Source organism: Candidatus Margulisiibacteriota bacterium, assembly GCA_003242895.1.
Classification (GTDB): Bacteria; Margulisbacteria; Riflemargulisbacteria; order GWF2-39-127; family GWF2-39-127; genus GWF2-39-127.
In genome coordinates this window covers 173,014-268,608 of the sequence record QKMY01000045.1, presented here as the reverse complement: position 1 = coordinate 268,608, position 95,595 = coordinate 173,014, and the positions used below count along the sequence as shown (strand labels likewise).

At 37.7% G+C, this 95,595-nt stretch carries 97 protein-coding genes and 4 tRNA genes (1 of these 101 only partly in view); 44 read left to right on the top strand and 57 right to left on the bottom strand.

The window, feature by feature from the left end; genetic code table 11:
* Window positions 1–80: 80 nt before the first annotated feature.
* A complete protein-coding gene (locus DKM50_07525; protein PZM80016.1) occupies window positions 81–2,879 on the bottom strand; it encodes a class I SAM-dependent DNA methyltransferase in 2,799 nt (932 codons plus the stop codon).
* A complete protein-coding gene (locus tag DKM50_07520) occupies window positions 2,869–6,069 on the bottom strand; it encodes a helicase (GenBank protein ID PZM80015.1) in 3,201 nt (1,066 codons plus the stop codon). The genes DKM50_07525 and DKM50_07520 overlap by 11 nt, the downstream gene beginning before the upstream one ends.
* A gap of 532 nt (window positions 6,070–6,601) precedes the next feature.
* On the opposite strand from DKM50_07520, the gene DKM50_07515 reads away from it, so the two are divergent.
* The gene (locus DKM50_07515) at window positions 6,602–6,964 is read left to right on the top strand and encodes a hypothetical protein (GenBank protein PZM80014.1); all 363 of its coding nucleotides are present in this window, start codon (window positions 6,602–6,604) and stop codon (window positions 6,962–6,964) included.
* Between the two features lie 48 nt (window positions 6,965–7,012).
* On the opposite strand, the gene DKM50_07510 is transcribed toward DKM50_07515, so the two are convergent.
* From DKM50_07510 to DKM50_07490, 5 genes are read right to left on the bottom strand one after another with little or no spacing between them, the layout of a single operon-like run.
* The gene (locus tag DKM50_07510) at window positions 7,013–7,306 is read right to left on the bottom strand and encodes a hypothetical protein (protein PZM80013.1); all 294 of its coding nucleotides are present in this window, start codon (window positions 7,304–7,306) and stop codon (window positions 7,013–7,015) included.
* A 51-nt stretch (window positions 7,307–7,357) separates the two neighbouring features.
* Window positions 7,358–8,482: a cysteine desulfurase NifS gene (locus DKM50_07505; GenBank protein ID PZM80012.1), complete on the bottom strand. Its 1,125-nt coding sequence runs from the start codon at window positions 8,480–8,482 to the stop codon at window positions 7,358–7,360.
* Between the two features lie 21 nt (window positions 8,483–8,503).
* Window positions 8,504–8,836, bottom strand: a complete 333-nt coding sequence (locus DKM50_07500) for a CGGC domain-containing protein (protein ID PZM80011.1) — start codon at window positions 8,834–8,836, stop codon at window positions 8,504–8,506.
* An 18-nt stretch (window positions 8,837–8,854) separates the two neighbouring features.
* The gene (locus DKM50_07495) at window positions 8,855–9,505 is read right to left on the bottom strand and encodes a hypothetical protein (protein ID PZM80010.1); all 651 of its coding nucleotides are present in this window, start codon (window positions 9,503–9,505) and stop codon (window positions 8,855–8,857) included.
* A gap of 17 nt (window positions 9,506–9,522) precedes the next feature.
* A complete protein-coding gene (locus DKM50_07490; protein PZM80032.1) occupies window positions 9,523–9,849 on the bottom strand; it encodes a transcriptional regulator in 327 nt (108 codons plus the stop codon).
* 66 nt (window positions 9,850–9,915) lie between these two features.
* Here DKM50_07490 and DKM50_07485 point away from each other — a divergent pair, with 66 nt between their 5' ends.
* On the top strand, window positions 9,916–10,422 hold the full coding sequence (locus tag DKM50_07485) for a response regulator (GenBank protein ID PZM80009.1): 507 nt from the start codon (window positions 9,916–9,918) through the stop codon (window positions 10,420–10,422).
* Between the two features lie 17 nt (window positions 10,423–10,439).
* On the opposite strand, the gene DKM50_07480 is transcribed toward DKM50_07485, so the two are convergent.
* Window positions 10,440–10,676 (bottom strand): transcriptional regulator, encoded by a 237-nt coding sequence (locus DKM50_07480; GenBank protein PZM80008.1) that lies wholly within the window; start codon window positions 10,674–10,676, stop codon window positions 10,440–10,442.
* Window positions 10,677–10,785: 109 nt separating this feature from the next.
* On the opposite strand from DKM50_07480, the gene DKM50_07475 reads away from it, so the two are divergent.
* Window positions 10,786–11,142, top strand: coding sequence for a response regulator (locus tag DKM50_07475; GenBank protein ID PZM80007.1), 357 nt, complete (start codon window positions 10,786–10,788; stop codon window positions 11,140–11,142).
* A gap of 134 nt (window positions 11,143–11,276) precedes the next feature.
* On the opposite strand, the gene DKM50_07470 is transcribed toward DKM50_07475, so the two are convergent.
* The 11 genes from DKM50_07470 to atpB all read right to left on the bottom strand — a co-directional run bounded on the left by DKM50_07470 (window position 11,277) and on the right by atpB (window position 19,910).
* Window positions 11,277–12,725, bottom strand: a complete 1,449-nt coding sequence (locus DKM50_07470; protein ID PZM80006.1) for a potassium/proton antiporter — start codon at window positions 12,723–12,725, stop codon at window positions 11,277–11,279.
* A gap of 60 nt (window positions 12,726–12,785) precedes the next feature.
* Window positions 12,786–13,247 (bottom strand): hypothetical protein, encoded by a 462-nt coding sequence (locus DKM50_07465; protein ID PZM80005.1) that lies wholly within the window; start codon window positions 13,245–13,247, stop codon window positions 12,786–12,788.
* Window positions 13,248–13,325: 78 nt separating this feature from the next.
* Window positions 13,326–13,604, bottom strand: coding sequence for a hypothetical protein (locus DKM50_07460; GenBank protein ID PZM80004.1), 279 nt, complete (start codon window positions 13,602–13,604; stop codon window positions 13,326–13,328).
* Window positions 13,605–13,770: 166 nt separating this feature from the next.
* Window positions 13,771–14,025 (bottom strand): hypothetical protein, encoded by a 255-nt coding sequence (locus tag DKM50_07455; protein ID PZM80003.1) that lies wholly within the window; start codon window positions 14,023–14,025, stop codon window positions 13,771–13,773.
* Complete coding sequence (locus DKM50_07450; protein PZM80002.1) at window positions 14,022–15,440, bottom strand: F0F1 ATP synthase subunit beta; 1,419 nt, start codon at window positions 15,438–15,440, stop codon at window positions 14,022–14,024. Before DKM50_07450 ends, DKM50_07455 begins: the two co-directional genes overlap by 4 nt.
* Window positions 15,441–15,445: 5 nt before the next feature.
* Complete coding sequence (locus DKM50_07445; protein PZM80001.1) at window positions 15,446–16,339, bottom strand: hypothetical protein; 894 nt, start codon at window positions 16,337–16,339, stop codon at window positions 15,446–15,448.
* Window positions 16,339–17,898: a F0F1 ATP synthase subunit alpha gene (locus DKM50_07440; protein ID PZM80000.1), complete on the bottom strand. Its 1,560-nt coding sequence runs from the start codon at window positions 17,896–17,898 to the stop codon at window positions 16,339–16,341. Before DKM50_07440 ends, DKM50_07445 begins: the two co-directional genes overlap by 1 nt.
* 15 nt (window positions 17,899–17,913) lie before the next feature.
* Window positions 17,914–18,453, bottom strand: a complete 540-nt coding sequence (gene atpH, locus DKM50_07435; protein ID PZM79999.1) for an ATP synthase F1 subunit delta — start codon at window positions 18,451–18,453, stop codon at window positions 17,914–17,916.
* Window positions 18,437–18,937 carry a hypothetical protein gene (locus DKM50_07430; protein PZM79998.1) on the bottom strand — a complete coding sequence of 167 codons (501 nt, stop codon included), beginning with the start codon at window positions 18,935–18,937 and terminating at the stop codon, window positions 18,437–18,439. The genes atpH and DKM50_07430 overlap by 17 nt, the downstream gene beginning before the upstream one ends.
* Window positions 18,938–18,952: 15 nt before the next feature.
* Window positions 18,953–19,186 carry a F0F1 ATP synthase subunit C gene (locus DKM50_07425; GenBank protein PZM79997.1) on the bottom strand — a complete coding sequence of 78 codons (234 nt, stop codon included), beginning with the start codon at window positions 19,184–19,186 and terminating at the stop codon, window positions 18,953–18,955.
* A gap of 16 nt (window positions 19,187–19,202) precedes the next feature.
* Window positions 19,203–19,910 (bottom strand): ATP synthase F0 subunit A, encoded by a 708-nt coding sequence (gene atpB, locus DKM50_07420; GenBank protein PZM79996.1) that lies wholly within the window; start codon window positions 19,908–19,910, stop codon window positions 19,203–19,205.
* A 332-nt stretch (window positions 19,911–20,242) separates the two neighbouring features.
* On the opposite strand from atpB, the gene tmk reads away from it, so the two are divergent.
* The 5 genes from tmk to DKM50_07395 all read left to right on the top strand — a co-directional run bounded on the left by tmk (window position 20,243) and on the right by DKM50_07395 (window position 23,425).
* Window positions 20,243–20,947, top strand: coding sequence for a dTMP kinase (gene tmk / locus DKM50_07415; GenBank protein ID PZM80031.1), 705 nt, complete (start codon window positions 20,243–20,245; stop codon window positions 20,945–20,947).
* The gene (locus DKM50_07410) at window positions 20,899–21,543 is read left to right on the top strand and encodes a thymidylate kinase (protein PZM79995.1); all 645 of its coding nucleotides are present in this window, start codon (window positions 20,899–20,901) and stop codon (window positions 21,541–21,543) included. The genes tmk and DKM50_07410 overlap by 49 nt, the downstream gene beginning before the upstream one ends.
* Window positions 21,540–22,217: a uracil-DNA glycosylase gene (locus tag DKM50_07405; protein PZM79994.1), complete on the top strand. Its 678-nt coding sequence runs from the start codon at window positions 21,540–21,542 to the stop codon at window positions 22,215–22,217. Before DKM50_07410 ends, DKM50_07405 begins: the two co-directional genes overlap by 4 nt.
* On the top strand, window positions 22,154–22,984 hold the full coding sequence (locus DKM50_07400; protein ID PZM79993.1) for a carbon-nitrogen family hydrolase: 831 nt from the start codon (window positions 22,154–22,156) through the stop codon (window positions 22,982–22,984). Before DKM50_07405 ends, DKM50_07400 begins: the two co-directional genes overlap by 64 nt.
* A gap of 228 nt (window positions 22,985–23,212) precedes the next feature.
* A complete protein-coding gene (locus DKM50_07395) occupies window positions 23,213–23,425 on the top strand; it encodes a hypothetical protein (protein ID PZM79992.1) in 213 nt (70 codons plus the stop codon).
* A 1-nt stretch (window position 23,426) separates the two neighbouring features.
* Here DKM50_07395 and DKM50_07390 read toward each other — a convergent pair.
* Window positions 23,427–23,511: transfer RNA gene (locus DKM50_07390), tRNA-Leu, on the bottom strand.
* Window positions 23,512–23,806: 295 nt separating this feature from the next.
* On the opposite strand from DKM50_07390, the gene DKM50_07385 reads away from it, so the two are divergent.
* On the top strand, window positions 23,807–24,505 hold the full coding sequence (locus DKM50_07385) for a class I SAM-dependent methyltransferase (GenBank protein PZM79991.1): 699 nt from the start codon (window positions 23,807–23,809) through the stop codon (window positions 24,503–24,505).
* Between the two features lies 1 nt (window position 24,506).
* Window positions 24,507–25,760: a glycosyltransferase family 1 protein gene (locus DKM50_07380; GenBank protein PZM79990.1), complete on the top strand. Its 1,254-nt coding sequence runs from the start codon at window positions 24,507–24,509 to the stop codon at window positions 25,758–25,760.
* A gap of 436 nt (window positions 25,761–26,196) precedes the next feature.
* On the opposite strand, the gene DKM50_07375 is transcribed toward DKM50_07380, so the two are convergent.
* Both DKM50_07375 and DKM50_07370 read right to left on the bottom strand, forming a co-directional pair.
* On the bottom strand, window positions 26,197–27,360 hold the full coding sequence (locus tag DKM50_07375; protein PZM79989.1) for a hypothetical protein: 1,164 nt from the start codon (window positions 27,358–27,360) through the stop codon (window positions 26,197–26,199).
* A 67-nt stretch (window positions 27,361–27,427) separates the two neighbouring features.
* Window positions 27,428–27,503, bottom strand: a tRNA-Lys gene (locus tag DKM50_07370).
* Window positions 27,504–27,676: 173 nt separating this feature from the next.
* Between DKM50_07370 and DKM50_07365 the strand changes: the two genes are divergently transcribed.
* From DKM50_07365 to DKM50_07355, 3 genes are all read left to right on the top strand, one after another.
* Window positions 27,677–28,147, top strand: coding sequence for a hypothetical protein (locus DKM50_07365; protein ID PZM79988.1), 471 nt, complete (start codon window positions 27,677–27,679; stop codon window positions 28,145–28,147).
* 179 nt (window positions 28,148–28,326) lie between these two features.
* Window positions 28,327–30,057, top strand: coding sequence for a hypothetical protein (locus DKM50_07360; GenBank protein ID PZM79987.1), 1,731 nt, complete (start codon window positions 28,327–28,329; stop codon window positions 30,055–30,057).
* A 20-nt stretch (window positions 30,058–30,077) separates the two neighbouring features.
* Window positions 30,078–30,692, top strand: a complete 615-nt coding sequence (locus tag DKM50_07355; GenBank protein PZM79986.1) for a hypothetical protein — start codon at window positions 30,078–30,080, stop codon at window positions 30,690–30,692.
* Here DKM50_07355 and dnaJ read toward each other — a convergent pair.
* From dnaJ to hrcA, 4 genes are all read right to left on the bottom strand, one after another.
* The gene (gene dnaJ, locus DKM50_07350) at window positions 30,689–31,843 is read right to left on the bottom strand and encodes a molecular chaperone DnaJ (GenBank protein ID PZM79985.1); all 1,155 of its coding nucleotides are present in this window, start codon (window positions 31,841–31,843) and stop codon (window positions 30,689–30,691) included. The genes DKM50_07355 and dnaJ overlap by 4 nt on opposite strands.
* Before the next feature lie 82 nt (window positions 31,844–31,925).
* Window positions 31,926–33,833, bottom strand: a complete 1,908-nt coding sequence (locus DKM50_07345) for a molecular chaperone DnaK (GenBank protein ID PZM79984.1) — start codon at window positions 33,831–33,833, stop codon at window positions 31,926–31,928.
* A gap of 18 nt (window positions 33,834–33,851) precedes the next feature.
* Window positions 33,852–34,487, bottom strand: coding sequence for a nucleotide exchange factor GrpE (locus DKM50_07340; GenBank protein PZM79983.1), 636 nt, complete (start codon window positions 34,485–34,487; stop codon window positions 33,852–33,854).
* A 12-nt stretch (window positions 34,488–34,499) separates the two neighbouring features.
* The gene (gene hrcA, locus DKM50_07335; protein ID PZM79982.1) at window positions 34,500–35,537 is read right to left on the bottom strand and encodes a heat-inducible transcription repressor HrcA; all 1,038 of its coding nucleotides are present in this window, start codon (window positions 35,535–35,537) and stop codon (window positions 34,500–34,502) included.
* Between the two features lie 279 nt (window positions 35,538–35,816).
* Here hrcA and DKM50_07330 point away from each other — a divergent pair, with 279 nt between their 5' ends.
* The 3 genes from DKM50_07330 to DKM50_07320 are packed head-to-tail and all read left to right on the top strand — an operon-like array spanning window position 35,817 to window position 38,880.
* Complete coding sequence (locus tag DKM50_07330) at window positions 35,817–37,961, top strand: hypothetical protein (GenBank protein PZM79981.1); 2,145 nt, start codon at window positions 35,817–35,819, stop codon at window positions 37,959–37,961.
* 34 nt (window positions 37,962–37,995) lie between these two features.
* Window positions 37,996–38,376, top strand: a complete 381-nt coding sequence (locus DKM50_07325; GenBank protein PZM79980.1) for a two-component system response regulator — start codon at window positions 37,996–37,998, stop codon at window positions 38,374–38,376.
* Complete coding sequence (locus DKM50_07320) at window positions 38,377–38,880, top strand: hypothetical protein (protein ID PZM79979.1); 504 nt, start codon at window positions 38,377–38,379, stop codon at window positions 38,878–38,880. It abuts the gene before it with no gap.
* On the opposite strand, the gene DKM50_07315 is transcribed toward DKM50_07320, so the two are convergent.
* Window positions 38,869–40,644, bottom strand: coding sequence for a hypothetical protein (locus DKM50_07315; protein ID PZM79978.1), 1,776 nt, complete (start codon window positions 40,642–40,644; stop codon window positions 38,869–38,871). The genes DKM50_07320 and DKM50_07315 overlap by 12 nt on opposite strands.
* A gap of 391 nt (window positions 40,645–41,035) precedes the next feature.
* Between DKM50_07315 and DKM50_07310 the strand changes: the two genes are divergently transcribed.
* A complete protein-coding gene (locus DKM50_07310) occupies window positions 41,036–41,281 on the top strand; it encodes a hypothetical protein (protein ID PZM80030.1) in 246 nt (81 codons plus the stop codon).
* A gap of 574 nt (window positions 41,282–41,855) precedes the next feature.
* Here the strand turns inward: DKM50_07310 and DKM50_07305 are convergent.
* The 6 genes from DKM50_07305 to DKM50_07280 form a co-directional block, all read right to left on the bottom strand.
* A complete protein-coding gene (locus tag DKM50_07305) occupies window positions 41,856–42,443 on the bottom strand; it encodes a hypothetical protein (protein ID PZM79977.1) in 588 nt (195 codons plus the stop codon).
* A 101-nt stretch (window positions 42,444–42,544) separates the two neighbouring features.
* Complete coding sequence (locus DKM50_07300) at window positions 42,545–42,931, bottom strand: hypothetical protein (protein ID PZM79976.1); 387 nt, start codon at window positions 42,929–42,931, stop codon at window positions 42,545–42,547.
* Between the two features lie 56 nt (window positions 42,932–42,987).
* Window positions 42,988–45,708 (bottom strand): hypothetical protein, encoded by a 2,721-nt coding sequence (locus DKM50_07295; protein PZM79975.1) that lies wholly within the window; start codon window positions 45,706–45,708, stop codon window positions 42,988–42,990.
* A gap of 293 nt (window positions 45,709–46,001) precedes the next feature.
* Window positions 46,002–46,190 (bottom strand): hypothetical protein, encoded by a 189-nt coding sequence (locus tag DKM50_07290; GenBank protein ID PZM79974.1) that lies wholly within the window; start codon window positions 46,188–46,190, stop codon window positions 46,002–46,004.
* Window positions 46,177–46,518: a hypothetical protein gene (locus tag DKM50_07285; GenBank protein PZM79973.1), complete on the bottom strand. Its 342-nt coding sequence runs from the start codon at window positions 46,516–46,518 to the stop codon at window positions 46,177–46,179. The genes DKM50_07290 and DKM50_07285 overlap by 14 nt, the downstream gene beginning before the upstream one ends.
* A gap of 12 nt (window positions 46,519–46,530) precedes the next feature.
* Window positions 46,531–46,893, bottom strand: a complete 363-nt coding sequence (locus DKM50_07280) for a hypothetical protein (GenBank protein PZM79972.1) — start codon at window positions 46,891–46,893, stop codon at window positions 46,531–46,533.
* A 290-nt stretch (window positions 46,894–47,183) separates the two neighbouring features.
* Here DKM50_07280 and DKM50_07275 point away from each other — a divergent pair, with 290 nt between their 5' ends.
* From DKM50_07275 to DKM50_07225, 11 genes are all read left to right on the top strand, one after another.
* Window positions 47,184–49,667 (top strand): homocysteine methyltransferase, encoded by a 2,484-nt coding sequence (locus DKM50_07275; GenBank protein ID PZM79971.1) that lies wholly within the window; start codon window positions 47,184–47,186, stop codon window positions 49,665–49,667.
* Window positions 49,667–50,602, top strand: a complete 936-nt coding sequence (locus tag DKM50_07270; protein PZM79970.1) for a hypothetical protein — start codon at window positions 49,667–49,669, stop codon at window positions 50,600–50,602. The genes DKM50_07275 and DKM50_07270 overlap by 1 nt, the downstream gene beginning before the upstream one ends.
* Before the next feature lie 167 nt (window positions 50,603–50,769).
* On the top strand, window positions 50,770–51,939 hold the full coding sequence (locus tag DKM50_07265) for a methionine adenosyltransferase (protein PZM79969.1): 1,170 nt from the start codon (window positions 50,770–50,772) through the stop codon (window positions 51,937–51,939).
* Between the two features lie 54 nt (window positions 51,940–51,993).
* On the top strand, window positions 51,994–52,485 hold the full coding sequence (locus tag DKM50_07260) for a YajQ family cyclic di-GMP-binding protein (GenBank protein ID PZM79968.1): 492 nt from the start codon (window positions 51,994–51,996) through the stop codon (window positions 52,483–52,485).
* Between the two features lie 6 nt (window positions 52,486–52,491).
* Window positions 52,492–53,805: a 30S ribosomal protein S12 methylthiotransferase RimO gene (gene rimO, locus DKM50_07255; GenBank protein ID PZM79967.1), complete on the top strand. Its 1,314-nt coding sequence runs from the start codon at window positions 52,492–52,494 to the stop codon at window positions 53,803–53,805.
* Window positions 53,802–54,323 (top strand): CDP-diacylglycerol--glycerol-3-phosphate 3-phosphatidyltransferase, encoded by a 522-nt coding sequence (pgsA, locus tag DKM50_07250; GenBank protein ID PZM79966.1) that lies wholly within the window; start codon window positions 53,802–53,804, stop codon window positions 54,321–54,323. The genes rimO and pgsA overlap by 4 nt, the downstream gene beginning before the upstream one ends.
* Complete coding sequence (locus tag DKM50_07245; protein ID PZM79965.1) at window positions 54,313–54,852, top strand: hypothetical protein; 540 nt, start codon at window positions 54,313–54,315, stop codon at window positions 54,850–54,852. Before pgsA ends, DKM50_07245 begins: the two co-directional genes overlap by 11 nt.
* Window positions 54,853–54,911: 59 nt before the next feature.
* The gene (gene recA / locus DKM50_07240) at window positions 54,912–55,952 is read left to right on the top strand and encodes a recombinase RecA (protein ID PZM79964.1); all 1,041 of its coding nucleotides are present in this window, start codon (window positions 54,912–54,914) and stop codon (window positions 55,950–55,952) included.
* An 85-nt stretch (window positions 55,953–56,037) separates the two neighbouring features.
* Window positions 56,038–57,570, top strand: coding sequence for a ribonuclease Y (rny, locus tag DKM50_07235; protein PZM80029.1), 1,533 nt, complete (start codon window positions 56,038–56,040; stop codon window positions 57,568–57,570).
* 105 nt (window positions 57,571–57,675) lie between these two features.
* Complete coding sequence (locus tag DKM50_07230) at window positions 57,676–58,458, top strand: TIGR00282 family metallophosphoesterase (GenBank protein PZM80028.1); 783 nt, start codon at window positions 57,676–57,678, stop codon at window positions 58,456–58,458.
* Between the two features lie 433 nt (window positions 58,459–58,891).
* Complete coding sequence (locus tag DKM50_07225) at window positions 58,892–59,431, top strand: hypothetical protein (GenBank protein PZM79963.1); 540 nt, start codon at window positions 58,892–58,894, stop codon at window positions 59,429–59,431.
* Window positions 59,432–59,557: 126 nt separating this feature from the next.
* Here DKM50_07225 and fliM read toward each other — a convergent pair whose 3' ends face one another.
* The 7 genes from fliM to DKM50_07190 all read right to left on the bottom strand — a co-directional run bounded on the left by fliM (window position 59,558) and on the right by DKM50_07190 (window position 65,585).
* On the bottom strand, window positions 59,558–60,661 hold the full coding sequence (gene fliM, locus DKM50_07220; GenBank protein PZM79962.1) for a flagellar motor switch protein FliM: 1,104 nt from the start codon (window positions 60,659–60,661) through the stop codon (window positions 59,558–59,560).
* A gap of 228 nt (window positions 60,662–60,889) precedes the next feature.
* Window positions 60,890–61,867 carry an HDOD domain-containing protein gene (locus tag DKM50_07215; protein ID PZM79961.1) on the bottom strand — a complete coding sequence of 326 codons (978 nt, stop codon included), beginning with the start codon at window positions 61,865–61,867 and terminating at the stop codon, window positions 60,890–60,892.
* Window positions 61,770–62,543 carry a chemotaxis protein CheR gene (locus DKM50_07210; protein PZM80027.1) on the bottom strand — a complete coding sequence of 258 codons (774 nt, stop codon included), beginning with the start codon at window positions 62,541–62,543 and terminating at the stop codon, window positions 61,770–61,772. Before DKM50_07210 ends, DKM50_07215 begins: the two co-directional genes overlap by 98 nt.
* Before the next feature lie 20 nt (window positions 62,544–62,563).
* Complete coding sequence (locus DKM50_07205; GenBank protein PZM79960.1) at window positions 62,564–63,616, bottom strand: chemotaxis response regulator protein-glutamate methylesterase; 1,053 nt, start codon at window positions 63,614–63,616, stop codon at window positions 62,564–62,566.
* A gap of 9 nt (window positions 63,617–63,625) precedes the next feature.
* Window positions 63,626–64,108: a chemotaxis protein CheD gene (locus DKM50_07200; GenBank protein ID PZM80026.1), complete on the bottom strand. Its 483-nt coding sequence runs from the start codon at window positions 64,106–64,108 to the stop codon at window positions 63,626–63,628.
* A 1-nt stretch (window position 64,109) separates the two neighbouring features.
* Window positions 64,110–64,769 carry a hypothetical protein gene (locus DKM50_07195; protein ID PZM79959.1) on the bottom strand — a complete coding sequence of 220 codons (660 nt, stop codon included), beginning with the start codon at window positions 64,767–64,769 and terminating at the stop codon, window positions 64,110–64,112.
* A gap of 21 nt (window positions 64,770–64,790) precedes the next feature.
* Window positions 64,791–65,585 carry a hypothetical protein gene (locus DKM50_07190; protein PZM79958.1) on the bottom strand — a complete coding sequence of 265 codons (795 nt, stop codon included), beginning with the start codon at window positions 65,583–65,585 and terminating at the stop codon, window positions 64,791–64,793.
* 220 nt (window positions 65,586–65,805) lie between these two features.
* On the opposite strand from DKM50_07190, the gene DKM50_07185 reads away from it, so the two are divergent.
* Window positions 65,806–66,168 (top strand): DUF190 domain-containing protein, encoded by a 363-nt coding sequence (locus DKM50_07185; protein ID PZM79957.1) that lies wholly within the window; start codon window positions 65,806–65,808, stop codon window positions 66,166–66,168.
* Between the two features lie 176 nt (window positions 66,169–66,344).
* Here DKM50_07185 and lysS read toward each other — a convergent pair whose 3' ends face one another.
* The 8 genes from lysS to pgk form a co-directional block, all read right to left on the bottom strand.
* Window positions 66,345–67,814: a lysine--tRNA ligase gene (lysS, locus tag DKM50_07180; protein ID PZM79956.1), complete on the bottom strand. Its 1,470-nt coding sequence runs from the start codon at window positions 67,812–67,814 to the stop codon at window positions 66,345–66,347.
* 32 nt (window positions 67,815–67,846) lie between these two features.
* Complete coding sequence (locus DKM50_07175) at window positions 67,847–68,839, bottom strand: tRNA dihydrouridine synthase DusB (GenBank protein ID PZM79955.1); 993 nt, start codon at window positions 68,837–68,839, stop codon at window positions 67,847–67,849.
* On the bottom strand, window positions 68,833–69,567 hold the full coding sequence (locus DKM50_07170) for a hypothetical protein (protein ID PZM79954.1): 735 nt from the start codon (window positions 69,565–69,567) through the stop codon (window positions 68,833–68,835). The genes DKM50_07175 and DKM50_07170 overlap by 7 nt, the downstream gene beginning before the upstream one ends.
* Before the next feature lie 40 nt (window positions 69,568–69,607).
* Window positions 69,608–70,633 (bottom strand): hypothetical protein, encoded by a 1,026-nt coding sequence (locus tag DKM50_07165; protein ID PZM79953.1) that lies wholly within the window; start codon window positions 70,631–70,633, stop codon window positions 69,608–69,610.
* Window positions 70,634–70,762: 129 nt separating this feature from the next.
* The gene (locus tag DKM50_07160) at window positions 70,763–71,887 is read right to left on the bottom strand and encodes a hypothetical protein (protein ID PZM79952.1); all 1,125 of its coding nucleotides are present in this window, start codon (window positions 71,885–71,887) and stop codon (window positions 70,763–70,765) included.
* A gap of 136 nt (window positions 71,888–72,023) precedes the next feature.
* Window positions 72,024–72,914 (bottom strand): RNA pseudouridine synthase, encoded by an 891-nt coding sequence (locus tag DKM50_07155; protein PZM79951.1) that lies wholly within the window; start codon window positions 72,912–72,914, stop codon window positions 72,024–72,026.
* Window positions 72,901–73,392, bottom strand: coding sequence for a signal peptidase II (lspA, locus tag DKM50_07150; GenBank protein ID PZM79950.1), 492 nt, complete (start codon window positions 73,390–73,392; stop codon window positions 72,901–72,903). Before lspA ends, DKM50_07155 begins: the two co-directional genes overlap by 14 nt.
* 178 nt (window positions 73,393–73,570) lie before the next feature.
* The gene (pgk, locus tag DKM50_07145; GenBank protein PZM79949.1) at window positions 73,571–74,770 is read right to left on the bottom strand and encodes a phosphoglycerate kinase; all 1,200 of its coding nucleotides are present in this window, start codon (window positions 74,768–74,770) and stop codon (window positions 73,571–73,573) included.
* 191 nt (window positions 74,771–74,961) lie between these two features.
* On the opposite strand from pgk, the gene DKM50_07140 reads away from it, so the two are divergent.
* From DKM50_07140 to DKM50_07080, 13 genes are all read left to right on the top strand, one after another.
* On the top strand, window positions 74,962–77,061 hold the full coding sequence (locus tag DKM50_07140) for a hypothetical protein (protein PZM79948.1): 2,100 nt from the start codon (window positions 74,962–74,964) through the stop codon (window positions 77,059–77,061).
* Window positions 77,062–77,073: 12 nt separating this feature from the next.
* Entirely contained in the window at window positions 77,074–78,687 is a 1,614-nt protein-coding gene (locus DKM50_07135; protein ID PZM79947.1) for a hypothetical protein, read from the top strand.
* Between the two features lie 49 nt (window positions 78,688–78,736).
* Window positions 78,737–79,501 (top strand): hypothetical protein, encoded by a 765-nt coding sequence (locus DKM50_07130; protein PZM79946.1) that lies wholly within the window; start codon window positions 78,737–78,739, stop codon window positions 79,499–79,501.
* 369 nt (window positions 79,502–79,870) lie between these two features.
* A complete protein-coding gene (gene mfd, locus DKM50_07125; protein PZM79945.1) occupies window positions 79,871–82,021 on the top strand; it encodes a transcription-repair coupling factor in 2,151 nt (716 codons plus the stop codon).
* 171 nt (window positions 82,022–82,192) lie between these two features.
* Window positions 82,193–83,461: a hypothetical protein gene (locus DKM50_07120; protein PZM79944.1), complete on the top strand. Its 1,269-nt coding sequence runs from the start codon at window positions 82,193–82,195 to the stop codon at window positions 83,459–83,461.
* Window positions 83,436–84,251 carry a nucleoside triphosphate pyrophosphohydrolase gene (locus tag DKM50_07115; protein ID PZM79943.1) on the top strand — a complete coding sequence of 272 codons (816 nt, stop codon included), beginning with the start codon at window positions 83,436–83,438 and terminating at the stop codon, window positions 84,249–84,251. The genes DKM50_07120 and DKM50_07115 overlap by 26 nt, the downstream gene beginning before the upstream one ends.
* Window positions 84,252–84,310: 59 nt before the next feature.
* Entirely contained in the window at window positions 84,311–84,631 is a 321-nt protein-coding gene (locus tag DKM50_07110; protein ID PZM79942.1) for a hypothetical protein, read from the top strand.
* Window positions 84,632–84,655: 24 nt separating this feature from the next.
* The gene (locus tag DKM50_07105; protein ID PZM79941.1) at window positions 84,656–85,150 is read left to right on the top strand and encodes an RNA-binding protein S1; all 495 of its coding nucleotides are present in this window, start codon (window positions 84,656–84,658) and stop codon (window positions 85,148–85,150) included.
* Window positions 85,151–85,157: 7 nt separating this feature from the next.
* Window positions 85,158–85,246 (top strand) — tRNA-Leu (locus DKM50_07100).
* Window positions 85,247–85,400: 154 nt separating this feature from the next.
* On the top strand, window positions 85,401–86,165 hold the full coding sequence (locus DKM50_07095) for a hypothetical protein (protein ID PZM79940.1): 765 nt from the start codon (window positions 85,401–85,403) through the stop codon (window positions 86,163–86,165).
* A 30-nt stretch (window positions 86,166–86,195) separates the two neighbouring features.
* Entirely contained in the window at window positions 86,196–86,387 is a 192-nt protein-coding gene (locus DKM50_07090; protein PZM79939.1) for a hypothetical protein, read from the top strand.
* 46 nt (window positions 86,388–86,433) lie between these two features.
* The gene (locus tag DKM50_07085; protein ID PZM79938.1) at window positions 86,434–86,796 is read left to right on the top strand and encodes a response regulator; all 363 of its coding nucleotides are present in this window, start codon (window positions 86,434–86,436) and stop codon (window positions 86,794–86,796) included.
* 59 nt (window positions 86,797–86,855) lie between these two features.
* Window positions 86,856–87,995 carry a glycosyl transferase group 1 gene (locus tag DKM50_07080; GenBank protein PZM79937.1) on the top strand — a complete coding sequence of 380 codons (1,140 nt, stop codon included), beginning with the start codon at window positions 86,856–86,858 and terminating at the stop codon, window positions 87,993–87,995.
* Window positions 87,996–88,072: 77 nt separating this feature from the next.
* Here DKM50_07080 and DKM50_07075 read toward each other — a convergent pair whose 3' ends face one another.
* From DKM50_07075 to DKM50_07065, 3 genes are all read right to left on the bottom strand, one after another.
* The gene (locus tag DKM50_07075; protein ID PZM79936.1) at window positions 88,073–88,981 is read right to left on the bottom strand and encodes a hypothetical protein; all 909 of its coding nucleotides are present in this window, start codon (window positions 88,979–88,981) and stop codon (window positions 88,073–88,075) included.
* 194 nt (window positions 88,982–89,175) lie between these two features.
* On the bottom strand, window positions 89,176–90,246 hold the full coding sequence (locus tag DKM50_07070; protein PZM79935.1) for a hypothetical protein: 1,071 nt from the start codon (window positions 90,244–90,246) through the stop codon (window positions 89,176–89,178).
* 197 nt (window positions 90,247–90,443) lie between these two features.
* Window positions 90,444–90,532, bottom strand: a tRNA-Leu gene (locus DKM50_07065).
* A 326-nt stretch (window positions 90,533–90,858) separates the two neighbouring features.
* On the opposite strand from DKM50_07065, the gene DKM50_07060 reads away from it, so the two are divergent.
* Both DKM50_07060 and ispE read left to right on the top strand, forming a co-directional pair.
* Complete coding sequence (locus DKM50_07060) at window positions 90,859–91,137, top strand: DNA-binding protein (protein ID PZM79934.1); 279 nt, start codon at window positions 90,859–90,861, stop codon at window positions 91,135–91,137.
* Window positions 91,138–91,207: 70 nt separating this feature from the next.
* A complete protein-coding gene (gene ispE, locus DKM50_07055; protein ID PZM79933.1) occupies window positions 91,208–92,086 on the top strand; it encodes a 4-(cytidine 5'-diphospho)-2-C-methyl-D-erythritol kinase in 879 nt (292 codons plus the stop codon).
* 37 nt (window positions 92,087–92,123) lie between these two features.
* Here ispE and DKM50_07050 read toward each other — a convergent pair whose 3' ends face one another.
* The 6 genes in view from DKM50_07050 to DKM50_07025 are tightly spaced (at most 53 nt apart) and all read right to left on the bottom strand, a layout consistent with a single transcriptional unit that may run on beyond the window.
* Window positions 92,124–92,594, bottom strand: coding sequence for a hypothetical protein (locus tag DKM50_07050; protein ID PZM79932.1), 471 nt, complete (start codon window positions 92,592–92,594; stop codon window positions 92,124–92,126).
* Entirely contained in the window at window positions 92,572–93,279 is a 708-nt protein-coding gene (tsaB, locus tag DKM50_07045; protein ID PZM79931.1) for a tRNA (adenosine(37)-N6)-threonylcarbamoyltransferase complex dimerization subunit type 1 TsaB, read from the bottom strand. The genes DKM50_07050 and tsaB overlap by 23 nt, the downstream gene beginning before the upstream one ends.
* 53 nt (window positions 93,280–93,332) lie before the next feature.
* Window positions 93,333–93,797: a tRNA (adenosine(37)-N6)-threonylcarbamoyltransferase complex ATPase subunit type 1 TsaE gene (locus DKM50_07040; protein ID PZM79930.1), complete on the bottom strand. Its 465-nt coding sequence runs from the start codon at window positions 93,795–93,797 to the stop codon at window positions 93,333–93,335.
* The gene (gene folK, locus DKM50_07035; GenBank protein ID PZM79929.1) at window positions 93,781–94,263 is read right to left on the bottom strand and encodes a 2-amino-4-hydroxy-6-hydroxymethyldihydropteridine diphosphokinase; all 483 of its coding nucleotides are present in this window, start codon (window positions 94,261–94,263) and stop codon (window positions 93,781–93,783) included. Before folK ends, DKM50_07040 begins: the two co-directional genes overlap by 17 nt.
* Window positions 94,256–95,503, bottom strand: a complete 1,248-nt coding sequence (gene folP / locus DKM50_07030) for a dihydropteroate synthase (protein ID PZM79928.1) — start codon at window positions 95,501–95,503, stop codon at window positions 94,256–94,258. The genes folK and folP overlap by 8 nt, the downstream gene beginning before the upstream one ends.
* 42 nt (window positions 95,504–95,545) lie before the next feature.
* Window positions 95,546–95,595, bottom strand: the 3' end of a protein-coding gene (locus DKM50_07025) for a hypothetical protein (protein ID PZM79927.1). Its footprint extends 1,330 nt past the window's final position; 50 of the gene's 1,380 nt are visible here — the last part of the coding sequence; its start codon lies off the right edge, out of view; its stop codon occupies window positions 95,546–95,548.

Here is a 95,595-nt window from a genome sequence, read left to right as displayed (position 1 = left end):
CAGAAGTACATTAATTCTTGTTGAACCGCCGTATACGGAACCGTACGTACGGTGGTGTGAGAGGTCGGTAGGTGAATTAATCACCTACCTCCTACTCGATCTTCAGCTATAAGATTGTTTTTTTTATCTTCGTCTATAATAAAAGCTTCATTAAAACCAGTAAGTATTCCCCTATAAAGTTGCCCTTTAATAAGATTACTGAGCGGTATCCCTTTCTGTTTCAGTTTTTCTTTTAATGTCAAAACCCTTTGGTTTTCAAGTATCCAATTCTCTATAGACAATGCCGAAATTGGCATTATAAAGCCTCGTTCCTTAACAACATTTGATATATTGGCTATTTCTTTTTCGGTCTTTATTGTAATTGCTGTAAAGTTGCCATTTGGCATAACCTTTCTTGAGACAAGTACGATCGAAGGGTCAGTAGCGGCTTCAAAAACAGGCAGTTCTCCGAAATCTATTATGATAATAGGCGCGGCTTTTTTTGTAAGGAGTTCTCTTGTATTTTTTCCATAACTAGCACGCATAAATTTATTAGACGTAATATAACACAGGCATCCTGTTGAGTTTGTTAAAGCAATTCCTTTTTGTATAAAATAAGTGTATAAATCAGCAGTTCCGCAATAAAAGCTACTGTATACTTTTTTTAGGGCTGGTTTAATATCGGTTATCTTCCCACTTGTTACATAAGGTGGATTAGCAATAACTATATTGAATCCGGCTTTATTGCTAAAAACCTCAGAAAAAACAGTTCTGAAATCGAAATTAACTTCATAACCAAAATTTTTTAAAGAATTTTGGTAACGTAAGTTGATTTTCCCGTCTATTTGTTTCTTTAAATTTATTTTCTTAGTAGGGTTTGTTTCATTGGTGAAAGCATCTTTTAAAGATTCAATTTCTTTAGTAATCGCGGATTCCCAATTATCAGGAAAACCTATTAATGTGTTGCCACAGACAATTTTGTAATCTAGATTGGGCAGTGGTTTAATATTATTAATTTCATCCTCATCAACCACCAGTGACAACCATAGCCGCAATTTAGCAATTTCTACCGCACCATGGTCTATATCTACTCCATAGAGGGAATGTTCAATACAAGCACGCTTAAATTGGTACATTGACCTGTTCCCTGTTTTAATGTACGGATTCAGTGCATTCCGGGCTCTCACAATTTCACTCATCATGCCGACGGGGAAAGCTCCTGACCCCACAGCCGGGTCACAAACAGTGATAGAGGACAGTTTCTGGTCTATAATATCAGCATATTTACTGATACTTACTGGAAGCAATGAGATATAATCTGTACTTTTCTGCTTGCCTTCAGTTATTTTTTGCTCTTTTAATAACGCGATTTCTTCATTTTCAATTAGCTGTTCACCAAAGTAGACAAATTTTTCTATATCTTCTTTAAGAATTTCAGGTGATGTGTTATGTGTAATAGTCAGATCCAATTGTCCTTTTTTTACCATGTTATCAAGCATACTATATTGAGCATTACCCATTTGTTCATAAGCATTAATGCCATTTAATTCAGTAAACAGATAATTAATAAGGCTTTGCTGACACATATAATGAACTATTTCCCGTGGAGTATAATAGACTCCATATTGCTTATTGAATTTGCTCTCTTCGCCTTTTTTTCCGCTTTTTAAAGCTCGTAAGTACTCCTGAAAATTATCTGGCCGGATGGCATTAAACTTTTCATAAGCTTTACCGAGTAATTCCGGGTCTATAGCTACTTCTTTTTCCAAGGGTTCATCTTCTTTTACCGTAAAGTTATACCGGTCAAAAATGTCCAAGATTCCATTGCCGGTATAACCTTCCTTAGTTTTATTATCATTAGAGAAAAGTTCATTAGATAATAGGATATCCGTGTGTACCCAATCATAATTATTAAGCGGGTCAAATAGTCCGCCATTTAAAAAGGGAATTTTGCAGTTGAAACGGCTGTAATAACTATCATCGTGATTTCGGTCAATCCTAAGCGCTTCATAAAAAAGCGGCTCCAGGATATCATTAAAAAAATTATTGTAAAGTTCGTGTTTTTTTTCAAATAGTTCCCGAAGAAAACCTTTTGAACCGGAACCCCATTCACCGTCACGAGATACTCCGAACCAACCTTTTTTTTGCAAATAATATAAAAAAATTATTTGTCCAAGCAGCTTTTTTGCTAGGTCGACAGTGTTGACTCCTTTTTTCTCAAAATCATCTTTGATTAATTTATCTTTTTCAATAATTCTATCAAATTCTTCTTTAGTCCAGATAAACAGATCGCGATATTTATTAAAAAATTCCGCTGTAACAGACTCAATATTAAAAGCCTTTTCAAGATCATCCAATGTTGGATTATTTTTGTCATCCTGTACTAAAGAAATAAGCTGTTGTTGGGCTGTATGGTTAGGCTCGTGTATACCTACCAAGAATGAATATCTTTTAGACGGGGTAAATTCCTCCGTGGGTTTATATTTTCCTTCGTCAGTTTCAATTAGTTTATAGTCAACTTTTACAAAAGAGAATCTCCAATCCTCTTTGTTATCCGTATAATATGCGACAAGCGCAGACGATTTGCTACCTCTGGACTTGAGATAATCTGCAACAAAATTACGTTGCATTGTCCTGGCACGTTCAAGGGAGCTTTCTTTTACCAGATGCACAGTTAATACATCCAGTACATTTCCCTCTGGGTCTGTATATTGGCATAGCCTTTTGTATTGTTTTATATATGGCTTAAAAGCATCTTTTATATACTTGCCCTGACATTGAAGAGCTTTTTCTTCATTTGCTTCGTTGAGTAAATTAACAATAAAATGTTTGAATTTGACCTCATCAAATTCTTGAAATGTTTCTGTAATTATTCTTTTGGCTTCGATTTCAGAGGGCATTTGGTTCTTCCTTTAGATACAGGGATAAAATTATCTCTCTTTTGTTAAAAACTGGCTCTGATGAAGAAGCAGGACTATTGTTTATTTTATGCAGATAGCTTTTTAAAATTGCGTAAGCCTTTATTGGGTTGTTTTCTTTTTCCAATTCCTGTTTCAATACCTGTATCTTCTTTTTTGGGACAGTCCCCATTTTAAGAGCCTGTATTGTATCCCGTAAGTATTCCTCGTCCTCTTCAGTAAACTTAGAATACTTTCTAATCGTTTCTATATATTTAATGACAAAACTTGCATTCGACCTTCCACCTTTTGTCTGTTCAGTATCATTTATTTCATCGGATGTTATCTCTTCAAAAGCCTGCTTATTCTTGTCTAACAGCTGGTAGTAGTCTCTTGGCATAGTGATTCTCTGTGCGTCATTACTGCATAGAAAATAGTCAACGGCAACTAAGAAATCAATTTCATTCGCTCCTCCACCGGAGGCATTCGTATAAAATTTCTTCAATTTCCCCTTACGGAAGAAAGAGATCAAACTATTTGGCAACAAGTTGCTGTGCCTTGCAGTCCTTGCCTTTTTAGGCATTCTTTTTATCCGTTCATATAGTTCAGGCTGTTTGTCCCTTATATTCCTTATAATAGAAAGATATTCCAGCTCAGACTTGCTGTTGTCGTCTTCTCCTTCAAAGGTTTTTTTGTTATTTAACTTATCGTAGAGTGTACTACCAAATAAATTATGAGAACTGATAACTTCTTCTTCTGTTAAGTATTTTGAATCTTCTCCCAATGTATCGTGAAAAGCTTGCAGCTTGGTCTTTATATTTGCTTCCAATCCTAGATGTTCGTCAGAGTGGCTGGTAGGGAAAAAGTTATAGATGTAAATTTTGCCGTGTTTTGTTCCGACTCTGTTAACCCTGCCCACTCTTTGCAAAACCCTGGTCGGGTTCCAAGGCAAATCATAGTTAATAAGTACATTTGAACGGTGCAGATTAATACCTTCTGCTAATACATCCGTTGTAATAAGGATTTTAATTGTATCCTTTTGATCTTTATCTTTAGGATCGAAGTTTTCTTTTATTATGGCTCTGGAAGTTGTCGTATTATGGCTCTCCTGCTGGTAATAACCACCTGAACTTGAATAGAAAAATACATGATCTTTGTATAGCATTGAGAGATTGTTATATATATGTTTGCCTGTTTCCATAGACTCAGTGAATATAATTAATTTGCCTTGTTTTAGAATAGGGTCCTCTTTAATGCTTTGAATAAGCTTTTCTAACTTGGGGTCATAATCTATGGAATCCCAAAGTTTTTTCATATTGGTTAAAAGAGTCAAGTCCTGAACAATTAATTTGATATATTCTTTTTCAAAATCACTGCTTTTGTACTGTGTGACCTTTTCTTCCTCTACAAGCTTCAGCAATTCATCTTCATTGTCATTGTCCAGAAAGTCATAAACATCAACTTTTTTGCTGATATATACTGTTCCGCTGTTGAACATTTCAATAAACTTCTCGTGAGACTGAATAAATCTGTTTAGTGTCTTTTTAAAAGCAAAAAAACTGCTTTCCAATCGTTTAACGATTATCGATTTCATAAATCCGCCGATATTCTTCTGCTGTTGCTGTGTAAATGCTTCCGCTTCTTCTTCTAAGTACAGCGCGGGAGTATATCTGGCATAACTGAACCTCTTAAGTTGCTCGATGGTTTTATTAAATACCTGTTCAAGCTGACTATCAAAGGTATATATAAAGCGTTTAGGACTTTCTATGTCTGGGAAAAATAAACCCTGTTTTTGTATATCATCATTAAAAAACTTAACAACATCTTTTCTAGTTCTTCTAACCATTATATATTTAAATATCTGTTCCCTGATATCTGCTGATATTCTTTTAACATTATCTAAATATTCAGGGTCTGTTCTGTTATATTGTTTAAGGATATTTGCTTGCTTTTTAAAAAATTTCTCAAGGTCAGCGACCCCAGGTATACTGCTTTTTTTCGGGGCTTGAAAAAGCTTTAATTGAGCGAGGATATCATCCGGCTTATTATTCAGTGGAGTAGCTGATATTAGCACTACTTTTTTGCCATTACAGATTTCATGTAGTTTTGTATACCCCATAGTCATTTCATTCCTAAATCTATGGGCTTCATCAATAAAAACATAGTCATATTTTTCTGAGTTAATTTTTTTTATTTCATCAAGTTTACCTAAAGATTTAATTATAACTCCACCAATTTTAAATTCATGGAATGTCTCCTGCCAGTATGATTCAAGCACGGGAGGACAGATAACCAGAATACGACCGGTAAGTTGCTGTGCAAGCAGTGCCGCAATATAGGTTTTCCCGAGGCCGACAACATCTGATAAAAAGACGCCGTTATAAGCCTCCAATATCTTTTTTGCTGTTATAACGGCTTGTTTCTGATAGTCCAACTCCATAAAATTATCAGGAACATATTTGGCTGCACCATACTCTTCATCAGTATTGATATCTTCTTTAAAGTATTCATAAAGCATCTTAAGATAAATATCATAAGGAGTTATTTCATCATTAAGCCAAGTTTTAGTATTTATTGTCTCTACATACGTATCTGATATATCGACAGACTCTGCCCATAAAGCTTCAAACTGCGCAAGCGCATAATCTACATCGGGCTTGTTTTTTAGTTCTACATTAAATTCTCTTTGTTTTACTAACCCGGAATCGGTAAAGTTGCTTGAACCAGTGACTACGCTACCATATACAAGGCTCTGGATTTTCTGGTCATATCTCATGGCATATAATTTTGCATGTATATTGCCGAAAGGATAGGCTTTTATTATGAGCTTGCCTTTTTTAATAAATTCGATGAATTTTAATATTCCCTCTTCGATGTTGAAATTGTCATCACTGGAATCAAGCTCTTCGGTAAGTTGCTGTGAAAAACTATCTTTGGTTTGTTTATGTGAGTAAAATAAGCTTTCTTGTGCCTGCCCAATTAGCTCAACAGTTCTTTTGTCAGCATTGATTCCAACAAGTATCCTAATTTGTTCAGTTGTTTCAAGCGACTCGTATAACTGATAGAAACCCGAGGTGCGAAAGTATCCGACCAATACATCAAAAAACTGAGTATATTTCAATGATTGCTTGAAACGTTCCAGTAATGTTGAACCAGCTTCATTTGTAAAAAAAGTTAAATCTGTTGTAGTCATAATAATCCAGTTTATGTAAGGGAATATAATATATACATATCTTAGCCTATTTCTCCATTATTATAAATAATAAATGTATTTGCAACAAAAAATGGAGGTAGAACTTTTGCCTGAAATTGTGTTTTCCCTATACAACCCGCAACCTGCCGTCCGTGGCAGGGTATGAAAAGAAAGCGTATGGAACCTAATGGATGAAAGGGCCATGAGACCAATTTGTCATTCGGGTTGGAAGTGACTATGGGGTGCAAGTAGGTAACGAAACGCATCAAGTACCGTAGGAGCGATTATGTAAGCCGTAACGAATAGTGAACCCTTATTAGCCTCGTTAGAAAACGGTAGTGGCCAATCTATCCTGTCGGACGAAGCCTGAAATCATAGTGGAAGAAATGACAGCGAGCACATTATGAACTACCCGGGGTGTAACGGGATGGCGTGCATAAGAAGGTGACATACGAACTTTTGAGATCCTAGCAACAGGGATTGGTAATCCCGCCTGCCACGGATGGAATACAGGGGTGTTAGGAAGTCGGAGATGCTCATAGTAGTGATGATGGTTAAGACAACACAACTTAGCCGTAACGAAGGAGCATTGCTGTACTCAAAGATTTCAAAGAAAGGAAGAACGTTCAGATTGACGAAAGGAAGTAGTCTACAAAAGAATAAGAAGCGGTCAGAAAAGACTGACGAAGAAAGAGTTCGAGACTTTCAGAGAAAACTATATCTAAAAGCCAAGCAGGAAAAAGAGTTTCGGTTTTATGTGTTGTATGACAAGGTAAGTTTGGGATATGTATTGCGGGAATCGTATCGAAGAGCAAAAGCAAATAAAGGAGCACCTGGAGTAGATGGAGTAACGTTTGAGGAAATAGAACGCACAGGGGTAAAGAAATTACTCTAAAGTTTTCGCTTTAACAAAGGGTTCAAGCTATCTAAAGAAGATTTATCGTTACCCCAAATACTTCTCAAAGGTTTCCTTATTCCAGTTGAGCTGAGTAGCTGCTGTCTGTGTCGCTGCAATAAGCAAAGCCTCGCTTAATTCCTGCTTAGTTGCACCTGCTGCAAGTGCTTTCTTAAGGTGACTATGGGTACAATGGGAACATCTCATAACAGAAGCAACCACAAACTTTATAATTTCTTTTGTCTTGGTATCAAGTACACTTTCACTATCGTTGACAGCTTTCAAATTCTCTAATGCTTGCCCGATTGATGAATCTTTTGCATACCATTGTATATTAGGCATTGTGTTTTCCTTTCAGTATACTTTTGATGTACTTAACTGGTATAAGTTTTATCAATATCCAATCTCATATATTTTCTTCAATTTTTCGATGATATAATCAATATCTGCTTTTTGTGTGTATTTGCCGAGGCTAAACCTAACAGCCCCCGCTGCTTCCCGTTCTGTAACGCCCATTGCAGCAAGTACAGGAGATACAGTTGCCTTGCCCGAATGGCAAGCTGAACCAGTCGAGGCTGCAACACCATCTAGTTTTGTTATTATATCCATTCCGTTATAGCCAAGAAAACTTACATTGACTGTATTTGGCAACTTGTTAACCGGATGCCCGTTCAATTTTATTTTCCCAGGGAACCGACTATTGAGCATCTCCCAAAAGTAGTCTGCAAGGTCTTTTATCTTATTAATGACCTGGGCATTGTTCTGGGCGATCTCACACGCCTTACCGAGAGCCACATCAAATATTACGTTTTCCGTTCCTGCCCTTCGCCCGCTTTCTTGTCCGGCACCATGAATAAGTTGTTCGAATGGAACACCTTGCCTTACATACAATGCCCCGATGCCTTTTGGGGCATACAGTTTGTGACCTGCAATAGTGAGCATATCTACCCCCAACTTTTCCACTTCAGTTGGTATTTTACCGACAGATTGAGCCGCATCAGTATGAAATAAGACCTGATGCTTTTTACATATAGCCGATATTTCCTGTAGCGGTTGAATTGTTCCTGTCTCATTATTGGCATGCATTATGGTTACAAGAATCGTTTTATCGGTAATGGAGTCTTCCAGCTCCTTTAGCTTAACAGTACCATATTTATCAACAGATACATAGGTAACGTTGAATCCCATCTTTTCTAGATACTTACAAGGGTTAAGTACAGAAGGGTGCTCTATTTGAGATGTAATAATGTGATTGCCTTCGCTTTTTAGAGTGTTTGTGATACCTTTGATGGCTGTATTGTTGGATTCGCTTCCACAACTGGTAAAGATAATTTCATCCGGTGCAGCATTGATAAGCTGCGCAACACTTATTCGAGCTTTATCAACGGCAGCCTTGGCGGTTAATCCGTATTCGTATGTACTTGAAGGATTTCCAAAGTTGTCTGAAATAAATGGAGCCATCGCCCGTGCGACTTCCGTATCTATTGGAGTTGTAGCATTATAATCAAGGTAGATCATATTATTCTCCTCTAGTTTGCGTTAATGTGTATACTCTATCAATCGCACGGATTCTCCAATCTTTCTGCGGATAGCTTGTACCATAGTCTCAGCATGCGGGCATGCAAAGCCTATTGGGTTTCCCCTGGTGATACATGAGGCTAAAGCTATCGTGTCGGCTCCCCGTTTCACCATTTCAGCGGCTCTGGTAACCGCCTTCTTTCCTGGGCAGCCTCCGCACGTGTTTACTCCAATTAGCTCTATCTCTTCCGGCACACCTTCAAAAGCTAATTTCTTTTCCCTCATAACCTTGAAATCAGTTGTTCCGGGGCACATATCTTCTGTTTGAAGACAACGAATAAGACCTACTTTCATATTAGTTACTCCTTCTCGTTATAGTTTCTTTGGCAGCTTTATACTTGATTTCGGACAAGCATCCACACACAAGCTGCACTGGGTACAATTTAGCGCTTCAAAAGAGCTGTTCTCCGGTACTTTGCTCAGCTCTATGCTCATAGGACATGCTTTGTCACAGACTCTACAGGAATTGCATTGTTCCTTAGATACCTTAAATTTTCCGACTACCATATCGACCGTCTTTAAAATCGTTCCTGTCGGGCAAATTGTACACCATGATTTGGGACTATACCAGCCCACCAGTAATGCTCCGATAGTCGGCATAACGCAAAGCAGGAATCCTGCTGCAAGTAACCCTTTGTTTAATCCGACATATGTTACTCTCGCAACGATTACTGTTAGTAAGAGTAAGCTAACCCAGTAATAATTCATCCATTTTGGTACAGGCTTATTAAGGCTTACTCTGCTGATTATTTTTTCAAGAAATGCTGCTCTGGGGCATGCCCACCCGCAGAACGCTCTGGAAAACCAAAATACTGATATTATCATCAGGGGAATCATAATAAAGGGTATATACGCTACCTTCCTGGTGACAAAAAACAAAATGAGGTTTAGTGCGATAAAAGCAATTGCCAGTGCCCCTTGGATATTTGACCTTATTCTTATAATATTACTCATCTTTGGCATATTTATACTCCATGATCCTATTGATTCGCAGATTTAATAACCTGCATCTTTTTTTCCATTTGTTCAAACATGACGTCTTTCATAATCTGACATGCTTGCAATACTTTGGGATTAGATAGCCTATAAAATATACGAGTTCCTTCACGTCTTATCTCCACAACACCTTTTTCTCTCATTAGAGATAAAAGCTGTGAAACGTTAGGGACTCTTATTCCCATCTTTTTTGCAATATCATCAACGCATAGTTCAGCTTCCCCCAGAAGAAAAAGGATTTCTATCCGTTTTGGATTTCCCATGAACTTACAAAAATCGGCATGAATTTTATATAACTGCTTTTCATCCACCATAATGCACACCCTTGTTTCTTATTTTCAATATTTCGCAAATATGCATCAATAGTAGCTGTGTGCATGGGATTTTGTCAACCTCAGCGAACAAAGAAACAAGGGACTCGGAAAAGGGTGTCGATTTCAGGAAAATACATGAACAATGATAAAATTGGGTCAGGCATGATTTATAATTCCTGTAGAAGTTTTATATTATTGTCAAACTCAAAAAGTATATTAATTATTGAAGATCAAACGAATATTCGAGAACTCTATATTATTTATCTGTCTAAGCTAGGGATTACTATTTATTCTGCCGAGGATGGCAAAGAAGCATTTGAACTGGCAAAAGAAAAAAAGCCTGACCTGATAATAACCGATCTTTTTCTTCCCAGCATTACAGGTTTTGATTTGATATACATGTTCAGGAACGATTGTAGTTTTCTGACAACTCCTATTATCGTTATTTCTTCGTCCAGCCAGAGAGAACACATAACCGAATGTATCAATCTCGGAGCAACAGATTATATGATTAAACCTGCAAGTATTACCAAGCTTGAGCAAAAGGTAAAAAAACTACTGAATTTATAGTCTTGTTTGTTAGAGCTTTAGAAATCCACTAAATCTTTTACTTTAACCCCAAGTGCCTTGGCTATTTTTCTAAGCTGTAATATTGAAGGATTGGCATTGCCATACTCGATGCGATAGTAATAGTATTTGGACAGTTCAGCTTCACGAACAAATATGTCCCTGTTTAGTCCTTTGGCTTCTCTGAGATCACGGATTTTATCACCTAACACTTTAAGGTCAGGGTCAATGGATTTATTAATCTTGCTCACGGATATACCTCAATTGAGTACTATATTGTAGTTTAGTATGTTTGGTGATAAACTGGCTGTACTCAATTGAGTATATATCGCTAATTAAGTCTATAGCGGAGATAAATTTAAAATCATGAAAAATACGATATTGCTTGTAGATGATTACCCTTGTATCAGAGAGCTTTTAAAGCTGGTCTTAGATAAGATGTATATTATTATTGAAGCATCAAATGGCAGAGAAGCATTAAGTATACTTAATTCAAGGAACGATGTAGGAATGGTGCTGCTTGATTATTCTATGCCTGAAATGAATGGTCTTGATACATTAAAAGGCATTAAAGCTATCAACAAGAATATCCCGGTATGTATGGTCAGCTCTGAAAATGATCCTACAATTGTTACCGAGGCAAAACGATTGGGAGCAGTCGAATATATAGTTAAGCCCTTTGATGTTAAAACTATAGCGAAAATTGTTAGAAGCCTTTTATAAAACAAATATTATATTTAATATGATATATATGGTGCTGCTTTAATGTTAGTCAAAACCAAAGCTTTTTGCGACTTTTTTTTTGACCTTTATCAAAATGAGCCCGTTTCCTTGCCTTGGTGAACCAAACCGGATCGCTAATCTATCTTAAAGGTTGATCTGATTGCGCTGATATCGGATTTGTCAGCTAAGAGCAAAATCATATCCTGCTTATTGATTGTCGTCTCACCTTGAGGAATAATAAATTTGTTATCGTGCATTACGACCAGGATTAAGGAGGATGCGGGCAAATTCAGATCTTTTATCTCTTTACCGACTGCCGGGGAATCTTCTGGAACTACGATTTCTACAAACTCACTGGATAGCGTATCGGTTATTTCGAACTCAAGCGGATATTTCGGAGCTGGTCTTAACGGTGCCGTTACTTTTAACAGCTTTGCAACCATTGGAACCGTTGTTCCCTGGATCAGAACAGAAAGAATAACCACAAAAAAAACTATATCAAAAATAACTTGTGCGTTGCTTATTCCTGCTGTCAGGGGAAAGGTAGCCAGAATTATCGGAGCCGCCCCCCTTAACCCAACCCAGGAGATCATAAGTTTTTCCCGGAGTTTAAACCGCGTAAAGGCTAGCGAGATAAACACGCTCAAAGGGCGGGCTACGAATATTAAAAAAAGCGCAGCAAGTATGCCGGAAATTATTACTTTCTTAAGTAGCGAGATGAAAACAAGAAGCCCTAAAACAAGAAAAATTGAAACCTGCATAAACCAGGCCAACCCATCATGGAACCGGATAAGATATTTTTTATGGAGAAATAGCCTCGCACCCATAACCAATCCGGCAAAGTATACAGCCAAAAAGCCATTCCCTCCCAACAAAGACGCTGCGCTATAAGCAAACAGAACACCTGAAGCTGTCAGGACAGGGTAAAGCCCGTCATATTGCAGTTTTAGATTATTAATTAACAGGATCAGCAGATGTCCGACAACATAACCAACGATGAGCCCGATAGCAAGTTGCATGATAAACACGGGAATAAGGAGCGCATAGGTCTGGGTTTTTCCGGTAATCAGGCTTAAACAAGCTATTGTCAGGAACACTGCCATTGGATCATTGCTTCCTGACTCAAATTCAAGGAGATGACGAAGGTTTCCCTTAAGATTTATATTCTTAGCCCGCAATATCCCAAATACAGCGGCAGCATCAGTAGAAGATATTACAGAACCTAAAAGTAAGCCTTCCAGCCAGGAAAACCCAAGGAAATAATGAGCGAAGGTTCCCATTATCGTTGCAGTGACAAGCACTGCAACCGTCGCAAGCGAAACTCCTCCTACTAATGCGCGTCTCAGCTCCTTCCAATCAATGCTTAATCCTCCCGCAAAAAGAATCAAGGACAGAGCAAGCACTCCAACATACTGGGTGAGAAGCGGGTCATCAAAATAAACATGTCCAATACCCTCCGAACCAGCGAGAATTCCCAACAAAATAAAAAGCAGCAAAGAGGGAATCCCAAGAAAGGAAGAGATTTTACTTGATACGACAGATAGGAAAAGCAAGATAGCAGTGATGAGGAGTATATAAACCATCGATTGCTCCTTTATCCATACCTGGTAAAAATATTTGTTCTGACTGTATCTGCTTAGATTTTATGCTGCTTTTTCCCCTGATTCCCAACGGCGGATTTTAATTGTCTTTTGAATGTATTCTATATGTAATTTTTCGTTGGAATAATTTTTAACAATTTGAGGAGTTATGTCTATTGGGAATCCCTTGGAAAGTGCATCCTGATAATGCCTGTTCGTTGTTCTTTCTATTGACTCGAGTACTTTCAGCGCACCCTCTATTCCTATCTGACTTCGTAATGTCAGAAAGCCGTCAATAAGCACCCCGGAAGCATTCCTGGACGGCATAACGGGTTCCCCTCTAAGCTTTTTAACAAGTGCAGAGAGATTATTGATATGTCGATAATGATCATCTCGAAATTGTTTAACCTTAAATCGTACTGAAGGAAAATCAATTTGCTTTAGTGCTTCATCGTAACATTGAGCTGCATCGAAATCGAGTTGAATCAAAGAATCAATGTTATTGATAACGGCTTGCATATCCATGGAATTACCTCCTTTTAATAGGTTGATACAGACCGGACCATAGTTTGCACCCACAGGTCAAAAAACTATGAGAGTATGTTAACTATTTCTTGCCGTTAATACATTCCTGATATCAACCAAAGTTTCGTATATTTTATACAGTAGCAAGTAACCCGCAGTTGGTAGCCTCAGCAGCATAACTCCCAAAAGAATGAACCTTGCCCCTGACATAATGTGCGTTCTATCTTTATGGCCTTCTTTTAACATTTTATTAACGGAAAAAATCCCATAGATTATTGAAGAAACTCCGGCCATTATCATAAACGGGATTACGGTAAGCGGATGAATCATTTCACTGTATTTATTACATTCCTTCATAGCCTATCCCCCCTCGCTTCGTTAATTGCTGGATAGTACACCTAGGCAGAAATAATCGCAAGCAAATATAATAAAGCCGGATTTTCGGTTTTTATGAGAAATAACCCTGCGCTTTGCGCAGGGTTATAATTTAAATGTGAATCAGCTTGAAGATAACTAATAGCGATTAAGAAGGCATAAGGAGAACCACAACTTGGTTTTTTTCCACATGGATGATTCCCTTGGATACTTCTAACGATTGCAATTCATCATTAGCTTGATATTTCAATTTGCCTTTTTTGATCAAGCCGACGGTAGCAATATGGTCTTTTAAAATAGTAGTTGGGCCTAAATCGATATTCGGATAGGTGATACTGTCTATTTCGCCTTCAAAGAGCTTTTCTTTCAAGGACCATATTTTGCATTGTAATTTCTGGCTCATTGTTTTTTCATTTCTTGATATTTTTTCTCAACGCCATCTAATCCTCCAACCATATAGAAGCACTGTTCCGGATAGCTATCATAATTCCCGGCAAGGATCTTGTTGAATCCATCGAGCGTGTCTTTTAGCGGCACGTGTTCACCCTTCATGCCGGTAAAGAATTCTGCGACAGCAAATGGTTGAGAGAAAAACATTTGTATTTTTCTTGCGCGGTTAACTGTAATCTTGTCTTCTTCACTTAACTCACTGGTTCCGAGGATCGCTATAATGTCTTTTAATTCTTCATACCGCTGAAGGATTGATTGTACTCGTTTTGCGGTCTGATAATGTTCCAATCCGACATATGACGGATCAAGGATTCGCGAAGTTGACGCAAGTGGATCAACCGCAGGGTATATTCCTTTTTCAACAAGTTTACGTGATAGTACTGTGGTTGAATCAAGGTGAGAGAAAATCGCCACGGTTGCAGGGTCCGTAAGGTCATCTGCAGGCACATAAACAGCTTGCACTGAGGTAATAAACCCTTTTTTTGTTGATACAATACGTTCTTCAAAGCGACCAAGCTCTGCTTCAAGGGTAGGTTGATACCCTACAGCAGAAGGCATTCGTCCTAGTAATGTCGAAATTTCTGAGCCAGCCTGGATAAATCTGAAAATATTGTCCAGGAAGAAGAGAACGTCTTTTCCTGTTTTATCTCGGAAGTATTCCGCCTGAGTAAGTGCTGCAAGTCCTGCGAGAATACGTGCTCCCGGAAGTTCTCCCATTTGGCCGAATACCATGACGGTTTTTTCCATAACTCCGGACTCTTTCATTTCTAGCCAGAGGTCGTTTCCTTCACGGGTGCGTTCACCGATACCGGCAAATACTGATATCCCGCCGTGATGTGTAGCCATATTATGGATAAGTTCCATAATAATAACAGTTTTTCCAACTCCGGCACCACCAAATAATCCTGTCTTTCCGCCTTTTATGTAAGGCGCAATAAGGTCGATAACTTTAATCCCGGTTTCGAACATTTCGTTATTAGCTTCTAATTCTTCGAATTCCGGTGGTTTTCTTCGTAGAGGCCAGTGAACAGTATCTTTATCGAGTGGAGCCCCTCCATCAATAGGCTGCCCAAGCACGTTGAATACGCGGCCAAGAACGCATTCACCAACCGGCATTGTGATATCAGCGCCTTTATCAAGCACTTTCATCCCTCTTTTTACGCCTTCGGTAGGTGTTGTAGATACGGCTCTTACAACATTACCTTCAAGCTGTACAGCAACTTCAGCCAATACATAGAGATCTTTTTTTGCAGAGATTTTTTCTCTGATTTCTAAAGCACTTCGAATATTCGGTAAGCAATCAGATGGAAATTCTACATCGATAATTGGGCCGACGACTCTTACCACTTTCCCAAAATTTTCTTTCATTCCGACTAACCCCTTTCTTTTCTAAGGACTTTAAATCCACTGACGATTTCCGAAAGATCCTTTGTTATCCCTGCTTGTCTGATTTTATTGAGTTCAAGTGTGAGCTCAGTAATACTCTTCTTACAGGAATCTGTTGCGTTTTTCATCATAATAAACCTGGCACCCATTTCTCCAGCCTCGGATTCTAATATATGTAAGTAGAGGACAGTGGTGAGATAGTCAGATAAATAATTAATAAAAATATCTTCATTAATTTGCGGCTCAAAAATGAATTTTTCTGCGAGTTCATAATCTTCTTTTCCTGGTTGCAGCGGGAAAAGATTTTTTAGTGTGGCTTTTTGTCTCAAAATAGATTCAAATGCATTATAGGCTAAGGAGATCGAAGTAACTTTATTCTCTTTAACGAGCTGAATAATTTCCTGAACAAGCAGGTTCAGTTTTTTTAAGCTGATTTCTCCGGCAGCCTCCCCGGCGTGTTTCGGGTCGCTGCTATCACTGAATAATGAAAAATAGTGACTATCATTATAAAGATTCGGCTTGAAAACTTCTTTGCCCTTTTTCCCAATGAAAAAATAGGTATGATTTTCAGATTTCTTGTGAAAGTTTTTTGCTAATATTTTTCTTATCTCCCCATTGAAATCGCCACAGAATCCACGGTTTGACAGTATTGTTATAACGAGATGTTTTTTTTCTTTTGTAGTATCCTCACCTTGTTTCAATTTGTTGCAGATTACCATTTTCATAATCTGTTCAACGGAATAAGATAGCGGCCGGTTACTGGTAATAAGATTTAAGATCTTTTTTAGTTTGATGATCGAAACGATCTGCATTGAATACGTTAGCGAATCAATGCTGTGAAACGTCTGGATCCTTTCTTTTAATGAAAATTTATCAGCCATTAGTGGGCCTCACTCGAAATTGCTAGTCCGGCTAAGTTAATCTCTTGATTATAGAGATTCTTTATATCTTCTATTGCGACCTTTAAGGCATTAATTAATTCCGGCGTAAAAGAGTTTTCTGTAAATAATTTATTAAGAAGCTCAGGATATTTATTTCGTGCCTTTTCGAGCATGTAGGTTTCGAATTTCTGTATCTTTTCAAGAGGAATATCGTTCAAAAAACCATTAACAGATGAGTAAATACTAAGTATTTGCTCTGCGACAGGCATTGGTTTCTGTTTATCCTGCTTTAAGAGCTCGGTTAATATTTTACCTTTTTGCAGCTGCATCTGTGTTTCTTTATCGAGTTCGGAACTGAATGCACTGAACGATTCTCGTTCACGGTACTGTGCGAGTTCTATTCTAAGGCTACCCGATATTTTTCTCATTAACGGTATTTGGGCTTTACCACCTACTCGCGATACCGAGGTTCCAACGTTTACTGCTGGTCTGAATCCGCCATGGAAAAGATTTTTTTGAAGGAATATCTGTCCGTCAGTAATAGAAATAACATTGGTTGGAATATAACTGGATATATCTCCTTGTTGTGTTTCGATGATTGGTAAAGCGGTTATTGATCCTCCACCCAGCTCGCTGTTCAGTTTTGATGCCCGTTCGAGTAATCGTGAATGTAAGTAGAAGATGTCTCCCGGATATGCTTCGCGCCCCGGAGGCCTCTCAAGCAGAAGCGAAATCATTCGATATGCTTGAGCATGTTTTGTGAGGTCATCATAAATGATAAGTACATCTTTTTTATGATTATACATGAACTCTTCAGCCATTGCCGTACCGGCAAATGGTGCAATAAACTGGCTTGCTGCCGGTTCATGAGCTGAAGCGTTTATAACAACGGTGTAATCCATTGCGTCATGTTTTTTTAATACATTAACTACATCAAGAATGGCAGATGATTTTTGTCCGATTGCAACGTAGATACAGATAACATTTTTACCTTTTTGGTTGATAATCGTATCGACGGCTAGTGCGGTTTTTCCTGTTTGTCTGTCGCCGATTATTAATTCTCGTTGACCTCTTCCGATAGGAATTAACGCATCGACGATCTTGTACCCTGTTTGTAACGGATCGCATACTGGTGATCGATCGACTACGCCAGGTGCAATTTTTTCGATTTCACGAAATCGGTAAGTTTTTTCGTCGATTGGACCTTGTCCATCAATTGGCTGGCCCATTGCGTTCACGACTCTTCCAAGTAACGCTTCTCCAACCGGAACGCTAATGATTTGGCCTGTTGATTTTACCCAGGCGCCTTCTTTAACTTCGGTGTGCCTACATAAAATAATTGTTAGGATTTCATCCCGTTCAAGGTTGAAAACTATGCCGTACTTATTGTCAGGGAATTCTACCATTTCCCCGTACATAGCATTCGGTAGTCCGCCAATTCTGGCAATACCGTCTCCGCATTGGAGTACCATGCCTATTTCTTCAACCTTAGAAGAAGACTCATACGAATCCACTTTTTTCTTTAAGATTGTTTTGATTTTTTCTGTATCGAACTGCATAAGCGCTCCTTATAATTAGAAGTTATGAATATGTTGATTAAGATCTAACAATTTTTTTCTTATACTCACATCAACTATTTTGTCTGGGGGGATTTTTAATATAAGTCCTCCATAAATACGGGCATCAACAATGTTTTTTAATATTATTTTATTATTTAACAATAATTCTAGCTTTATTTTGATTTTTTCATTCTTTTCTCTTGAGAGTGGGACCGCGGTAATTATTTGCAGGATAGTCAAATTGTATTTTTCGGCTACTAATTTTTGGAATTTATGATAGATAGAGTACAATCGGGAAAAGAGATTGTAGTCCATTAAAAGTGCCACAAAATTATAGAAAAAGTCTGAAGAATTGGCATCCTTATATATATCTTTGAGGCAGTCCATCTTGAATTCCAGACTATATTTCGGATCAGTCAGGACTTCTCGTACCTCGTAGTTACTTTTATACAGTTTATAGAGAGAAAATAAATCCTCTTCAAATGACTCAACACATTTGTTTTTTTCTGCTTCCAGAAGCAGTGCAGGGATATCAATCTCAAACTTCTTCCGCAAGTTTCCTCTCCATTTCTTTCACACAATCATCGATTATATCTTCGTGATCGCCAACGGTGAGTTTTTTTTGAATGATTTTAGCAACCACAGCAAAAATTACTTCTTCCATCTTTCCGCTAAAATCGCGTAGCGCTTCTTGCTTTGTCATGGACATTTCGTTCTCTAGTTGCGCGAGTGTTATCTTTTTCTCTTGCGCCATTATGTCGGTGGCTTCTTTTCGGCGAAGCCCTTCTTCCTTCTCAAGCGCTATAAGTCGATCCGAAACGTCTTTTTGGAAGGCTATCAGTTTGTTTTCATATGATTCTCGTAAATTTTTAGCTTCTTCCATATTTGTTTCTATTTGTTCAAGATTTTTTTTCTGCGTTTCTTCTCTTTCTTCAAGTACCTTAAGAATCGGCGGAAACACATAAAAATAGAGGACAAGAACAACTATTCCAAAAGAAGCTAGTGTCCAGAAGAATATTTCTGACTGAAATTGAAACAATGCTTTCTTCCTCCTTTATTTAGCGGTAAAAATAAGAAGAATAGCGATTAATAGTCCATATAAACAGATAGATTCTACGAATGCTATACAAATGAACATAAGTGTACGGATTGTGCCGAGTTGTTCTGGCTGCCTCGTAACACTTTCGATAGACTTTGCACCGATTAACCCTATTCCCAGCGCAGCACCTATTGCTGCTAATCCAATTGCGAGACCTGATGATAAATATGCTAATGCTACATTACCCATTCTTTTTCCTCCTTCCTTAATGTTCTATTTTCATAGCATCAGAAATATACGATGCAGATAAATAGGTAAAAATAAATGCTTGTATTAAACAAACAAATAATTCAAAAAGTTTAATTCCTACGATGAGTACCAGCGGTACAAACTTGCCTACAAATATCGGCACCATCGAAAGAAGTGTAAAGAACACGACGATTATCATGTGTCCGGCAAACATGTTGGCAAATAGCCGGAGAGCTAAAGATAGCGGGCGAAATAAATAAGTAACAATTTCTATTGGTGCCATCAGTGGTATCAATAATTTGGGGACGCCGTTTGGAACGAATTGTTTTAGGTACTTCCTGCCATGAATCTTAATCCCGATAAGAACGGATAGAAAAAATACGCCGAGTGCAAGGCTCGCGGTAAAGTTAAGATTGCCGCTGGGCGATTCCAGCAGGGGTATCGAGCCGACGAGGTTATTGGTAGCTACAAAAAGGAACAGAGACAAGAAGAAGACCAGCCAGAAACGAGTGTAATGTGGGAACGATGACAGAAATTGGTCCTGGCAGAAAGCTATGAGCATTTCTACAATAGTTCGGGCTCTTTTGATCTTAAGGGCTAAAAAGAAAAAAACAATTATAAAAGCTGAAATGAACCACATTAATAAAACAGGCTTTATAATTGCTAAGGTCATTCCTAAAAAATGCACAGTGAAGAGTGCTTCCTGTGCTTCATGAATACCCATCGATAATTAACCTCTATAAACGCTATAATTAATTGTAATGGTATGATTCTTTGTCAACAATTCTTCTGAGCTTGGAACCATATTTTCAGCATACAGTAAAATTGTAAATTAGTTTATGAAAAAAGTAAAGGCATAGAAAGTCCCAAGGAGTAAATAGTTAGTATTCGGGTGCCTTGGCTGACAGCGTTGATACTTAAGGCTGCATGTGCTACTATTTCTTAACTAGAAACTTTAATAAGAGAATGAATATGGTTAAACTATTTTCTGAAAGCTCTGTATATGAGTCAAAAAAATTAGCGAATGCTAAGCCTGATCAGAAGCTGCCGCGTTTCATGCAAGAACATCCCTATGCAGGTAAACTGATCGTTGTTGAGGGTATTGATGGCTCCGGAAAATCTACGCAACTTAAGATACTATATAACTTTCTAAAATCAAAAAGCTATCCGGTTATTTTGACCGAATGGAATTCTTCGAAACTAGTTTCCAAAGTTATTAAAAAAGGCAAGAAAAAAGAGCAACTTGGGCCTGAAACTTTCAGCTTATTGCATGCAACCGATTTCGCCGATAGGCTGGAAGGCACGATAATTCCTGCGCTAAAGGCCGGATTGATTGTTCTTGCCGATAGATATGCATATACAGCATTTGCCAGGGATATCGCCAGGAATTGTAATTCGCGATGGGTGCGTAATGGTTATTCTTTCAGTATCAAGCCGGATGCGGTTTTTTACTTTAAAGTTCCAGTTAAATTGGCACTTGACCGGATCTCGCTTACCAGAACACCTAAGTATTATGAATCAGGAATGGACATGAAGCTGTCGAAGGACCCGCTGGAAAGTTTTGTTTTGTTCCAGTCCAAGGTGCTGTCAGAATACGAGAAAATGGTGAAAGAGTTTAGTTTTATACCGATCAATGCTACCTTACCGATACATGAGCAACAAAAGCTTTTGAGAGAAGATGTCATGTTAATTTTAAAAAAGAAAGCTAAAGCATGCGAAAAAATACCTACCCGGGAAAACTTATTGCCTTTGAAGGTGTAGATGGCTCTGGTAAAGGCGTACAGATCAACTTGTTGATGGACTGGCTTCAAGTTGAAGGCTATGGTGCGGTTCAAACGAAACGCAAAAATTCCAAGCTTATTGCCCAAACGATTCAAAATGCCAAAAATAACCGTTCGCTCAGCCCGATTACCTATAGTCTTATTCACGCTGCCGATACCTCTGATATTCTCGCTAAGAATATTATTCCTGCACTTCAGGCCGGGTTTATCGTTCTTATTAATAAATATATTTTAACTTCATTTGCCAGAGATGTTGTCAGGGGCAGCGAACATTACTGGGTAAGGCAACTTTATGACTTTGCGATGTTACCTGACATAACCTTTTATTTCAAGACGACACCGGAGAGATCGCTAGAGAACCTAGGGAGTATCAGTAACGTAGATTTCTATGACGCCGGTATGGATATTGGGTTTTCACCTCAGCTAGAGAAAAGTTTTACCATGTTCCAGTCGCAACTAACCGGACAGTTCGAGCTGTTGCATGCCGATTTTAAGTTTATCACGATAAACTCCTTTGACCCGGTGCAGCAGCAACAACAGTTGATCCGAAAAGTCGTAAAGGGGGTCCTGCCATGAATTTTTTTGAGGAAGTATGGAGTACCGAAGAGCGAGGCGCTAACCCCTTAACTCTAAAAGCGGAGTATCCGCAGCGAAGAGTTACAACCTATGATGAATTAATCGATTACCTGGATTTTTGCGTACAATGTCCGTTGCATAAGAGCAGGACAAACCTTGTTCCGGGGGCTGGTCCCAGCCCGAGCAATTTAATGTTAATCGGAGAAGGTCCTGGTCAGCAGGAAGATATTCAGGGCGTGCCTTTTGTCGGAAGGGCAGGCCAATTGTTAACCAGCATTTTGCTCTCTGTTGGTATTAGGCGGGAAGATATCTATATCACTAATATTGTTAAATGCCGTCCGCCCCAGAATCGAAATCCCGAAGAAAAAGAAGTGCTTGCGTGTCGGACATATCTAGTAAATCAACTACTTGTGCTGAAGCCAAAAATAATTATTCTCGTGGGTTCTCCTGCTCTAAAAGCTGTACTCGATAAGACGATTTCAATTACCAAGGCACGAGGGCAATGGTTTTTTCAAAAAGTACCTTATATGCAAGAAGAGCTTGCAATCATGCCGGTTTTTCACCCTTCATATCTTTTGCGCAATGCCAGTCGAGAAGTTGGAGGCCCGAAATGGCTTACCTGGCAAGACATGAAAGCTATCAAAACGGTGATAGAAGAAAGGTCTTTACTATGAGTAAGATAATAGTTGCCCAACTGCAATTTCCCATCAGTTATAGCGATATCCGGCTTAATATCGATACTGCACTGGGTCTGGCCGAAAAAGCGCTAGCCTCAAGGCATGTTGATTTTCTTGTTCTGCCGGAAATGTGGAGCACCGGCTTTATTTCGAAGAACCAGATCATCGCAAATATAGAAAGTACTTCTTATATATTAGGGAAATTCAGCCAACTTGCACAGTATTATAAGAGTTACATCATCAGCGGGTCTCTTCCCCGGCTCAGAGAACATAACCTTTTCAATACGTCCTTTGTTATTAACGATTCGGGAACGATTATCGGACAATACAGCAAAATTAATTTGTTTCCCTTAATGGATGAGCTCAAAATATTCACCCCTGGAGAGAATGTGTATACTTTTGAAACACAGCATTGCAGGATTGGTCTGGCGATCTGTTTTGATCTACGTTTTCCTGAGATGTTTCGATTAATGCAACGGGAAGGTGCGCAACTCATTTTTCTACCGGCTCAATTCCCGGTCCCGAGGCTCAATCATTGGTTGACCCTTACAAAAGCCAGGGCTATAGAGAACCAGCTCTTTTTTGTAGCGACGAACTGTGTCGGGCAGTGCGGGGGGTATGATTTCTTTGGGCAATCGGTAGTGATTGATCCTTGGGGCGAGATCATTTCAAACAGCGAAGAAAGGACAGGGTTCACGTTAACCGCTATTGATCTTAAAGAAGTCCGTATCGTTAGGGAAAAAATTCCCTGTGTCATCTCTTAGCTCCTCGATTTAAGGTAACTATCTTGCCTATAGGGCATTCAATGTTCAATTAATCCCAGATAATTTCTTTTGACGGAGAAAAAAGTAGTAATTTGAAAAGAATTATCTGGATGTTCCTACCGATAATAAATGAAATCAGATCTGTGCTTAAATCGAAGGTAGTGGATAGCCAATTAAATGTTTGAGAGCACTGGATTTTTAAGAATTTACTTTAAAAAGGAGGAATTTATGATGGACTCAAGTATAAATGGTCTTAACGAGGCTGCTAATCGGATGGCTGTGAGTGCACAGAATGTAAGCCGCGCTGGATTCGATAAAGGTGTAAATCTTGAACGGGAAATAGTCGACACAATACAGGCAAAAGGAAGTGCTGCTGCGAATATTAAAATTATTCAGGTAGAAGAAGAAACCCAAAAATCGTTACTAGATATCGTAGGTTAAATGGTGCGCGCGGAGGGACTTGAACCCACACACCTTGCGGCGCTAGATCCTAAGTCTAGTGCGTCTGCCAATTCCGCCACGCGCGCACTCTGGTTTGAGCGACGTTCCTGATAGAGTATTAATGTCACGATTGTGATAAAATCTATCGGAGACCATGCTCGACGTTTGATATTCAGGCTGAGTTGCTAGCCTTTTAATCAACATTCGAAATGATTGTATCATATTTTTTTTCATTTGAGTATATTAATTAATTTGGCAAAAAGTTTATGGTATGTTAATTTAAAAATAGAGAATTTTTTTAAACGGGCCAGAATATCCGGATTAATAGATACTTTGATATCTCTTAGATTATAAAAATATCAATTTTTTAAAAGGATCACTATGGGATTAACAAAAACTTTAGCACATGCGTTGACTGACTATAAGGCTGCGAGCTCGCTCGGGTCCAAACTAAGGACCTCCCGAATGCAGCACCTATTACCTTTGATAGAAACCGTGTATGCGAAGAATGGGAGCGTAGCCATCATAGACATCGGGGGTACGAAGACCTTCTGGAATATTCTCCCAAAAGAAAAACTAGATAGCTACAACATAAAAATAACTGTAGTCAACTTAGCCGGTAGCAATTGTTCGGCAGATGATAACCATTTTACCTTTGTTGACGGGGATGGGTGTAACCTGTCCGGGTTTGATAACAACTCCTTTGATATCGCACACTCCAATTCCGTGATTGAGCATGTAGGCGACTGGAAGCAAATGAGAAAGTTTGCTCAGGAGATCCTCCGATTGGCACCTATAACCTATATCCAGACCCCATTTTTCTGGTTTCCAATAGAACCGCATTTTATGACTCCCTTTTTTCACTGGTTGCCCCGGCCGGTACGAATAGCATTATGTTTGACTTTCGGCCTAGGACATTTTAACAGGGCCTTGAATATCGATGAAGCTGTTGCGAAGGTTGATTGCATCGAGCTTCTCGATTATCGTCTTTTTCAAGAATTATTTCCTAAACTGTCCATAAAAAAAGAAAAAGTACTGTTCCTGACAAAATCTTTAATCGGCATAAGCAGTGGCGCGTAATATGAACGGTACGATTATTTATATCTGCAGGGTTTTCAATAAGACACGCTGGGGTGGAACCGAAACCGTTATTATCAACAGCGCCAAGGAGCTCCTCAAATCCGGTTACCAAGTCAAGATTTTTACGACCAAAGCTTTATCCGACCAGGCTGAAGAAAGCATTGAGGGAATAAAAATATATCGATTCAGCTTCTCGCTTCCATGGTTTGGGCTGTCGGAGGAAAGTAAAGCAGCTTTACTCAGAAAAGGTGGAAATCTTCTTTCTCTTTCCATGCTCTGGGCATTACTAAGGGAGAAGAATGTAGTTCTCATCCATAGCCATGTGCCCAAACGTATAGGTGCTATTGGGAGGTTCGTTGCGAAGCTCAAAGGTATCCCGTTCGTTGTAACCCTGCATGGCGGTCTGTTCAATGTGCCGCAGGAACAGTATCAAATGATGCAGAAACCCTATCAGGGGAAATTGGAATGGGGTCGTATTTTCGGATGGCTGCTGGGTTCTAATAAAGTCATGAAAGATGCCGATGCGATTATCTGTGTTGGCATTGATGAATATCGTTCTGCACAAATAGCCTACCCAAAAAAGCGGGTTGTCTATTTGCCGAATGGCGTTGACGTGAACTATTTCAAAGAAGGCTCCGGCGAAGCTTTTCGTAATGCGTATAACATCCGGCAGGAAGAAAAACTTTTGTTATGCGTTTCTCGTATAGATTTTCAAAAGAACCAATTGTTTCTTATTAATGCTATGGCAGAAATAATAAAAAAGAATCCTACGGCTAAGCTTGTACTTATAGGATCAGTTTCGGTAGAGGATTATTATGAGGAGATAAAAAATAGGATTACCAAGCTTCACTTGGAAGCTAACGTGCTGGTAATTCCCGGATTTACTTCGAATGATCATATGTTGAGGAGTGCGTATCATGCTTGCAACTATTTTGTACTTCCAACATTGCATGAACCGTTTGGAATTGTTATCCTGGAAGCGTGGGCAGCCGGCAAACCGGTTGTTACCTCAGGCATTGGTGGTATTCTTGGGTTTACCGAAGATACAGGAGATTGCTTGCATTTTGATCCCCAGGTTCAAGAAGATTTTCTGGATAAAATACAACAGCTTATCGACGACCAGGAATTTGCAAATTTCCTTGCCCGAAATGGCTACAAAAAAGTATCTGCTAATTTTGACTGGTCTGTTGTTTGCGAGGAACTTCTTCGGGTGTACGAAGAGGTAATAAGTAAACAAGCCCTTCGCCGAAATTAATCGAGCGCTTTTTTTTTGTATCCCGGGTTTTATTATTTCCAATATTCGTTATGATACGTGTGAGCGGGATACTTGTTTTTTTATAATCCTTTATAATTGCAAGTAAATTACCTTGTCTATTCTGTATTATTCGAAGGCTAATAATTATCTTTTAAAATAATCACAATCCCTATATAATCTCAAATATGAAATTAATTTTGAGAGCTATTTTATCTTTTTTTGTTTTTCTATCGATGGCCCTGGCATTTTATTGGGTTAAGTGCCGGCTAGGCATAGACATTGATCCCCTTCATCACCTTAGCGCACATGCTCCTTTTAAATGGGCATATCAACTTGCTATCCATAGATTCCCTGTTTAATAGCAGAATTTGTAGTGAGAAAAGGGGTTCGGGTAGATTCGGTGGGCTACTTAGAATAAACAAAACCAGAGATGCTATTATATTCTATACTGCCTAATAATCTTAACGTACAATTCCTCAAGCCTTTTCATCTGGGCATCAAGGGTATAATTCTTTATAAATCTCTCGTAGCTTTTTTTTCCAAATTCTGATAACTTAGGCTGATTCTTAAAAAAGAATTCTATATGCAGAGCTAGTTCCGTATGGTTTTTCTCTTCAAAGAGAAGTCCTGTTTCCTTATTTACTACCATTTCCGGGATTGCTGCAATTCTGGACGCAATAACAGGGACCGCGCAAGCCATTGCTTCTTTTACTACATTGTTGCAGCTATCAGGAATTCCCTTTTTTGTGAAAACACTTGGGATTAAGACGAGGTCCGATTTCCTGATTTCTTCTGCGACTATCTGATGAGGCTGCATTCCCATAAACACAATCGGATAACCCTCCGCTTCTTTTTCATATTCTTTTCGGAGTTCCCCATCACCTATTATTGTAAGGGATCCTGTTTTATGTTTATCAAAAAATATTTTAAAAGCTTTTATTCCATATAGCAACCCTTTTACTTCAATGAAACGGCCAACCATAACCATCCGGAACGTAGCACTTATCGAGGCTGACCAATCCTTTGGTATAAATTTATTGCTGTCAATGCCGGCGGTATTCGTAAATATCTTACTTGGATTGCAACCCATCTTGATTATATTCTTTTTCATATCATCAGAATTAACGACAAAATAATCTCCCTGATGAAACAGGTTCTTTAACCGTAATCTGAAAAAGATGCCTCTGAAAAAATATATATCCGTACCATGAAAAAAGGTAATAAGCGGTACTCTTGTTTTCTTTGCGACACGGATTAGCGGAAAGGCATTTACTGAATGATGTACCTGGAGTAACGATATTCTGTTCTCTTGAATAAGACTAGTGACATATTTCTTGTATGTATTGTATTTATTTTTTCTACGTAGATAGGAAAAAATATAAGGCCATTGAAATTGAGCGGCGTAATCATCTTTTCTGCAAATGACCACAGGATTAAAGTGCTTAAACGAACGAATCCTGTCAAAGATGAATGTCTCAGAATTTGGCAGATATCGATCAACGCAGATAGCTAAATTTTCAGGTTTCATATAAGAACCCATTATAATACTGTTCGCTGAATAGTAAAAGCAATATCGAAAAACACGAACATTAACCATCATTTTCTGAGTGTCTGGAAGGAAATCGACTCAGAAGTGGCTTTATTTTCGCATGATGAAGAGGAAAAAGTGGTGCGCCGTGTAAGGATCGAACTTACGACCCATTGATTAAGAGTCAATTGCTCTACCAACTGAGCTAACGGCGCCCTTGCGTTATGCTTTATTATTATATCTGTTTTGGCTAGTTTGTAAAGGAATAATCGTATAAACAATTAAAAATAATTATAAGTGTTTATTTGGCAAATATTTTTTGCCATGCTAAAATAATATAATGAAAAGTCTTCATCTTATCTTATTATTGTTATGAAGGAGTCCCGGTATGAATAGAAAAGGTTTTACGTTGATTGAGTTATTGATTGTATTAACCGTTATTGGTATTTTGGTTGCGATTGTTATTCCTTCTTTTAGGGGGATGCAACAGGAAGGTAATCTTACCAAAGCTGAGCAAGAATTGAATACTTTACAGGCTGCGGTGGAATCGTATTATCGCCATAATGGACATAGCTATCCTCCGGATGGCGCCGGCACAACACCGATGGCTTATCAGGATTCACTGATTAATCAAAAATATTTTAGGATTATCAGCCAATATTTAAAGGATCCATTCAATAACAACAAACTATATAGTTACACCATACTTAAAGATGTTAATGGTATAGATTATTATGTGGTTTGGTCAAATGGCATCAACAATGTTAAAGATTGGCAGTGGCTCAACGAAGAGGGTAAAATCAAAATTTCAGCTGATAAAGATGATATTATCAGAACAAATGCCCTAATCGGTAATTAGCACTAGGGCAAAATAGTGAGTCCTAATTCTTTTTATTCAAGAATTTTGGTTGCCCTAACAGTAAAGTTTTTAAAATCTAAGTATAGTAGCAAATTTTCCTCCCATTATCTTTACCTAATTGGGTATGATAGTTTGTAGAATTTCAATGTATCTTCTTGAGCAAGAGTCCTTTAGGTAATATGGAGTGTAATATGGTACCTATTGAAAAAGAGTATTTGATTTTTGATATAGGTGAAGAGGTCATCAAGCTCTTACATATCGATAACAAAATACAGAATATAGAATTCTTTAAAGATAATCAGTTTACCAATGAAAAAAGAAAAAGCCTTGAAACTTCTAAAAGAATTAAGGCATATTTGCTTGAGAACACAATTGAGACAAAGACAGCCTTCATCTGTATCTCTTCAAAAAATATATTCATTAAGATAACTACATTAAAAACTGAAAATAGCGAGAGACTTGAGTTTCAGATCAATAGCTATGTCCAGAATAATTTTCCCTTTGCGCTAAATGAGATTGAACTAAGCTACGTAATTCTTAATGAAAAAGAGGGTACCAATAATGTTAATTACAGGGTAATGATAGCCGCTGTGCCCAAATATTTGATTGAAAAATATCAATATATTATCGCGGAAATGGGATTAATTCCTTCTATCATAACTGTGGCACCTCTTTGTGTTGCGGCTCTCTATAATCAAATCAATGATGTATCAGACAAAAGTATCTTGTGTATCGATTTTGGCGCCTCAAAAAGTGACCTTATTTTTATTCGTAACGGGGAGGTTTCTTTTTCCCGTTCAATAGCTATCGGCAGCGATTTACTCATAAAAGAAATCCAGGATTATTATCAGGTACAATTAACTGAAGCCAGAAAACTAAAAAACGAAATTAATTTCAATGCTTTAAGCGGGAATTATTCCTATAAGCTTGGCAAAAAAGATCCGGTGGAAGTTGTTGAGCACGTTTTAGATACGCTTATCACTGATATTAAGCGGACATTGGGATATTACATTAATAACGAGCAGGGGAACAGTATTGAAAAGATCTATTTGTTTGGAGGAAATGCTTTCCTTAATAATATTGATAAATATTTTGAGCATAAAATAGGGATTGCTACGGATTTGTTTCCTTGTGACAGAGATAAAATTATCGCTACAGGCATTAATGACTCAATAGCAGAAGCTATCGATACAACGCATAGCTATTTGCAGGCAGTAAATGTTTTAGGTTTTAACAAGTTATTATCAGATAAAAACCTTATTAATTTATTAAAAGAGGAGGCTGAAAATTATGAAAGAAAACCGAGCTCTCCTTCAAAATCATATTACAAAATACTCAGCAAAAATAATAATACCCGATTTTTGGTTGTGCTGTATCGATACTTAGTGCGGTTCGTTGTTTTTTCCCGACCCCTTTCAAGCTATGTCAATCGTTTTAATCTTAAAAAATCGCTGCTTTTTGGCCCTGTGGTTTTTGCTGTTATGGTCGGTGGGTATTATGCATTCTTGCAGGCTAATATTCATAGAATGAATAATATGGTTCAGAAGAATCAACAACAATTAGCTTTATTGAGTAAAAAAGCTGATGAAGCTATTAATAACACGAATACAATTAATGAGATTCGTGACGAGGCAAAGATGTTTCTGTTTTTGCACAAAAAAAATGTGTTTAGTGAGTTTGCTAACTATTTAGTAGAATATCAAGGAAATAATCGAATTACTTTCGTGCGCATCGAATTTAATAAGGATAAGAAAGAAACTCATATTATCGGTGAGTCGAAAGATGGAAATAATTTTGCTCAATTTATAAAAGACATTCAAAAGAATCCCTCGGTACGGAGTGCGGATATTGTATATATAACTCAGAAAGACAGTTTATTTGAGTTCGAGCTATTAATAAAAGTTATGTAGGATTGGTTGAGGCTTTATATATGAACATAGAAAGCAATGTGTTAAAAGATCTTAGTGATGCACCTTTATGGCAAAAAGTATTTTTTGTAATAATTATAGGCATTATAGTATTCTATACCCTGCGAAATATAGTTTTCTATGGTAGTATTGGCAAATTAAATGAGTTAAAAAAAACGCAATTCGAACAGGAAATGAATATTAAATCGTATAGGTTCTTAGACCAGAACCTCAAACATTCCGAGCAGGAGTTAAAGTCAGTCCTCTCAAGTGAACGAGCGTTGTTACTGAACAAAAATGATTTCCCTATTGTCTTGAGTAATCTCACAACGAAATCGCTGGATAATATTAAAATAAATAATATACGTCCCGGAAAAGAAATTGTACAAAAAAAATATGTAACAAAAGATCTCTTTGTTTCATGCGAAGGAACGCTGAGCGGGCTAATGAACTTTTATAGTAACTTGCAGTCTTTTCTTCTATCAAGCACGATTGATAGCATAACAATTACCAGGAAAGATAGCCAAAAGTTTTATTCTGAAATATTTATTACCTCTTATTTGACGACAAATAAGAATTCAAGTATTCCTCTAAAGAGCCAGGGTGTCCCATCTTCCGGTAACATAAGCAGCAATTAAAATATTGCAACCCCAAATTGGTCTTTTAACGCTTTTTTGATTTTTTCAAATAATTTGGTGTTCTTTTGTTTTTTTAAGTTAACCCCTTGCAAATGGGCAAAATATTCCATGATATCACTTTCTTCTTGATTAAGGTATGTTGGTGTAACAATTTTAACGAGCACATGTTCATCCCCGATGCCTCGGGCATGTAAATGGGGGATGCCTTTTCCTTTTATCCTGAATGTAGTGTGGGATTGGGTTCCAGGCGGGACTTTAAGTCCAACCGGACCACTTAAAGTTGGGACTTCAATTTCATCGCCTAACGCAGCTTGTGCAAAGGAGATTTTTACTGAAGTACTGATATCATCACCCTCACGGGCAAATACCGGATGAGTTTTCACCGAGATAAAAATATACAGGTCTCCCGGAGGTCCTCCGTTTGCACCGGTATTTCCGGCTCCGCTTACCCGCAATTTTGCTCCTGTATCGACTCCCGCTGGGATCCTGACCTTAACTGTCTGTTTTTTCTTTTCGCGCCCAGAACCTCCACATGTAGCGCAGGGATTGGAAATTACTTTCCCCTTTCCACCGCAGTTCGGGCAGGTTGTTACCTGCGTAAAACTTCCGAGAATAGTTCTTTGTACTTGCTGAACTTCGCCTGAGCCGCCGCAGGTAGGGCAGGTAGCTTGTTTCGTTCCCGGACGAGCACCTGATCCGGCGCAGGTTGCGCAGGTTTGATAATTGAAGATGTCGATTTCTCTTTCGATTCCTGTTGCTGCCTCTTCGAGTGTTATTGATAAGTCGTAACGAAGATCATCGCCTCTGCGAGGTCCGGTCTCTCTCCTTGTTCTTCTAGCAGAAGTACCTCCAAAAAATGACTCAAAAATATCTTCGAATCCGCCAAATCCTTCGAACCCACCATAACCGCCCCCGAACCCTTGTCCCGCCGACTCGTCAACGTGACCGTATTGGTCATATTGAGATCTTTTTTTCGGGTCAGCTAGTGTTTCGTAGGCCTCATTGATTTCTTTGAATTTGTGGCTGGAATCTGGGCTTTTATTGACATCAGGATGGAATTGCCGGGCTAATTTCCGGTAAGCTTTTTTTATATCACTTTCTGATGCATCTTTTGGGATACCCAGTACTTCGTAATAATCAGTCTTTGCCATTATTACCTCATTCTTTTCTGATAAATAACGGGTGCCAGTGGTGTATATCAGACTGGCAACCGCTTGCTATCAAATTTAGAGTTTATTTTTTATCATCATCGACGACTTCTGCGTCGACAACATTATCGTCATCTGCTTTCTGTTGCTGTTCTGTTTCTTCTCCAGTGCCTTGTTGCGGGCCTTCTTGCCCTTGTTGTTCATACATTTTTGACGAGACGTTATATATCTCTTGCTGCAGTTTTTCTATTCCAGCTTTAATTTTGTCTTTATCATCGGAATCCATAGCTTTTCTAAGTTCACTAATATCACCGTTGATAGAATCTTTTGTCGCTGTATCAACTTTGTCTCCGAGGTCTTTTATTGTTTTTTCAGCAGAGTATATGAGTGAATCGGCTTCATTACGTGCCTCAATCAGTTCTTTTCTTTTCTTGTCTTCATCTTCATGTGATTCGGCATCTTGCCTCATCTTTTCTATTTCAGTGTCATTTAATCCTGAAGATGCAGTTATGGTTATTTTCTGTTCTTTTCCTGTTCCCTTATCTTTTGCAGAAACGTGAACAATCCCGTTTGCGTCGATATCGAAAGTAACCTCTATCTGCGGAATTCCTCTTGGTGCTGGCGGGATGGAAGTCAACTGGAATCTTCCAAGCGTTCTATTGTCACCAGCCATGGCTCTTTCACCTTGAAGAACGTGAATATCGACTGAAGTCTGTCCGTCTGCCGCAGTCGAGAATACCTGGCTTTTCTTTGTTGGTATCGTCGTGTTTTTCTCGAGCAGTTTTGTAAAAACACCGCCAAGAGTCTCTATTCCTAGTGAAAGCGGTGTGACGTCAAGAAGTACGACATCTTTTACATCTCCGGCAAGAACTCCGGCTTGAATTGCGGCTCCTAAGGCAACAACTTCATCTGGGTTAACGCTTTTGTTTGGTTCTTTGCCAAACACTTCTTTCACTTTTTCCTGGATATAAGGAATTCTTGTTGTGCCTCCCACGAGAATTACTTCATCGATTTCATTCACTGATAGTCCGGCATCCTTAATTGCGATTTTGCAGGGCTCGATCGAGCGTCTTACGAAATCTTCGATCATCTGATTAAACTTAGCTCTCGTGAGATTATAATTAAGATGTTTCGGTCCGCTGCTGTCTGCTGTAATGAACGGTAAGTTGATTTCTGTCTGCTGTGTTGAAGAAAGTTCGATTTTTGCTTTTTCGGAAGCTTCTTTTAATCGTTGGAGTGCCATTGTGTCCTTTGAGAGGTCGATTCCCTGCTCTTTTTTAAACTCAGTAACTAGCCACTCAATAATTTTAGAATCAATGTTATCTCCGCCCAGGTGGGTATCGCCATTGGTTGAAAGAACTTCGAATACACCTTCTCCCAATTCTAGGATAGAGATGTCAAAGGTACCGCCGCCGAAGTCATAGACAGCAATTTTTTCTTCCTTTTTCTTTTTGTCTATTCCATATGCTAATGCGGCCGCTGTCGGTTCGTTAATAATTCTTAGAACTTCGAGTCCTGCTATCCTTCCGGCATCTTTGGTTGCTTGTCGTTGGCTGTCATTGAAATATGCCGGGACAGTGATAACTGCCTGGGTTACTTTTTCTCCTAAGTAGGCTTCAGCGTCTGATTTCATTTTCTGGAGGATCATTGCTGATATTTCAGGAGGAGCATAATGTTTTCCCTGAATATCGACAACTGCGTCTCCATTCTTGCCATTAACAATTTTGTACGGGACAATTTTCTCTTCTTCTCTTACTTCGTTTTCTTTACGCCCCATAAAACGCTTAATAGAAAATATCGTATTGTGGGGGTTGGTAACTGCCTGTCTTTTAGCAACTTGTCCAACTAACCTTTCTCCTGTTTTGGTAAAGGCAACAATTGAAGGTGTCGTTCTTCCTCCTTCTGCATTAGTGATGACAGTTGCTTCGCCACCCTCCATAACAGCTACGCACGAATTTGTTGTTCCTAAATCTATACCTATTACTTTTCCCATTATTGTAACCCCCTTATTTTATTTTTCTTTGGAAACTATAGCCATGGTAGGCCTTAATACTTTACCGTGAAACAAATATCCTTTTTGCAATTCTTTAGTGACAACTCCCGGCTCATACTTATCTGAGTCTTCTTCCATTACTGCATTATGAACGTGCGGATCAAACTTTGTTCCTACCGCTTCTATTGGCTCAATATGGTGTTTGGTGATGAAATTTTCCACTTGTTTGTGGATTAATTCAAGTCCTTTTGTAACGCTTTCATTTTTTGTCTTTTCATCGATATTCAAAAAAGCTTGATCAAAACTATCAAGCACTGTAAGGAATTCCTTGAGTAGCTTTTCATTCGCTGATTTAAGTAGATTTATTTTTTCTTCTTCTTTTCTTTTTTTGAAATTATCAAATTCTGCGAGTAGCCGTAAATATTTATCTTTTTGTTCCTCTATTACTTTGTTTTTTTCTTCAACTTCTTTCTCTTTTGTCAGCTCGGGCATTTCCTCAATTATTTTGTTAACTTCTTCGGGTTTTTCCTTAAGTTCAGGTTCTGATGTCATAGCGACATTCTCTCCCGGATTTTCATGGATTATTACTTTTTCCTTTTCATTGGATTCCGACGTGTTCTCATTTTCTTGGTTGTTTTCACCTGTTGGATTCATCTTTCCCCCCCTCTAATTCGTTATTTGTTCATTAATTATCGTATCAAGATTTTTTGATACGGCATGGAGTACAGTTGATATATTCATATATTTCAATCTCCGAGGTCCAATTACTACAACATCACCTTCATTATCGTTCACAGTATAACTAACTTGCGCCATAGTGCAACTCCTTAATCTATTTTCGTTATTTTCGGAGCCTATAGTAAAGTTTACCTCATCAGCTGTGGTATTTTTTTCGAAAATTAGATTGGCAAGAGTTTTTTCCTGTTCGATAACCTCAACAATCCCCCTTAGATCTTCAATGCAGGAGAAGTCATGATTGTAGATCATGAGATTTGATGCGCCTTTTTTGAAAATCGTGGGTCTTTCCTTAAGATATGCACCTGCATTTTTAATGACCTGGAATGTTTTTTCCAGTAATTTCTTATGTCCAGGAAGTTCTCCGAGCATTTTTTTAAGTTCAAGATTTTCTAGCTCGGCAAAACTTTTATCCAGGAATGTTTTGTGAAGTAAGTTCGATATCTGGTCTAAATCGGCATCATCAATTTTCTCGGAGCCGTTGATGAGAAAATCTTTGCTTATGCCGGTGTCCATTAATATGACAACAAGTATCTGATGAACATTAAGGAGTATTACTTTGATCATTTTTATTATACTATGCCTCATATCAGGCATAGAAATAAAGCAGAAACAGTTGGTGAGCTCAGCGAGAATATATGCTGTCTGCTCAAGGATCAAGCTTATATCATTAAACAGGTCCTTATAAGTTTTAATGACTTCTGTTCTGGTGTCATTTGGTGTTAAGTGACTTTTGACATAATTATCAACGTAAAATCTGTATCCTTTATCCGTTGGGACTCTGCCTGAAGAGGTATGGGGATGAGTTAGATAACCCTCTGTTTCCAATAGGGCAAGTTCACTGCGAATAGTGGCCGGGCTTACATGAAAGCCATAATCTTGCGCCAGTTTACTCGAGCTTATGGCGTTGCCAGAATCAATGTAGCTATTTATAACAGCTTGCAAAATAGAATTTTTTCTTTTATCCATATGCTATCGTATATTTCTAGTTTACAATCTTATTGAGCTGGCACTCGACGCATGCGAGTGCTAATCAATGGTAAAGAATACCATTCTCGAATAGGCATGTCAAGTAACTTATTTGATTGTAGCCACTAATTCTGCCAGTTTTTTTTGCAATTTATCGGCTGTTTTTTTGTCGTCAGGAATAATCTCTTTACCCAAATAATTGAAAATGAAATGTAAATCAGTTAAAATTAACATAAAAGATCAAAATAATACTTTAAGTTTTATTATCGGAGGTTATCTTTGGAAGACTATAGAAAGGCTTTGTTAGATGAGTTTATCAATGAAGCTGAAGAAAAAATAGAAATACTTAATAACTCGTTGCTTGAGCTTGAAAAAGACCCAGGCAATAAAGAGTGTATTAATAACATTTTCAGGGCTACCCATACACTGAAGGGTGGTTCAGCAGCCATGGGGTTTGAGAACTTTACTCAATTAACGCACGCCATGGAAGATATTTTTCATTATATTAGAAATGATAAACTGCAGGTCACCCCAAACATTATCGATGTTTTTTTTACAACCTCGGATTTTTTAAAAAGTTATCTGGCAAAGATTAATTCAAATGATTTTAATGCAATTAAGATTGATGACATTCTAGAAAAGCTTGAGAACATTATTTCTGTTACTCCGGTTAAAAAGATCGAAAATTCTAATCAAAAAAATGTAAAGGAGAAAACTGCTGCCACGGCTATTAATTCTCTTACTATAGATACCCTGATTTCTAACTTGCCTGAAAATATTCTTAAGAAAATACAACGAAAATTAAATGAGAACATTGATGTTTTTGGCGGATGTATTCAACTAAAAGAAGATATTCCAATGAATTCACTTATTGTTTTTATGCTGTTTACAAAGTTAGGTGGCTTTGGAACTATTATCTGGTCCGACCCGCCGGTGGAGCTTTCAGAGGATTATGACGGCACCAGGATCACCTTTGTCCTTGCCTCTGATGCAAAGAAAAACGAGCTTTTGAAATCCTTGAAAATACCGGAATGTAAGTCATTAAACATTTTGGCGATAAATCTGGACGCTTTAAAAAATGTTTTTAAAACTGAAAAAACAAAGAACAATCTTCCCCAGGTTAGCCCTGTGCTTATGCCTCCTCAAGAAAAACCGAATATAAATGAACTGGATCCGGCAATTTTAGGGAGTGTTACTTCTACCTTAAAAGTAGATTCTCAACGGGTTGATAACTTATTAAATTTAGTTGGAGAGCTGCTTATTAATCGATCTCGATTCTCACAGGTAGTTACCGGAATAAAAAAAACACATAGCAATTTGAGTTTTGTCTCTCACCTCAATGAAACAGTAACGCAGTTAAAGAAAATAACCAACGATCTGCAAGAAGGAATAATGCAGCTTCGGATGATAAAAATAAACCAGATATTCAACAAATTTCCTAGATTAGTCCGTGACATTTCCAGGAAATTGGATAAAAAGATCAATCTGGAAATAACCGGACAGGAAACCGAGCTGGATAAACGGGTTATAGAAGAAATCCGGGACCCGATCATGCATATCGTGAGGAATTGTGTCGATCATGGTATCGAGACATATAGTGAACGAAGTGCACTTGGGAAGCCGGAAAACGGGACGCTTCGGTTAGATGCTTGCCACGAAGGAAATCAAATTGTCATAAAGATTTCTGATGATGGCCGCGGGATTGATCTGGATTTAGTTAAACAAAAAGCCATTGAACTAGGTATGATTAATAAGGCAGAAGCCCAGAAAATGCTTGAGCAAGAGATCTTGTATTTAATTCTTCAGCCGGGATTTTCTACTTCGACGCAGGTTAATGATTTGTCCGGCCGTGGGGTTGGAATGGATATTGTTAAGAGGAATATCGAAAAACTCAATGGAACAATCAAAATTATTTCAGAAATTAATAAAGGCACCACATTTCTGATTAAACTTCCCTTAACTTTAGCTATTATTCCGACATTACTTGTAAAGATCAATAACGGGGTTTTTGCCGTCCCTTTATCTTCGGTTACAGAGATAATTGAAATTTCTACAAATAGTATTAAAATGGTCAATGGAAATGAGATGATTGCTTTGCGTGATCTAGTAATTCCTCTTATTCGATTAAATAATTACTTTAATCCGGATTTGCCTTATAAAGAAATAGAGCTTGCCGATGTCGCGATAATCAACATCGCTGAACAGCATGTTGGGCTTGTTGTTGACGCTTGCATGGGGGAACAGGAAATCGTCATTAAATCATTGACCAGTGAACTCACCGAGAGTGCCGGTATTTCAGGTGCTGCAATATTAGGCGATGGCACCATCGCACTTATCATCGATGTAGCAACAATTATTAGAAGAACAGCTGAAATCAACAACATTATTAATATGAGTAATTATAATAAAAACGTAAGATATTGAGCGAACGTAAAAAAACTGAGTAGGAGAATTTAATATGGTCCTTGCAAAGGTGTTTATTGTTGATGATTCGGAATTTATGATTAATTTGTTGATAAAGAATCTGGAGACAATTGGTTGCGAAGTTATAGATAAGGCAACTGATGGAATGGATGCTATTGAGAAATATAAAAATATAGCTGATAATGTTGATCTTGTGACTCTTGATATTTCGATGCCGAAACAAGATGGAATAGTCACTTTGCAAGAACTTTTGAAGATAAATCCGAAAGCAAAAGTTATTATGATTAGTGCTTTAGGAAATAAAGATGAGGTAAAAAAAGCAATCCTTTTGGGTGCAAAGCATTTTATTGTTAAACCGTTCACGCCCTCTATCGTTAAGGACGTAATTAAGTATGTACTCAACAAAAGATATTAATTGGGTGTAATTAAATTCGTTAGAAGGGATATTGTAAACAATATGAAAGCCGACATAATCAATCCTTTTGTTACCGGGGCATTATCAGTCCTGCGGCAGTTACTTCCATCATCCGAAATTAAACAAGGTGAACTTTCAATAAAAAAAGAATACAGTTTTCTCGGTGAGCAGCTTATAATAATAAACTTTTTTGGTGATTTGGAAGGATTGTTTATTTTTGATATGAAAGAAGAAACTTCGATAAAGGTTTCCGAAATAATGAATAGTACGGTATTGAATTTATATAATGGAATGGTGACGGCTACAATCAAAGAAATGGCCAATATGATTGCCGGAAAGGCAATTTCATACCTGCGAGAAAGCGGAATCTGTTTTGATATTTCTACGCCCGAAATAATTACTGCCTCCTCCTTTTCAGCACCAGAAAAAATTACAAAGATATTGCATATTCCTATTGATACGAAAGTTGGCCGGATAGTTATTAATATCGCATTATCTTCTTAGCGGTAAAAAATTAAATAATTCTTTCCCTCTGTCTTTATAAAAAGCTAACCCTAACCATGCCCAGTTTTGACTGTAATAATCATAAGGGTCTTTATCCCAATATCCAGCAGCATTATATCGGTTTTGCATTCTATTAAATATTTTTTTTGCATTTACAGTATCTCCTGCTGCATGAAAGAAAGCCAGATAGGCCCCATTTATTCCGGGGTATTCGTAGTTAAGTCCTCTTATATCTCCTGATTTCCCAGATAAATAGTAGCCGCCTCGAATAAACCCATTTTTATTAAGTTCAGTCTTAAAGAATTCATAGGTTTTATTCTTTAAGATATTTTCCGGTAGTGAGGTTTCGTACCAGGAACTATGAAGCGAAATAAAAAACCAGATTCTAAAAGCGTCCCAGCTGCAAAGGTAATCATCAATCTTATTATCTTGTGCCCAGGGGAGGTCAATAACTTCTCCAGTGAGCGAGTACATGAACCAGTCAGGAACAAGGGTGTTATTTCCAATAACCAATTCACCTTTTTGATTTTTTAATTTAGCAGTCGAACCTCGATTAATATCATAATACGTTGATTCTATAAGTTCTTTCCATGGTCTTGCAGTGTCGACGCCTGCAAATATCTCATAGAGAAAGGGCATATAATAGGATATATTGATCCATGGCTGTCCATGATCGTTTGAAACAAGGTGTATCCTTGGCTTTCCAATAATTTTTCCGCCATAAAGAATTATATTGTCGATATAAAATTCGTCTCCTTCTGGTTGAAACATTATGTTTTTAACGCCTTCCCAATTAAATTCGCGAGGGGAATCCATCTCGCTGAATGAAAAAACAATATTTTCCCAATCCTCTTCCCATAGATTTTTTACTATACTTGCTTTTAATCCGTTAGTATCTTCAATAATAATTCTAACTGCGTCAGTGCCCTTTGCATAAAAAGACAGGCCTTCTGTTTCCGATAAGTTTGAATTGCCCAGGACTTTTCCTATCCCCATATAGGTTGCGCCGAAAGATCCCGCATAGAGACCATGTCCGGTGCTTATTCCGTTAACGAGTTTCTTTTTTACTGATAACCCATCCGATGAATATGAGAACCAAGCGCCTACGGTAAGAGGATTGTCAAATCCATCAATTTCGCCTGGCGTGATTTTTAGAACGCATTTGTTCCAGAGATCATGTAAAATATTTTTTGCATTGGAAAGGTAGTTGAGTTCGCCTTTTTCTGAACCCCATCGATTATGAGCAAAAATGAGGGACCCTGCTATTAATTCATCGCCATCAGGAGCAACGTCATACCCGGACCTCCATTGCTTTTCAAGATTGTTTTTTTGCCAGGTATAGTAAATGACTCCGTCTCGTCCTGATTGATTTACGTTTTTTGTCCATCTCCAGGCAAAGAGATTATCTTGCTTTTCTATTGGAAGTTCTGTCCACTGTTTTGTTTGCCAATTGAATGTCTTAATGTTTTTTCTCATGAGGTTATGATACGCCCATTTCCAGGTTTTATCGAAAGTTTCTTTGTCATTGACCCAAACTGAGCGGAATAGTACGTATGAGACAGTTTCTGAAAAAGTTAAATAGGAATCTTTGCTTCCATTAGCGATATCTTCCCTGTCGAGGTCTGCTAATGGCCTTCCATCAGGTTCAATCTTGTAACTTTTATAATGTTCCCAACTGGTTTTGAGGATGTCATCGGCAGCTAACGCATAGCTACACACTAGAGTGAGGAGTGAAAGGATCAGAAATAGCTTTGAAAGTATCATAAGTAAAAATACCTAAGGGAATTAATTTGTCTTCCCTGTTTTTTTTACCCATTAAATATCGCAGGTTAAACATTTAAAATTATCGTTATGTTGACTGTCGGTAAGTTAGAAAAATAAGAAAGTGTCGGTTTTTTTTAAAAAAATATCAAATATAAATGAAAAATTTTATAGAAAAAAATATATATCTTTTTCCTGTTGCTTGTTTTTAATGTCAAAAAAAGCTATAGCTGCAATAAAAAAATCATATTTAAGTTAAATAACGCAGTGTATAGACAAAATAGGCAAAATATTATTATTATATGCACAGGGAACTCTAAAAAAAAGAAAGGCCCAAAAAGGAGGAAGAAAAGATATGCAAATATCAAATATAAATGAGGAGGAAAATAATACAATGGTAAAAAAGATTAGTTTAATGTTAACAATAGCAGCTCTTAGTATTCTATGTATTGCAGGATGTGGTCAAAAGAGCAACCAAGAAGCAACAGAAACACCACAAGAAAATCAACAGGAAGCAGTAGCACCAGCTACCGCAGCTCCAGCAACAGAAGAAGTAGCTACACCAGCTGAGCAAGCAGCTCCAGCAGCAGAAGCCCCAGCGGCAGAAGCTCCAGCAGCAGAAGCTCCAGCAGCTAAATAATATTTGAAAATAGCCTTTAGAATTATAACAATAATTCTAAATAGAATTGTTAGTTTATTAGTACATCTTCCTCCTTCTCTTTTTAAACTAACATAACTCAGATTTGTTATATTCTAAGGCATTATAAATATCATATGGTAATTATAATGAGGGACTGTACTGTTAATGTATAGTCCCTTTTATAATTTTTATTATTGCTGAAATATTTCCTTCCCGCACTATTCTATCCTAAAAGATACTTTTTTGAATAAATATTAATAAATTATATCGAAAGAAATATAGTAACTATCCTCAAAGTATTCTCAGTGAGAATTTTAAAAGAATTATCTTTGTGAATTCCAATCGCTCTGTTTTAAATGATTGACGTAAATGCGTTCGTCGCAGAGGCTCGATTTCGGCTGCTATGGCTCAAAAGCGCCAGGCGGCAGGTTTGGGCTTGTTGGGTGCGCAAGGGCTATTGTTGAGGTAAATAGCGATGCGGTGAGAAGTGCGAATGAGGTCTCTGCGTATTCCGGTAAATTATCCGGTGTCATCAGATTGTAGCGACGGGAAAAATGGCGAACAACTTTTTATATTAAAGAGGGTTGATAGAAGAAACGGAAAGCTGCTTGAGTTCATCTTCCGAATATATTTTTTTCAAATTTTCAAGAATAGCCTCAAAAGGAGTTTGCTTAAGGAGCTCGAATACTTTTGTTGTGCCGATTTTTTCAAAAACTGTTTTAATCGCAATGAGCTCATGTTCCGTGGCTGTTAAGGTTTTGGTTAATAAAGGTATGAGACTTAACTCCTGATAATTTGTGAGTATTTCTAGGGCCACCGATTGCAATACTTCATCTTGGGCTGATAGGCATTCAACAAAATAAGCAATACTTGCCTCGGTAGGCTGGACCGAAAGTGCTGCTATAAGCATTGCCTGCTTGATTTGGTCATCATTTTCTTTAAGTTCCTCGATAATCTGCTCATTAAAAATCCCGTTATAAGATCCGAGTGCTTGAAACGCTCCCAGTGAGATTTCCGGGAGAGAGTGATTAAGAAGGTTAAGTAATAGCTTGCTGTCTATTGCCGGATTAGAAAAAATAATGAACGTAAGGGCTTCTGATATTTTTGTAATATCATTACCCTCAAGAACTTTTACAATATTGTGTAAGTGATCACTTTCCATAATTCTCAGTTCAGTTATAAACAAAAAGATTATAAAAAATACTCATAGAGTATTTTTTATAATACGGATTTGCGATAGATGTTAGCTTAGCACCTTAGCATTTATGAATGAAAGCTTTGTAGCGCTTCATCTTCAGTGTCGAAAATATCAATCTTTTTAGAAATTTTTGTAATTTCAAGAACACGTTTTACGTCTTTATTGGTATTTGATAACTTTAAATTGCCATTTTTTGCAATGGTTTTTCTGTAGCCGTCAAATATTGAGCCCAATCCTGAGCTGTCTATATAGGATACATTGCTTAAATTAACAATGATATTATTTTGTCCTGAATCGAGAAGAGCATCGATGGCTTCTAAAAAGATAAAATGATTGTCAATATCAAGCTCGGTAAATCCTGTTACAGTTTCTTGTCCTTCATCATTTTTTGTAAGCTCGTATCCAATATCTAAGATAATTACGTTATTTTTCGTTCTTTGCTTAATTTCCATGGTGAAACTCCTTCTCTAGATTTAATTAGCATTACCTTTTCATATTTTATAATGGTTTATACATTATTTTCAAGCTGTTCGGAATATTTTATCATTATTAGTTCTGTTCCCTTCCCTGGATCGATTTTATATGTAACATCGTCCATTGTCGATTTTATCAAGAACACACCGAGTCCATTCCCTTGAAAGTCGTCAAGGCTACGGGTTTGTTTTATTGCTAGTTCTCCATATGTTTTCCCGAAATCTTGAAAATAATATTCGACCCGGTCAACAAATACGGTAACTTTAAATATTATATTTTGGTCTGGATCATTTCCGTAGGCATGTTTGATAATATTTGCATGTGCTTCATTTACTGCTAGTTTTATATCATAAATTGCCGATGTATTAAATCCCATAATTTTGCTTGCTTCTTCGACAGCCTCTCGCACCAATTTAACATTCTTAGTTGCGCTTGAGATATGAAGTTGTTTTTCCCATAAAACTTTATCTTGATGTCTGACCGATATTCCATCGAGGTCTTTTGCTTTTATAATGACGAGCGTGATGTCATCATGCTGCGGAGCATCTTTAACAAAATTAATTAGGCTCGTATATATTTTATCGACGATTTTATTTGAAGGTAAATGTTTGTATTTTCGTATGTATTTTTGGAGTCGGTCTTCCCCAAAATTTTCTCCTTCAGGGCTTCTAGCTTCAACTATACCATCAGTGTATATAGATAAGATGTCTCCCGGTGCTAAAATCAGGCTTTTTTGTTCATAATCAATGTCTTCAAGGCCTCCCACAGGAAACCCTTCGGTATCAAGCTTTAAGAATTCATCAGTTTTTGCAACAAACAGGAGTGGTACTTCATGACCGGCATTGGTATACCGAAGTTCTCTCATGGAGTCATTAATAATACAGTAGAACATCGGTACGAATTTTGTTATAGCAGGCTCATTTAAAACTGCTATATTAATGTTTTTTATAACCTCTTTGGTGTTTTGAAAGCCCTTTACATTTATTTGGATAATAGATTTGATCATAATTGTGATAAGGGCTGCCGGAATCCCTTTTCCGATAACGTCAATAATGGCTATTCCGATATGATTATTATCATTTTTGTTAACTTGAAAAAAATCATAATAGTCTCCACCTATCCCACGGGCCGGGATGCTAATCCCTCCATATTCAAAATTAGTACTTTTTGGTAGCTTTTTCGGGAGTATTCTTTTTTGTATTTCGTGGGCAAGTTTTAATTCTTGTTGTATTTTCTGTTCATTAAGGGTTTTTTGGTAGAGATAGGCATTTTCAATTGCTGAAGCCGAAAGTGAGGCGATTGTTTCCAATGTTTCGATATCATCTTTTGAAAGCTCCTGGATCTCGGGCTTGTCTTTTCTTATGACAGTAAGGATTCCAATTACTCGTTCCTTTGAGAGGAGTGGAACTGATATGAGTTCCTTAAGGACTATATCTACTTCCTGTGAGTTTTTTGTGGCTTTTTCCAAGAGGAAATTCTTTTTTAACGGGATATTTTTAAAGATAAGGGTACGCCTGGCCTGAATTGTTTTTTTGAGCAGATTATCTCCGGTTGCCATTGTTATGAATTCAATGGATTCAGGGAAATTTGCTTCGAATTCAGAAATATATCGTGATTTTGACTTCGTCGGGAGTACCCATGATGACTTTGTACAAAGAATTTTTTTCTCAAGAAGGTAAAGTGCTCCCATATCGGCGTTTGCGACATTTAAAATGTAATCACCTAAAATTGAGAATAATTTTTCTTGATTGGCGATGGAGTTAATAAGTTCCCGCGCTTTATTGATAATCGCTATTTTCTCCGACTTTTCTTTTTCGATTTTCTTTAAATAGGATATGTTTTTGAGTGAAATCGCAATCCCGGAGAAGAAGTTCGTCCCAGATGAATAGACCGGGTCGATATTGACCAAAAAGATCAAGATTTCCTGGTTTTTTTGAATACTAATTTCCTGCCCCGAAATTTTAGTATTGTTCTGTAGCGCTTCTTTTACCAGATGGGATATTTTTATCTTTTGTAGAATTTTAGCTATTTTCTTAAACCCGCTTTTATTTTTAAAGCCGAAAAGAGCACGCGCTTGTTTGTTGAGAGTGAGAGGTTGCTGGTTGGTGTCTAAAATGATGATCGCATCTTCCAGGTGCTCGATAAGATGGCTGATTCTCTTTTTTTCACTTTCAACTAATTGGCTGAGCCTTCCAAGCACCGTGGCCATCTGGTTTGCAATAGTATAGGCAAAAGCGATTTTTTCTCTTGAAAAAGCTTTTTCATGAACACTGCATAGACTAGTTATTCCAATGATTTCACCTTTAAATGAGAGCGGGATATTAATAAATGACCTGATGTTCTGAGAGATATCGTCAATTGCGTAGGCTTCGTCAATGGAGATCTGCTCAGAATTAACTGTGATATTATTATAATCTATTTTTTGTTGGAAGAAGGTTTCGGCTGTCTTGTAGACATTGGATATCACGTTGTCTATAAAAGATTTGTGTAAATAGGGTGAGGACTTAAGGTAGATAACTTTGTTTTCAGAAATATCATGCAAAAGAATAGAACAGAAATCATAGGTTAAAATACTATAGAGCGAATTCATAATTAAGCTGGCAATCTCTTGATAGCTGAGATAATAACTTAAGGCCGCGCTGACATTATAAAGGACTGATAATTCGTGATTTCTTTGCTGGAGCTTTATTTTTTCCTGCTCGATCCGCTGTTGAAGAGAGGTGTTTTCATTAATTAGTCCGCCAACTATCTGCACGATAAGATCTTTTTCAGGCAAATTATTAATTCTACTAAAAATTTCTGATAAAATCTCTAAGTTATCTATAGAAGCATTTGCCTTTAACTTATTGGCTATAGTTACATTACTCGTGTCTATCTCAAGATTAGAAATAGTTCTTCCTCCTTAATAGCAGTATAAAAACTGTAATTAGCTATTCAAATAAATATGGGGTAAAATCTTCCAGATATTTATTTAATTCTAGATTATGCTTGGATAAAAATCAAATATCGGAAAAATCGTGATGCAGCAATTTGCAGATGCTGTCATTCCTACATTATATTTATCTCTTCCTTTTTCATCCTGTGGATTTCTATATTCATCAATCGTGGATCAATCCCTAAAACTTCAATGATTTCTCTTTCAATTTCAACATCTATACCGTTAGCAGAAATTATGATGCTGGTATTATTTTCTTCAGGCTTAAAATTTGTAATAGGGTTAGGATTATCTATCATCATTGTTCAATTTCATTTGCAAGTTTTTCCAGACTTCTCGCAGGCCTCTTTTAACTGTCTCGAGCCCTCCGGGTTCTTCTCCTGATTCGGCTCCTTCTATTCCAAGCATGGAGAGTACTTCTGAAGAGATCTTTTTCTTGGCGTTGTCGAGTTTTTTCTCCAGGTCTTTTTTGATTTCAGCTAATCCGGTAGCTACTAATGCTATGAGCCCACCTTTTTGGACCTCACTAACTGTCCCGGGGATTTTAAGCTCTTTCGGGATTGATACCTTTTTTAGGTTATTATTGCCGTATTGCTGATTCGAGTGCTGTTGAATTCCTTCAAGTGACATTTTCAGGGTCTCCTAGCTTAGAGTGATTGTTACCATATCAGATTCTCTGCCATTATCAAGAAGATATTTTCCTATTTGTAACATTTTTCGTTGATCTTCCATATCTCCCTTTTTGCCATTTACATAAATCTCACCAGTATGGCGTAAATAAACGTAAACTAATCCTGGCTGGGCTGGGATTTTTTTATAGAGAGTTATTTTTTCATCGTTTTCTGCATAAACAACTTTGCTTCCGTCAGGGAGTGTTTTATTGGGATCAGCAAATTGAATGATTTTAGATTTTTTATGTTTAAAGTTTTTTTCCTTGTTTTCTTCTGGTGATGGAGGAAAATAACCTGAATTGTAGTAAGATTGTGTTAATTGATTGCCTAGCACGGTATTTCTCCCTTTTTCATTAATGTTTACGCTCTTATTGTATAGTAACATTATTCCCAGACAAAATAGTTGTTAAACCTAAAATTATAAAGTATATTTGTAATAATTATGGTAATTATATTCGGGGGCTGCGCGTTTCATTTTCAGCAGTGAATTTTCAGCTATCATTTATATTAACGCGTATTGTCGCGATGATTAACATTTTAAATTCCTGCTACCCGGGAAAAAATAATAATGCAATGGCAGCAAAGCTGCAGGTGCTCTATTAATTGAAGTAAAAAGGAATCAAAATGAGAAAACCTATACTTGATGTATTAAAAAATAACCTACTGGTAATTGACGGAGCGATGGGTACGTTGCTGCTTCAATCAGGCATTCCTTCGGGGTCATGCTTTGAATCGGCGAATGTCACGCATCCTGATATTATCAAAAAAGTTCACAAGGCTTATCTAGATGCCGGGGCAGATATTATCGAGACAAATACCTTTGGCGGGTCTCCGCTTAAGTTGAAAAACTATGGGTTGTCCGATAGAGCTTATGAGTTAAATAAGTCTGCAGTCGTATTGGCAAGGGAAGCTGCCGGTATTGATCACTATGTCGCAGCTTCATTAGGACCTTGTGGCAGGTTACTTGAACCTGTTGGACCGACCAGTTTTGAAGAAGTTTATGAGAGTTTTTCTGTCCAGGCAAGAGCTTTTGCGGATGGCGGTGCCGATATCGTTTCTATTGAGACAATGGGGGATTTAGCGGAACTTAAAGCTGCAGTTTTGGCAGTACGAGACAATACAACCTTACCGATTATCTGTAGCGTTACCTATGATCAGAATCTCTATACTATGACCGGCTCTGACCCCTATCTCGTATTCGTAACCTTGGCTGCTATGGGAGTTGAGGTTATCGGTACTAATTGCGGTATGGGACCGGATGGCATGGTACAGGTAATCAAGCTTTATAATCAGGCAAAAGAAGAAAATGGCTTTAACACTATCCTATCTGTGATGCCAAATGCCGGATTACCGGAAATGATCGACAACAAGACTGTTTACAATCTCGATCCTGTGAAGTTTTCTTCTTATAGTGAGACGTTCGTATCTTTTGGTGTTTCAATCCTTGGGGGGTGTTGCGGGACCACGCCGGAACATATTTCTGAGGTAAAAAAGGTCATCAGTGCTACGAAGCTTTTTGATCGAACTGAGAAAAAAGGACCCATAAAGAACCTGACTGTCCTCACCTCAAGAAACAAAAAAATAGTGATATCTGATCAGCACTTGCCCGTTATTATTGGTGAAAGGCTTAACCCGACTGCCAAAAAATATCTTTCGGAGGATCTTTTATCTCAAAAAACCGAGCTCTATTATAAAGAAGCAAAAGCACAACTTGAGAATGCTCCTGACTTACTCGACGTAAATGTCGGATATCCCGGTATTAACGAGGCTGAAGCAATGCAGCAGGTAGTACTCATGCTTACGAAGCACTTTGATGTTCCCTTATGCCTTGATAGCGCAAACTATCTCGTTCTGGAAAAAGGACTTCGCGTGTATCCTGGGAAAGCGCTTATTAATTCCGTCAACGGTGAAGAAAAGAGCCTGACAACGGTATTGCCGTTAGCGAAGAAATACGGTGCTGCCATTATTGGTTTAACGCTAGATGAGAAGGGTATTCCCACTAAAGCGGAAGACCGAGTAAGAATTGCTCGAAAGATTGTTGAGCGAGCACAGGAATATGGCATTAATAAAAACGATATCTTCATCGATACGTTGGTGCTTGCCGCCAGTTCGAACCAGCAGGACGCCATGGAGACGATCAAGGCGTTAACCACGGTAAAAAATGAACTGGGGGTTAAGACCTCGCTGGGAATCAGCAATATATCCCATGGGCTTCCTCGAAGGAAGCTTATCAATCATACCTTTATGGCGATGGCATTGGGAGCTGGGTTGGATGCTATTATCGCTAACCCCATGGACCATTTTGTCAGGTCATTAATTGCCGCGTCATCTGTTATCACAAATAGAGATCGGATTTGTGCCAACTACATAGCCAACCATGAGACGTTTCTTGTTGCGGAGGAGACTATCTCCGGCGTGCCAAAGGATAAAAATAATGATTCTAACAATATCGAGGAACAAAAGCTCCGGAAACTCCGTGAATATCCGGTTATGTTCGATATTGCCAGGATAGTTATCGAAGGCGACAGCAATTCGATTATTGATATGGTGGAAAAAGCTAAAAAAGACTTTACTCCGCAGGAAATAATGGAAAAAGGATTGCTTGGTGGTATGGAGTATGTCGGTGCTAATTTTAAAGCCCAGAGAGTATTTCTGCCCCAGGTTATGGCTAGTGCAGAGACGATGAAAAAAGCTTTTGCTTATCTAAAGTCGTTTATGAAAACAGACGCTGTTATCTATAAAGGCACCGCTATTATTGCTACCGTCAAAGGTGATATCCATGATATTGGTAAAAATATTGTCGCGATGATGCTTGAAAATAATGGATTTAAGGTAATTGATCTGGGGAAGAATGTCGAATGCGATGATATTATTGCTTCTGCGAAAGAACATAACGCAGAGTTGATTTGTTTGAGTTCTTTGTTAACAACGACTATGCCGGAAATGGAAATTGTAATAAAGAAGTGCCTTGAGGGTGGATTACGCGCTAAAGTCATGATCGGAGGTGCGGTAGTCACTCAATCATATGCCGATAAAATCGGCGCATACTATTCGAGTGATGCGATTGAAGCCGTCGATACTGCTAAAGGATTAGTAGAAATAATATAATGAAAATACACACAATCGTTGGATCTCTTTCGGTAATTTTTTTTATTCTATCATTTACACAGGTACATGCAATAACGATGCTTGCTGACCAATCTTATTATCCTGCCCTACTTAAAGCAATCGAGCAATCTACGACAAAGGTCGGTGTAACTGTGTCGGCATTATCGGTAGATAAAAATAATAAGTCTGATCCGGTCTTGAAGGTATTAACCGCTCTGGCTAGGGCTGCGCAAAGAGGGGTTCAGGTAGCTATCGAAGCCCCACTGCCTCAAGATATCTCCAAGAAACTTAGTAGTTCAGGAATCAAGATTGTTTCATGCCTTGGACAATTCCAGCAAACAAAAATCTGCGTTGATGGTGAGATCATCATTGGGAGTCATTCATGGACCAAGCAAGATTTTCTCGACGGTCATGCCCTTAGTTTTCTTTTCAAAAAACAGGATTTATTATCTTCTGTTGATGAAAGGTATTTCGTTAAGTATTTAACCGCGGGGGCCGCTAAATCAACAAGTTCTATCGTAATTGCATTAAATAACGGGGATTTCCTTAATAAGAAGGATAAAGAAAAATTCTACAATCTGTTAAAAAATAAACAAATAAATAATGTTCCTGTGAAGATTCTTTTTGATCAGAACTCTGTGAGTTCATATTCAATTTTGAATTTATTTACAAAAAATGAGAAAAATCTGGAAGAAGCTCAAGCGCTTTCTTCAAGGAAGATACCGGTATGGCTCGATATGGCTGGCACTGGGTTCAACTTTCAGCTATTTGTTTTCGATGACGTTATTCTTTTTAAAGGAGAGCCAAAAGAGGCCAAAAAAAGTAAGAAGGTGGGATATCATATCTTTCAATCATTAGAGATGAGCCTTCAGGTAAAAGAATATTTGGAAAGCATTCCCAGATTGCTTGTTAAAGATATTATCAAATATAATTAATTTTCTCACACCTTAATTATATGATTTGATTTTAATCCCTTGATTAGGCTAAGAATCGTGAAAATACGTCTAATTGTCACCCTAAAAGGGATTATGCTATACTAATCTTGTTTGTTCTAAAATTATTATTATTGAAAAAATATACAATCCTGGAGGAGGAAGAAAGAATGTCAGATAGAAGTTTTAGATTTACGTCAGAGTCAGTCACCGAAGGGCATCCGGATAAAATATGTGATCAGATTTCTGATGCAGTGCTTGATGCGATCCTGGCTCAGGACCCAAATGGAAGAGTTGCTTGTGAATCGCTTGTCACAACCGGGATGGTTGTCGTTGCTGGGGAAATAACAACTAATGCTATAGTTGATATCCCTGAAATTGTAAGAAAAACAGTAAAAGAGATTGGTTATTCAAGCTCAGATCAAGGGTTTGATTATAAGACATGCGCGGTCCTTACTTCAATTGATAAGCAATCTCCCGATATTTCTCAAGGAGTAACGGAAGGTTGTGGACTGTATGATGAACAAGGCGCTGGCGATCAGGGTATGATGTTCGGGTATGCATGTAATCAGACTGAAGAACTTATGCCGCTACCTATTTCTCTTGCACAAAAATTAGCTATTAAATTAACTGAAGTGAGAAAAAATGGGCTTCTTCCATATTTGCGAGCAGATGGCAAAACGCAAGTTACGGTTGAGTACAAAGGTAGAAAGCCTGTCGCGGTAAGGAACGTTGTTGTATCAAGCCAGCATGATGAGAATGTAACACACGAAGTGTTGCGAAAAGATATCATAGAGAATGTTATTATGAAGGTAATTCCGGCAGCTCTGATGGACAAAGATGTTGAGATTTTCGTCAACCCGACCGGCAGATTTGTTATTGGTGGTCCTCAAGGTGATTGTGGTCTGACTGGCAGAAAGATTATTGTTGATACCTATGGTGGCTGGGCACGTCATGGCGGAGGAGCTTTTTCCGGAAAAGATTGTACGAAAGTTGATCGAAGTGCTGCTTATGCTACCAGATACGTTGCAAAAAACATTGTAGCAGCAGGGATCGCTGATGAATGTGAAGTCCAGGTAGCGTATGCTATTGGGGTAGCTAAACCAGTAAGTATTCACGTTAATACATTCGGATCAGGGCGTATGCCAGAGGACAAGATTCAGGATCTAATTGAGAAGCATTTTGATTTGAGACCGGCTTGTATAATAAAAACCTTAGGTTTGAGAAAACCTATTTATCGGCAAACTGCGGCTTATGGACATTTCGGTCGACCGGATCTTGATTTGCCTTGGGAAAGAACTGATAAAGCAGAAATATTGCGAAACGACGCTAAAATTTAATGTTTTACTTTATATTTCATCAGTGATATACTTCGGAAAGAGGCAGTTATATTTATGGCAAAAGAAAGCTCTTTTGATATAGTTTCCCAGGTTGATTTGTCCGAGGTTGATAATGCCCTAAGTCAGTCTCAGAAAGAGTTAAGTCAACGGTTTGATTTTAAAGGCAGTATAGCTTCGATTGTTCGCGAAGGCGAAGTTCTAAAGATAGTTGCAGATGATGATATGAAGCTTAAGAATGTCTGCGAGATAATTGAGAATAAGCTTGTTAAAAGAGGGATAAGTATACGATTCCTTGACTATGGAAAAACCGAACATTCTTTAGGTGGAAATGTAAAGCAAGAGATAAAGCTAAAAAATGGTATTTCCTCAGAAAAAGCGAAAGAAGTTAATAAGTTGATCAAAAGCTCAGCCATTAAGGTTAATTCACAAATTCAAGGTGACCAGATAAGGGTAATAGGAAAAAATAAGGATGATTTGCAGGCTGTAATTACGTATTTAAAGAAGCAGGATATAGATATTGAATTGCAGTTTATAAATTATAGATAATAGCGAATGGCAAAAAAAATAGCGTTAGTAAGTCTAGGATGCCAAAAAAATTTAATTGACTCAGAAATAATGCTTGGCATTCTTGTTGAGAATGATTTTGAAATTACGAATAACAAAGATGAAGCTGATTTAGTAGTTATTAATACGTGTACGTTTATTAGTGATGCTAGGGAAGAAACAACACAGGTAGTTGAAGAATTTATTCATTGGAAAAAAAGTGACAATTCCAGAAAACTTATTTTAGCGGGATGTCATGTGCAAAGGGAAAAAAAAGCTATTTTTTCTCTTTGGCCAGAGATAGATGGCATTATTGGGGTTAATGATATCCCAAATTTAACAAAATTATTATTTGATTTATATAAGAAAAACAAAACTCAGATTAGTTTTATAAATCAAACATTTTGTTCCATTGAATATAAATTTCCTAGAGTAATAAGTACACTTTCAGCTTCAACCTATATTAAGATTGCGGAAGGCTGCGATAATTTCTGTAGTTATTGCATTATTCCTCAATTAAGAGGAAATTATAGGAGCAGGCAGGCGAAGCACATTCTCCAGGAGGTAGCAGAACTGGCAGCGGAAGGGATCCGGGAGCTTTGTTTAATCGCTCAAGATATTGGTGGTTATGGCAAAGATTTAAAAAAAGGTAATTTGGTAAGTCTGTTAAAGGACATCTGTAAAGTTAATGGAATCGAATGGGTGAGATTATTATATCTTTATCCGGATAATATAACTGATGAGCTGATTGAGTTAATAAAAAACGAGCCAAAAATATGTAATTATGTTGATATCCCGATGCAACATAGCAGTGACAGAATTTTGAGCTTGATGAATAGACGGAGTACGAATAAGCAGTTATTGGCACTTATTAATAAGTTAAGAGAGCAAATTCCGGGAATAGTTATCAGATCGACGTTTATTGTTGGATTCCCGGGAGAAACTGAAGAGGAATTCTTGGATTTATTGGCATTTGTTAAAGAGGTGAAATTAGACAAAGTCGGTTTTTTTAAATACTCACGCGAGGCTGGTACAAAAGCTGCAGCATTTTCTGGTCAGGTAAGCGAAGAAGATAAAGAAGAAAGAATTCAAGCGTTGTTAAATGAACAAACCAGGGTTTTAGAAGAAAAGAACAAGGAACTGCTTGGCAGGCAATTTACAGTTATTATGGATAATGCAGTAAGTGGACGTTATTATGGTCAGTCGCCAGAGGTAGATGGTGTGATTCTGGTTCAAAAAAGTATTGGGACATTAGATGTCTTTCAAAAAGTAAAGATAGTTGACGTTGCCGATATTAATCTAAAAGGAGAGTTCGTAGCATGACATTAGCAAGTAAAATTACACTTGCCCGTATTTTTGCCACACCGGTAATCGTCTACTTGCTTCTAACGACGAATACAACTTATAGCCGCCTTTTTGTCATACTGCTTTTTGTAATAACCTCACTTACCGATGTGATTGATGGATACTTGGCACGCCGCCTTAAACAGATAACGACGTTAGGTAAATTCCTTGATCCACTTGCAGACAAGTTGCTTATTACTTCGGTACTGATATGCATGGTAGAAATGCGATTAGTGGAAAGCATTCCTGTGATAATAATAATAGCGAGAGAATTTGCGGTTACCGGACTTCGGTTAATTGCTGCCGGTGAAGGTGTTGTGATTGATGCTTCGAGATGGGGAAAGTATAAAACAATTGCACAAGTGGTTACAGTAATAATTTTGCTTTTAAGGTTGGATTTCGCAGTAATTTTTCTATGGCTGACTGTTTTAATAACGGTGTTATCCGGATTTGATTATTTTAAGAAAAATATAAGAATATTTGCGTATGAAGGGTAGTAGTAGTTTTGGTAGCATATTAAACGGATATGAAGATCAGGATATCCGAAAGCTTGTCGAGCAGCTGCATGGTTTATGCAAAGATAAGAATCTTACGTTAGCAGTTGCTGAATCGATGACAGGAGGATTAATTTCCTCCGAGATTACCGCATTACCGGGCGGCTCTGGTTTTTTTCTTGGAGGTGTTGTTTGCTATCAAGCTAAGACAAAGTATTTACTTGTAGGCGTCAACCCTAAAACCATATCTGAGTTTGGAGCTGTAAGTAAAGAAGTAACAATGGAAATGGCGGTAGGAATTAAAAAAAGACTGCAGGCAGAAATAGGGCTCGCTGTTACTGGCGTTGCCGGTCCCGGACCCGGCGTATTTCCGAATTTTGGGCTGGCAGGTAGCGTGTATACGGCGTTGGTGGTAGGTGACAAATCGGTAGTTAAGCAATTTCATTTTGAAGGTTCGAGAGATGAAGTCAGATTAGCTGCTGTGCGTGCATCACTAAGGTTATTAGTGATCATGGTACGTGAAGGGAATTAATATCAACTATCGAAAGATAAGTTAAGCATTTTTTAAGGTTTTTGGGAGGTTAATAGTATATGTCAAAAGAACAGGCATTAGAGATAGCAATATCTCAGATTGAGAAGAATTTCGGAAAAGGTTCCATAATGAAATGGGGTGATTTTCAGAAATTTGAAGTGAAAACTATTCCATCGGGTGCATTATCCCTGGATGAGGCATTAGGTGTCGGCGGATACCCGATAGGTAGAGTTGTGGAAATCTTTGGTCCTGAATCGTCAGGAAAAACCACTTTATCTTTACATTTAATTGCTGAGGCGCAAAAATTAGGTGGAACTTGTGCCTTTATTGATGCTGAACATGCGTTTGATCCTAACTATGCTAAACGTATTGGCATCAATGTAGAAAGTCTGTTAATTTCGCAACCTGATTATGGTGAGCAGGCATTAGAAATTTGTGAGACTTTAGTACGAAGTGGCGCTATAGATGTTGTGGTAATTGACTCTGTAGCTGCACTTATACCAAAAGTTGAATTAGAAGGAAGTATGGGTGATCAGCATGTTGGGCTTCAGGCCAGGCTGATGTCTCAAGGTCTTCGAAAGTTAACCGCAGTTACGAGTAAGTCAAGTTCTATCGTGATCTTTATCAATCAGCTTAGAGAAAAAATTGGAATTATGTTTGGTAATCCCGAAACAACTCCTGGAGGTAGGGCGTTAAAGTTCTATTCTTCAATTAGACTAGATGTCCGAAAATCGGATATCTTAAAAGTTGGAGAAGAAATTGTTGGGAATAGAGTGAAAGTGAAAGTTGTTAAGAACAAAGTTGCCCCACCATTTAAAACCGCTGAATTTGACATAATGTACGGTGTAGGAATTTCTGTGGAAGGCGATTTAATAGACCTTGCTGTGAAGCATAAGTTGATCGAAAAAAGCGGAGCCTGGTATTCTTATGAAAACCAAAGGCTTGGTCAAGGAAAAGAAAATGTAAGAGAATTTTTAAAGCAGAATCAAGAGATGATGTTAAAGTTAAAAGAAAAACTAAAGAAGGAAATGGGACTTGTGCCAGCTACAAATAAAGACCTACCTTCAAATGCAAAAGCAGTTGAAGAAAGCAAGAAATGATAGTTTTGTTGTTTTATGTGGTCGTGAAGAATAGGGTCAGTATGTTTGAGAAATTAGTATAAAGGAGGTTAGATCGTTGACAGGAATAATAATCGTAACAGTAATAGCAATTGCAATATCGTTAGTACTTGTAAGCTTTGCATTTTATAAAAAAATATCTTCTGACGATAAGATAAAAAATGCAGAATTACGCGTAAAGAAACTTGTTGAGGATGCAGAAAGAAAGGCAGAAGTTATCCGCAGGGAAGCAGTTATTGAGGCAAAGGATGAGGTTATCAAGGCCCGGAAGGAATTTGAGGAAGAGTCAAAAAGTAGGAGATCGGAACTTATAGGGTTCGAAAAGAGGATTGTATCAAAGGAAGAACATCTGGATAGTAGGGAAGATGAAGTCAATAAGCGAGAAAAATTACTTGATAGTAAACAGGAAGAAGTCCAGGGATTAAAGAAAAAACTCGAAAACGTTTACCAGCAACAAATTGAAGCCTTAGAAAAGGTTTCTAATCTGACCAGGGAAGACGCAAAAAAGTTACTTCTTGTCCACATAGAAAGAGAAGTAAAAAAAGAAGCGGCAATCCTAATCAAAGAAGTAGAAACTCAGGCTAAACAAACGGCGCAGAAAAAGGCTCGTGAGATCGTATCTACAGCGATACAACGTTGTGCGGTTGATCATGTTGTTGATTATACAACTTCAGTTGTTCAGTTGCCGAATGAAGAAATGAAAGGAAGAATAATTGGTCGGGAAGGTCGTAATATTCGGGCTTTTGAGACACTTACCGGAATCGATCTGGTTGTTGATGATACGCCGGAAGCCGTTATTCTATCCGGATTTGATCCGATTAGAAGAGAAATTGCAAGAATATGTTTAGAGAAATTAGTTTCTGATGGCAGGATTCATCCTGCGCGTGTTGAAGAAGTATACAATTATGCAAAAGAAGAAGTATATAACAAGATCATCGAACGTGGTGAACAGGTAGCTATGGAGGTAGATGTCCAGAATCTAAATCCAAAATTAATAGAGCTTTTAGGTAGATTGCAGTTTAGGACTAGTTATGGCCAGAATGTTCTTCAGCATTCTGTTGAAGTAGCGCATATTTCAAGTCTTATGGCGCAAGAGCTTGGTGTAAATGTAAGGCTTGCGAGAAGAGCAGGGTTATTGCATGACATAGGAAAAGCTATTGATTTCGAGCAAGAAGGTACACATCAGCAGATCGGTGCAGATTTGGCAAAACGATATGGAGAGTCAGACGAAATTGTTCATTGTATTGCTGCGCATCATGAAGATATTCCACCGAATACTATTGAGGCGATTCTAGTCCTAGCCGGTGATGCTGTGTCTGCAGCTAGACCTGGTGCCAGAAGAGAGTCGTTAGAAGCTTACATTAAACGACTTGAGAAACTCGAGACGTTGGCGAACTCCTTTGGCGGAGTTGAAAAATCATACGCAATTCAGGCGGGTAGAGAAATTCGAATAATGGTAAGGCCTGATGTTATCGATGATACCGGTTCTGTAAAATTAGCAAGAGATGTAGCTAAAAAAATCGAGAGAGAATTGGAATATCCCGGACAGATCAAAGTTTCAGTTATTAGAGAAACAAGAACTGTTGAATTCGCAAAATAATAAGGATGAAAACGCGGGCTTAGGTCCGCGTTTTTGTTTTATTAATACCAAGAAATAAATTCCATTAATGATTAGAAATGGTGGTCTGAAGTGCAAGGTAACGTAATTGATGTATTATTTATCGGAGATATAGTTGGAAAACCTGGTAGACAGGCTATTGAAGATTTTTTGCCTGAGCTTAAAAAGGAATATAATATTGATTTGGTTATCGCTAATATTGAAAATGCGGCTGGAGGGTTTGGTTGCACCAGATCTGTTTATCATGAACTATTATCGCTGGGAATAGACTTTTTTACTTCGGGTAACCATATTTACGATCAAAAAGAATTTGTAGAGATAATGGATGACTTTGATCGACTTATTCGTCCTCTTAATTATCCACCGGGAAACCCAGGCAAAGGATATTCGGTAATTAAGAAAAACTCCTGTTCATTAGCAGTTGTTAATTTGTTGGGGAGAGTCTTTACGTCAACTGTCGACTGCCCTTTTAGAGCCGGAAGATCTATAATTGATACGTTGCAAAAGGAAGGGTATAAGAATATTTTAATTGATATACATGCTGAAGCTACCTCTGAAAAGAAAGCTATTGGTTACTACTTCGAGGGCATGGTATCTGCCGTAGTCGGAACACATACTCATGTAGTAACAGCAGATGAGAGTATCTTAAAGGGTGGTACCGCTTATATTACTGATGTAGGTATGACTGGATGTATCGAAGGTATCTTGGGGTTTTCTACTGAGCCTATTATTGAGCGGTTTCTTACGCAAAGATCTGTAAGGTTTTCCCCCCCAAAAAAATCCAGAAATATGCTCCAGGCAGTTCTGATAAGTATTGATAATTCAACCGGTAAAGCTATTAAAATAACAAGAATAGACAAACGTGACTAGTTGACGTGGCAATGGAGATGCATCGCACATCCAGGGTAATGGCTTATCGCTGAATTTCTTTATCAGGGATCCATAACTAAAGCCGAATATCAAGGTCATTCCAATCAGTATTATTATCCATAATTTCTCCAATTAGCAGTATATTAGTTATTTATACAAGTTACTTATTATTTAATTGGGTTAGATGGTTCCCCCATAAAATCATGCTGGGATGACGAGATTTATTAAGCATTTTTTCATTTAGTATGCGATTGCCCTGATAGAGCGTCAATGCCGTTAGGTGGGTTAATTCCCTTGGTTTCAATTTGTATGCGATCTTTCTGAATAATAATCATGCAGGCATTGTGAAATTCTAATTTTCAAGATAAAATATTAATATGCATTTCTTATATTATATAAAAAAGCATAAATAAACAAGGAGGAATAATAGCATATGGTCAGACGTGTGAGTATGTTTTTGTTATTAACATTAATGTTTACAGGAGTCGCGATAAGTGCAGACAAAAAAACCGATATGAAGGCAAGGTTAGTCTTGTATAAAGAGAAAGTAAATGCAGCAGCACAACTAATTAATAAAGAAGGTGCACAGAGTGCCGAAAGAAAAATCTTAGATAAAAAGGGCGACTTCTTTTTCGATAGTGAACAAGGGTATATTTTTATAATTGACTCAACCGGTAACACTATCCTCAATGCGGCAAAACCAGCTTTAAAAGGAAAAAATCTGCTTGGAGTTAAAGACGTAAAAGGAGTAGCTTTTTTTAATTTATTTATTAAAATGGCGCAGAAACATGAAAATGGCTGGGTGGCATATTCATGGCCGAAACCTGGAGCAGTTGAAGCTGCTGCAAAAGTATCCTATGTGAAAATGTTAAAAAAAGATGGGGTTGAATACATAATTGGAGCCGGACCATATGATGTAACTAAGGAAGATATATTAAAGCTTTTTCCTGAAGAAGCTAAAAAAGCACTTTAATTTAAACATATTAATTCTTCGATAAAGCCCCCTTCTTTAACACTTGAAGAGGGCTTTATTTTTAGCAAAAAAAATTGTAAGTAATAACTGTTCACTTTTTTATGGTTTTTTTCATTGCGATGAGTACTAATCAGGCTCTTTTAAAAACCGGTTATTTTCTTTATCGAGTATTCTATTAATATAGCTGTCATCGCTATCGGGATATATAGCCTCTTCAATTTTGCCAGCTAAATTCTTTCCAATAATGCCACACTGACCAAGAAACTTTATTTTGCCTCCTATTTTTAACGGGAGATTATCAGTAGCTCGTTTATCGAGCTTAATAATGTCTCCTATTTGAAGGTTAAGCAAGTCTCGTAAGGTTATTGTTGTCTTTCCTAATTCAAAAATTATAGGAACTTTAGTTTTTTCAATTCTTCTTTTGATGAAAGCTTCATCTTCTTGGGTAAATGTTTTTTCGATTTCTGACGTAATCCATTGATATGACCCTAGATCGTCGATTATTGGTGCTAGGGAAACGTAGGGATAGCAAAGGGTAATGTTCCCTGTGTATTCTTCTCCAATAGCTATTTCAATGACAAGCTTGATAACAATCTCATTTGGGGAAACGATTTGTATCACTTGCGGATTGTTCTCAATAAGTTCTACTTTAGGGGTTGAGGTAAGAATACTACCCCATGCTTCAGTTAAGCTTGCAATAATACGTTCCAGCATACGCTGGAAAAGGCTCATCTCTATATCGGTGAGTTCTCTGCGATTTAAATTCGCACTACCTTCGCCACCGAGCAGCCTTTCTATTATTACTAAAATGGTTTGTATATCAATGCCCAATATCGCCCGACCTTTTAAAAAAGAAAGTATGGCGTAGATTGTTTGGTTATTAGCAAGATCCAGAAACTCTTCATAGGAGTGCTGTTCAATATAGATGAGGCGCAAGTGCGCGTTTGTTCGTAGTTGGAAGGTTAGTGTGGGCTTGTAGATACGGGAAAAATTATCATGTATCATCTGAATATGACGCATATGATCTTTTGAAAATTTGTTCGGGCGTCTGAAATCATAGAGAGAAATCCTCTTACTAGTTCTCGCACCTCGTTTAACGACCGGACTTTCTTGTTGAGAAGATGAATTATTCGCGGTTGCAGATTGCGGAGCCGCTAGGGCTCCTTCCTCGGCTAGGTTTGACGCAGCTAAAAGAGCATCTATTTCTTCTTGTGTTAATATATTACTCATAGTACATAATTCTTAAGAATAAAGTAAATTTGTTAGTGTTGAAATAAAATATAGAAGCAATATTCATGCATTAAGATCCTTTTATCTTGAGATATTGTCTCTTTTTACAACAAGACTACGGTATAAGCTTGAATAATAAGTCCTAGTACATTCATTTTATCAAATTTCTAATTGTATAAGAAGCAATATTTAGTTTAGCAAAAATTGAGATAGGATATAGCTAGTACATTAGGACGCAATATCTTTATTTATAATTTCTGATAATTGAATGATATAATTTTGTACGTTCTCTTCCTTTAATTGTAAGATATCGAGGGTATTCGGTTGAAAATTATATTGCAGGGAGTCATTGCCAATACCGATACCTGCCATAGCGGTAATAGTGTTTGCCAGGTGTACGATATAGGTTAGTTCTTTATGATTTGTAGCATTTTCCGGTTGATGATGATAAGAAATCGATTCTACCAGAGATAAAGGGAAATTCCATTTTTGTGCAATTTTGCTACCTATTTCAGGATGGTCAAATCCAAGTACTTCTTTTTCTGCCTTATCGAAAGATATTGCATCTGTAGTAACTTTTTCAAGAATAAGCTTGAAGAGATTATTCGCATATTGGTCAATCATTAATTTCCCGATATCGTGAATAAGCCCGGCAATATATGCTTCTTCTGGGTCACTGTATTTTATTTCCTTGGCTATTAGACGAGAGCAAGACGCGCAGGCAATTGAGTGCTTCCATAACATCCCTTTTTCAAGTTCATACGATACGACATCTTTATTGAGCGTATCGTATGATGAAGCTGTTAATACAAGACTTTTTATTGTATTAAAGCCTAAATATACTACAGCCTGCGAAATTGTAGAAATCTCTCTGGAGAAGCCATAAAATGACGAGTTGACTAGTTTCAAGACTTTTGTAGTGAGCGATAAGTCTTTTTCTAAAACTTTTGCAAGATCTTTGGCAGATGAAGCATTATTCCCTGCAATTTGAAGAATTTTATGGGTACTCTCCGGAAGTGGGGGTAAGTCTCTAATTTTATTTAAGATATAATTTAATAAATTATCTGACATATAGCCTTCCTTTTGCGCCTTATCGTTACTAGAGATCTTATTTAGCTTTTTTATAAAAAAATGGCTTTGGCACGATGAAACCCAATTCTTTTGAATTGAGAATGTTTTCTGTTCCACCGACAAATAATATTCCATTTGCTTTTAGTGAATCATAAAACTTTTTGTATAAAATATTTTTAGTTTCTTCTGTAAAGTAGATGACAACATTTCGGCAGAGTATGAGGTCAAAGTCACGCTCGAATATATCCTGTAATAAATTATTTTTTTTAAAGGTTACATTCTTCTTTACATTCTCTTGAATTGCCCCTCCTTTATCGTTTTGTGTAAAATATTTATTTAATATGTGTTTTGGAATATTCCTTATTTCGTTTTCCATGTAAACGCCAAGCTTGGCTTTTTTTAGGATTTCCTCATCGATATCAGTGGCAATTATTGAGTATGGAACAAATCTGAAGTTCTCCTGCATAATAATTGAGAGAGTATATGCTTCCGCGCCTAAAGAACAGCCTGCACTCCATATTTTTAAGCCATTATGGCTGTTCTTAATTAATTCAGGGAGGACAAATTGAATCAAGTCATCAAATTTTTCTGGATTTCTAAAAAATTCCGTAACATTAATTGTTACAAAATTTTTAAACTCTTCCAGTTTAGATGGATCATTTTTAATCAAATTAAAATAGTCTGCAAAAGTTTTCACATTTAATCGGGCGATGAGCGAATTAAGCCTGCGATACATTTGCTTTTGTTTATAGGAGTTAAGGTCAAATCCAATAAAATCATTCACTTTCCTCTTAAAGAGGGTATAGTCCATATCATCTATAATAACGTCCATTATAATTCCCCTTTATTCTTAAAAAACGATATAATCTGTTCATTGATAGCAGTTAGTGGTAATACTTTATCGGCTAGGTTTCTTTCTGCAATAACCTTAGGCATTCCGTAAATCGTGCAGGTACTTTCTGCTTCAGCAATAATATATCCGCCGCTCTTTTTTATTGTTTCTGCACCATTAGCGCCATCTTGCCCCATGCCGGTTAAAATAATTCCTGTTATATTTTTGCCATATACCGCAGGCAGGGAATTAAATAGTACATCAACCGCTGGTCGAACGTGATTTACATGCGGTGATTGATTCAACTTTACCGTAAAATTAGCTTTAATTTCCATGTGATAATCCCCTGGTGCAATAAGCACCCGACCAGGCAATACAAGGTCTCCGTCTTCAGCTTCTTTAACACTTATTTTAGAAATTTCATTTAATCTATTGGCCAGCGAAGTAGTAAATTTTGCTGGCATATGCTGTACAATAACAATTCCGGCCGGCAAATTTGGTGGTAATAACGGGACCAGGTGATAGAGTGCTTTTGGTCCTCCGGTAGAACATCCGATCGCGATTATTTGAGCCTTCGTGATCTTAAAGGAGGTTTGTCTTACAATGGGAGCAGCTGTTATTTGGTCGTCTGGCTCAAGTTTTTTTAACTTAGCCATTTTAGCTGTTTTAATAATATCAATAAGCTTTCGGTGTACCTTTGTAACATCAACACTTAGCTTGATGCTATCTTTATTTATAAAATCAATTGCACCATATTGAAGTGCTTTGATAGTAATATCGGATATCTCAGGAGATAAGCTGCTAAGCATTATAATTGGAACAGGGTTCGTAGACATAACCTTTTTTAACAACTCGATGCCATTCATCCCTGGCATCTCAATATCGACTGTCATGACATCCGGACGAATTTCTTCTAGTTTTTTTAGTGCATCTATCCCATTAGTTGCGGTGGCAATGACTTCGATATCAGGTTCTTGTGACAAATACTTTGTTAATATAAACCTGATATAAGCGGCATCATCGACAATCATAACTTTTATTCGTTCAGCCATTATTAATCCTCAAAAAACTTTTTCATTTAAACCTGCGGTACGTATAAGAGACGTGCCGTCTTTTACGAATAATTTTACTGTGCGGCCAGTATGTCCCCCGACTTCTTCGGCTTTTATTTTCAGGTTGACTTGGCTTAATGCTCTTTTTACTGCAATGATGTTTTTCTCTCCGATATTCATTTTTGAATTCATACCGGGTACAGCAAACATTTGCGCTCCACCGGCAATTTTGATCATCAGATTGATCTGGATTGCTCCTTGTCCTTTCATTAGTTCAATAAGGTATGGTATTGCCGTGTCGGCAAATTTTCCTTTATTATCGCATACTTTAATAATGGTACTGTCTGGGAGGAGAATATGGGCGAGGCCTCCGATTTTGTGAATAGGATCATAGGCTAGCAATCCAATACACGAGCCAAGTCCATGTGCAGCAAGTACAACAGAGGGATCTTTAGAGACGTGTACCTCTCCAAGACCCACCGATATCACCATTTCAGTCATTGTTGGCGGCTCCTAGTTTGTTAAGGATTTCTAATATGCTTTCTTTTGAATCAGGAAGCAGTATGAAGTGTCCTTTAATTTCTCTGGATTCATTAATGAAGCAGGTATCAATAAGAATTATTTCATTATCCTCAATGAGTGATGTTGCCGCAACCGATTCAAGTAATGACCCGGCCATGTCTGTGACAACAGCAGGTGGTGAAGGGTTAATAGGAATTTTTAATTTATCAGAGATAGTGTTCAGTACCGCTGATCCGGTAATATTCCCTACTTCACCTAAGGCGGACTCAAAGATCATTTTAGGATCTATTGCCGGTGTGTAATCAACACTGCTCAGGAGAATGCTTGTTATTTCGAAGGCTTTATCAACGGAGAAAAGGATCAGGATACTTCCTGAAATTCCTGTGGAAATATCAAAAGCATTTAAGTTAAGCCCTTCTTGGAACCGCAAAAAAATCCCGGTGACTATTATCTCTGCGCCACCGAGCAGATTAGGGAGATCTCTTAGTTTAATTACTTTTGTATCGGGAGTCTTGATCTGTATATTTTTGTTGAGCATCTCTGAGAGTGCAAGTGCCCCATTATTAAGACCTTCCGCGAGAATTGCATTTAATGCTTGATTTTCTTTATGTGATATATAATTAAGCGGCAATAATATGCTCCTTTTGTATTATTAATGTGTGAGTAACTTGCCGAGATCTAGAATATGTATTTTTTTATCTTTATTTATTATAACATTGGATACGTATACTTGGGGAATTTCGCTCTCTTGGAAATGTGCATGATTATAGAAGTCATTCATTTCAATATTAATAACATTTTTTCCTTCATCGATAATGAGCGCTAGCGGTTGGTCTTCAATTTCACATATAAGCACTTGTTGTTTCGGGAGTGAGGTTTCAAGATTTAATTTGTTTCCAAGGTCGAGTAAGGGGGCAATCGTTCCTTGATAGTGGGTGATCCCTGTAATAAAGGGATAGAGCCCTTTCCTGTTTGTTATTCTAACAATTTTAAGAGCTTGCAGGGCTGTAATGCTTTTCACATTAGTTATCGTGACAGCGAAAAGTAAACTTCCCAGACTGAACACCATTAACGGAACGGTGTGAATTTTAGGCGTAGTTTGTTTATGAATACCATCTCGGTTTATAAATGTGCTCGATTGGTTTTCTGCAAGCGTATCGCATAGAAAGTTATAGGCAAAAAGTATCTTTTTAGTTTTTTCTTCGGCCCATAACTGGTTCGTTGGATGAAGGTCCGGGTGATATTTTAGTAAGAGTCTGCGAGATGCTTTTTTTACTTCTGACAGGCTAGCGCCTTCCATAATATTTAACGTTGTGTAGTGTTCCTTCATGGCAACCTCCTCAATCCTAAGACCCGAGAGCACATTTTCTCTGATTATAATTAAATATATCATAGAGGATAGTAAAAAATCAAGAAAATTGGGAAAAGTAACGATCCTTATACCCATTTTATTTGGCTATATGATAAAATTTTTTTTCTTATGGACCTCCGTTTACACTTAACACATTTATAAAATGGGGTTATAATTTTAGAAAGGGTACTGTTTTGTGATTGACAATATATCCTAGATGTTTTAAATATGACTTGAATAGCCGGAGCATTAACTGCAGCGGTTAGTTCATTACTTCCTGAAGAACTTGAAATCAAAAGATAAAAGGAGCAAATATATGGGGGCAAAAATTAGTGGAGAAGGAAAGCTTTTGCGCATATTCATCGAAGAGAATGATCAATGGTGCGGTAAGGCGTTGTATCAGGCTATCGTTGAATTAGCAAAAGAGCAAGGGCTAGCTGGGGCTACTGTATTGAAAGGTGTCGATGGGTTTGGCGCCAATAGCAGACAACATTACGCAAACCTGATGTCCACAACCAATGACCATCCGATAATCGTGGAAATAGTCGACAGCATCGAGTACATCGACAAAATTCTTCCCAAGCTGGAGAGCATGGTTAAGAATGGACTTATTAGTATTCAGCCGGTTCAAGTGATAAAGTATTCACATGAGAACAAACAAAAGAAATTATCTTTTTAACTACGCAGGTGTTTTTTTCGTATGGGTTTTTCTGTCGCTTTTTCCGGTAAGAGTTGCAATAACCTGAGCGACAGCTTTGACGCGGGTAGGTTATACTGTCTGCGCTTTTATCGATCTTAAAGCGTTTAGGTTTGATTCTTTGTTATACCTGTTATTTTAGCCCTGAATTGATGCTGCTATTCTTTATTTCTCATATGAGGGAAGAAAATAACGTCTCTGATAGATGCACTGTCTGTGAATAACATTACAATTCTATCAATTCCGATCCCTAAACCGCCAGTTGGAGGCATACCGTATTCGAGTGCTTCAACATAGTTAGTATCCATCATTTGAGCTTCTTCATCGCCGGCTTCTCTTTCTTTAACCTGTTCGAGAAACCGTTCTCGTTGATCTATCGGGTCATTTAGTTCGGAGAAAGCGTTTGCGATTTCCATACCGTTGACTATAAGCTCAAATCTTTCGACGAGTTTGTCGTTATCTCTTTTCTTCTTTGCGAGCGGTGAGGTTTCGATTGGATAATCAAGGATGAAGGTCGGCTGTATTAGGTGGTGCTCAACCAGTTCATCGTAGATCATATTGATAGTTTGCCCTTTTGTCAGATCAGCCGTTACTTCGACTTTTTTAGCAAGTGCTTGCTTCTTAATTGACTCAAGCGGTTGATCAATATCGATTCCTGTATATTTTTTAACGGCATCAGTCATAGTCATACGACAAAATGGAGGTTTGAAATCCAGGTCTACACCTTGATATGTGAACTGCATCGTCCCTTTAACTTCCATGAGTGCTGACGACAAAATATTCTCTGTGAGATTCATGATGTCGTAATAATCTGCATAGGCTTCGTAGAGTTCAAGCAATGTATATTCCGGATTATGCTTGTAAGAAATTCCCTCGTTTCTAAATACTCTGCCAATCTCAAAAACTTTCTCGAATCCTCCGACGATAATTCTTTTTAAGTATAACTCAGGAGCAATGCGCATAAAAAGGTCCATGTCCAGCGCGTTATGATGGGTTATGAACGGTCGGGCTGTTGCTCCACCGGCAATCGGATTGAGTATCGGAGTTTCGACTTCCATGAAGTTTTTATTTTCAAGGTATCTTCTTATAAATGATATGATTTTGCTTCGGATAAGAAATGTTTCTCTGATCTCGGGATTAGCAATAAGGTCAACATATCTTTTTCGATAACGAAGCTCTTTGTCGGTAAGTCCATGAAATTTTTCAGGAAGTGGATGTAAGGACTTCGTTAAGAGCGTAAGGTCGGTTAATCTTAGTGATAGTTCACCTTTGTGTGTTCGGAATGGGACACCCTTAATTCCGACGATATCACCGATATCTAATTTTTCAAATGCTTTATATTTTTCTTCCCCGAGGACATCTTGTTTTGCATAAAGCTGGATCTTTCCTGTTTGGTCGAGTATGTTTGCAAAGCAAGCTTTGCCATGGCCTCTTCGAGCAATAAGCCTTCCTGCGAGGCTATATTCTTCACTAATCATGTCTTCAATAGTTATGTGGTCATATTTTTTTAGTGTTTCTTCTACTGATGCATTGGCTTTGTAGGTATACTTAAATGGATTCTCTCCATTTTGTATTAGTTCGTCCAGTTTGTTTTTTCTTACCTCTAATTCATTTAATTCCAAAGTAATTCATCTCTCTTTCTATGATATTGCATTAGATTTTATTCTAACTGCTGGTTTTTTATCTCGTCAAGGATATTGATGAGTTCTTTCAGATCACTAACATACGATAGTTTTGTCCTATAGTAGGAAGCATTGCTGATTCCTCGAAAATAACGTATTAAAAACTTTCTCATTTCTTTAAGTGCTGTACTTTCTCCTTTAAATTCTATAAGCTTCTGCGCGTGGTCTAGTGCTACCTCTATTCTTTGGGCTAACGGTTTCTCTCTGTCTATAAGCTTTGTGGTCAGGTAGGATATTATATCATGAAATATCCAGGGATTACCTATCGCAGCTCTCCCAATCATAATCCCGTCACAACCAGTCTCATTAATCATATTCAATGCATTTTCAGGGCTCGTAATATCCCCGTTTCCTATAACCGGAATGGTAACAGTTTCTTTTACCAGTTTAATCAGTTCCCAGTTTGCTGTTCCAGCGTAACCCTGGCTTCTGGTCCGTGGATGTACGGTTATGGCGTCTGCACCTTCATTTTCCACTATTTTTGCTATCTGTGCAATATTAATTGAGGAATTATCCCAGCCGCTGCGGATTTTTACTGTTAAGGGAAGTGTCGTGGCCTTTCTCATCGTGGCAATGATAGTTGCGAGTAATCGGGGGGTTTTCAATAAATGCGCCCCTGCCTGTTGTTTCATAACTTTGGGAACAGGACAGCCGGCATTGAGATCAATAATATCGGCACCTAGTTTCTCCATGTATTTGACCGCTTGCTCAAAATCTTCGGGATTGCTTCCAAAGAGTTGCATGCTGATTGGGTGCTCATGTGCTGAAACTGAAACAATATATCGTGGGTTAGGGTTATATTTCAGTGCAGTTGCACTGATCATTTCGCTACAAACTAAGCCGGCACCGTATTTTTTCGCGAAGGAACGATAGATTCTATCTGATATTCCTGCCAAGGGTGCGGAAATGATGTTGTTTTTTAATTCCAGATCTTTTATTTTTAGCATTGTGAGCATTGGTGAATCTAACAATCTTTCAACCTTTCTACGGTCTTAAGCATGCCGGTGAAGGTTAAATGTTCTTCATAAGTGTGATGAATATCCAGGTGGTCAGAAATTATTTTTCCCCAGCCACCGGTTAGGATTGTATGCGTCGGCAACTCATTCCAGGCTTTAAGTTCCAGTTCCGTTGTTCTTATAATTTCTTTGATCGCACCAACCGTGCCGATAAAAATACCGCTTTTTAGTGCTTCGATTGTTGAGGTGCCGATACCGCGCTCTGGAAAGGATGCTCCGGCGATATCTGGTAATAATTCCGTGTTCCTTGCTAAGGCCTTCATTTCTGTTTCTATTCCTGAAAATATTGCACCACCCAAAAACATCCCTGGCTCAGTGGCTACAGAAATTGATATTGCAGTTCCACCGTCAACGATAATTTTATTGTAATTGGGTATCAGGTAATAGGCCGCAAGTGTGTTCAGTAAGCGATCAATCCCTGAATGCTCAGGGTTTTCGGTTTTGTTTTCTAATATGGGAATATCGTTATTTTTAATAACATATGCATGCGTGAACAGATTGCAATAATGACTTGTCAATTTTGGGACAACGCTTGCAATATAAATTGTTTCTTTGTTCTCCAATTCTTTAAGGCTGTCAGGAATCTGGCTGTGAGTATAGCGATTAACCGACATTAATGTATTTCTGCTATCGACGGAATAAATCTTGATTAATGAGTTGCCTATAATAATTAAATTTTTCATTCCTCAACCCTTTTTGCTATTCCTTGCTGAAATAGGCTTCTTAGCTTGTTGTCCCGGTAAGAGAGGCTACTTTTTCGACGAAAACCTTGATATCGACTGGGACTAATTTCCCTCTGTACCTCATATATATTTTGATAAAGCTATTTTCCGATACGTTTGATAGGTCATAAGTAACAATAAGATGATCTGTTGTTTTTAATTTTTTTATCGGTTGAAAATTAATGCATCCTAAAATTTCGGTCTCTTTTGGAAAAATAAGTATTTTGTAATGATATTTGAAGTTTAACTTCGGGGAGATTCTAAACCCCCAGGGGGCAAGTTCCGGTTTAAACCCGGCATATTCAGTAAGCGGAGTTGTGGTCCTCGATATTATTTCCAAATTGCCGGTAGTATCTTGCTTGAGATCATAAACATAAGCAAAATCTTTATAAAGTTCCCATATCTGGATAAACGAGTTATAGCGATAAGTATTTTGTGCTGGATTGTTTTTGTTAACGAGTAGCGATAACGCAGCGCCAATAATGGTAAAGAAAAAAATGGTAATGAAAAAAATAAGAATTAATTTCTTGCTGATAGTCCCTGAGGCTTTTTCTGTATGCTGCAAGTAATCATGTGCACTTTGTGGTGTTGAACTGGAATTCATCTCTTTATTTATCTCTTTAGCAAAATGAAGTATTTCGATAAAGTTTGGGATGATTTTTGACAGATTTTCTGCGGACATTCTGACTTCAATGAAGTTGCGAGTAATGTGAATTGAATTAAACGGGGTATGAAAAAAAGTCGGTAAATATCTGGAAAAAATAGCGTGATAATTACTTCTTGTGCTATAAAGAGCGGGAACAATATCACTTTTTGGGGCGGTAATAAATATATTTTTTTCGCAAAACAGGAAAAAATCGCCATTTGGTTTGCAACGAGTATCGAAAGTAACTTCATACTGAGATAAGATTGGGATTCTAATTTTTATTGAAAAGAGCCTCCATACCCTGGTAACTGAAATCAATAATTTATGATTAAGAAGGGAGGAGTAAACACGCTGGGTCAACAAATTGTATGTTGCAGGCATGCCTGTTTTCCTCATTCTAAAATAGAGACTAAACAGTGGAGCTAGAATGAAATAGTAGAGGAGAAATAGCCACAATGCCAAACAGATATTAATAATAAAAAGCAATAATATTATCATGTTTATAACCACTTAAGATAGGATCAAAAGTATCCATTCGCGAAAAAAGTAATCACAGAAATAAAATTCTTTTTCTTTTTTTGCAAGGATGCTTTTTTTTATGAGAGCATTAATTGACGTTTGCACTGAAGGCGCCGAACCAAGATCATTTTCAACCAGAAACTTAGCAGAAAAAATCTGATTTCCGCCTTTGGACCCTAGCGCATAAAGAAGAGTTTTCTGATGTGGCGACAAGTTACTCCAAATTGTTAAATAGGAAGGAGATAACTCTCGAATTATTTCTTGTATAATCTCTTTGATGGCATTGGTGCTAATACTTTTTTTGTGGAGATTGCGATGAAAGAGTTTGTGGCAGAGTAGAAAAATATTATGCAGATTGCTGGTTTTTTTTATGATTTGTTCGATTACCGGGTCTTCGATGCTGAATCCGTTGTTTCTAAACGTTGTCAGTATATAGTTCTTTTTTGTTTCTTCTGATAAGGGCTTAATAACCTGCATTTTTTTGATTTTGTAGTTGTGAGCCAGCTTCTTGTCAAAAATTTTTGCTATGTGCTCTTCGTTGGAGCAGGCAAAGATATAATTAATATTTTTTTGTTTCGCAATTTTATCTCGGAATATTTCTTCAGTCAGCCTTTTGTCTATGGTATAAATATTGTCATAATTATTGAAAATTATGAGGAACGGCTTTCCTGTCTCCTGTGCTATAAGCGGGATAGCATCGAGCAGATCCCTCAAGAAAGTGTAGATTGTCTGTTCATTGATTGAGTAATTTATAGTTAATTCTGTTTTTAATAGCCCTTGTTTATAAAACTGAGGCTTCAAATTCGGCATGTACTTGTTTGCGAATTCAAATATATCCGTTAACTTGGAAGAAGAAGATTTCAGGAGCTCTTTGGTGAGATAGGAAAGAAGTCCTTTAGGCGTAAATGCATTCTTAAGGTCAAAATATATGGCATTATGGCTGTCTGAGATACTATCTTTAATTTTTTTTAAAATAGTATCGATAGGCTCATGGGCCGAAAAATAAATAAAGCTGTTGTGATGTTGTGCAATGCACTGCTTAATTGCAGCGATATCTTCCTCATGCTCAGTGATTAAATTCGTGTACAAATGATCCAGGGAAAATGAATTATTCAATGCCTTACTCCTCGATAAAGTGTATATTTATAAATAAATATTGATGTGATTTGTGCTTTTTTGAAAAACACTTATGCTGAATGGCATAATGCTATGATACATAGTAGCGCAGTATTTTTAGAGAGTCAAGATGAGGTTAACAGTAATTTTTAGCCCATAATGGCAATGGTGCGGAGAACTCCATCATCTGTCCCGTACTAGGATGAAAAAATGATATTTTATAGGCGTGAAGAAGTTGTCTTTTCCCATGTTTATTGCCGTAAAGCGGATCGCCGATAATCGGATGTCCTATTGCTGCCAGGTGCACTCTTATCTGGTGGGTCCTTCCGGTAAGTGGAGTTACTTCAAGGAGCGCTTTATGTTCTTTTTGCCCTAGGACCTTATAATGTGTTACCGCGCTTTTTGCACTGAGATTCTCCGGTATTTCACGGAAGGTAGTCATTTTTTTTCTGTTTTTGGGATTCCTGCCTATGGGATAATTAATTTCGCCTTCATCTTCCTTGATGGTACCTTCAATGAGTGCAAGATAGGTTTTCTTTATCGTCCTCTTTTTAAATTGTTCGGATAGCTTTTTATGAGCATTGTCATTTTTTGCGATAAGTATTATTCCTGAAGTGTCCTTGTCGAGCCTGTGTATAATTCCTGGGCGCTCTACTCCACCTATGCCGGATAAGTCCTGGCAATGATGAAGAAGTGCGTGTACAAGGGTATTATCGTCTGTCCCAGCTCCGGGATGGACAACGAGACCTACGGGCTTGTTGATGACAATAAAGTCGGTATCTTCATAAATAATATCAAGAGGTATTTCCTTTCCCTTTAGCTCAAGCTTCTGGGGTGGGGAGATGGTAAGATTAATTTCGTCATCAGAAGAAATTATATAACTTGCTTTGGTGTGGGCATTATTAACCAGGATACTTTTGGCTTCTATCAGTTTTTTTATGCGCGTACGTGACTCCGAAAGTTTCTCTGCGAGAAAGATGTCGAGTCGTTCCCCTTGATCGGTATCAGTAACCTTAATTATTTCCATAATCGCTGCTGTCTGCCACGTCGTGGGCGGTGACTTTATTTTCATCGTTAGTTGTTATAAGAAATATGCTGATCAGGAGGACCCCTATATTAATCGTAATATCAGCTATGTTAAATGTCGGCCAGTAAGGAATCCTGATAAAGTCGACAACAAACCCGTGATATATTCGATCAAATAAATTACCCAGATTTCCACCCATCAAGAATGCCACTCCAATAGTTAAAAGGGATGATGCCTCGGGTTTCCGGTAGCGATAAATGGTAACAATGAATAAGACCAGAATCCCTATGATGATAAGAAATAATTGTTGATTTCGGAATAGCCCGAAAGCCGCTCCTTTGTTTTGCACATGGGCAATACTCAAAAAAGCTGAGACCTTAAACTCGTGGCCAAAAGGAAGCGAGGTAAAGATCAAGTATTTTGTGAGTTGGTCAAAAAGAAATATCAAAGCAATAATTATATAGTAGAAAATAACCATTCTCCTTTTAAATTTTCAATCCTGATCTATTATAGCTTATTTCAAGTACATTTCTAGTCTATAAATGTGAAAAATGTTTTTTTTGAAAATCATGTAGTATTCGGGAAATAATTCGGGAAAAATAGTATTCCCGCGCTATTGCGCGGGAATACTTGTAGAACAACTGCGAATCTTTTATTTATTTGTCTTGTAGAACTGCAATCCCGGGCAATTCTATGCCTTCGAGGAATTCAAGCGAGGCTCCCCCGCCGGTGGAAATGTGTGTCATTTTATCTGCAAGGCCGGCTTTTTCTACTGCTGCAGCACTATCTCCGCCGCCAATAATCGATATTGCTTTGCTTTCAGCAAGGATTTTCGCAATTGCGTTTGTGCCTACTGAAAATTTATCCATTTCAAATACGCCCATTGGCCCGTTCCATATTACCGTAGCCGCGGTCTCAATGTATTGTGCAAATTTATTTATCGTTTGTGGTCCGATATCAAGTGCCTCCCAATCCGCAGGGATCTTGTCACTATCAACTACCTTTGTGTTGGCGTTTTCTGAATAGTCATCAGCAACAACTAAATCTATTGGGAACACAACTTTTACATTTGCAGTTTCTGCTTTAGCCATGAATTCTTTTGCTACATCAAGGTTATCTTTATCAAGGAGTGATTTTCCAACTTCATAACCTTTTGCCTTAAGAAACGTATATGCCATGCCGCCACCTATTATGATAGCGCCATCGGTTCCTACTTTATCAAGAAGATTTTTTAAGACACCAATTTTTGATCCGACTTTTGCTCCTCCGATTATTGCGACAAAAGGTCGTTTCGGATTAGACAGGGCTTTTCCCATAATATCGAGTTCCTTTTGGACTAAGAGACCGGCATATGCGGGTAGAAACTGTGCAATTCCTGCCGTTGATGCGTGCGCTCTGTGCGCAGTTCCAAAAGCATCATTAACATAGATATCTCCAAGGCTGGCGAGTTTCTTTGAAAAGTTTTCGCTGTTTGCTTCTTCTTCTTTATAGAATCGTAAATTTTCTAGCAGGAGTACGTCTCCGGATTTCATGTTATTAACCGATTTTTCTACCTCTTCACCTATGCAGTCATCTGTTTTAATAATAGATTTATTTAATAGGTCACTCAATCTTTCTGCGATAGGATCTAGTCGTAACTCTTCTTTTACAGCACCTTTCGGTCTTCCGAGATGTGACATCAGAATTACCTTAGCTCCATTGCTAACGAGATAATTAATTGTAGGGATTGTTGCTTTGATCCTCTGGTCGTCTGTGATCTTGCCATCAGCGATTGGCACATTATAGTCTACTCTTACCAGTACTTTTTTGTCTGCAAGGTCAGATTTTTTCAAATCATGGATTGATTTTTTGTTCATTTATTTCCCCTCCTCATTATTTCCGAAACCTAAGTAAATTTATATCATGATGATTAAATCGGGTCAATATAAGGAAATCGACTGCAATGCTGCCACGTTGCTTATAAGCACTATGCTATGTTAGTATTTAGTTAACGAAGTTCGATTACTACTATAGGAATATTAATATAGCTTCATGGCTAGGTATCTTAGTGTTGAAAATAAGTAAAAAAATTTTTCCCATAATTATTTCCATTCTGTTACTGTGTGAGGTCGTTTCAGCAAGTGATAGTGTTAACCGAAATTTGGACCTTGCGATAAGTCTTTTTGAGAAAGATGCTTATATTCTGGCAATTGAGCAACTTAACAAAGTCCTCATTACTGCCGGAGAACTCGAAAATAAGAAAATTGCCTATTTTTATCTCGCAGAGAGCTACAAAAATCTTAATAATGTTGATAAGGCCAAAGAGAATTATAAGCTGGTGCTTACTTCGAATGGTTATGGATATAGCGATGTCGCCTTGTTCGAATTGGGTCATATTGCTTATCAGCAGTCGAACTATCCCGAAGCTATTAATTATTTTACCCTCCTGGAGCGAAGGTACCCGTACTCAAAGTTTCATCTTTACGCGAAATATTGGATTGCTGAAAGCTATTATTTGACCTCAGGCTACGAACAAGCGAAGCATTATTACAACGATATTGTTACCTCAAGCCCGGGATTCGAATATGGAGATTATGCTCGTTATTCTTTGGGAAGAATATATTTGCTGCAGAATAATTACCCGCAGGCAAAACGTTTTTTTTCTGGCTTAGTGAAGAAAGGGAAGCGCGAACTTGAGGAAAGTTCACTTTTTTTTCTCGCAAACGCGCATTTCAGTTTAAAAGAGTATGCAGCTGCTCAAAGCATACTTGAAAAGTACGTAAATAACTTTCCAAAATCGAAATACAATTATGAAGCCAATTTGCTGCTGGCCGAAATAGCTTTTCAAGATAATTCCTATAACAAAGCGATAAGTTGTTACTTCAATTTACTTCCTGAGTCCCCCTACCTGGAGTCCGCCTATCTAGGGATGGGGTGGAGTTTTTTTCAGTTAGAGAAATATGAAGAAGCTCTGAAAGAATTTTCGCGGTATACTGCGATAACGGGGGATGCAAATAAGAAACAAAAAGTATTATACCAACAGGCTTTGATTCACAATAAACTGCAGCAATTTGATAAGACTGAAGGCATTCTTGCCCAGTTAGCAACGACCGTAACTGATAATAATCTGCTGGAAAAGGTTGTTAATCTGCAGTCTTCGGTTTTGTATCAGAGATTACGGTGGACTGAACTCATTGATAAAACCGATATTTATTTACAGAATTACCCTCAAGGTAATTATTTGGATGCAATAATGCTTGAGCGGGGAGTTGCGTTTTATAAGCTTAAAGAATATGAAAAAGCAACCGGAGTATTTGAGCAAATTTCAAGTGGCAGCTATAAAAATGAATCACTGTATTTTGTTGCTGATATTTACTATAAAGCAAATAGTTATGATAAAGCAAAAAACTATTACCAGCTGATAATAGAAAACCTGCCGAACCACCCCTACAAAATGCAGTCATTGTACAACCTAGCCTGGTGTAGTTATCTCATGAAAAATTATCGCGACAGTGCAAAATATTTTGGACAGTTTGTTACCTCCTATAAAGATAGCGATCTTACAAAAAATGCATCCTTCTTAAAATCCGAAAGTTTGCTTAACGCCCACTCATATTCTGAAGCCTTGAAGAGTTTGGAAGAGTTTGCGCAAATGTATCCTACTTCTCAATTGCTCGAAAAAGCCATATTTTATCAGGGATATATTCTTTATAAACAGGAAAAGCTCTATGAAGCCATTAATCAATTTCATAGATTGAACTCTATTAGTATCGATGAATCAATTCAGGAAAAAGCCAGATACTGGGAAGCTTCTGCGTATTTTCGATTAAGGCTGTGGGATAAAGCTAGACAGATTTTTTTCTCCCTATTAGATCTGAAGCCAAAGTGGTCGTCACCAAGCGAGATTTATTTGAAAATAGCGGATTCTTATTATAACAGCAAGGATTATGCGAATGCGCTTACATATTATAAGAAGGGCTCGGAGAAATATTCGGATAGTAACTGGTCGAAAAATCTCCAATATGGCGCTATCTTAAGCCTCAATAAGCTAGATCGGTTAGAGGAAGCCAAAGCTGAAATAGATGACTATCAAAAGAAATATAACGAAAAAGATATAATTTTGCAACAAATTGAGAATAAGGATAAATTAAAACCAAAAGATAATTAAGAGGGGTTGTCTGTGAAAGTATTTGTATTGAAGGAACTTATTGCGTTTGCATGTTGTATTGGTATGATCATATTGCCATGCTTTGCTGAGACTCCGAATGCATCTGTATCTACGAGTGTTACTGAGGATTCAATCTCAGGTTTTGATATTCCTGATATAACGATTAAGGCACGGGATGCTTCGAGCATGAATGAAATTGAAAAAGAGCATGTCGATATTGATGTTCCCAGGTTAGCAAAAGAAAAACCGGTGATGCAGAAAAACTTTGTTTTTGCATTTTTCCCTGATAGCAAAGAAGCTCCAATAATAATTGATAATAAAAACCGGCTAGTCCAGTCAATCAATAATTTTTATATGTTGTTTGGCAGCTCCATCGTAAACTATAAATATTTCTACGGAAAAAGTGACGATAGTAACAGATATTATGTTGAACTTGAGAGAAATCAGCGATTAATTAGCAACTCTCATAATTTTAGTTTAGATCATCTCACCGGAAGTTTATCAACGGTAGTATTTGATAATAATACCGACTTTGATGCCGACTATAAACGCTATCAAAGTGAAATCCCTGGCGGGAGCAAAAATTTTGAAAAAAGCCAGCTCAAGATTCTTGGCGGGATGACGATACCCCTCGAGTATCAGGATAATCTCTTCGTTCAAGGAGTGATTTCACCATTTTCTCAGGCAATTTCAAATAAATCACATCAACTTACTGATGTGGGGCTGGTAGCGAACTATCAGACGAATAAATATAGTGAATTGCCGATCAAAACCCGACTAAAGCTCGGTAGGATAAATGGACTAAGCAATGGGTTTAGTTATTTCACGGCCAATGCTTTTTATGAACAAATGCTTTCATTAGATGAGAAATTAGGGTTAGGGATTGATGCACCTTTTTTCTGGAACGAGGCCTCTCAATATAATCAGATGTCCCTCGTAGTGCAGTATACTCGAGAGTTCGAAGAGGCGTCCACCGCATGGATAAAATATTTTCCTGGAATGGAATTCCCAAGCAACGATGACCTCTATATGTCAGATCCTTATAGGGAAAATGCCGGACGGATACATCCTGAACGAAGGTTTTTTCAGACTGAACTGGGAGTAAGTTCGAGATATTTCAAAAACTGGGAGCTGGTTATGAAGCTCAACGGTAAGATGGTTAAAGATCCATTACTGTTATCTGATATTAATGGGAATAAACTTGTCGAATATCACAATGGGACTGATATTTCCGTGATAGCCTTAGAGTGTGATGCATCGTATACCTTCAATGATCAGGCACAGCTTCGAACACTTATATCCTTAACCGGAGCAAGTGCTGAAAAACCGTCGATCAAGGTTCCGTATATTCCTTTTATAAAAGGGATGCTGGAATTTAATTATACTCTTGATCCCTCGCTATTGTGGCAATCTAGGGTCAATATAATATCAGATCAGTATGCCAGTTCTACCGGAGGCACAGTTCCCGGAAATATAACGTTCGATACAAGCTTGAAGAAGCAGATTTCGAAGAAATTTGAGGGATACCTTTCAATTAAAAATATTCTTGGACAAAAACGTTATATATATCAAAATATCCCGGATGAAAACTTTATCGTAGCGGTAGGATTTACCCTTAATTTATAGATCTCGGATTTTACTACAAGGTTTCATCTACCAAATCAGAAGGTTGGCAATGAAAAAGGATACTTACTATTTTTCTCTATCTGTTATTGTTTCAATGATTTTCCATTGTGTGCTTATTTTTTCCCTTACCTTTATAGATTTAGACCGTGTTCCAAAACCTCCCCAGTATATGGAAATCGCATTTGTTTCTGAAATTGTACCGCAAATCGCGACTGAGATGGAGCCGCAAGCTTCTACGCCAGCACAACCGCCGCCAAGTCAAAAAAATTTAAAAACTGATTCTCAGGTAAAGAGCAGACCTCCGGTAGTAAAAGAGACAATAATTCCTGTTTTCGCCCCAGAGAAAGAAATCGTAAAAGTCCAACCCAAAATCGAACCCAAAGTTACCGAACAGGTTATTAAAAAGGAACCGGTTAATGTGATTAGCCCACCACAAGTGATAACAGAAGAAAATAGCAGTGCCGGTGATAATTTGGCTGGTGCGGGTAGTCCGGGAAATAATAACGGTGAAGGCGGAAATGGGAATGCTCTCATAGAAGGGCCGGTAGCCAAAAGGAAGCTTATTAAAGCTTTATACCCTTCGTATCCCGAGTGGGCAAAGCAGAAAGGGATCGAATCGGATGTCGAGTTGAAGTTCTGGGTTGATCCCGTGGGGAATGTTATGACAGTTGAAGTTGAGACCTTATCCGGGCATTTTGATCTTGATAGGCTGGCTGTCGAAGCAGTACAAAAATGGAAATTTGAGGTGCTTAGTCCTAACATTGAGAAGAGGGCTCAATGGGGCACTGTTGTCATTCATTTCAGGTTAGAGTAGGTTTACAAATTGTTTTCGATAATCCGCGCAACTATTCCAATTGCTAGATCTAGTTCTGGGCCTGGTTTTCTCATAGAATGGCCTTTGGTTATACGCTGAGTTTTAAATACACTAAGAGTTCCCCTTTTCTTGTTTATGCCCAAAAAATAATATATATCAATAATGTCTTAGCATAGGTAACAAACCCTATGGGTAATCGTTATAGAGAGTTACGGCAATACTTGTTTCGAATGTTTCTGTCATGAAGGGTGCAACTTTGCACGTATAATTGGTGCTATCGTAGACGATTTATTGAATATGAATTGGTAATATAGATATGGTATAATATGACGTTACGGCTAACCGTACAGCGTCGCAGTATGGTAAGTGATGTATTGTAAAAAAATAATGGTCAGGGATTTACTGATCCCTATGATAAAAATGAATAGAATTGTTATCGAGTTAAAAAGTCCTGAAAAAATACCTCATTCAAATCTAGTCTTTCAGCTGGTTAACCAGAATTATAGACGAGTTCCTCTTGTTCTGAACCGGGGAGAGTTCGCGGTAAGAGGAGATATCATCGACGTATTTGCTCAAAATCACAGCCATCCGGTAAGAGTAGAATATTTTGGTGATAAGGTGGAAGATGTTCGTACCTTTGACATCAATACTCAGTGCTCGATAAATAAGTTAGACAAAGTTATGTTTAGCGAAAATGAGAGAGAATCTCTAGTGTTTTCGCGTCTTCCGAATTCAGGTGGCGCTTCCTTAGCCATTGTTGCCCAGTATAATGATGGTGATCACGTTGTTCATGAGAATCACGGTGTTGCAGTGTATCGGGGATTGAAACACCTTGCAACCAACAGTATCGAAGGAGAATATCTGCTTCTGGAATACAAAGGCAATGACAAGCTCTATGTTCCGCTTGAGCAAATAAATCTGATACACAAATTTGATGATTCCGGCGTGGTGGCGCAGATTCATTCGCTCAGTGACAGTCAATGGCGAGCTATCAAAAGAAAAGCACAGAAGGCCACGCAGAACATCGCACGCGAGTTGTTGCAGCTCTACAAGGTCCGTTATAACCAGCCGGGGTATGCGTTTTCTGCTGACTCGGTCTGGCAAATTGACCTGGAAGAAACCTTCCCATATGAAGAAACCAAAGATCAGGAAAAAGCCATACTCGAAGTGAAAAAAGATATGGAAACTCCCCGTCCAATGGATCGGCTCATCTGTGGAGACGTTGGTTTTGGAAAAACAGAGATAGCGATTCGAGCGGCATTTAAGGCTTCGCTTGATAGTAAGCAAGTCGCAATACTTGTGCCTACAACCGTTCTGGCACAGCAGCATTATCTCAACTGTATCAGCAGGTTTCAAGAGTTCGGACTTATCGTTGAGGTACTCACTCGATTTAGAAGCAAAAAAGAGCAAATTGCAGTGATTCAAAAACTTAAGGAAGGAAAAGTTGATGTCATTATCGGGACACATCGGTTGCTTCAAGGTGATATACAGTTTAAAGATATCGGATTGCTAATTATCGATGAAGAGCAACGGTTTGGCGTAGTTCATAAAGAAAAACTCAAGCAGTTCAGGAAAACCGTTGATGTGCTCACAATGACTGCGACGCCTATCCCTCGCACGCTTTATATGAGCCTTTCCGGAGTGAGGGACATCAGCGTGATATCAACGCCTCCGCAAGGAAGGGAACCGGTACGAACGATTGTAGAGCCATATAACGAGGATATTATCAAACAGGCTGTCGAAAAGGAAATTGCACGGGGTGGTCAGGTTTTTTACCTCCATAATGACGTGCGCTCCTTAGAGAAGACTGCTAAAAAAATATCCAGTTTGGTACCAGAGGCGAAGGTGGGTGTTGCCCATGGTCAAATGAAAGGTCATAGCCTGGAAAAAATCATGCTCGACTTTCTCGACAAACATTACGATATATTGGCTTGTTCTACCATCATAGAATCAGGACTGGATATAGCCAATGTTAACACGATCATTATTATCGATGCAGACAAGTTCGGGCTTTCTCAATTGCATCAGTTAAGAGGCAGGGTTGGAAGAACTTCAAAGAATGCCTTCGCCTATCTGTTGTATCAACCGGGAAAAGTTCTTTCAAAAGATGCACGTGAAAGGCTTGAAGCTATTGCTGAATATACCGCTTTGGGCTCAGGGTTTAATATTGCCATGAAAGATCTTCAGATTCGAGGTGCGGGAAATGTGTTGGGAGCTGAGCAGCACGGGAATATGGTTGCTATTGGATTTGAGCTCTATTGTAAATTGCTTCAGGATTCCATCTCTCGGGCAAGGGGTGAGTCTGTCCCTCAGGCAAAGGAGTTTGTCACGGGGTTACTGCATATCCCTGACTATTATATTGAGGATCACAAACAGAAAATTGCTATTTATCAGCGATTATTTTCCTCAAAAAAAACTCAAGATATTGAAGAAGTAGCGAGAGAAATGGAAGATCGCTTTGGGAAACCGCCGGAAGAGGTGGTCAAGCTTGTTAAATCGCTAAAAGATCAGTTGACATAATGACCACGATTGCTATTATTATTAGCTTAGATACTTTTGTTTTATTCTAATGTAAACTATTATAATAGTAGAGGGATTGTAATCTTGACTGCCTGAATATTTGGAGGTGGGAAATGAGCAAAAACTCTATATTAATTAATAAAGGTTAAAGAAAAAGGGTTAATCAATGTGATGGCGTATTACCTATATGAGTATAATAAGTTGAGCAGAGGGCAGTTTCTAGTAAAATTAGTTTTTTTTATGATACTGGTTTGTTTGTGGTCGCTAGAAGCGAAGGCCCAGGAAACTACTATTAAAAGAGAAAGTACAAATAAATCTAATCCTATCGCTATCAAAAAAAATAATACAAAGATGCTTCATAAAAGAGTTCTCCACGTCCGGAAACTTGAGGAATCCCCTACGACCGTAAATATTTTAAGAAAAGATATTAAAGGTACTTATCTAAGTGGTGATAATTATGCTGCGATGGTTAACAGTAAAGTAATTACTCTGCTTGAATTTAATGAAGCATTAAGTCATGCCCTCAAACAACTGGGGAACCAGGAGAATCAAGGATTCAGTTCTGTTGCGGCCAAAGAGTCAACGCAAGAGACTAAACAAACCATTTTGAGTGAATTGATAGATTCTAGACTGATTTTTGAAGAAGCGGACAAGATGGAGATAGAAGTCCCGACATCCCATATTAAGCAGAAAATAAGTGAGATCAGAAAAGGCTTCCCCAGTGAAGAACTTTTCCAGAATGCCATTGAGGAAGAAGGTATCCATCTTGATACCTTGAAAGAAGGAATCCGGCAGCAAATACTCATTGATATGATTTCTGAGCGGCTTGCGAGGGAATATGATATCAGCGATGAACAGATTTGGCACTATTATAATAATCACAAGGAAATGTTTATTCAACCTGAAAGGATCCGGGTCTTGAAGATCATCCTAAACTCACATTCGGAAGCCCAGTCTCTGTTGAGAAAAATTAAGGAAGGTCAATCTTTTGAAGATATACAGCGCAAATATTCGTTATTTCAGGATGATCCTACGAATATGATGGAAGAGGAATTAGAACGGGGACAGATGCCAGCCAAAGAAGAGAAGATTCTCTTTCATCTGACAATAGATGATATAAGCCCGGTATTGGAAATTGCTAATCAATTTGTTATCTATAAAATCCTTGAAAAACGCCCGAAAGCGTATGTGGATGCTAAGGAAGCAAAAGAAAAAATTAAGAAATACCTGCAGATCGAAAACCAGCAGAATATTTATCATGATTGGTTAAAAGATGTGCGAGAGAAAGCAGATATTCGTATAAATCCGATTTTCCTTTTAAAAAACAGTTCGTCTAAGGTCCCATCAAATAATGGTGAAGAATTACTGACTCCGGGGGATCATAATCTTAAGAAAAAAAAGTTCAGATTAGAAAATGAAGGAGTTCCTCGTGTCGGTTAATGACGAAATGGAAAGATTGCAGGAAATAGTGCGAAGACTAAGAGGGGATAATGGATGTCCTTGGGATCGGGAACAGACCCACAAGAGTTTAAAACCTTATCTTCTTGAAGAAACCTATGAGGTTATGGAGGCAATTGATAAAGCCGAGCCTTTGCTGCTGTGTGAAGAGCTAGGGGATGTCTTATTGCATATTGTCATGCATAGTGCTATGGCCCAAGAGGAGAAATCGTTTGCCTTAGAGGACGTTGTCCTCGGAATTAGTGAAAAAATGATTCGTCGGCATCCACATGTTTTTGGTGAAATAAAGGTGAAATCAGTAAATGAGGTCTGGGAAAACTGGGATAGGATCAAAAAAGGCGAGAAGCTAAAGGAGAATAAAGGCTCAATCCTTGATAGTGTTCCCCAAGCCCTTCCTGCGCTCATGAGGGCAGAGAAACTGCAACGCAGAGCAGCGAGAATCGGCTTCGATTGGGATTCTATCGCTGGAGCCTGGAATAAGGTACATGAAGAAATAGATGAAGTAGAACAGATAATCTCGACAACGAATGAAAAAGAAGCATTAACTGAAGAGCTCGGCGATCTGCTTTTTTCGGTGGTAAATGTAACTAGGAAGTTGGATATTGATGCTGAAGAAGCTTTACGCAGAGCAATAGAAAAATTTATGGGAAGATTCAGCTATATAGAGCAACAAGTTACCAAAACTGGGAAAGAATTGAAAGATGTACCATTGCCTGAACTTGACCGATTATGGAATGAAGCAAAGCAGCAGTTAAAAGATCTAGAACAATAGAGCTTTTTGAGTAAAAATTTATTTTCTCAATATTTACAAAGCGGTAAAGATTTAATATAATGCTATCAACTTTGGAATATAATTATAAAAACAGTAATAACAAAACCATACCGAGGGCTTTTTCCAAAGTTAGCCTTTTATTTTTAATGGTTATTTTTATTTACTTATCGGTCTTAAACGTTCAAATATACTTACGCAATAAAGATTTAATAGCGGATGAAGTATTGATGAAGACAAAATTGCAACGAGATCAATTGCAGAATAATGAGCTGAAAAAAGAATTATTCCTATTTACCGAGGCGAACTTTTTAGAGAGAATAATACGAGAAAAGCTGGGTCTCGTAAAACCGGGAGAAACTGCTTTTCGAATTGTTGAGTAATGATGAGAAATGGAGTGTGAGTTTGTGAGTATTGCAAAAGATAGTATAGTGAAAGGTAAAGTCTCCGGAATAACGAAATTTGGAGCCTTTATCAAATTAGAAAGTGGACTAGAAGGATTAGTACATATTTCTGAGATCGCTGATACTTATGTGAAAAATATTAACGATTATTTAAAGCTAGGAGACGAAATTTCAGTTAAAGTTCTTGGTCATAATAAGCAAGGGAAGCTTGATTTATCGTTAAAAAAAGTGAGTGGTGCAGCTTCAGAAATTATTGAAGTTGTAGAGATAGACAACTGTGAACCTGTTGAAGTTGTAGAGCCCGATAGGGAAAGAAATGATAGAGATAGAAATGAGTATATCAACAAATCGAACAACAATAAAAAGAGAAAAATAAATAGTGATGACCCTTTTGAAGCAAAGATGAATGCTTTCCTGAAGAAAAGTGAAGAGAAGCTTCTTGATCTAAAAAGGAACGTACAGGAGAAACAAGGCTACAAAAAGCGAAAACGTTCCTAGGCATATTGCCGGGGTGGCGGAATTGGTAGACGCGTTGGACTTAAAATCCAATGGTTAGCAATGATCGTGCCGGTTCGATTCCGGCCCTCGGCACCACTTTTTACTCTTTAGCTAAGGCATATAATAATTACTATTATATGCCTTTTTAGCTCTATGCACAGATTATTTATTGCAATAATCAACGGAATTCAATCGAGTATTTCTAAGCTATAATGTGAGAAAGGCTTTGTATTTTTTAATCAGAGCAATAATGAGAAAAATACTATTAATCCAGTTAATTTTCCTATATATTTTTTGTGCTGTCACAGAAGCTAAAGAATCTCAAAAAAATATTCTTAAGCTTGCTAATGGCGCAAAGGCTTATTATCTTCTGCCTCAAAATCTCGAATCCCAGAAAAAGTATACACTCCTTATTGTCTTGCACGGAAAAGGTTATTCTGCGCATAATTCTTTTATCTACTGGCAGGATATAGCGAAAAAATATAATTATATAATTTTAGCGCCGCAAGGAACAGGTGTTGATAATAGTTATCTGGATAATATAAACCGGAACGTTAATAATACGGTCCATTTTGTTAAGATGATAAAAAAGAAAGTATACGTAAAGGACATTATTGTCGCAGGGTTTTCAATGGGAGGTGGGTTTGCAATCGATTTAGCGCTGAGTCATCCTAAGTTATTTACGAAAGTTTTGTGCATATTTGGTTTTTTTGATGAGAGGCATCAGAAGAAATTGCATACAGTTAAATCGAAATATTTAAGCAAACAAAAATATTATTTTATTACCGGGGATAAGGATATAACCTGTAGCTATCTTCGTAATGGGTACCGTAAACTCTCATTAAAAGGAGCGCGTGTTCAGTTAGATGTTTATCCTAATCTTTTTCATGAATTTCCACCCCATTTTAAAAAAAAATATCCGAAAATTGATTCGTATTTTAAAGGGATCGATCATAAATATACTAATTTGAAAGTATGTTTGTATGCTCAAGGCATCGGAGCAAATGATAGATGAAGATCAGGATATGCACAAAGACATAAGTTAATAGATATTATAACGATAGCAATATGCGCAATAATATGTCGCTGTAACGCATGGGAAGAAGTCGAGGATTTTGCACGTATGGATTATAAGAAATTTGAGAAATGCTTTATCGCTCGGACGCAAGAAGTATGTAGATTGAGCAAAGCGAGAATGTTTATTGATCTTGACCAAAGATCGAAAGATTTCATATAATCTTTATATTGGTGTGAAATTTTCAGTCGGAAGGACTTTAGAGGTAATGAGTAAGAAAAAAATCCTTATTGTTGATGATGAGATGTTTGTTCGGAAGATAGTTGCGAAAGCCTTGGAAAAAGAAGGATATCTTGTCTATATTGGTAATGATGGAAAAGATGGTCTTATAAAAGCCGACAGCTATAAGCCTGACCTTGTGGTAACGGACCTAAGTATGCCGAATATGAATGGGTTAGAGTTCGCTCTGCAGCTTAAGAAAAAAAATATACCTGTTATTATCGTATCCGCTCATGCTACCTCGAATGTAATAAATAAGTTGAATTTACTCAATGTAAAAGAGATTCTTACTAAACCTTTTGAACTTGATATTTTGTTTTCAGCAGTAAAAAAGGTACTTGGTGAAGTTTAAGCCTAGCAGTTGCTGATTTTCTCTATAGTTTTTTGGCTATTGGTATGTGAGATCATAGAATGACTATGAAATCTATTCTTATCGAGGGGTGGTGGTTTATATCGCATTCATATGCGGTTGTGAATCAATTCCAAACTCTTGAATTCTTGAAACAATCCGACATAAAAATCTTTCGCCGAGATATGCCTTATTACGGGTCTTCCTGGAAACCAACCCGTGAGATATTTAGCAAAACTGATGAGGAAAAGCTTTTCAATATTCCCGTGATACTAGATGATGAAATTCCCGATATTACCTATCGGATATACGGTCCTTTTGATTTCCGGAGATCCAAATCCTCACGTACTTTCGTATTTGGTACCACTGAAACCAAGAAAGTTGAAATTGATTATCTTTTTGGAAATATACCATTGAAGGAAATCATTAAAAATAATGATACGTACATCATTACGCCTTCTCAATGGTCGAGAGAGGGTTTTCTCAATCATGGTGCCGAGCCTGAACGCGTTCGTGTCATCCCGCATGGCGTAGATATCAATATCTTCAATCCAAGGACTAAAGAGCAGAAATTAGAGCAGAGAAAGCGTTCCGGTTTAAATGGTTTTGTGTTTTTTAATAATAGTGCGATGGCTGGAAGTAAAGGAATAGATTTATTGCTAAAAGCCTTTGGCATTATAATTGACAAATATCCGGATACAAAACTTGTCTTAAAAGGTGCTGATTCTTTATATCCTTCATCACAAGCGGTGACGGCCTACATGGAATCATTGCCACAGAATACCATCGACAAAATATTGCCACGGCTCTATTATATTGGTGACAATCTTTCCTTTTCTGCCATGGCAGACCTTTATCATTTTGCAGATGTTTATGTTGCCCCCTATAGAGCTGAGGGTTTTAATATGCCGGTGTTGGAAGCTATGGCTTGTGGACTCCCTGTTCTATGTACAAAAGGAGGTCCAACGGATGATTTTACCGACAATTCATTTGCCTTACACATTAATAGCTCAAACTTTCATAAAAATGAAGGGACTTATTTAGAGCCTGATTTAGACCACTTGGTTGAATTAATGATATTTTCAATAGAAAACCAGGATTTTCGCATGCAGGCACATCGTTCCGGTCCTTTGTATGTTTCACAAGGCTACACCTGGAGTCACATCGTTGATCAGCTGCTTAAATTATTTTCTAATCCGTAAAAAGAGATTTTTATTGGCGTCTGTCAGTTAACCGCCCCGTTATTTCTGCTATCCTTAAAAGTGCAGGCTAAAGAGAATTATATGTATTTTCTTACAGTAAAACTATTGAAAAAACGAACAGGACTTCCAATATACCAGTATGAAAAAAAATGTGCATCCTGTATTCTGTTTTTTAAGGTTAGTTCCCTGTCATTTCGGGTTTGCGAAAAATAGATATAAATTGGTTTTAGTCTGGTGAACGTAGAAAGTTTATTGTCATCAAGTGTCACATCGAAAGGTACCCACCCATAACCGGATAAAAATACTTCTGTCCAGGCATGCGAAGGCACATTGTAGTAGGTTGTTGTGTAGCCATCAATGCTTTTAGCCGGAATATTTTTCGCTCGACACAGTGCAACGAAGAGGTCAGAAAATTCTGTGCAGTCGCCTTGTTTCATTTTTGCTGCGTATTTGGCCCCAAGGCTGAATGGAGTATAGCCCATATACCGCATGGAGCGTTTTACGTATGTATAGATATTTTTGACGATCGTGATATCTTCGTTTCCGGTTATGGTTTTGGCTATTGTTTGTATAAGCGGATCATCTTTTTCCTGGAAAATTTCGGACTGCAAGTATTTGTTGAAGGTCTCGTCTATGCTATTAAGTGATATACTAAGCGCTGTGTTGAGGTCGTAGTTCATAAGCATAGCCTCAACATTAATCGTGAGCGATATATTTTGGCTGACATTTGAAAAGACAAATTTTGCATAGTTGTTTCCGTCATTTTCATAGATAGAATCCGGCGGAATAGAAAAATTTATTGTATTGATGTGCTGGCAATTTGCAATGGTTCTTGGGAGTATCGTGATAAATTCAAGATGTGAAGTTGCTCCCTCTGGAATAAACTGATAGCCCAGATCAAAGGCAACGCTATGTTCTTTGCTGTGAACAATAGATTGAGAAGTGAGAAAAATAATGAATAAAAAAATGTAAACTAAGTGTCGCATACCAAATCCTAACGGGCCTATACCACCTATTATAAAGAACAGATCGATAGGTTTCAATGGAAAGCACTACTTCCGGAGGCCTTGACTTTACTCGTTTTGCGCTTTTATAAGTAGTGCTTTTTGCCCTAGAAAAAACTACTGCAATAGTGCAGGTAGCTATCTTGAAAATTCTCTATATCTAGTGCCTGGGAATCTCAGTTTAATCCTAGTTTAGTTTTTATTAATTTATAATCCTCAAACTTTGATTTAATTGTTTTTTCATCAATAATACCAAAATGTTCTGATTGAACTCCTTCTGCAATTCGAAATATAACTAATCCTAGAAAAAGAATTCTCTGTTCTTCTTGTGACAAATGCAATTCAGCATTTGTAAATATTTTGATGATTCTTTCTTGAGCATCCTGTGCAATATTCGGATCATCGTTCCTTACCCTATCTAATGTTGAATGTTCCCCAATTGCTAACCATAATAGTTTCCACTCTTTATCTTTTAATCTATCAAAGATATTTTTGTTATATTGAAATAATAACTTTATTCTTTCTTCACTTCTCTTCTCATGTCCGGTGTCTCCATCATATATTTTTCCAATATCATGAAGTATTAAAAAATAGCTAAAGAACCCCTGTAATAAAAGTAATGCTGATTCATTTATTAATGAAATTTCTTGTGTGAAATATTTGGCAAATAGAGCTTTAAGAGCACTAACTTGATTTGTACTGGGGATACCGAAGTTCTGGAAAGGAATTCTTTCAATTTGACCTGTTAATAAACCGATTAAAATATTCCACTCTTTCTGCGCGTGATCAAGTAGCGATAACCCGGAGGAAGAGTCAATTAATCCTTGCGTTTTCCAATACCTTTCTATGAGCAATAATTTTATCATCTTGTAATTATTCTTTTGTTTATAACTTTGATATTCTTTAGTTTGAGCAACTCGAAGGTTTTGACATACTTCATCGATTTTCGTTGTGTCTCGCTCATCTTTTATTGACCTGACGAAATCAATGTCTTTCTGAGTAAATTCTTTTAATCTGGTAAATTTATTCACTTTTTTGCTCATTAACGCACTACCAAATGATAAAAACTCGATTTTAGAGGAATTAGGAATTACGTGAGCTGTTCCTATCCTTCCAAAAATTCTATTAATATCACCATCCCAGAGTTCGAAGTCTCTCTCAAAAGTTAGTTGATTTTTTATTAAATCCACAAAATTGATAACTTTTTTATATAGTAATATCACGGCTATGCCTTTGTTCTTTTCCATGTTCTGCAATTAGATGTAAATCTACCTTTATTTATCGTTATATTTTTTATAAATATCCCCAAAATTTTCCGCGGTAGATGGTATTGTCGAGAATATCCGGCAGCCAGGCTCCAATTCAGGATTCCTAAATCTTTGGAGTAGAGCCAAAAAAAGCTACTTCGATAGGGCAAGTAGCTGTCTTAAAAATTATCAGTATTTGGTGCCGAGGACAAGACTTGAACTTGCACAGCCAATGAAGGCCGCCAGCCCCTCAAGCTGGTGTGTCTACCAATTCCACCACCCCGGCACGCTTATGAATTATTCAATAATTAAATCATAAAGATAATACGACGTCAACAAATATACTTTGTTTTTCTTTACGGATTTAAGAAATACACCTTCTGATATGTTAGAAAATTACAAATTTTAAAGCTGATAAACATTATCTCATCTTAGGAAAACGTAATATATTCTCGGGAGATAGATCATCATATTATGAATATTGGAAGTATTTGATTTTGTTTTATCCTATTTAAAATTTTAAAGAAAAATGTTTACAGGTTTAAAACAAATGATATAATGACTATGATTTTAACACATGCTAAATTAGAAATATGAAAGGGGTTTTGGGGAATGAATAAAAAGAATTTGATTGAGAGAATTTCGGATAAAACAGGAAAGACAAAAACCATCGTAAGTGATATCGTAGAGGAAATGATAGAAATCATTACTAAGGAGTTAAAGACTGGAAAGAATGTTCGTCTTGTGGGATTTGGTATGTTCGAAGTAAGAGATCGAAAAGGAAGAACGGGTAGAAACCCAAGAACAGGTCAGAAAATCGAGATTTCCAAAACAAAGACACCGGCTTTTATTGCTGGTAAAGCACTAAAAGATGCTGTCAAAGGTAGATAGTTTCTTTAATCAGTAATTAATAATTAAACCCCGGCTCGTTCGGGGTTTTTATTCCTTAAGGGTGGCGAGTATGTACAACTATATATTATTAAAAGCCTATGCAAAAATAAATCTTTTTCTTGAAATCATAAAAAAACGCGACGATGGTTTTCATGATATTTTTACCATTATGCAATCTGTTTCGCTTGCAGATAGAATTGGTTTGACGAAGAATGACGATCAATATATCTCGATCAAAAGCAATAATATTTTGATACCTCTCGATGAATCCAATATTGCATTTAAAGCAGCTAAAGCTTTTTATTCATATACTGGAATAAAAGGTGGTATCGAAATTTATCTCGAAAAAAACATTCCTACAGAAGCCGGAATGGCCGGAGGCAGTGCGGACGGTGCTGCTGTAATTGTCGGGTTATCTGAGTTGTATGGCATTTCACTTTCTCAAAATGAACTGATCGAGATAGCTTCAACGATTGGTAGTGATGTTCCTTTTTGTCTTTTCGGAGGCACCTATAGTGCGCAGGGTAGGGGGGAGGTCCTTCAAAAAATGAAAGACATCGAACCTTTCTCCATGGTTATCATAAAACCATTATTCTCTATTTCAACAGGATGGGCGTACCAGCAATATGCACATTATTCTACCCCCCCTGAATCTGCTGATCGCATAATTGATAGGATAGGAAATCCTTTGACTCGTAATGCTTCGCTTTATAATGTTTTTGAGGAGTTATGTAGCGGGAGTTATCAGGAAATAAATTCTATAAAAGCTGAATGTTTGACTCTTGGCGCAGATGCTGTAATGATGACGGGGAGTGGTTCTGCTTTTTTTGCCTTATCTAAGGAAAAAAATATTTTACATAAAATCGCTGAATACTTTGATAAAAAAGGGTATTTTGCCACGCTTTGCCAAACTGTTCCTCATGGGATAGAGGTTCTTGAGCGAAAATAACGGATTTCTTTTCACATCTGTGCGAATTCAGTGCTGCCTAACGCGAGTGATCTTCTAATGAATGTGTCATTAATAACGCATCTGAGCCATCTTTGTAGTAGTTCCGTCTTTTATTAAAAACAGTGAATCCCATTTTTTCATAAAAATAATGTGCGGTATTGATTTCTGAGACTTCAAGCTCTATTTCTTTGAAATCTCGGTTCTTTAAAATTTCAGAAAAGTGTTGAAAGAGGAGCATTCCTAACCCTTGTTTTTGGGCTTGAGGATGGATTGCTATCAGTTCGATGGAAGCGGTAGGATGGAGTGCTGTCGCTAGTAGAAAGCCATTTAGCTCGTTATTGACGAATAACCCTATATTCAATGAGTAACAAGAGGAAAGAATCGCTTCGAAATTATCTTTATTCCAGTGGAAATCAAATAATAGTGAAAGATTGGAAACCAGTTCGCGATGATCCACTGTTAAATAAAGGATGACAGGCGTGGTGTTAAATGTTTTTGTTTTTTCCATATACAGTTTTACGGATGTTAGGCGGATGTGAGTAGACCGGACTAAGTGTCAGCACATTATCCTGCTTCCCTCGCTCTAGAAGCTCCTGTCCCCAGAATGCTAAGGTTGATGCCCGTGGTTCCCATGTGCTCTTAGGCGCGAGATAAATTCCTGCTTTCCGAATTGATTCCTCTATGATTTCAAAAACAAGGGATGCTCCGTCTCCAGTTAAATAGAGCGGCCCTTTGCTGTCCGATAACTTGGCGGCTAGTGTCTCGGTATTAATGGTGAATGGTTTTGATAATGGGGTTAAAGTAAAGTGTTCCATCCCATAAATCGCTACATTTACATCGTTTCTGCAGGCTTTCTGAATGACAACAACACTTCCCGAGACCTGGACATTTCGCGCAACCAGTTCGAGCGAATCAAGTCCAATGATTGGAATCGTGAGTATTTGCGACATGACTTTGGCCGCCGTAATTCCTACCCGCAAGTTAGTAAAAGCCCCAGGACCTTTACTAACGACAACTCCTTGTATCGATTTTATTGGAGTTTTTGTTTCATCTATAAGGATCTTAATGTAACGAACAATGTTTTCAGACAACGTTGGAATATGGTTGTAGAAGCTCTCTCCAATAACTTTAGAATCCGCGGCAATTGCTATGCTGAGAGAATTTGTTGAAGAACTGATTGCTAGTATTTTCATTAGATCTTTTCCTTTATTCTCTCGATCTTTTTAAAACCCGATTGAGAATAAACCTATTTAATCAGGCATGCCAGGTTTTGCTCGAAATCCTTATATTTATTGCCGAGGCCTTGAATATAAAAGCATCGCGTAGTTTCATTCTCATAGGTAATTTTAATGGAAATATAGTCTTCTGGCAATACATCAGGGAACTTGTCTGCCCATTCTACCAGTACAATGCCTTCTTTGGGAGGTAAATATTCTTCGATGCCGATATCCAGTGTATCTTCCAGTTCATTAAGCCGGTATAGGTCGATATGGTAGATTGGCAAAGATCCATGATATATATTTATCAGGGTAAATGTGGGCGAAGTCACGTAAGCTGTAACGTGAAAAAATTTACAGAAACCCTGAGTGAACGTTGTTTTTCCGGCACCTAATGTTCCCTGTAAGGCAATTATGTCTTGTGAATGAGTCAGGGATGCAATTTTCCTGGCCAAATCATAAGTTTCTTGTGTGCTTTTAGTTATATATTCCATAGCCGTTTTGTAACTGATGTAATAGCTTTTCTACCGTTTCACCCATTACCGGATGAATCGCATCCGGAGCAATTTCATAGAGCGGTTCAAGGACAAAAAGTCGTTCATGCATTAATGGGTGTGGTATCGTAAGGTCTTCTTCAATAATAATGTCCTCACCATAAAGAACAATATCGATATCGATTATACGCGGGCTATAATCATTTTTATTTGTGCGGCCTAAATTGCTTTCTATTTCCTGCGCTTTTTCCAGTAATTCGTGAGGTGTAAGCGTTGTTAGTATCTCCACTGCGTTATTAAGAAAAAATGGTTGGTTCCTGCCTCCGCCTTCGGGTAAGGTTTCATAACAATTTGATACCATCATTATGTCGATACCTTTCGCGGTTTGTAGTGCTTCAATTGCTTTTTTTATATTAAGTTCTTTATCTCCAAGATTACTGCCGAGCGATAAGAAAGCTTTAATCACAATAAGACCCTCCTTTGTAATATTTTATTGATTCTGACATTGTGATAACTTTTTTCATTTCCTTCACATCATGGACCCTAATTATATTGGCTCCATTATTTAATGCAATAACATTAGTAACTGCTGTGCCGAGGATCCTTTCATCGACCGGATCTCCTAGTATCTTTCCTATAAAAGATTTTCTGCTGGTGCCCACAAGGATCGGGCATTTCAGTGTTTTGAGTTCGCCGAGGTTATGTAGAATGGAAAGGTTATGGTTGATATTTTTCCCAAACCCGATACCTGGGTCAATAATAATTTTTGATTTGTCAATTCCTGTCTCAATTGCAAGCTTAATTGAGTCTTCTAAGTATTCGATGATTTCTTGTATAATATTGCTATATGTTGGATTTTTCTGCATGGTTAGTGGCATCCCTTGTGTATGCATAAGTGCAACCGGGCAATTGTGTTTTTTCACAACGGCAGCCATTTCAGGATCAAAACGCAACCCGCTAATGTCATTAACCATATCCGCGCCTTCTTGCAAGGCTGTATGCGCAACACGTGAATGAAACGTATCGATTGAGATTGGAATTGTCGAAATAGTTCTAATCGCTTTAATTACCGGGAGTACTCGCTTTATTTCTTCTTCTATCTGGATGCTTTCTGCTCCAGGGCGAGTGGATTGTCCTCCTATATCAATTATATCGGCCTCTTCATTGATTAATTGCTTGGCTTTGCGCAAAGCATCTTCGGCGCTATAATACTGCCCTCCATCAGAGAAAGAGTCAGGTGTGACGTTAAGTATGCCCATTAGATAAGACTGGACATTAAAGTCGAAAGTTTTCTTCCCTATGACTATTGGGTGTAGTCTATCTTCTCCTGTAAGTGATTCAAGCTCCTCCGCAATATTTTTAAGCCCGAAAGGCTGGGCTCTGAGCTTTCTAATAAGCTCTTTGTATTGGTTTGATGTACCCGCTATCATAATATCGCCTTCATTGATGGTATGTGTAATCATATTCCGGGGAGTTGCTACTTCCCCACCTTTGGAGAGCATTTCTTGTTTAATGATTAATGCCGCAGTTGTTGATATGTTGGTTATTTTGATAACATGATGACGAAACTTCGGGGCCATGATCTTGATGCCATGGGTATCTGATCCTAGTAAGCGAAGTGCCTCTATTATTTCCTCGTTATTTACAAATTTTTTGATAATTGCTAGATTCTTCATAGGGAAATTATAACATATTTGAAAAGACAAAAAAAAGCCCCACAATTTTTCGGGGGTTTTTATCTATAAACTTTATTTCAAAAGGGGAAGTTGTTTGTATTTTTCAAGATCATCTGCCAGGT

Bases quoted from the DNA above. Each gene is read 5' to 3' on its own strand.
- DKM50_07525 (PZM80016.1), bottom strand. From the start codon at position 2,879: ATGCCCTCTGAAATCGAAGCCAAAAGAATAATTACAGAAACATTTCAA.
- DKM50_07520 (PZM80015.1), bottom strand. From the start codon at position 6,069: ATGACTACAACAGATTTAACTTTTTTTACAAATGAAGCTGGTTCAACA.
- DKM50_07515 (PZM80014.1), top strand. From the start codon at position 6,602: ATGCTCATAGTAGTGATGATGGTTAAGACAACACAACTTAGCCGTAAC.
- DKM50_07510 (PZM80013.1), bottom strand. From the start codon at position 7,306: ATGCCTAATATACAATGGTATGCAAAAGATTCATCAATCGGGCAAGCA.
- DKM50_07505 (PZM80012.1), bottom strand. From the start codon at position 8,482: ATGATCTACCTTGATTATAATGCTACAACTCCAATAGATACGGAAGTC.
- DKM50_07500 (PZM80011.1), bottom strand. From the start codon at position 8,836: ATGAAAGTAGGTCTTATTCGTTGTCTTCAAACAGAAGATATGTGCCCC.
- DKM50_07495 (PZM80010.1), bottom strand. From the start codon at position 9,505: ATGCCAAAGATGAGTAATATTATAAGAATAAGGTCAAATATCCAAGGG.
- DKM50_07485 (PZM80009.1), top strand. From the start codon at position 9,916: ATGGGATTTTGTCAACCTCAGCGAACAAAGAAACAAGGGACTCGGAAA.
- DKM50_07475 (PZM80007.1), top strand. From the start codon at position 10,786: ATGAAAAATACGATATTGCTTGTAGATGATTACCCTTGTATCAGAGAG.
- DKM50_07470 (PZM80006.1), bottom strand. From the start codon at position 12,725: ATGGTTTATATACTCCTCATCACTGCTATCTTGCTTTTCCTATCTGTC.
- DKM50_07465 (PZM80005.1), bottom strand. From the start codon at position 13,247: ATGGATATGCAAGCCGTTATCAATAACATTGATTCTTTGATTCAACTC.
- DKM50_07460 (PZM80004.1), bottom strand. From the start codon at position 13,604: ATGAAGGAATGTAATAAATACAGTGAAATGATTCATCCGCTTACCGTA.
- DKM50_07455 (PZM80003.1), bottom strand. From the start codon at position 14,025: ATGAGCCAGAAATTACAATGCAAAATATGGTCCTTGAAAGAAAAGCTC.
- DKM50_07450 (PZM80002.1), bottom strand. From the start codon at position 15,440: ATGAAAGAAAATTTTGGGAAAGTGGTAAGAGTCGTCGGCCCAATTATC.
- DKM50_07445 (PZM80001.1), bottom strand. From the start codon at position 16,339: ATGGCTGATAAATTTTCATTAAAAGAAAGGATCCAGACGTTTCACAGC.
- DKM50_07440 (PZM80000.1), bottom strand. From the start codon at position 17,898: ATGCAGTTCGATACAGAAAAAATCAAAACAATCTTAAAGAAAAAAGTG.
- DKM50_07425 (PZM79997.1), bottom strand. From the start codon at position 19,186: ATGGGTAATGTAGCATTAGCATATTTATCATCAGGTCTCGCAATTGGA.
- atpB (PZM79996.1), bottom strand. From the start codon at position 19,910: ATGGGTATTCATGAAGCACAGGAAGCACTCTTCACTGTGCATTTTTTA.
- tmk (PZM80031.1), top strand. From the start codon at position 20,243: ATGCAAGAACATCCCTATGCAGGTAAACTGATCGTTGTTGAGGGTATT.
- DKM50_07410 (PZM79995.1), top strand. From the start codon at position 20,899: ATGCGAAAAAATACCTACCCGGGAAAACTTATTGCCTTTGAAGGTGTA.
- DKM50_07405 (PZM79994.1), top strand. From the start codon at position 21,540: ATGAATTTTTTTGAGGAAGTATGGAGTACCGAAGAGCGAGGCGCTAAC.
- DKM50_07400 (PZM79993.1), top strand. From the start codon at position 22,154: ATGGCTTACCTGGCAAGACATGAAAGCTATCAAAACGGTGATAGAAGA.
- DKM50_07395 (PZM79992.1), top strand. From the start codon at position 23,213: ATGATGGACTCAAGTATAAATGGTCTTAACGAGGCTGCTAATCGGATG.
- DKM50_07385 (PZM79991.1), top strand. From the start codon at position 23,807: ATGGGATTAACAAAAACTTTAGCACATGCGTTGACTGACTATAAGGCT.
- DKM50_07380 (PZM79990.1), top strand. From the start codon at position 24,507: ATGAACGGTACGATTATTTATATCTGCAGGGTTTTCAATAAGACACGC.
- DKM50_07375 (PZM79989.1), bottom strand. From the start codon at position 27,360: ATGATGGTTAATGTTCGTGTTTTTCGATATTGCTTTTACTATTCAGCG.
- DKM50_07365 (PZM79988.1), top strand. From the start codon at position 27,677: ATGAATAGAAAAGGTTTTACGTTGATTGAGTTATTGATTGTATTAACC.
- DKM50_07360 (PZM79987.1), top strand. From the start codon at position 28,327: ATGGAGTGTAATATGGTACCTATTGAAAAAGAGTATTTGATTTTTGAT.
- DKM50_07355 (PZM79986.1), top strand. From the start codon at position 30,078: ATGAACATAGAAAGCAATGTGTTAAAAGATCTTAGTGATGCACCTTTA.
- dnaJ (PZM79985.1), bottom strand. From the start codon at position 31,843: ATGGCAAAGACTGATTATTACGAAGTACTGGGTATCCCAAAAGATGCA.
- DKM50_07345 (PZM79984.1), bottom strand. From the start codon at position 33,833: ATGGGAAAAGTAATAGGTATAGATTTAGGAACAACAAATTCGTGCGTA.
- DKM50_07340 (PZM79983.1), bottom strand. From the start codon at position 34,487: ATGAATCCAACAGGTGAAAACAACCAAGAAAATGAGAACACGTCGGAA.
- hrcA (PZM79982.1), bottom strand. From the start codon at position 35,537: ATGGATAAAAGAAAAAATTCTATTTTGCAAGCTGTTATAAATAGCTAC.
- DKM50_07325 (PZM79980.1), top strand. From the start codon at position 37,996: ATGGTCCTTGCAAAGGTGTTTATTGTTGATGATTCGGAATTTATGATT.
- DKM50_07315 (PZM79978.1), bottom strand. From the start codon at position 40,644: ATGATACTTTCAAAGCTATTTCTGATCCTTTCACTCCTCACTCTAGTG.
- DKM50_07310 (PZM80030.1), top strand. From the start codon at position 41,036: ATGGTAAAAAAGATTAGTTTAATGTTAACAATAGCAGCTCTTAGTATT.
- DKM50_07305 (PZM79977.1), bottom strand. From the start codon at position 42,443: ATGGAAAGTGATCACTTACACAATATTGTAAAAGTTCTTGAGGGTAAT.
- DKM50_07300 (PZM79976.1), bottom strand. From the start codon at position 42,931: ATGGAAATTAAGCAAAGAACGAAAAATAACGTAATTATCTTAGATATT.
- DKM50_07290 (PZM79974.1), bottom strand. From the start codon at position 46,190: ATGATGATAGATAATCCTAACCCTATTACAAATTTTAAGCCTGAAGAA.
- DKM50_07285 (PZM79973.1), bottom strand. From the start codon at position 46,518: ATGTCACTTGAAGGAATTCAACAGCACTCGAATCAGCAATACGGCAAT.
- DKM50_07275 (PZM79971.1), top strand. From the start codon at position 47,184: ATGAGAAAACCTATACTTGATGTATTAAAAAATAACCTACTGGTAATT.
- DKM50_07270 (PZM79970.1), top strand. From the start codon at position 49,667: ATGAAAATACACACAATCGTTGGATCTCTTTCGGTAATTTTTTTTATT.
- DKM50_07265 (PZM79969.1), top strand. From the start codon at position 50,770: ATGTCAGATAGAAGTTTTAGATTTACGTCAGAGTCAGTCACCGAAGGG.
- DKM50_07260 (PZM79968.1), top strand. From the start codon at position 51,994: ATGGCAAAAGAAAGCTCTTTTGATATAGTTTCCCAGGTTGATTTGTCC.
- rimO (PZM79967.1), top strand. From the start codon at position 52,492: ATGGCAAAAAAAATAGCGTTAGTAAGTCTAGGATGCCAAAAAAATTTA.
- pgsA (PZM79966.1), top strand. From the start codon at position 53,802: ATGACATTAGCAAGTAAAATTACACTTGCCCGTATTTTTGCCACACCG.
- DKM50_07245 (PZM79965.1), top strand. From the start codon at position 54,313: ATGAAGGGTAGTAGTAGTTTTGGTAGCATATTAAACGGATATGAAGAT.
- recA (PZM79964.1), top strand. From the start codon at position 54,912: ATGTCAAAAGAACAGGCATTAGAGATAGCAATATCTCAGATTGAGAAG.
- DKM50_07225 (PZM79963.1), top strand. From the start codon at position 58,892: ATGGTCAGACGTGTGAGTATGTTTTTGTTATTAACATTAATGTTTACA.
- fliM (PZM79962.1), bottom strand. From the start codon at position 60,661: ATGAGTAATATATTAACACAAGAAGAAATAGATGCTCTTTTAGCTGCG.
- DKM50_07215 (PZM79961.1), bottom strand. From the start codon at position 61,867: ATGGAATATTATTTGTCGGTGGAACAGAAAACATTCTCAATTCAAAAG.
- DKM50_07210 (PZM80027.1), bottom strand. From the start codon at position 62,543: ATGGACTATACCCTCTTTAAGAGGAAAGTGAATGATTTTATTGGATTT.
- DKM50_07205 (PZM79960.1), bottom strand. From the start codon at position 63,616: ATGGCTGAACGAATAAAAGTTATGATTGTCGATGATGCCGCTTATATC.
- DKM50_07200 (PZM80026.1), bottom strand. From the start codon at position 64,108: ATGGTGATATCGGTGGGTCTTGGAGAGGTACACGTCTCTAAAGATCCC.
- DKM50_07190 (PZM79958.1), bottom strand. From the start codon at position 65,585: ATGGGTATAAGGATCGTTACTTTTCCCAATTTTCTTGATTTTTTACTA.
- DKM50_07185 (PZM79957.1), top strand. From the start codon at position 65,806: ATGGGGGCAAAAATTAGTGGAGAAGGAAAGCTTTTGCGCATATTCATC.
- DKM50_07170 (PZM79954.1), bottom strand. From the start codon at position 69,567: ATGAAAAATTTAATTATTATAGGCAACTCATTAATCAAGATTTATTCC.
- DKM50_07165 (PZM79953.1), bottom strand. From the start codon at position 70,633: ATGCCTGCAACATACAATTTGTTGACCCAGCGTGTTTACTCCTCCCTT.
- DKM50_07155 (PZM79951.1), bottom strand. From the start codon at position 72,914: ATGGAAATAATTAAGGTTACTGATACCGATCAAGGGGAACGACTCGAC.
- lspA (PZM79950.1), bottom strand. From the start codon at position 73,392: ATGGTTATTTTCTACTATATAATTATTGCTTTGATATTTCTTTTTGAC.
- pgk (PZM79949.1), bottom strand. From the start codon at position 74,770: ATGAACAAAAAATCAATCCATGATTTGAAAAAATCTGACCTTGCAGAC.
- DKM50_07130 (PZM79946.1), top strand. From the start codon at position 78,737: ATGAAAAAGGATACTTACTATTTTTCTCTATCTGTTATTGTTTCAATG.
- mfd (PZM79945.1), top strand. From the start codon at position 79,871: ATGTATTGTAAAAAAATAATGGTCAGGGATTTACTGATCCCTATGATA.
- DKM50_07120 (PZM79944.1), top strand. From the start codon at position 82,193: ATGGCGTATTACCTATATGAGTATAATAAGTTGAGCAGAGGGCAGTTT.
- DKM50_07115 (PZM79943.1), top strand. From the start codon at position 83,436: ATGAAGGAGTTCCTCGTGTCGGTTAATGACGAAATGGAAAGATTGCAG.
- DKM50_07110 (PZM79942.1), top strand. From the start codon at position 84,311: ATGCTATCAACTTTGGAATATAATTATAAAAACAGTAATAACAAAACC.
- DKM50_07095 (PZM79940.1), top strand. From the start codon at position 85,401: ATGAGAAAAATACTATTAATCCAGTTAATTTTCCTATATATTTTTTGT.
- DKM50_07085 (PZM79938.1), top strand. From the start codon at position 86,434: ATGAGTAAGAAAAAAATCCTTATTGTTGATGATGAGATGTTTGTTCGG.
- DKM50_07080 (PZM79937.1), top strand. From the start codon at position 86,856: ATGACTATGAAATCTATTCTTATCGAGGGGTGGTGGTTTATATCGCAT.
- DKM50_07075 (PZM79936.1), bottom strand. From the start codon at position 88,981: ATGCGACACTTAGTTTACATTTTTTTATTCATTATTTTTCTCACTTCT.
- DKM50_07070 (PZM79935.1), bottom strand. From the start codon at position 90,246: ATGGAAAAGAACAAAGGCATAGCCGTGATATTACTATATAAAAAAGTT.
- DKM50_07060 (PZM79934.1), top strand. From the start codon at position 90,859: ATGAATAAAAAGAATTTGATTGAGAGAATTTCGGATAAAACAGGAAAG.
- ispE (PZM79933.1), top strand. From the start codon at position 91,208: ATGTACAACTATATATTATTAAAAGCCTATGCAAAAATAAATCTTTTT.
- DKM50_07050 (PZM79932.1), bottom strand. From the start codon at position 92,594: ATGGAAAAAACAAAAACATTTAACACCACGCCTGTCATCCTTTATTTA.
- tsaB (PZM79931.1), bottom strand. From the start codon at position 93,279: ATGAAAATACTAGCAATCAGTTCTTCAACAAATTCTCTCAGCATAGCA.
- DKM50_07040 (PZM79930.1), bottom strand. From the start codon at position 93,797: ATGGAATATATAACTAAAAGCACACAAGAAACTTATGATTTGGCCAGG.